Annotated in this window: 69 protein-coding genes, 1 tRNA gene and 1 pseudogene (1 of these 71 running past the window's edge); 31 read left to right on the forward strand and 40 right to left on the reverse strand. The window is 72.4% G+C overall.

Going from position 1 to position 81,070, the window contains the following annotated elements; genetic code table 11:
• The 5 genes from ACIP8Z_RS34755 to ACIP8Z_RS34775 form a co-directional block, all read right to left on the reverse strand.
• Nucleotides 1–1,911 carry the 5' portion of an FG-GAP repeat domain-containing protein gene (locus ACIP8Z_RS34755; RefSeq protein ID WP_402090540.1) on the reverse strand. 372 nt of this gene lie to the left of the window's left edge, so only the first 1,911 of its 2,283 coding nucleotides appear in the window; its start codon is at nt 1,909–1,911; the stop codon falls past the left edge of the window.
• 67 nt (nt 1,912–1,978) lie between these two features.
• Entirely contained in the window at nt 1,979–2,362 is a 384-nt protein-coding gene (locus tag ACIP8Z_RS34760) for a VOC family protein (protein WP_402090542.1), read from the reverse strand.
• Between the two features lie 181 nt (nt 2,363–2,543).
• Entirely contained in the window at nt 2,544–3,422 is an 879-nt protein-coding gene (locus ACIP8Z_RS34765; protein WP_402090544.1) for a cellulose-binding protein, read from the reverse strand.
• A 185-nt stretch (nt 3,423–3,607) separates the two neighbouring features.
• Nucleotides 3,608–6,196, reverse strand: a complete 2,589-nt coding sequence (locus ACIP8Z_RS34770) for an SUKH-4 family immunity protein (RefSeq protein WP_402090546.1) — start codon at nt 6,194–6,196, stop codon at nt 3,608–3,610.
• Nucleotides 6,197–6,203: 7 nt separating this feature from the next.
• A complete protein-coding gene (locus tag ACIP8Z_RS34775) occupies nt 6,204–7,202 on the reverse strand; it encodes an SMI1/KNR4 family protein (RefSeq protein WP_402090548.1) in 999 nt (332 codons plus the stop codon).
• A 267-nt stretch (nt 7,203–7,469) separates the two neighbouring features.
• Here ACIP8Z_RS34775 and ACIP8Z_RS34780 point away from each other — a divergent pair, with 267 nt between their 5' ends.
• Both ACIP8Z_RS34780 and ACIP8Z_RS34785 read left to right on the forward strand, forming a co-directional pair.
• Nucleotides 7,470–7,985 (forward strand): YwqJ-related putative deaminase, encoded by a 516-nt coding sequence (locus ACIP8Z_RS34780; protein ID WP_319319150.1) that lies wholly within the window; start codon nt 7,470–7,472, stop codon nt 7,983–7,985.
• 11 nt (nt 7,986–7,996) lie between these two features.
• Nucleotides 7,997–8,488 (forward strand): SUKH-3 domain-containing protein, encoded by a 492-nt coding sequence (locus ACIP8Z_RS34785; protein WP_266966526.1) that lies wholly within the window; start codon nt 7,997–7,999, stop codon nt 8,486–8,488.
• Here ACIP8Z_RS34785 and ACIP8Z_RS34790 read toward each other — a convergent pair.
• Nucleotides 8,451–9,797 (reverse strand): sensor histidine kinase, encoded by a 1,347-nt coding sequence (locus tag ACIP8Z_RS34790; RefSeq protein WP_402090550.1) that lies wholly within the window; start codon nt 9,795–9,797, stop codon nt 8,451–8,453. The genes ACIP8Z_RS34785 and ACIP8Z_RS34790 overlap by 38 nt on opposite strands.
• Before the next feature lie 115 nt (nt 9,798–9,912).
• On the opposite strand from ACIP8Z_RS34790, the gene ACIP8Z_RS34795 reads away from it, so the two are divergent.
• The 8 genes from ACIP8Z_RS34795 (at nt 9,913) to ACIP8Z_RS34830 (ending at nt 16,440) form a co-directional block, all read left to right on the forward strand.
• The gene (locus ACIP8Z_RS34795; RefSeq protein WP_402090552.1) at nt 9,913–10,785 is read left to right on the forward strand and encodes a hypothetical protein; all 873 of its coding nucleotides are present in this window, start codon (nt 9,913–9,915) and stop codon (nt 10,783–10,785) included.
• 11 nt (nt 10,786–10,796) lie between these two features.
• A tRNA-Gln gene (locus tag ACIP8Z_RS34800) sits at nt 10,797–10,867 on the forward strand.
• Nucleotides 10,868–10,974: 107 nt separating this feature from the next.
• Entirely contained in the window at nt 10,975–12,423 is a 1,449-nt protein-coding gene (gene glmU, locus ACIP8Z_RS34805) for a bifunctional UDP-N-acetylglucosamine diphosphorylase/glucosamine-1-phosphate N-acetyltransferase GlmU (RefSeq protein WP_402090554.1), read from the forward strand.
• Between the two features lie 121 nt (nt 12,424–12,544).
• On the forward strand, nt 12,545–13,519 hold the full coding sequence (locus ACIP8Z_RS34810; RefSeq protein WP_030315367.1) for a ribose-phosphate diphosphokinase: 975 nt from the start codon (nt 12,545–12,547) through the stop codon (nt 13,517–13,519).
• Nucleotides 13,520–13,770: 251 nt separating this feature from the next.
• On the forward strand, nt 13,771–14,358 hold the full coding sequence (locus ACIP8Z_RS34815; protein WP_402090556.1) for a 50S ribosomal protein L25/general stress protein Ctc: 588 nt from the start codon (nt 13,771–13,773) through the stop codon (nt 14,356–14,358).
• Nucleotides 14,359–14,467: 109 nt separating this feature from the next.
• On the forward strand, nt 14,468–15,064 hold the full coding sequence (pth, locus tag ACIP8Z_RS34820; protein WP_402090558.1) for an aminoacyl-tRNA hydrolase: 597 nt from the start codon (nt 14,468–14,470) through the stop codon (nt 15,062–15,064).
• Between the two features lie 42 nt (nt 15,065–15,106).
• Complete coding sequence (locus ACIP8Z_RS34825; RefSeq protein WP_402090560.1) at nt 15,107–15,550, forward strand: hypothetical protein; 444 nt, start codon at nt 15,107–15,109, stop codon at nt 15,548–15,550.
• A gap of 146 nt (nt 15,551–15,696) precedes the next feature.
• A complete protein-coding gene (locus ACIP8Z_RS34830) occupies nt 15,697–16,440 on the forward strand; it encodes an LPXTG cell wall anchor domain-containing protein (protein WP_402090562.1) in 744 nt (247 codons plus the stop codon).
• Nucleotides 16,441–16,527: 87 nt separating this feature from the next.
• Here ACIP8Z_RS34830 and ppc read toward each other — a convergent pair whose 3' ends face one another.
• On the reverse strand, nt 16,528–19,257 hold the full coding sequence (gene ppc / locus ACIP8Z_RS34835) for a phosphoenolpyruvate carboxylase (RefSeq protein WP_402090564.1): 2,730 nt from the start codon (nt 19,255–19,257) through the stop codon (nt 16,528–16,530).
• A 249-nt stretch (nt 19,258–19,506) separates the two neighbouring features.
• On the opposite strand from ppc, the gene ACIP8Z_RS34840 reads away from it, so the two are divergent.
• The 4 genes from ACIP8Z_RS34840 to ACIP8Z_RS34855 all read left to right on the forward strand — a co-directional run bounded on the left by ACIP8Z_RS34840 (nt 19,507) and on the right by ACIP8Z_RS34855 (nt 25,049).
• Nucleotides 19,507–20,478, forward strand: coding sequence for an acyl-CoA desaturase (locus ACIP8Z_RS34840; RefSeq protein ID WP_402090565.1), 972 nt, complete (start codon nt 19,507–19,509; stop codon nt 20,476–20,478).
• Nucleotides 20,478–21,161 (forward strand): TetR/AcrR family transcriptional regulator, encoded by a 684-nt coding sequence (locus ACIP8Z_RS34845; RefSeq protein ID WP_318210955.1) that lies wholly within the window; start codon nt 20,478–20,480, stop codon nt 21,159–21,161. The genes ACIP8Z_RS34840 and ACIP8Z_RS34845 overlap by 1 nt, the downstream gene beginning before the upstream one ends.
• A 198-nt stretch (nt 21,162–21,359) precedes the next feature.
• Nucleotides 21,360–23,102, forward strand: coding sequence for an FG-GAP repeat domain-containing protein (locus ACIP8Z_RS34850; protein WP_402090567.1), 1,743 nt, complete (start codon nt 21,360–21,362; stop codon nt 23,100–23,102).
• A gap of 213 nt (nt 23,103–23,315) precedes the next feature.
• Nucleotides 23,316–25,049, forward strand: a complete 1,734-nt coding sequence (locus ACIP8Z_RS34855) for an FG-GAP-like repeat-containing protein (RefSeq protein WP_402090569.1) — start codon at nt 23,316–23,318, stop codon at nt 25,047–25,049.
• A 79-nt stretch (nt 25,050–25,128) separates the two neighbouring features.
• On the opposite strand, the gene ACIP8Z_RS34860 is transcribed toward ACIP8Z_RS34855, so the two are convergent.
• Nucleotides 25,129–25,971, reverse strand: coding sequence for a trans-aconitate 2-methyltransferase (locus ACIP8Z_RS34860; RefSeq protein WP_402090571.1), 843 nt, complete (start codon nt 25,969–25,971; stop codon nt 25,129–25,131).
• A gap of 163 nt (nt 25,972–26,134) precedes the next feature.
• On the opposite strand from ACIP8Z_RS34860, the gene ACIP8Z_RS34865 reads away from it, so the two are divergent.
• Nucleotides 26,135–26,632 carry a MarR family winged helix-turn-helix transcriptional regulator gene (locus ACIP8Z_RS34865; protein WP_030315385.1) on the forward strand — a complete coding sequence of 166 codons (498 nt, stop codon included), beginning with the start codon at nt 26,135–26,137 and terminating at the stop codon, nt 26,630–26,632.
• Here ACIP8Z_RS34865 and ACIP8Z_RS34870 read toward each other — a convergent pair.
• From ACIP8Z_RS34870 to ACIP8Z_RS34905, 8 genes are all read right to left on the reverse strand, one after another.
• Nucleotides 26,591–27,376, reverse strand: a complete 786-nt coding sequence (locus tag ACIP8Z_RS34870) for a response regulator transcription factor (protein WP_319319196.1) — start codon at nt 27,374–27,376, stop codon at nt 26,591–26,593. The two genes, ACIP8Z_RS34865 and ACIP8Z_RS34870, sit on opposite strands and share 42 nt — an antisense overlap.
• 301 nt (nt 27,377–27,677) lie before the next feature.
• Nucleotides 27,678–28,817 carry a galactokinase gene (galK, locus tag ACIP8Z_RS34875; protein WP_402090573.1) on the reverse strand — a complete coding sequence of 380 codons (1,140 nt, stop codon included), beginning with the start codon at nt 28,815–28,817 and terminating at the stop codon, nt 27,678–27,680.
• A complete protein-coding gene (galE, locus tag ACIP8Z_RS34880) occupies nt 28,814–29,797 on the reverse strand; it encodes a UDP-glucose 4-epimerase GalE (protein WP_402090575.1) in 984 nt (327 codons plus the stop codon). The genes galK and galE overlap by 4 nt, the downstream gene beginning before the upstream one ends.
• Nucleotides 29,794–30,837, reverse strand: a complete 1,044-nt coding sequence (gene galT, locus ACIP8Z_RS34885) for a galactose-1-phosphate uridylyltransferase (RefSeq protein ID WP_402090577.1) — start codon at nt 30,835–30,837, stop codon at nt 29,794–29,796. The genes galE and galT overlap by 4 nt, the downstream gene beginning before the upstream one ends.
• A gap of 186 nt (nt 30,838–31,023) precedes the next feature.
• The gene (locus tag ACIP8Z_RS34890) at nt 31,024–31,710 is read right to left on the reverse strand and encodes a response regulator transcription factor (RefSeq protein ID WP_402090662.1); all 687 of its coding nucleotides are present in this window, start codon (nt 31,708–31,710) and stop codon (nt 31,024–31,026) included.
• 160 nt (nt 31,711–31,870) lie between these two features.
• Nucleotides 31,871–33,742 carry a PQQ-binding-like beta-propeller repeat protein gene (locus tag ACIP8Z_RS34895; protein ID WP_402090579.1) on the reverse strand — a complete coding sequence of 624 codons (1,872 nt, stop codon included), beginning with the start codon at nt 33,740–33,742 and terminating at the stop codon, nt 31,871–31,873.
• Between the two features lie 13 nt (nt 33,743–33,755).
• Complete coding sequence (locus ACIP8Z_RS34900; RefSeq protein WP_402090581.1) at nt 33,756–35,624, reverse strand: PQQ-binding-like beta-propeller repeat protein; 1,869 nt, start codon at nt 35,622–35,624, stop codon at nt 33,756–33,758.
• A gap of 112 nt (nt 35,625–35,736) precedes the next feature.
• The gene (locus ACIP8Z_RS34905) at nt 35,737–37,542 is read right to left on the reverse strand and encodes an ABC-F family ATP-binding cassette domain-containing protein (RefSeq protein ID WP_402090583.1); all 1,806 of its coding nucleotides are present in this window, start codon (nt 37,540–37,542) and stop codon (nt 35,737–35,739) included.
• Between the two features lie 92 nt (nt 37,543–37,634).
• Here ACIP8Z_RS34905 and ACIP8Z_RS34910 point away from each other — a divergent pair, with 92 nt between their 5' ends.
• The 3 genes from ACIP8Z_RS34910 (at nt 37,635) to ACIP8Z_RS34920 (ending at nt 39,590) form a co-directional block, all read left to right on the forward strand.
• Nucleotides 37,635–37,916: a CopG family transcriptional regulator gene (locus ACIP8Z_RS34910; protein WP_402090585.1), complete on the forward strand. Its 282-nt coding sequence runs from the start codon at nt 37,635–37,637 to the stop codon at nt 37,914–37,916.
• On the forward strand, nt 37,913–38,326 hold the full coding sequence (locus ACIP8Z_RS34915; RefSeq protein ID WP_402090587.1) for a DNA-binding protein: 414 nt from the start codon (nt 37,913–37,915) through the stop codon (nt 38,324–38,326). The genes ACIP8Z_RS34910 and ACIP8Z_RS34915 overlap by 4 nt, the downstream gene beginning before the upstream one ends.
• Nucleotides 38,327–38,615: 289 nt before the next feature.
• Nucleotides 38,616–39,590 (forward strand): hypothetical protein, encoded by a 975-nt coding sequence (locus ACIP8Z_RS34920; protein ID WP_402090589.1) that lies wholly within the window; start codon nt 38,616–38,618, stop codon nt 39,588–39,590.
• On the opposite strand, the gene ACIP8Z_RS34925 is transcribed toward ACIP8Z_RS34920, so the two are convergent.
• From ACIP8Z_RS34925 to rsmI, 6 genes are all read right to left on the reverse strand, one after another.
• Nucleotides 39,587–40,492 (reverse strand): 4-(cytidine 5'-diphospho)-2-C-methyl-D-erythritol kinase, encoded by a 906-nt coding sequence (locus ACIP8Z_RS34925; RefSeq protein ID WP_402090591.1) that lies wholly within the window; start codon nt 40,490–40,492, stop codon nt 39,587–39,589. The genes ACIP8Z_RS34920 and ACIP8Z_RS34925 overlap by 4 nt on opposite strands.
• Nucleotides 40,489–41,361, reverse strand: a complete 873-nt coding sequence (rsmA, locus tag ACIP8Z_RS34930) for a 16S rRNA (adenine(1518)-N(6)/adenine(1519)-N(6))-dimethyltransferase RsmA (protein ID WP_209495235.1) — start codon at nt 41,359–41,361, stop codon at nt 40,489–40,491. Before rsmA ends, ACIP8Z_RS34925 begins: the two co-directional genes overlap by 4 nt.
• A gap of 90 nt (nt 41,362–41,451) precedes the next feature.
• A complete protein-coding gene (locus tag ACIP8Z_RS34935; RefSeq protein WP_402090593.1) occupies nt 41,452–42,744 on the reverse strand; it encodes a ubiquitin-like domain-containing protein in 1,293 nt (430 codons plus the stop codon).
• Nucleotides 42,745–42,815: 71 nt separating this feature from the next.
• Nucleotides 42,816–43,685, reverse strand: a complete 870-nt coding sequence (locus ACIP8Z_RS34940) for a TatD family hydrolase (protein ID WP_402090595.1) — start codon at nt 43,683–43,685, stop codon at nt 42,816–42,818.
• A gap of 99 nt (nt 43,686–43,784) precedes the next feature.
• Nucleotides 43,785–44,204 carry a hypothetical protein gene (locus ACIP8Z_RS34945; RefSeq protein ID WP_402090597.1) on the reverse strand — a complete coding sequence of 140 codons (420 nt, stop codon included), beginning with the start codon at nt 44,202–44,204 and terminating at the stop codon, nt 43,785–43,787.
• Between the two features lie 139 nt (nt 44,205–44,343).
• The gene (rsmI, locus tag ACIP8Z_RS34950) at nt 44,344–45,231 is read right to left on the reverse strand and encodes a 16S rRNA (cytidine(1402)-2'-O)-methyltransferase (RefSeq protein ID WP_189833481.1); all 888 of its coding nucleotides are present in this window, start codon (nt 45,229–45,231) and stop codon (nt 44,344–44,346) included.
• Nucleotides 45,232–45,283: 52 nt separating this feature from the next.
• Between rsmI and ACIP8Z_RS34955 the strand changes: the two genes are divergently transcribed.
• The 5 genes from ACIP8Z_RS34955 to ACIP8Z_RS34975 all read left to right on the forward strand — a co-directional run bounded on the left by ACIP8Z_RS34955 (nt 45,284) and on the right by ACIP8Z_RS34975 (nt 51,210).
• A complete protein-coding gene (locus ACIP8Z_RS34955) occupies nt 45,284–47,038 on the forward strand; it encodes a dolichyl-phosphate-mannose--protein mannosyltransferase (protein WP_402090599.1) in 1,755 nt (584 codons plus the stop codon).
• A 107-nt stretch (nt 47,039–47,145) separates the two neighbouring features.
• Entirely contained in the window at nt 47,146–48,069 is a 924-nt protein-coding gene (locus tag ACIP8Z_RS34960; RefSeq protein WP_402090601.1) for a serine hydrolase, read from the forward strand.
• Between the two features lie 98 nt (nt 48,070–48,167).
• Nucleotides 48,168–49,817, forward strand: a complete 1,650-nt coding sequence (locus ACIP8Z_RS34965) for a penicillin-binding transpeptidase domain-containing protein (RefSeq protein WP_402090603.1) — start codon at nt 48,168–48,170, stop codon at nt 49,815–49,817.
• 50 nt (nt 49,818–49,867) lie between these two features.
• On the forward strand, nt 49,868–50,362 hold the full coding sequence (locus ACIP8Z_RS34970) for a YbaK/EbsC family protein (RefSeq protein ID WP_402090605.1): 495 nt from the start codon (nt 49,868–49,870) through the stop codon (nt 50,360–50,362).
• The gene (locus ACIP8Z_RS34975) at nt 50,359–51,210 is read left to right on the forward strand and encodes an EamA family transporter (RefSeq protein ID WP_402090607.1); all 852 of its coding nucleotides are present in this window, start codon (nt 50,359–50,361) and stop codon (nt 51,208–51,210) included. Before ACIP8Z_RS34970 ends, ACIP8Z_RS34975 begins: the two co-directional genes overlap by 4 nt.
• A gap of 88 nt (nt 51,211–51,298) precedes the next feature.
• Here ACIP8Z_RS34975 and ACIP8Z_RS34980 read toward each other — a convergent pair whose 3' ends face one another.
• Nucleotides 51,299–51,580 (reverse strand): hypothetical protein, encoded by a 282-nt coding sequence (locus ACIP8Z_RS34980; protein WP_402090609.1) that lies wholly within the window; start codon nt 51,578–51,580, stop codon nt 51,299–51,301.
• A gap of 338 nt (nt 51,581–51,918) precedes the next feature.
• Between ACIP8Z_RS34980 and ACIP8Z_RS34985 the strand changes: the two genes are divergently transcribed.
• The gene (locus ACIP8Z_RS34985; RefSeq protein WP_402090611.1) at nt 51,919–52,776 is read left to right on the forward strand and encodes a helix-turn-helix domain-containing protein; all 858 of its coding nucleotides are present in this window, start codon (nt 51,919–51,921) and stop codon (nt 52,774–52,776) included.
• A gap of 163 nt (nt 52,777–52,939) precedes the next feature.
• Here ACIP8Z_RS34985 and ACIP8Z_RS34990 read toward each other — a convergent pair whose 3' ends face one another.
• Nucleotides 52,940–53,722 carry an SDR family NAD(P)-dependent oxidoreductase gene (locus ACIP8Z_RS34990; protein ID WP_402090613.1) on the reverse strand — a complete coding sequence of 261 codons (783 nt, stop codon included), beginning with the start codon at nt 53,720–53,722 and terminating at the stop codon, nt 52,940–52,942.
• Nucleotides 53,723–53,917: 195 nt separating this feature from the next.
• Between ACIP8Z_RS34990 and ACIP8Z_RS34995 the strand changes: the two genes are divergently transcribed.
• Nucleotides 53,918–54,655: a 2OG-Fe dioxygenase family protein gene (locus ACIP8Z_RS34995; protein ID WP_402090615.1), complete on the forward strand. Its 738-nt coding sequence runs from the start codon at nt 53,918–53,920 to the stop codon at nt 54,653–54,655.
• Between the two features lie 104 nt (nt 54,656–54,759).
• The gene (locus ACIP8Z_RS35000; RefSeq protein WP_073916102.1) at nt 54,760–55,377 is read left to right on the forward strand and encodes a LysE family translocator; all 618 of its coding nucleotides are present in this window, start codon (nt 54,760–54,762) and stop codon (nt 55,375–55,377) included.
• A gap of 22 nt (nt 55,378–55,399) precedes the next feature.
• On the opposite strand, the gene ACIP8Z_RS35005 is transcribed toward ACIP8Z_RS35000, so the two are convergent.
• The 6 genes from ACIP8Z_RS35005 to ACIP8Z_RS35030 all read right to left on the reverse strand — a co-directional run bounded on the left by ACIP8Z_RS35005 (nt 55,400) and on the right by ACIP8Z_RS35030 (nt 61,051).
• Nucleotides 55,400–55,915 (reverse strand): YbaK/EbsC family protein, encoded by a 516-nt coding sequence (locus ACIP8Z_RS35005; RefSeq protein WP_402090618.1) that lies wholly within the window; start codon nt 55,913–55,915, stop codon nt 55,400–55,402.
• A 26-nt stretch (nt 55,916–55,941) separates the two neighbouring features.
• Nucleotides 55,942–57,018 carry an ArsR family transcriptional regulator gene (locus ACIP8Z_RS35010; RefSeq protein ID WP_402090620.1) on the reverse strand — a complete coding sequence of 359 codons (1,077 nt, stop codon included), beginning with the start codon at nt 57,016–57,018 and terminating at the stop codon, nt 55,942–55,944.
• Nucleotides 57,019–57,191: 173 nt separating this feature from the next.
• A complete protein-coding gene (locus tag ACIP8Z_RS35015; protein ID WP_402090622.1) occupies nt 57,192–58,364 on the reverse strand; it encodes a serine hydrolase domain-containing protein in 1,173 nt (390 codons plus the stop codon).
• 71 nt (nt 58,365–58,435) lie between these two features.
• Nucleotides 58,436–59,218, reverse strand: a complete 783-nt coding sequence (locus ACIP8Z_RS35020) for an energy-coupling factor ABC transporter ATP-binding protein (RefSeq protein ID WP_402090624.1) — start codon at nt 59,216–59,218, stop codon at nt 58,436–58,438.
• Entirely contained in the window at nt 59,206–59,967 is a 762-nt protein-coding gene (gene cbiQ, locus ACIP8Z_RS35025; RefSeq protein ID WP_402090626.1) for a cobalt ECF transporter T component CbiQ, read from the reverse strand. Before cbiQ ends, ACIP8Z_RS35020 begins: the two co-directional genes overlap by 13 nt.
• Before the next feature lies 1 nt (nt 59,968).
• Nucleotides 59,969–61,051 carry an energy-coupling factor ABC transporter permease gene (locus ACIP8Z_RS35030; protein ID WP_402090628.1) on the reverse strand — a complete coding sequence of 361 codons (1,083 nt, stop codon included), beginning with the start codon at nt 61,049–61,051 and terminating at the stop codon, nt 59,969–59,971.
• Between the two features lie 135 nt (nt 61,052–61,186).
• Between ACIP8Z_RS35030 and ACIP8Z_RS35035 the strand changes: the two genes are divergently transcribed.
• Nucleotides 61,187–61,597: an SsgA family sporulation/cell division regulator gene (locus tag ACIP8Z_RS35035; RefSeq protein ID WP_319319269.1), complete on the forward strand. Its 411-nt coding sequence runs from the start codon at nt 61,187–61,189 to the stop codon at nt 61,595–61,597.
• Nucleotides 61,598–61,623: 26 nt separating this feature from the next.
• On the opposite strand, the gene ACIP8Z_RS35040 is transcribed toward ACIP8Z_RS35035, so the two are convergent.
• Together ACIP8Z_RS35040 and ACIP8Z_RS35045 are read right to left on the reverse strand one after the other, a co-directional pair.
• On the reverse strand, nt 61,624–63,879 hold the full coding sequence (locus ACIP8Z_RS35040) for an MMPL family transporter (protein WP_402090630.1): 2,256 nt from the start codon (nt 63,877–63,879) through the stop codon (nt 61,624–61,626).
• Between the two features lie 110 nt (nt 63,880–63,989).
• A complete protein-coding gene (locus ACIP8Z_RS35045) occupies nt 63,990–64,562 on the reverse strand; it encodes a TetR/AcrR family transcriptional regulator (protein WP_384921785.1) in 573 nt (190 codons plus the stop codon).
• 176 nt (nt 64,563–64,738) lie between these two features.
• On the opposite strand from ACIP8Z_RS35045, the gene ACIP8Z_RS35050 reads away from it, so the two are divergent.
• Nucleotides 64,739–68,074 (forward strand): S41 family peptidase, encoded by a 3,336-nt coding sequence (locus tag ACIP8Z_RS35050; protein WP_402090632.1) that lies wholly within the window; start codon nt 64,739–64,741, stop codon nt 68,072–68,074.
• 70 nt (nt 68,075–68,144) lie between these two features.
• Here the strand turns inward: ACIP8Z_RS35050 and ACIP8Z_RS35055 are convergent.
• A pseudogene (locus ACIP8Z_RS35055) lies at nt 68,145–68,586 on the reverse strand (GNAT family N-acetyltransferase).
• A gap of 61 nt (nt 68,587–68,647) precedes the next feature.
• On the opposite strand from ACIP8Z_RS35055, the gene ACIP8Z_RS35060 reads away from it, so the two are divergent.
• Nucleotides 68,648–69,727, forward strand: coding sequence for a hypothetical protein (locus tag ACIP8Z_RS35060; RefSeq protein WP_402090634.1), 1,080 nt, complete (start codon nt 68,648–68,650; stop codon nt 69,725–69,727).
• A 78-nt stretch (nt 69,728–69,805) separates the two neighbouring features.
• On the opposite strand, the gene ACIP8Z_RS35065 is transcribed toward ACIP8Z_RS35060, so the two are convergent.
• The 4 genes from ACIP8Z_RS35065 to ACIP8Z_RS35080 form a co-directional block, all read right to left on the reverse strand.
• On the reverse strand, nt 69,806–69,991 hold the full coding sequence (locus ACIP8Z_RS35065; RefSeq protein ID WP_402090636.1) for a hypothetical protein: 186 nt from the start codon (nt 69,989–69,991) through the stop codon (nt 69,806–69,808).
• 154 nt (nt 69,992–70,145) lie between these two features.
• Nucleotides 70,146–71,036, reverse strand: a complete 891-nt coding sequence (locus ACIP8Z_RS35070) for an SDR family oxidoreductase (RefSeq protein WP_402090638.1) — start codon at nt 71,034–71,036, stop codon at nt 70,146–70,148.
• On the reverse strand, nt 71,033–71,938 hold the full coding sequence (locus ACIP8Z_RS35075; RefSeq protein WP_402090640.1) for an alpha/beta fold hydrolase: 906 nt from the start codon (nt 71,936–71,938) through the stop codon (nt 71,033–71,035). The genes ACIP8Z_RS35070 and ACIP8Z_RS35075 overlap by 4 nt, the downstream gene beginning before the upstream one ends.
• On the reverse strand, nt 71,935–73,479 hold the full coding sequence (locus tag ACIP8Z_RS35080) for a flavin-containing monooxygenase (RefSeq protein WP_402090642.1): 1,545 nt from the start codon (nt 73,477–73,479) through the stop codon (nt 71,935–71,937). Before ACIP8Z_RS35080 ends, ACIP8Z_RS35075 begins: the two co-directional genes overlap by 4 nt.
• 287 nt (nt 73,480–73,766) lie before the next feature.
• Here ACIP8Z_RS35080 and ACIP8Z_RS35085 point away from each other — a divergent pair, with 287 nt between their 5' ends.
• Entirely contained in the window at nt 73,767–74,402 is a 636-nt protein-coding gene (locus ACIP8Z_RS35085; RefSeq protein WP_402090664.1) for a MerR family transcriptional regulator, read from the forward strand.
• A gap of 16 nt (nt 74,403–74,418) precedes the next feature.
• Here the strand turns inward: ACIP8Z_RS35085 and ACIP8Z_RS35090 are convergent, their stop codons facing one another.
• On the reverse strand, nt 74,419–75,222 hold the full coding sequence (locus ACIP8Z_RS35090) for an exodeoxyribonuclease III (RefSeq protein ID WP_402090644.1): 804 nt from the start codon (nt 75,220–75,222) through the stop codon (nt 74,419–74,421).
• Between the two features lie 50 nt (nt 75,223–75,272).
• On the opposite strand from ACIP8Z_RS35090, the gene ACIP8Z_RS35095 reads away from it, so the two are divergent.
• Nucleotides 75,273–75,752, forward strand: a complete 480-nt coding sequence (locus ACIP8Z_RS35095) for a GNAT family N-acetyltransferase (RefSeq protein ID WP_402090646.1) — start codon at nt 75,273–75,275, stop codon at nt 75,750–75,752.
• A gap of 82 nt (nt 75,753–75,834) precedes the next feature.
• On the opposite strand, the gene ACIP8Z_RS35100 is transcribed toward ACIP8Z_RS35095, so the two are convergent.
• Both ACIP8Z_RS35100 and ACIP8Z_RS35105 read right to left on the reverse strand, forming a co-directional pair.
• Nucleotides 75,835–76,443, reverse strand: coding sequence for a hypothetical protein (locus tag ACIP8Z_RS35100; protein ID WP_402090648.1), 609 nt, complete (start codon nt 76,441–76,443; stop codon nt 75,835–75,837).
• Nucleotides 76,440–81,070: RHS repeat domain-containing protein (locus ACIP8Z_RS35105; protein WP_402090650.1), on the reverse strand; the 4,631-nt coding region annotated here is incomplete at its 5' end. The genes ACIP8Z_RS35105 and ACIP8Z_RS35100, both read right to left, overlap by 4 nt.

Raw genomic sequence — 81,070 nt, forward strand, 5'->3', positions numbered from 1 at the left:
GTTCCCGGTGCCCGGGTAGAGCCACAGGACGCCGGACTTGTCCGTGGCCAGAACGTCCGGACGGCCGTCGCCGGTGACGTCGCTGCCGGCCGCGATCCGGTCGTACGTCTGCCAGCCGCCACCGATCCGGGTGCGGCCGGAGAGGGGCGCGGCCCGGTCGCCGGTGCCCTGGTAGAGCCAGAGGACGCCGGTCGTGTCCCGGGCGAGGACGTCGGGGGCGGCGGTGCCCGCGGTGTTCCCGGCGCTTTCGATCCGGTCGTAACTCCCCCAGCCGCCGCCGATCCGCGAGGCGCCCGTGTCCGTCAGGGATCCGCCCGGCGCGGCGGGCCGGGTGCCGAAGCGCCACAGCACACCGTCGGCGGCGTCCCGGACGAGGAGGTCGGCCGTACCGTCGTCGTTGTAGTCGTGCGGGGCGGCGGGGCGGGTCACGGTGAACCGGCCGGTGGAGACCAGCTCGGGGCCGATGCCGTCGTCCGGGCGGGCGGTGAGCTCCCACTCGTACGCGCCGTTGGCGGCGGGGCTCCCCCAGTCCCGGCCCTCCAGGTCCTTTCCGTCCCAGTGCCAGGTGAACCGGCCCGGCATCCCGGGGGCGGCGCCGGACGGGGCGGACAACCGTTGGCGCACCGTCTGCCGGCTGGGCACGTGGGTCAGCGTCAGCCACACCTTGCTGTCCCCCCGGGACAGGTCCCAGGCGAAGTCGACCCCGCGCCCGACCTGGTCGCCGGTGAGCGTGGTCGGGGTGGTGGAGCCGGTGAGGGTGACGACGGTCGACTGCCCGGTGGACGCGACCGGTTCGACGTCCGGCCGGCCGCCGTCGGCGCGCGGCGAGATCCGGTAGAGGCCCTCGCCGTGCTCGGGGGTGCCACCGCGCACCAGGAGGCTGCCGCCGGGGCCGGCGACGGCGGAGGAGAACGCGGTGAGGAGGACGGACTTCTCGCCGGTCTCGATCGACTGGAGGGTGAACGGCCGTACGGTGTCGGCCTCCGCGCCGCCCGACGCGTCGATGTGGGCCTTCCGGCCGGATGCGACCCAGCCGCCGACGAGGTACACGGGGTCTTCCAGGGCATCGTCCGAGGGGAGCCACACCTCTCCGGGCGTGCCGATCCGGTGCGCGACGATCCCGCGGACGGAGCGGCTTCCCGACATCCGCGCTTCACGCCAGGCCACATGCGTGCCGGAGACGGCGCCGTCGCGGGCCCACTCGTCCCTGGTCTGGGAGTACCAGCGCGACGAGTCCGAGGCGAGATCGACGAGGACCTTGACGTCCGACCCGGTCTGTTCGAGGTGGCACTCGTACAGCGCGGAACCGGTGGTGACCCAGCCCTCGCGGCCGTGGTAGCAGTCGAGTCCGGGTGATCCGGCCACCCATCTGGGCTTCGGCGTGCCGCCGTCGAGCGTGGCGGCGTACTGCCTCACGGAGCCGCCGTCCTCGTACTTCCCGAGGAGCAGGGTGTCGCCGGCCAGGCCCTCGAAGAAGTAGCCGTGGCCGAGTGCTTCGAGGTCCACCTCCTGCGGGGCGGGGACAGCCGTGGCGGGCGTCGACAGGTCGTAGACCCGCAGCACCCGGCCGGCGACCGGGGCGGAATTGTCGACGGTGACGACGAGGTCCGAGCCGCCGGCGGCCGCGATGGTGGCTCCGGGCAGGACGACCGACGAACCGTCCGCGTACCGGGTCCAGCGGAACTCGGGCGTACCGCCCCGGGTCTTCGTCAGGAAGCCGCTCGGGCCCGCGCCGACGACGTCCGCGTCACGCGGGAACGGCACGGCGGTCGGACCGGCCTCCTGCGTGGTGCCCGAGACGACGGCTGCCGCCGTGGCCGGGGACGCGGTGAGCGTGCCGCCCGTGGCGGCAAGAGTGACAGTGACGGCGACGGCCGCGAAACGGCGGCCGCGCGTGCGTGTGACGTGCATGAATGGGTTCCTCCCGTGGAAAGGGGAGGCTAACCGACACGCACTTTGCGGCCACTACCGGCCTCCGTCACGCGCCGTCCCGCCGCTTCCTGGGCGAGAGGCAGAAGGGGTGCCCCGCCGGGTCCAGGACCACCCGCCACAGATCGGAGCGCGGCTGCGCCTCCGGCACGGTCGCGCCCCACTCGACGAGCCGGGCCACCGCCTCGTCCAGGTCGTCGACGTCGAAGTCGAGGTGCAGCTGCTGCGGCACGTCCTGACCGGGCCAGGTCGGGGGGCGGTGGTCGTCGACGCGCTGGAAGCCGAGGAGCAGCCCGTGCTCACCGCCGCCGACACCCGCGAACTCGCCGTCCGACCGCTCGTGGAGCGGCAGCCCGGTGGCCCGGTGGTAGAAGTCGGCGAGGGCCAGGGGGTCGGCGCAGTCGAGATTCACGGCGGTCGGTCGCATCAACATACGCGGGAGTCTAGGAAGTTCGGGCGAGAGCGAGGCCGTGCGGGCCCAGGCCGCCCGACGGACGCACGCCCAGGCCACCCGACGGCCGCACGCCCAGGCCACCCGACGGCCGCACGCCCAGGCCACCCGACGGCCGCACGCCCAGGCCGCCCGACGGTGCGGGCCCCGGCCGCCAGGCCCGCTACTCGTCGTCCCCGCCCGTCGTCCCCGCGCGCCCCGTCAACGCCGCCAGCGCGTTGCGGATGTGGTCCATGTGGCCGTGGATCTCGTCCCTGGCTTCCTCGTGCTCCCGCAGCACCCGCTCCGTCTCGCGCTCGACCCGCTCCGCCCTCATCCGGGCCTCCGCGAGCAGCCCGCCCGCTCTCGCCTCCGCGTCCTCCTGGCCGTGCCGGGCCTGCTCCTCGGTCTCCGCCAGGGACCGCTGCGCCTCCGCGAGCCTCGCCTCCGCCGCGGCCGTCAGCTCCTCGTGGTGGGCGTCCAGGGCTGCCGCCCGGCCCTCCGCCGCGCGCTCCGCCTCCTCCCGTACGGCCGTCTGCTCCGCGTCCTGCTCCGCGAGGAGGTCCGCCGCGCGCCGCTCGGTCTCCTCGAAGGCCTCCCGCGCCCCGGCCAGCCGCTCCTCCGCCTCGCGCCGCGCCTCCGTCGTCAGCTCCTCGGCCCGCGCCCGTGCCGTCGCCAGGGTCGCGCCGGCCGCCGCGTCGGCCGCCGCCCGGACGCCCTCCGCGTACGCCCGCGCCGCCTCAGCCGCCTCCCGGCCGGCTTCCTCCGCCGCCTCGGCGAGGGACTGCGCCTCCGCCTCTGCGGCCCGTACGAGCGACTCGTCCTCCCGCTCCGCCAGCTCCAGGATCTTCCCGGCCCGGTCGCCGAGAGCCTCGTACCGGTGCGGCACCAACGCCTCCACGGCGGCGCGCAGCCGGGCCGCCTCGGCCTCCATCTCCTTCGCGAGGACGGTGAGCCGCGCGGCCCGCTCCCAGGCGCCGTCACGGTCCTCGGAGAGCGCGGCGAGGTGGCGGTCGACCTGCTCGGGCCGATACCCGCGCCCCCGTCCGACAGCGAAACTCATCCCTGGCGCCCCTTCCCTGTGCCCGACCCGAACGTCCCCGACCCGAAAGTCCAGGATGCTGCATCAGAACGGACAAAAGGCGCCCAACGTGCATACACGTCGAGCGCCTTTCATCACATTCTGTCCAGCGGAGTCTGTCCAGCGGCGCCGGCGGGAAACCCCGGCCCCACCTTCTGCACAGCCTTCTACAGGAGCCCGTCCCACATCTGTTCGAGCAGCACCGACCACCAGTTCTCCGGCGACGACAGCGCCGCCGGGTCCAGCATCGCCAGCTGCGCCTGGAAGTCGACCGTCCAGCGGCCCGCCTGCTCCGGGTTCAGCCCGAACCTCAGCCGCCACATCCGGCCGAGCAGCGCCATCGCGCGCGTGAACTCCGGCAGCCCGGTGTTCACGAACTGCGGCGGCACCGGCTGCCCGCCGGGACCGGCCTCCACCGGCACCGCCACGATGTGCGCGGTCCCGTACTGGACACAGATCGCCCGGCCGAAGTCCGAACCGAGCACCAGGTACGAACTCGCGTCCGGCGCTGCCTGGACCTGCCGCTGCGCCGCGAGCTCCGCCAGCGTCGGCACCACCGGCACCGCGGGCTGCGCCCAGAAGAACGGCCCGAAGTCCGCCGGCAGACCCGCCCACACCAGGGTGCGCGCCACCAGCTCCGGCACGCCCTGCCGCGACACGGCGCGCTGGTCGAAGCGGAGGATGCCGGGACCGAACGCCCCGGCCAGCTCCTGCGCGATCGCCTCCGGCGGAACCGGCGGCGCCGGCTGCACCTGCGGCAGCGGCGCCCGCACCGGCGCCGGGCGCGCGGGACCGTCCGCGACCTGGTGCAACTCGCCCTGATGGGTGAGGAGTTGCCGCATGCCCTGCTGACGGCCCGCGTGATCACGGCCGTACGGGGCGATGCTGGTGATCCGCGCCTGCGGCCAGGTCTCCCGGATCATCCGCGCGCAGTAACCACCGGGCAGCTCACAGGACTCCAGCTCCGTGTGGAGTTCGAGCACCTGCTGCGGCGGCACGTTCATCGCGCGCAGCTCGTGCAGGATCTGCCACTCCGGATGCGGGGTGCCCGGCGCCGAACGCCGGATGATCTGCGCCTCGGAACCGTCGGGCGCGCGATAGCGCAGCACCGCCTGGTAGCCGGGACCGACGGTCGGCTGACCCGTCGGCTGCGGATAGCCGTACGCGGGGGGTACGGCCCCGGGACCCGGAACCGGACCGGGTACGGGACCCGGAGCGGGCGGCGGTACGTGACCGCCGTGCAGCGGCGGCGGCGGAGCGGGCGGCCCCGGGGGCTGCGGCACCGTCGGACCGGCCGGACCCGGGTGGGCCAGCATCGTCGCGGCGTGCTCGATACCGCCCGCGGACGGACCGGGCACACCCGGCGGCGGCGGGGGCGGCGGAGGCGCGCCCGGACCGCCCTGGTTCGGGTGCGCCAGCATCGTCGCCGCGTGGTGCACGGGCTGCGGCGGCGTCGGCGGACCGGGCGGGGCCGGAGCGGGCGGCGGGCCGGGCGGACCCGGCTGCGCGGGCGGCTTGGGCCCCTCGGGCCCGAGCTGCGACACCAGCTGGGTGGGGATGTACGCGCCGGCGCCCGACGAGCCACCGGGGACACCCGGGGCTCCCGGCGGCGGCGGGGGCGCCGCCGGACCGCGCCCGCTCTTCGGCGACAGCGCGGCCTTGCTGGTCGCCGCGTCCGCGATGTCCCGGGCACCCGGCGCCGAGGGCGCGGGCGCGGGGGGCGGCGGCGCACCGGCGCCGGCGGCCTGCGGAGGCGCGGGAGCATGGGGCGCGGACGGTGCGGCCGGCCCGGACGGTGCGGCCGGGCCCGCCGGAGCGCCGCCCAGCGGCGGCGCGGACGGGTCGAGCCGAGGCGCGACGGCGGTCGGCGGCAGCGCGCTGCCGCCCTTCATCAGGGCGGTCGGCGCGTCGGCACCCACCTGCGGCGGCGGGGTGTCCTCGTCGTCCGTCCCCGAGAGCGCGGGCGCGAACACGGTCGCGGGCAACGGCACCGCCCCGTCCGCACCACCGGAACTCGCGTTCGCATCGGCCCACGGACTCGGCGCGGGCGGCGGAGTCTGCGCGGGCACGGAAACCGGCGGCGTGACGGGTGGCGCGACCGGAGGCACCACGGGCGCGACGGGAGCCGCGGCGGCGGGCGCCGGGGCCGCAGGGGCCGAAGCCGCACCCGCACCCGGCGTCTCCGCCGGAACCCCGTCCATCGCGGTCGGCTCGTAGGCGACGGCACCCGCCACCGCGGACACCCCCGCGCCCTCCGACGAGGAGGACGACGAGGCGACCGAGGCCGAAGGCCCGGTCTCCGCCGCCGCCACCGGCTCCGACGCGTCGTCCATCGACGCCACCGAACTCCCGCTCTCCTGCGAGGCGTTCGGCTGCTTGGGCAGCCCGATCCGGTCCGCCGCGTCCTGCAGCCACTCCGGCGGACTCAGCAGGAACGACGTCTGGTTCAGATCGATCCGCGCCGCCGGCACGGCCGCCTGCGCCGGAACCTCCTCCGAGGTCCCGTACTCCTCCTCGTACCGGCGGATCACCTCACCCACCGGCAGCCCCGGCCACAGCGTCGCCTCACCGCTGTCCCGGGCGATCACCAGGCGCTGCCGCCCGCCGTCCGACGTCGGACCGCCCTCGCGGTCCTCCGCCCACACCACGAACCCCAGCTCGAACTCCCGCACCCGCACCTCACGGTGCTGATACGACGGCAGGTCGCCGTTGATCCATTCCTCGGCGCGCTCCTGCGCCTGCGCGAACGTCACCACAGCCCACTCACTCCCCCACCGGGACGACCGGCACCGCACGCGCGAAGCCACCGTCCACCATCAGGTTCGCCACCGTCTCCAGCTCCGGCGGATTGCCCGCGAGCCGCTGCAGAAACGCGTCGAAGTCCGCACCGCAGGGCAGCAGCAGCCGCTGCACCCGATCGGCCACCGTCCAGCCCGCCGCCACCTCGCCGGAGTCCCGGGCGTCGTCGTACGCGCAGAACCACACCGAACCGACCCCCTCACCCCGCACCTTCAGCGCGATCAGACCGCCCTGGACGAAGGCGACGCCCAGATAGTCCTTGGTCAGATGGTCACGGAGACACTTGTTGACGTAGACGAGGTCGTTGATCCCCGCCTCCTCCCGCACCGTGAAGAACGGCTGGTCGACCAGGAGCCCCAGCTCCGCGTCGAGCGCCGCACCCACCGGGGCGCATCCGCCGGCCGCCCGCAGGAACGAGCGGTACGCACCCGGAAGCCGGTAGCCGAGATCCTCCTCGACGCCCTGGAGCTGCTGCTCCGACACCGACACCAGGCCCTTCGGCAGCCCGAAGTGCGCCGGCCGGGTCTCCTGCAGCGGGCGCGTGCCCCGCTTCGTGTGGTCCACGGCGGCCGTCGCCACCCCGCCGTGATGGCGCAGCAGGGCCTTCACCTCGACCGGGACCAGCTCCATCCGACGACTGCGGGCCACGTGGTGCCAGGTCCAGCCGTGCGGCGTCGCCACCGACGGAATCGTGTCCCACAGCTCATGACCGGTGGCCGCCATCGCCGCGTTCGCGGACACGTAGTCCGTGAGCCGCAGCTCGTCGACGCCGAAACCCTCCGGCGGGTCGGCGATCTCCGCCGCCGCGCGCGCGTACGGCGAGAAGTCCGGATGACCGAACTCGTCCACCCGCACCCCTCGCGGGTGCCGGGAGGCCCGGACCGGGTCCGGGAAGTGCACGACCTGCCCGGCATAGGCCGCGTTCGGTGGCGCGGTGTCCTGCCCGAGCCGACCTGTCGTCATGGCGGTTGCCCCCTGCACTGGCGTCGCTGACTGCTACTACCCGCAGCCGCTGGCTGCTCCTGACTGATGCCGCACAGCCTATGCGCTGGCACAAGAGCCCGAACCGGCCCGATCCGACGGTGACCAACTGTCACGACGCCATGACAGGTGCACCATGATTCCGACACACCGAAGGCGCGTTTCGGCGCCCCAGCTTCCCCATATGGCTCCCTATTTGGCAGGCTGTCCACGCAACTCGGGGGATTGCAGGAGGGGAAGACCAGCACCATGCACGCAGCACCGACGCCCACACAGGGTGACCCACGCCTCAACTGGAGCAGCAGCGCCGACACCACGCGCGCTCCGTTACTGCGTCAGCGCCGCGACGGCATCCTTCCCACCGTCGGGGCCGCCCTCTCCGTCCGCGGCGAGACGACCCTCACCTGCACCGCCGGCCGCGGCGACCGGCCGCCCACCCTGCACGCCCTCGTCCAGGACTTCCTGGACACCCTCACCAGCGGCCAGCGCGAACGCTTCACCGGACGCTGTCCCGAGGCGATCCTGCTCTCCCGGCACCTGACCGCCACCGAGAACGCCCGCTCCAGACGCGCCCAGCGCAAACCGCTCACCCCCGGCGAGGCCCGCCGCTCCCTCAAGCACGCCAAGCTCACCGCACGGCACATCCGCGAGGACGGCGACCCCCTGCACGGCAGCTACGCCGCACCCTGCCGCTCCTGTACGGCGATGCTCGCCCACTTCGGTGTCCGCACCGTCGACCCCACCACGCCTGTCGAGAACGGCTGACCGCACCCCTCATGCCCGACCACCTCAGCACCACCCGGTTCCCGGTCAACGTCGACGCCGCCCTCCGCGAGGCCGGCTGGCAGCCCGGCCGCTGGGACATCAAGCTCGCCGAAGAATGGGCCGACACCCTGCGCGCCCACCTCTCCCCCGCGGGACACCGGCACAGCGTCTTCCCCGCCGTCGTCGAGGCCTGGGCCGAGTTCGGCGGCCTGCGGATCACCGCCCCCGGCCACGGCCGCCAGATAGCGCCCGCCGCCGTCCGCTTCGACCCGCTCGCCGGGCTCCACCTCTCCCGCACCCTCGGGGACCTCGGCCGCGCCCTGGACACGGAGCTCGCGCCGCTCGGCGAGGAGGGCGACCACCAGGCGATCCTCGCCATGGACATGGAGGGGCGGGTCTACAGCCTCGACCACGCGGGCGACTGGTACCTCGGCAAGGACATCGACGCGGCGCTCTCGACCCTCGTCACGGGCGCGCAGCCGACCCGCCTGACGGCGGGGTGAGTGTCGGCAGCACCGCCGACACCCTGAATCCGCCCGCGTCGGTCGCGCCGGAGACGAACACCCCGCCGAGCCGCAGCACGCGCTCCCGCATGCCGACGAGCCCGTTCCCGCCGCTCGGCAGCCGTACGTCGGCGACGCCCGCGTCCGAGGGACACGGGCCGTTCTCCACCTGCATCGCGACCTCGGCCTCCCGGTGGGCGAGCCGCACCACGACCTCGGCGCCCGCCGCGTGCTTGTGGACGTTGGTCAACGCCTCCTGCACCACCCGGTACGCCGTGCGCTCCACCTCCGGCGGGTAGTCCCGCGCGTCGCCGATGACGACGAACTCCACCACCACCCCCGCGAGCCGGGACTGCTCGCACAGTCCCTCCAGCGCGTCCAGACGGGGCCCGTCCTCGGCGGCGGCCTCCGCGGCAGCGGCGGCCGCCCTCCCGACGGCCGCGAGCGGCACAGGAGCGGGGGCCACCGGAGCGGTCCCCTCCCGCAGCACCCCCAGCATCTCCCGCAACTCGGTCAACGCCTGGCGCCCCATGTCCCCCACCAGGGCGGCGTTGCGCACGGCTTTCTGCGGATCCTTCAACGCCACCGCCTGCAGCGCCGCCGCGTGCACCACCATCAGCGAGACCCGGTGCGCCACCACGTCGTGCATCTCACGGGCGATCCGCGTCCGCTCCTCCTGCCGCGCCCACTGCGCCCGCTGCTCCGCCCGGTCCGCGAGGAGCGACAGCTCCTGCTCCAGACTGTCCGCCCGCTCCCGCAGACTCTCCATGAGCCGGCGGCGCGCCCCTATGTAGAGGCCGAAGAGCAACGGCGGCGCGTTGAGCCCGAGCGTCATGAAGAGCGAGACGACCGGCACGTACCAGCCGCTCGGGTCGATGTCGGGCTCCCCGACATCGGCCTGGGCGATGTCCTGCCGCATCCGGACCACGGTCACGACGAACACGGCGACCGTCGACATCCCGGCGAGCACCGCGGTGATCCGCCGGGGCACCTCGGAGGCGGCGAGCGAGTAGAGCCCGACGATCCCCATGAGGAAGCCCATCTCGGCGGGCGCCACGGCGATCGACACGAGCACGACCCCGATGGGCCACCGCCGCCGCACGAGCAGCACGGCCCCGACGACGAACCCGAACAGCACCCCGACGGGCACGGGCAGCGAGGCCTGCTCGGCGAACCGCACCCCTTCGAGCGCGCACTCGACGGCGGACACGAGGGCGAGCCCCGCGTCGAGGACGACACTCCGCCGTCTCCCCCACCACCACCAATTCCCGACGCCCACGGCGTCCCGGTCTGCCCCCGTTGCGGTCATGTCCACCACCCTACGGGCGAGCCCTTGCGTCAACGCGGCACACACCAGTCCCTCGAACTGTTGAATCGACAAGGCTTTCGACCTGGACGTCCACATTCCGGACGATGGTGTTCGCATGACAGCCGAAACGAGCAGGTACGCGGACTTCGAGGGCTTGCGGGAGCAGGCGCTCGCGCTCCGCCGTGAGGGGCTCAGCCGCCGCCGGATCCGGGATCGCCTCCACATCGACAACAACGACCTCCTCAACCGCCTCCTCGAAGGCGAACCGCCGCCGGAGTGGACGAAACGCCCCAACGCCAAGGACGACCTGCGCGACCGGGCGAGGGAGCTTCGCCTCCAGGGCATGACGTACGACCGGATCCAGCTGGAGCTGGGCTGCTCGAAGAGCTCGATCTCGCTGTGGGTACGGGATCTGCCGAAGCCCGAACGGAAGCGGTCCCGCGAGGAGGCCTCCGAGATCGCCCGCAGAGGATGGGAGCCGGTCCTGCGCCGGAGGGAGGAGGAACGGCGGGCCACCAAGGACACGGCGGCCGCTGAGATCGGCGAGATGTCCGAGCGCGAGCTCTTCCTGCTGGGGGTGGGGCTCTACTGGGCGGAGGGCACCAAGGACAAGGAGCACGCCCGCCGGGAGCGCGTGACGTTCGTGAACAGCGACCCCGGGATGATCCGGGTCTTCACCGCCTGGCTGGACCTCCTCCGCATCGACCCCGCGCGCAGGAGGTACTACGTGATGATCCACGAGACCGCCGACGCCGCGGCCGCCGAGCTGTACTGGAGCGATCTCGTCGGCGTCGACGCCTCGACGTTCAACAAGACCACCCTCAAGCGCCACACGCCCCGCACCAACCGCAAGAACGTCGGCGACGGCTATCACGGGTGCCTCGTGATCCAAATCCTCGGGAGCGCCGATCTGTACCGTCGCATCGAGGGCGCCTGGTGCGGCATAGTAGGGGCGGCCAGGACTACCCAGGCGGGTATTCGGGCATAGAGGGCGAACCATCCCGGATCGTCTAAGGGCAGGACAAATGGTTTTGGTCCATTGAATGAGGGTTCGAATCCTTCTCCGGGAGCCTGTGAGCGGGTCCTGACCACCACGGTCAGGACCCGCGCTCATGTCCGCCCCCTTGCCCCCCGGTATCCTTCGTGCGTCCACCACCCAAAGCCGAAGGGCATTCCCGTGAGCGCCAATCGCCCGGCAGCCGTCGTCGTCCTCGCAGCGGGTGAGGGCACCCGCATGAAGTCGAAGACCCCCAAGGTCCTCCACGAGATCGCCGGGCGGTCGCTCGTCGGGCATGTCGTGTCCGCCGCCCGCGAGCTGGAGCCCGAGCACCTCGTCGTGGTCGTCGGGCACGCCCGCGAGCTGGTGAGGGGGCACCTGGAGGAGCACTACGCGGGGACCCGCACCGCCGTCCAGGAAGAGCAGAACGGCACCGGGCACGCGGTGCGGATGGCCCTGGAAGAGCTCGGGCAGGCGCCCGAGGGAACCGTGGTCGTCGTCTGCGGCGACACCCCGCTGCTGTCCGGCGAGACGCTGCGCGCCCTCGCCGACACCCACGCCGCCGACGGCAACGCCGTCACCGTGCTGAGCGCCGAGGTCCCCGACTCCACCGGGTACGGGCGGATCGTGCGGGACCCGGCGACCGGGGCCGTGACCGAGATCGTCGAGCACAAGGACGCCTCCGACGAACAGCGCGCCATCCGGGAGATCAACTCCGGCGTGTTCGCCTTCGACGGGCAGCTGCTCGCCGACGCCCTCGGCAAGGTCCGGACGGACAACAGCCAGGGCGAGGAGTACCTCACCGACGTGCTGAGCATCCTGCGTGAGGCCGGGCACCGCGTCGGCGCCTCCGTCGCCGGCGACCACCGCGAGATCCTCGGGATCAACAACCGCGTGCAGCTCGCCGAGGCCCGCGCCCTGCTGAACCAGCGGCTGATCGAGCGGGCCATGCTCGCCGGTGTGACCGTGGTCGACCCCGCGTCCGTCCTCGTGGACGTCACCGTGACCTTCGAACCCGACGCCGTCGTCCTGCCCGGCACCCAGCTCCTCGGGGCGACCCACATCGGCGAGGACGCCGTGGTCGGCCCGAACACGCGCCTGAAGGACACCCGCGTCGACAAGGGCGCCCGGGTGGACAACGCCGTCGCCGACTCCGCCGTCATCGGCGAGGGCGCCTCCGTCGGGCCGTTCGCGTACCTCCGTCCGGGCACGAACCTCGGCCGGAAGTCCAAGGCCGGCACGTACGTCGAGATGAAGAACGCGACGGTCGGCGAGGGCACCAAGGTCCCCCATCTGTCGTACGTGGGCGACGCCACGATCGGCGAGTACACGAACATCGGCGCGGCGAGCGTCTTCGTGAACTACGACGGCGAGGCGAAGCACCACACCACGGTCGGCTCCCACTGCAAGACCGGTTCGGACAACATGTTTGTGGCTCCCGTCACCATCGGAGACGGCGCCTACACCGCAGCGGGCTCCGTGATCACGAAGGACGTCCCGGCCGGTGCGCTGGCCGTCGCCCGGGGCCAGCAGCGGAATATCGAGGGTTGGGTGGCCCGGAAGCGTCCCGGCAGCGCTGCCGCGCAGGCCGCTCAGGCCACCACGGAGGACTCCGCCGGCGAAAGCTGACCGGAAACGGGTACGTCGAACTCGGCGTACCGTGATACGTGCACACAAATTCGGCTGGCTCGCACACGCGCACGACAGCTCGTGGAACGCGGCCAGACAACACGTCTGAGGAGACAGTGCTGTGACCGGGATCAAGACGACCGGCGAGAAGAAGCTGATGCTCTTCTCCGGCCGCGCCCACCCCGAGCTGGCCGAGGAGGTCGCGCACCAGCTGGGCGTCGGCCTCGTTCCGACCAAGGCGTTCGACTTCGCCAACGGTGAGATCTACGTCCGCTTCCAGGAGTCGGCCCGTGGCGCGGACTGCTTCCTGATCCAGAGCCACACGGCTCCGATCAACAAGTGGATCATGGAGCAGCTGATCATGATCGACGCTCTGAAGCGGGCCTCCGCCCGGAGCATCACCGTGATCATCCCGTCGTACGGCTACGCCCGTCAGGACAAGAAGCACCGCGGCCGCGAGCCGATCTCGGCGCGTCTGGTCGCGGACATGCTGAAGACGGCCGGCGCGGACCGCATCCTGACGGTGGACCTGCACACGGACCAGATCCAGGGCTTCTTCGACGGCCCGGTGGACCACCTGTCGGCGCTGCCGGTGCTCGCGGACTACGTGGGCGCGAAGGTCGACCGCTCCAAGCTGACGATCGTCTCCCCGGACGCGGGCCGCGTGCGGGTCGCCGACCGCTGGTGCGACCGCCTGGACGCGCCGCTGGCGATCGTGCACAAGCGTCGTGACAAGGACGTCGCCAACCAGGTCACCGTGCACGAGGTCGTCGGTGACGTGAAGGGCCGCGTCTGTGTCCTGGTGGACGACATGGTCGACACCGGTGGCACGATCTGCGCCGCGGCGGACGCCCTGTTCGCGCACGGCGCGGAGGACGTCATCGTGACGGCCACGCACGGCATCCTGTCGGGGCCGGCCGCGGACCGTCTGAAGAACTCCAAGGTGAGCGAGTTCGTGTTCACGGACACGCTGCCGGTGCCGGGCGCGCTGGAGCTGGACAAGATCACGGTGCTGTCGATCGCGCCGACGATCGCGCGTGCGGTGCGCGAGGTGTTCGAGGACGGTTCGGTGACGAGCCTCTTCGAGGAGCACTGAGCCGCAGCAGGACGCGCGTGAGGGCCGTTTCCCCGTTCGGGGGAGCGGCCCTCCGCCGTGTTTGAGTGATCGAATTGGGTGGTAGGGCGGCGGGCCGGTAGACTGCCGTAGTTGCTCGGCGAGGGAGGCCGTACCCGTACGGATGTACAGGGTCACGGCGGTCCGTTATCGACGCGCTCTTCGTAGCAGGCCATCGCCAGTCGTGGCCGGGTGACCCAGATTTTTCGTCACCTTTCTACGAGGAGTGCACCATGTCCGAGGTCAAGCTCGCCGCTGCCGTCCGTACCGAGTTCGGCAAGGGCGCCGCCCGCGCGATCCGCCGCAACAACCAGGTTCCCGCCGTCGTCTACGGCCACGGCTCCGAGCCGGCGCACGTCACTCTCCCGGCCCACGACCTCGCCCTCGCGCTGCGTACGCCGAACGTCCTGCTCGCGCTGGACGTCGACGGCAAGAACGAGCTGGCGATCCCGAAGGCCGTCCAGCGCGACGCCATCAAGGGCTTCCTCGTCCACGTCGACCTGCTGCTCGTCAAGCGCGGCGAGAAGGTCACGGTCGAGATCCCGGTCCACGCCGAGGGCGAGCTCGCCGCCGGTGGCAACCTGCTCGAGCACGTGCTGAGCACCCTCTCCATCGAGGCCGAGGCCACCCACCTCCCCGAGGCCGTCACGGTCTCCGTGGAGGGCCTGGAGGCCGGTGCCTCCGTCCTCGCCGGTGACATCACCCTGCCGAAGGGCTCGACCCTGGTGACCGACGCCGAGGCCGTCGTCCTCCAGGTCCTGGCCGCGCAGGCCGAGGAGCCGGCCGCCGAGGCCGAGGCCACCGAGGGCGAAGAGGCCTGAGCCGTAGGCTCTGCCTGACGTGACGGGGTGACGGGCCGCACGGCCCGTCACCCCGTCTTTTCGTATCCGGACGCATCCGGATGTATCTGGACGAGGAGACCTGACGCACATGACCGATGACGCGAACGCGCCCTGGCTGATCGTCGGCCTCGGCAATCCCGGGCCCGAGTACGCGGCCAACCGGCACAACATCGGGTTCATGGTGGTGGACCTGCTCGCCGACCGGATGCGGGGCTCGTTCAAGCGGGCGGGGAAGGCGCAGGCACAGGTCGTCGAGGGCCGGATGGGCCCGCCGGGACCGGCGAGCCGTCGGGTGGTGCTGGCGAAGCCGATGTCGTACATGAACCTGTCGGGTGGCCCGGTGACGGCGCTGCGCGACTTCTACAAGGTGCCGACGGCGCACATCGTGGCGATCCATGACGAGCTGGACATCGACTACGGGGTGCTGCGGCTGAAGATCGGCGGCGGCGACAACGGGCACAACGGCCTGAAGTCGATGACGAAGGCGATGGGCGCGGAGTACCACCGGGTGCGCTGCGGGATCGGACGTCCGCCGGGCCGGATGCAGGTGGCGGACTTCGTCCTCAAGGACTTCTCGTCGACGGAGCGCAAGGACCTGGACTGGTTCGTCGACCGGGCCGCGGACTCGGTGGAGTGCCTGGTGGCGGAGGGTCTGGAGCGGGCGCAGTCCGCCTACAACTCCTGAGGCCGGTGGGGCTCTCGCCGTACGACTGTACGATCGCGGGTCATGACGCACGTCCGTAACGCCGCCATGGCCCTGGTCGCCCTCCTTCTCGTGGTCGCGGGCGTCTGGGCCTCCTGGAACTCGGCCCAGCACGTCCTGCTCGCCAAGGGGCGGGAGCACGGCACGCTGACGGTCACCGGCTGCACCGAGGACACGTGCAGCGGCCGCTACGCCCCGGAGGACGCCTCCTCGACGCGCCGGACGCTGACGATCGCGCGGTCGGTGGCGGCGGAGCGGGGCGTGACGATCCCGGTGGTGGTGAAGCCGGGCACGGACGAGGGCGTACGGACGGGCTGGGGCGGCGGTCTGCACGCCTGGCTGCCGCTGGGTGGGGCGCTGCTGCTCGCGGCGCCGCTGATCGGCGGCGGCCTGCGGCTGCCGAGGACGGCGTGGTCGATGGCGGGGGCGGGCGCGGCGCTGCTCGTGGCGGCGTTCTTCGCGCTCTGAGGGGTTGTTGGGGACCTCTGGCGTAAGGCTGAGGTGTGCCACGGATAGGCTGCCCCCCTGCCACCCCCCACGGCATCCCTCATCCCATAGATGGACGACTGCACATGCGACGTTCTCTCCTCCCTGCCGCCGCGTTTGTCGCGGCCATGGCAGGCTCCCTCGTCCTGGCACCGGTGGCTTCCGCGTCGGAGGCCCCCAAGCCCGCGCCGCTGCCGCTGCACCAGATCGAAGACCTTCCCCTGACCGCCGGGGCGTTCGGCGAGAAGGGCGAGTGCCCGACGGTTCCGGCCGGCAAGGACGGCTGGCACTTCGTGCTGCCGGGCAGCGGCAAGGGTGACTCCGCCGTCTTCACCAAGCTGACGGTGGAGTTCCAGCCGGGTGGCATCCAGACCATCACGACCTTCGGCCCGCCGAGCGACAAGCACGCCTACGCGACCTCCGAGCCGGGCGCCAAGCTGGTCTCCGCCTCGGCCGAGGTCTCCGCCCCGGTCAAGCAGGGCTGGTTCAACCTGTCCCACACCTGCCCGGCCACCCCCGTCTCCGAGACCACCCCGCCCGTCACGGAGACCCCCGGCACCGAGACCCCCGGCACCGAGACGCCCGGCACGGAGACCCCCGGTACCGAGACCCCGGGCACCGAGACCCCCGCTCCGTCGGAGACCACCCCGGGTGCCTCCGAGACCCCCGGCGCCTCGGAGACCCCCGGTGGCACCGAGTCGCCGTCCGCCTCCACCCCCGCGGGTGGGACCGGCGGCACCGGCAGCACGGGCGGCGACCTCGCCGAGACCGGCTCCAGCGCCCCCGTCGGCGTTCTCGCCGCCGTCGCCGTGGCCCTCGCGGGTGTCGGCGCGTTCCTGGTGACCCGCCGTCGCAAGGCCCAGCAGCACTGACGGCCGGCGGGTACCGGCGTACCCCGGCATGAAGGTGCCCCCGTGGAGGGATCTCCACGGGGGCACCTTTCTGCGTGCGGCCGGGTGTCAGCCGGTGTTGCGCAGGCCCGCCGCGACGCCGTTCACGGTGAGGAGCAGGGCCCGCGCGAGCAGCGGGTCCGGGTCCTCGCCGCGCTCGGCGGCGCCGCGCTGGCGGGCGAGGAGGGCGACCTGGAGGTAGGAGATCGGGTCCAGGTAGGCGTCGCGGATGGCGAAGGTCTGCTGGAGCACCGGGTTGGAGTCCAGGAGCTTCTCGCCGCCGGTGACCTTGAGGACCTCGGCGACGGTCAGCGCGTGCTCGGCCTCGATGGTGTCGAAGACGTGCTTGAGGTCGTCGGGAACCAGGGTGTCGACGTAGTGGCGGGCGATCCGCAGGTCGGTCTTCGCGAGCGTCATCTCGACGTTGGAGAGGAAGTTGCGGAAGAAGTGCCAGTGCTCGTACATCTCGCCGAGGACCGGATCGAGGCCCGCCTCGCGCAGCGCCTTGAGGCCGGAGCCGACGCCGAACCAGCCGGGCACGATCTGGCGGGACTGGGTCCAGCCGAACACCCAGGGGATGGCGCGGAGTCCGTCGAGGGAGACGCCTGAGCCGGGGCGGCGGGAGGGCCGTGAGCCCAGGTGCAGGTCGGCGAGCTGGTCGACGGGGGTGGAGGCGAGGAAGTACGCCGGCAGGCCGGGGTCCTCGACGAGCTCGCGGTACGCGGTGTGGGCGGCGTCCGAGACGGTGTCCATGGCCGCGTCCCAGCGGGCCAGGGCCTCGTCGGACTGGCGCGGCGCGGTGTGGAGGGCGGAGGCCTGGAGGGTGGCGGCGACCGTCAGTTCCAGGTTCTCGCGGGCCAGGGACGGGATCAGGTACTTGTCGGAGATGACCTCGCCCTGCTCGGTCACCTTGATCTCGCCCTCCAGCGTGCCCCAGGGCTGGGCGAGGATCGCGTCGTGCGAGGGGCCGCCGCCGCGGCCGACGGTGCCGCCGCGGCCGTGGAACAGCCTCAGGCGGACCCCGTAGCGGTGGGCGACGTCGCGGAGACGGCGCTGGGCCCGGTGGATCTCCCACTGGCTCGTGGTGATGCCGCCGAACTTGGAGGAGTCCGAGTAGCCGAGCATGACCTCCTGGACGTCGCCGCGGAGCGAGACGAGGCGCCGGTAGGAGGGGTCGGCGAGCATGCCGTCGAGGATGACGTCGGCGGCCTTGAGCTCGTCGGTGGTCTCCAGGAGCGGCACGATGCCGATCTTGGCCCAGCCGCCGTGCAGGTCGATCAGACCGGCCTCGCGGGCGAGGACGGCGGCGGCGAAGACGTCGTCGGCGCCCTGGCACATCGAGATGATGTAGGACTCGATGACCTCGGGGCCGAAGCGCTCGAAGGCTTCCTTGATGGTGTGGAAGACACCGAGGGTCTTCTGTCCCGCGGCGTCCAGCGGGGCCGGGGTCGGGGCCAGCGGACGGCGTGAGCGGAGCTCCTTGGCGAGGAGCTTCTGCCGGTAGTCGCGCGGCATGTCGGCGTACCGCCAGGACTCCTCGCCGAGGCGGTCGAAGAGCTGCCCGAGGGCGTGGTGGTGGGCGTCGGCGTGCTCGCGGACGTCCATGGTGGCGAGCTGGAGGCCGAAGGCCGAGAGGGTGCGGATGGTGCGGTCCATCCGGCCGTCGGCGAAGAGCGCGCCGCGGTGCTCGCGCAGCGAGGTCTGGATCAGGGTGAGGTCGTGGACGAGCTCGGCGGTGCCGAGGTAGTCGCGGCCGTCCTGGTGGGGGGTGCCGGAGGCCAGGCGCTCGCGGGTGTTGACGAGCTTCTGCCGGATGCAGGTGGCCTTGAGGCGGTACGGCTCCTCGGCGTTGAGGCGCTTGTAGCGGGGGCTGATCTCCGGGAGGAGTTCCAGGTCGCGCTGGAGGGAGTCCAGGAGTTCCTGGGTGGCTCCGGCGTAGCGGATGGAGTTGGAGAGGAGTCCGCGGAGGTAGTCGACGAGTTCGAGGGCGTCGGTGATGCCGTGCTCGTGCTGGAGGATCAGGACGTCCCTGGTCACCTGGGGGGTGACGTTGGGGTTGCCGTCGCGGTCGCCGCCGATCCAGGTGCCGAAGGTGAGCGGGCGGGTGCCGGCGGGGAGTTCGACGCCGACACGCTCCAGCTCGGCGGCGAGGTCCTCCAGGACGTCGCCGACGGCGCCGGCGTGCAGCTCGTCGAGGTAGTAGATGGCGTTGCGGGCCTCGTCGGCGGGCTCGGGGCGGACGACCCGGAGTTCGTCGGTCTGCCAGATGAGGTCGATGTTCTCGGCGAGCCGCAGGTCGTGGCGGCGCCGGTCGGCCTCGATGACCGGGGTCTCCAGGAGCGCGGCGATGCGGCGCAGCTTGTTGAGGACGGACCGGCGGGCGGCCTCGGTGGGGTGCGCGGTGAACACGGGCCGGACGTTGAGGTTCTTGACCGTCTCGCGGACGTGCTCGGGGTCGCCGTCCTTGAGCATGTCGGCGGTGCGGGCGAGGAGGCCGCCCTCGGCGGCGCGCTTCTCGCGCATCTCTCGGCCGCGGTGGACCTGCTCGGTGACGTTCGCGAGGTGGAAGTAGGTGGAGAAGGCGCGTACCAGCTTGGCGGCGGTCTCGAGTTCGACGCCGCGGAGCAGCTCGGCGGCGGCCTCGCCGTCCTCGCGGGTGAGGCTGCGGACCCGCTCGACGAGGTCGAGGAGCTCGTGGCCCTCCTGGCGGACGAGGGTCTCGCCGAGGAGATCGCCCAGTCGGCGGATGTCGGCGCGCAGCTCGGCGCTGGCGGTGGGGGTCTGGTCGGCACTGCTCACAGGTGCGGCTCCTTGCAGTGTTTGAGCACGTCTGGAGGGGTACTGGAGGCTTGCGGACCGCGCTGTCCGACGCACCCAGGATAGGTGTCCACATTGTGGTCGGCGGCCAGGGTCGCCTTGTGCCCCCTTGCCGCGCGCCCCGGCGCTGCCATACTTACGACGCCGTAGGTTACGGAGGCGTAGCCTCGCGCTCTTCTCATACCGTTCCGCTCCCTTTCATCCTCATCCCTTCATCCCCAGGGGACACCCATGACCACCAGCCCTGAGTTGCTCGAAACCGAACAGGACCCCCTGCCCTCCGGCACGCTCGGCGGGGACAAGAAGCGATCGATCGAGCAGATCACGCTGCTGCTGTTCATCACGGTGCCCTTCATCGCCCTGATCGCGGCGGTGCCGCTGGCCTGGAGCCGGGGCGGCGTGTCGTGGCTCGACCTGGGTCTGCTGGTGGCGATGTACTACATCGGGTGCCACGGCATCACGATCGGCTTCCACCGTTACTTCACCCATGGTTCGTTCAAGGCCAAGCGGCCGCTGCGGATCGCGCTCGCGATCATGGGCTCGCTGGCGGTGGAGGGTCCGCTGGTGCGCTGGGTGGCGGACCACCGCAAGCACCACAAGTTCTCGGACGCGGAGGGCGACCCGCACTCGCCGTGGCGGTTCGGCGAGACGGTGCCGGCCCTGATGAAGGGGCTGTGGTGGGCGCACATCGGCTGGATGTTCGACGAGGAGCGGACGCCGCAGGCGAAGTACGCGCCCGATCTGATCAAGGATCCGGCGATCCGGCGGATCTCCCGTGACTTCATCTTCTGGACGGTGCTGTCGCTCGCGATCCCGCCGGTGGTGGGCGGTCTGGTGACGATGTCCTGGTGGGGCGCGTTCACCGCGTTCTTCTGGGGTTCGCTGGTGCGGGTCGCGCTGCTGCACCACGTGACCTGGTCGATCAACTCGATCTGTCACGCGGTGGGCAAGCGTCCGTTCAAGTCGCGGGACCGTTCGGGCAACGTGTGGTGGCTGGCGGTGCTGTCCTGCGGCGAGTCCTGGCACAACCTGCACCACGCGGACCCGACGTCGGCGCGCCACGGGGTGCTGCGCGGGCAGGTCGACTCCAGCGCGCGGCTGATCCGCTGGTTCGAGCTGGCGGGCTGGGCGTACGACGTGCGCTGGCCGGCGAAGGAGCGCATCGAAGCCCGCCGCCAGAGCGCGCCCGCAGACGCGGCATGATGGAAGACGTGGCGATCGACGGCAGGACCAGTGGCACCGGCAGCGGCGAGCAGAAGCCCCGGCGGGGCCGCCGGGTGCGGATGACGGGCGCGGAGCGCCGGGAGCAGCTGCTGGACATCGGCCGGACGCTCTTCGCCGAGAAGGGTTTCGAGGGCACGTCGGTGGAGGAGATCGCGGCGAAGGCCGGGGTCTCCAAGCCCGTGGTGTACGAGCACTTCGGGGGCAAGGAGGGGCTGTACGCGGTCGTGGTCGACCGGGAGATGCGCCAGCTCCTCGACGGGGTGACGGGCGCGCTGACGGCGGGGCATCCGCGGGAGCTCCTGGAGCAGGCGGCGTTCGCGCTGCTCGACTACATCGAGAACTACACGGACGGTTTCCGGATCCTCGTACGGGATTCCCCGGTGGCGCAGTCGACGGGCACGTTCGCGTCGCTGATCAGTGACATCGCCACGCAGGTGGAGGACATTCTGGGCCTGGAGTTCAAGGCCCGGGGTTTCGACCCGAAGCTGGCGCCGCTGTACGCGCAGGCGCTGGTGGGCAGTGTGGCGCTGACGGGTCAGTGGTGGCTGGACGTCCGCAAGCCGAAGAAGGCGGAGGTCGCGGCGCATCTGGTGAATCTCGCGTGGCACGGTCTGGACGGTCTGGAGCCGAAGCCGCGGTTGATAGGGCACCGGAAGAGCTGACCGCGCGGTCGGTTTCGGAGAGTAAAGCTCTGGCATACGCCCCCCGGGTAGGTAGACTCGCTTTCAACATCCCGGGGGGTGTCCGACCGTCGGACGAGGTCGTCTCCGTATGCCCAGTGGCCTGCGCTGACGCCGTTCGATGCCGTGCGAGCCCCCCTGCTTGGCTCCGTCGAACTTCTGATCCCTGGGGGGGATCTCTTGCTTTTCCTGAATTCCACGCGTTCTCGTCGTGTCGCCGCCTGCACCGCGCTCGCCCTCTCGGCCGGCATGCTGCTCGCGGGCCCGGCGTCCGCCGACACCCCGGTGCCGGTTCCGTCGGCCGCGAAGGCGACGCCTTCCTTCACGCAGCCGAAGCTGACGCTCCCGAAGAAGGACGCCGCCCGCACGGGCGCCGCCCGCACCGGGACGGACGCCGCTCGTGCGGGCGGGGCCGGGGCCGCGGCCACGTCCCTGCCGCTGTCCGACCTGGACGGCGACGGCGCCGACGACTTCATCTACCGCGCGGTGGACGGCGAGCTCTACTCGAACACCAGCATGGGGACCGACAGTCCCTTCGAGCTCTTCCGTTACGAGGACGTCGCGAAGGACATCGTCCCGATCGGCAACCAGAGCGGCAGCACGACCGAACCCGAGGTGCTCGTCCTCTCCGAGAACGGCACGCTCACCCTGTACACCGACGCCGATCCGACCGGCACCCCGTACTCCAAGGTGGTCGGCGGCGGCTGGCAGATCTACAACAAGGTCGCCTCGCCCGGCGACGTGAACGGCGACGGCCGCGCCGACGTGATCGCCCGCACCCAGGACGGCACGCTGTACCTGTACCTGGGCACCGGCAGCGCGACCGCGCCGCTCGGCACCCGGATCCTGGTCGGCAGCGGCTGGGGCGCCTACGACCAGCTCGTGGGCCTCGGCGACGGCACCGGCGACGGCAAGGCCGACCTGTACGCCCGTGACACCGCCGGCACGCTGTGGTTCTACGCCGGTACGGGCGACAAGAACAAGCCGTTCGGCACCCGCACGTCCATCGGCGGCGGCTGGGGCGCCTACAACCAGATCCTGCGCGGCGGCGACGGCGACCTGCTGGGCCGCGACAACGCGGGCACGCTCTACTTCTACCCCGCCAACGGCAACGGCACCCTGGGCGGCCGCCAGCAGGTCGGCAACGCCGGCGACCTGATGGGCATCACGCAGCTCGCCGGCGCGGGCAACATCCCGTACACGGGCAAGGGAAGCATCCTCGCGACCACCCCCGGCGGGTCGCTGTACGCGTACTTCCACTCCGCCACCGGCAAGCTGGAGGGGCGCGTGGAGCTCCTCGGTCCGGGCGAGGTGACCGGTCTGACCGTCACGAACCTGTCCTCGCTGGACGCGGACGGCTCCGCCGACATCGCCATGCAGGGCAACGGCGACCCGGCCGGCGGCCTGTACATCGGCGAGTACGCGATCGGCAGCGGCTGGGGCGTCTACAACAGCCTCGTCGGCCCGGGCGACCTGAGCGGCGACGGCAAGGGCGACCTGCTGGCCCGCGACCGCTCCGGCGTCCTGTACCTGTACAAGGGCAACGGCCAGGGCGACAAGTTCGCGACGCGCGTCAAGGTCGGCAGCGGCTGGGGCGCGTACAACAAGATCCTCGGCGCCGGCGACTACACCGGCGACGGCCGCACCGACATCGTGGCCCGCACCTCGGGCGGCGACCTGTACGTGTACCCGGGCACGGGCAACGCGGCGGCCCCGTTCAAGACGCGGGTGAAGGTCGGCACCGGCTGGAACACGTACACCAAGCTGGTCGCGCCGGGCGACCTGAACGCCGACGGCAAGGCCGACCTGCTGGGCGTGACCTCGGGCGGCGACCTGTACCGCTACCTGACCACGGCGCCGAACAAGTTCTCCGCGCGGACCAAGCTCGGTGGCGGCTTCCAGGTCTACAACTCCATGTCGTGACACCGTCCGTCGGACAGCAGGGGACGCCCCGTACCGGATCTCCGGTGCGGGGCGTCCCCCGTCCCCGACCCCGCTGTCACCCCCGGGCGGTATGCTCCCGATGACCCGGGAGCGTTCGCCCTTCGTACGCGCTTTCTGCCGTACGGAGGTGCCGCGGACGCCCGTTCCCGGTCCGACGACATTCTGATCCCTGGGGGGGATCTCTTGCGTTCTGTGCACTCCACACGTGCCCGCCTCGCGGCCTGCACCGCTCTCGTTCTCTCCGCGGGCATGCTGCTCGCGGCCCCGGCGTCGGCCGACCGGCCCGCGCCGCCCCACCCCGCCGTCGAGAAGCCGACGGCCGGCCTCACCCCGCCGCCGGCGACCCGGCCGATGCCCGGCACGGCCCGTGCGGGTGCCTCCGCCGGTGCCGCCCGTGCCGCCGGTGCCGCCGCCACGGGGTCCAGGGTCCCCGCGCCGCTGTCGGACTTCGACGACGACGGAGTGAGCGACCTGATCTACCGCGGCTGGGACGGCAACGTCTACACCGCACCCACCTCGGTCCAGGGCGGCGCCTTCAACGGCCCCTACTCCGAGCCGCCGAAGGACGTCGTTCCGATCGGCAACCAGGACGCGGTCGGCGGCGGCCCCGAGGTCCTGATGCTCTCGGAGCAGGGCACGCTCACGATGTACGCGGACGCCACGCCCACCTCGGCGACGTACGCGTGGCAGGGCAAGGGCTGGCAGATCTACAACAAGCTCTTCTCGCCCGGCGACGTGAACGACGACAACCTGGCGGACCTGATCGCCCGCGACACCGGCGGCAACCTGTACCTGTACTACGCGACCGGCAAGCGCAGCGCGCCGTTCTCGGCGCGGGTGGCGCTCGGCCCCGGCTGGAACATCTACGACCAGCTCATCGGCTTCGGTGACAACAACCGCGACGGCTGGGCCGACCTGTACGCCCGTGACGCCGCCGGCACGCTGTGGTTCTACGCCGGTACGGGCGACAAGAACAAGCCGTTCGCGACCCGGGTGTCGGCCGGTCCCGGCTGGAACATCTACAACACGATCGTTCCCGTGGGCGACGACAACGGCGACGGCAGCGGCGAGCTGCTCGCCCGGGACGCCAAGGGCACCTTCTGGTACTACACCGGCAAGGGCGACGGCACCCTGGCGCCCCGCACGCAGGCCGGCACCACCGGCTACTGGGAGTTCGTGCCCCAGTTCGGCGGGGCGAGCAACACCCCGGTCACCGGCACCAAGGAAGGCGTCCTGGCGCGGGACGCGGCCGGCACGATGTTCTGGTACGGCAGCCGGACCAACGGCCTGCTCACCAAGCGCGCCCAGTACGGCGACACGGGCGGCTGGCGGGGTGCCGACTACACGCACCTGTCCTCGCTGGACCCGGACAACTCGTCCGACGTCGCGCAGCTCTTCGACAACGGCCTCTACATCGACGGCGTCTTCATCGGTTCGGGCTGGGGCGTCTACAACGCGCTCGCCGGCCCGGGCGACCTGAGCGGCGACGGCAAGGGCGACCTGCTGGCCCGCGACCGCTCCGGCGTCCTGTACCTGTACAAGGGCAACGGCCAGGGCACGGGGTTCTCGTCGCGCGTCAAGGTCGGCAGCGGCTGGGGCGCCTTCAACAAGATCGTCGGCGCGGGCGACTACACCGGCGACGGGCGCGCGGACATCGCGGCCCGCACCTCGGGCGGCGACCTGTACGTGTACCCGGGCACGGGCAACGCGACCGCGCCGTTCGGTGCGCGGGTGAAGGCCGGCACCGGCTGGAACACGTACACCAAGCTGGTCGCGCCGGGCGACCTGAACGGCGACGGCAAGGGCGACCTGCTGGGCGTGACCTCGGGCGGCGACCTCTACAGCTACCTGAACACCGCGCCGGGCAAGTTCGGCACCCGGAGCAAGGTCGGCAACGGCTTCCAGATCTACAACACCATGTCGTAGTCCCCGGACACGGCTGGCGCGCGGACGCCCCGCACCGGAACTCCGGTGCGGGGCGTCCGCGTGTGCCGGGCCGCGCGCGTCAGTGGGGCTTGCGGGCGACGGCGAAGATCCGTCGGAACGGGAACACCGTGCCGTGCGGACCCTGGGGGTAGGCCTCACGGAGCAGGTCCCGGTACTGGCCGAGGAAGGCGTCGATCGCGTCCTGGTCGTCGCCCAGGGTGGTGAGGACGGGCCGCAGGGCCGTGCCCTTGACCCAGTCGAGGACGGGGTCCTCGCCCTGGAGCAGCTGGCAGTACGTGGTCTCCCAGACATCCGTCTCACAGCCGAGGTCGGTGAGGCGGGTGAGGTAGTCGGAGGCATCGAGGATATGGACGAAACGCCGGCCCTGATCGCCCAGGCGGCCACGCCACTCGGGGGTCTCGCAGAGCTCGCCGAGCAGGGCGTGGCTGGGCGAGGTGAAGTTGCCGGGGACCTGGAAGGCGAGGGTGCCGCCGGGCACGAGTCCGTCGATCCAGCCGGCGAAGGACTCGGGGTGGTTGGGCACCCACTGGAGGGCCGCGTTGGAGACGATCAGGTCGTAGGGCTCGGTCGGGGTCCAGTGCGCGGCGTCGGCGGGCCGGAAGTCGATCCAGCCGCCGCCGCGGGTGGTGCCGGACCAGTCCTTCTCGGCCTGATCCAGCATGTCGGGTGAGAGGTCGAAGCCGGTGATGTGGGCGTCTGCCCAGCGGTCGGCGAGGAGGACGGTCACGTTTCCGGGGCCACACCCGATGTCGGCGATTCGGGCGGGCCGGTCCTGGGCGGGCAGGTGCGGTATTCGGGTGAGCAGGTCGAGGAAGGGCCGTGTGCGATGGCCCGAGTGACGGAGGTACTGCTGTGGATCCCATGTCGGCGCGGATGGTGCGGCGGATTCCACGGAATGCATGTTCGAAGCCCCCTTGCTGGAACGAGTTGCCGAAGCGGAACGGAGTTCCGGCCGGGTCCCTTCCCCACAGTCCAGGGAAATATATCTTGATTCCAAGATACTCGATATGGAGAAACTTGACCCCAAGAGACTTTATGTCAACAGACCCTCTACACTGATCGACATGGAGGACGAGGTCGACCGACTGGTCGCAGCATGGCGCCGCGAGCGCCCCGACCTCGACGTGGAACCGCTCGAGGTGCTCAGCCGCGTCTCGCGGCTCGCCCGGCACCTCGACCGTGCCCGTCGGCTCGCCTTCTCCGAGCACCAGCTGGAGCCCTGGGAGTTCGACGTCCTCACCTCCCTGCGTCGCGCCGGAGCCCCGTACCAGCTCTCCCCCGGCCAGCTCCTGACCCAGACCCTGGTCACCTCCGGCACCATGACCAACCGCATCGACCGGCTCACCAAGAAGGGCCTCGTCGAGCGGCTCCCCGACCCCAGCGACCGGCGTGGCGTCCTGGTCCGGCTCACCCCCGAGGGCCGCGACCGCGCCGACGAGGCGCTCGCCGGGCTGCTCGCCCAGGAGCGGGCCATCCTGGCCCAGCTCTCCCGGGGCCAGCGCGGTGAACTGGCCGCGCTGCTACGCCAGCTGACCGCCCCGTTCGACAACGTCCCCGGATAGGCCGGCCAGCGGCGCCTCGCCCAACTGGGCCGGCCCCACCCCCGCCCGCCTGGCCAGGGCGACCGCCGCCAGGGTCGAGTGCACGCCCAGCTTCCCCAGCACGTTCTGCATATGCGTACGGACGGTGTGCGGGGACAGGAAGAGGCGCTCGGCGACGGCCTTGCGCCCCAGGCCCGCCACCATGCAGCGCAGCACCTCCCGCTCGCGCGGGGTCAGCGACTCCACGAGCCGCTCGCTGTCCGTCCGGTGCTTGCGGGCGGCCGTCAGCTCCCGCAGGACACCCGTGAGCAGCGCGGGCGGCAGATGCGTCTCGTCCCGCAGCACCCCGCGGACCACCGCGAGGAGCCGCTGGAGCGAGCAGTCCTTCGCGACCCAGCCGGAGGCCCCGGCCTGGAGCGCGAGGGCGGCCCGGTGCGGGTCGTCCTTCTCCGCGAGGACGACGGTACGGACCGCGGGCTGGACCCTGCGCACCCCCGCGACCAGGGAGATCCCGTCGACGGCGCCCTCGGCGTCGTCCGGCACCGCGCGGGCCACGGACCCCGCGGGACCGGCGCCCAGCTCGGCGTCGACGAGCAGCACGTCGAACCTGCGGCCCTCGGCGGCACCGCGCTCCAGGCAGCGCAGGGCGGCCGGGCCGCTTCCCGCGGCGGCGACGTCGACATCGGGCTCGGCCGCGAGTGCGGCGGCCAGCGATTCGGCGAAGACGCGGTGGTCGTCCACCACGAGGACACGGATACGTGCCACGGACACCCCCAAGTGTCGAGGAACGGGAAAACCGACGCGGGCACGGCGCCGGAGGCGGGTCCGTCATCCGCGCGGCCGCCGCCGTGCGTTGACTGTTACCCCCGCTTCCGGCGCCGTACCCGACCGGGTCTCGCCCCCTGAACAGCACCGGCCCCCACCGGCGCTGCCCCTCAGAGTAGGGGCGGGGCGTCACGGCGGGGGCCGATTCACGGAACTGTCCGAAGTCGTACGGGAGTACGGAGGGTGTCGGCGGCTCCGTACGGGGCGTCCGGGGCGCCGTACGGAGGTGTCCGCGGGACGGTCAGAGGCGCCGCGCGCCCGCCGAGGGGACGGCCGGGAAGATGCCGGGGGCCGCGTGGCCGGCCTCGGCGAAGGCCTTCTCGACGGCGGCGGCGACCGCGTCCGCCCGGTCGGCGTCGACGAGGACGACGGCGGAGCCGCCGAAGCCGCCGCCGGTCATCCGGGCCCCGAGCGCCCCGGCGGCGTTCGCGGCCTCGACGACCAGGTCGAGCTCCGGGCAGGAGACCCGCAGATCGTCCCGGAGGGAGGCGTGCCCCTCGGTGAGGACGGGCCCGACGGCCCGGGTGTCCCCGGCGTCGAGCAGCGCGATCGTCCGCTCCACGCGGGCGTTGTCGGTGACGACGTGCCGCACATAGCGCCGCGTCGTCCCGTCGCCCAGCAGGGCGAGGGCTTCGGGCAGTTGCACGGTGCTCACGTCACGCAGGGCCCGGGCTCCGAGCGCCCGCGCACCGGCTTCGCAACCGGCGCGCCGCTCGGCGTACGCGCCGTCGCCGAGCGCGTGCTTCACCCGGGTGTCGACGACGAGCAGCCGCAGCCCCTCCCGCGCCAGGTCGAAGGGGACCTGCCGGTACGAGAGGTCCCGGGTGTCCAGATACAGGGCGTGGCCGTCCTCGGCGCAGGCGGAGGCCATCTGGTCCATCACCCCGCAGGGGACGCCGACGAAGGCGTTCTCGGCGCGCTGCGCGAGCCGGGCGAGCTCGGGCCGGGAGATCCCGAGCCCGAACAGGTCGTTCAGGGCGAGCGCGGTGACGACCTCGAGGGCGGCCGAGGAGGAGAGTCCGGCGCCGGTCGGCACGGTCGAGGTGAGGTGGACGTCCGCGCCGGTGACCGGGTGCCCGGCCTCACGCAGCGCCCAGACGACGCCGGCCGGGTAGGCGGCCCAGCCGCCGCCCGAGAGCGGTTCGAGGGAGTCGACGGCGAGCTGGACGATGCCGCCGTCGGCGTCGGCGGAGTGCAGGCGCAGCACCCCGTCGTCGCGGCGGGCGACGGCGGCGACGGTGGTGTGGGGCAGCGCGAGCGGCAGCACGAACCCGTCGTTGAAGTCGGTGTACTCGCCGATGAGGTTGACCCGGCCGGGGGCGGCCCAGACACCGTCGGGGGCGGCGCCGTACAGCGCCTCGAAGTCGGCGGCGACGCTCATGCGCGGTCTCCCTGGTGCCGGGCCCGCGCGAAGGCCCAGGCGTCGGCGACGACGTCCGCGAGGTCCGGGCGGGACGGCGTCCAGCCGAGCCGTTCGCGGGCGGTCTCGGCGGAGGCGACGAGGACGGCGGGGTCGCCGGCCCGGCGCGGGGCGGTGATCTCCGGGATCGCGTGCCCGGTGACCTTCCGTACGGTCTCGACGACCTGGCGGACGGAGAAGCCGTTGCCGTTGCCGAGGTTGCAGATCAGGTGCTCGCCCGCGGTCATCGCGTCGAGCGCCAGGAGGTGGGCCTCGGCGAGGTCGGCGACGTGGATGTAGTCGCGGACGCAGGTGCCGTCGGGGGTGGGGTAGTCGTCGCCGTACACGGAGATCGCCTCGCGGTCGCCGAGGGCGACCTGGAGGACGAGCGGGATGAGGTGCGACTCGGGTGCGTGGCGCTCGCCGAGGGAGCCGTACGCCCCCGCGACGTTGAAGTAGCGCAGCGAGACGGCGGCGAGGCCGTGGGCGGCGCACTCCCCGCCGATCATGTGGTCGACGGCGAGCTTGCTCGCCCCGTAGGGGCTGGTGGGGGCGGTCGGGGCGGTCTCGGTGATCGGGACGGTCTCCGGTTCGCCGTAGGTCGCGGCGGTGGAGGAGAAGACCAGCCCGCGGACGCCGGCGGAGCGCATGGCGGCGAGCAGGGCCATGGTGCCGCCGACGTTGTTCTCCCAGTACTTCTCGGGCTTGGCGACGGACTCGCCGACCTGGGAGAAGGCGGCGAAGTGCAGGACGCCGTCGTAGGAGCCGTCCAGCCATCGCGCCGCGTCCTGGACGCGGCCCTCGATGAACTCGGCGCCGGCCGGGACGGCTTCGGCGAAGCCGGTGGAGAGGTCGTCGAGGACGGTGACCCGGTGGCCCCGCTCCAGGAGGTGGGCGGCGACGACGCTGCCCACGTATCCGGCCCCGCCGGTCACCAGGTACTTCCGCACTGCCTCGGTCACTTGTCTGCCACCTCTCGGAGTCGTCGGGCCGCCGTCTCCGGCGGCACGTCGTTGCTGAACGCGCTCATGCCGGACTCGGTGCCCGCGAGGTACTTGAGCCTGCCGGACGTCCGGCGGACGGTGAAGAGCTCCAGGTGCAGGGCGAACTCCTCGCGGTCCGCACCGGTGAACGGCGCCTGGTGCCAGGCGGAGATGTACGGCGTCGGCGGCTCGTCCGGTCCGAAGATCCGGTCGAAGCGCCTCAAGAGTTCCAGATAGATCTGTGGGAACTCTGTGCGGGCCCCCTCGTCGAGCGCGCGCAGGTCGGGCACCCGGCGGGCCGGGTAGAGGTGGACCTCGTACGGCCAGTGGGCGGCGTACGGCACGAAGGCGATCCAGTGCTCGGTCTCCAGGACGATCCGCTCGGCGTCGGCGCGTTCCCGGGCGACGACGTCGTCGAAGAGGTTGCCGCCGGTGCGGGCCCGGTGCTCGGCCGCGTGCCGCCGCATGAGGGCGGTGCGGGGGGTGGCGGTCGGGTAGGCGTAGATCTGTCCGTGGGGGTGGGCGAGCGTGACGCCGATCTCGGCGCCGCGGTTCTCGAAGCAGTACACCTGCTCGACGCCGGGGCGGGCGGCGAGTTCGGTGGTGCGGTCGGTCCAGGCGTCGAGCACGAGGGCGGCCCGCTCGGGGGTGAGGTCGGCGAAGGAGGCCTCGTGGTCGGCGGTGAAGCAGACGACCTCGCAGCGGCCCGACTCCCCGGCGAGGGTGGGGAAGCGGTTCTCGAAGACGACGACCTCGTAGTCGGGGGCGGGGATCTCGCTCTGCCGTCCGTCGCCGGAGGGGCAGAGCGGGCACTCGCCCGCCGGCGGGTGGTACGTCCGGCCCTGCCGGTGCGAGGCGACGGCGACGGAGTCCCCGAGGAGCACGTCGTGGCGGAGCTCGGTGGCGGAGGTGACGGGGTCGAGCGGCCGGGTGTCGACGGCGGTGCGGACGGCGTCGTCACGGGTGTCGTAGTAGATCAGCTCGCGCCCGTCGGCGAGCGTGGTGACGGTCTTCTTCACGGGGTGCCCTCCGGGGATTCAAACATAACCACGCACAAGGAATCACATTCCAACATCACCGTCAACGGCGAAGCCCGGCCCCTCCCACGAACGAAGGAACCGGGCTTCAGAAGGACGGGCCGCCGGAGGGCCGGGACGTCAGAGGACCGAGCCGCCGGAGGACCGGGACGTCAGAGACGCAGACCGTCAGAGGGACGGGCCCCGCTGCACCGGCAGCGCGCGGTCGAGCAGCCCCGTACGGGCCGCGAGGGCCGCCGCCTCCAGGCGCGACCCCACCCCCAGCTTCATCAGGACCCGCTGCACATGCGTCCGGGCCGTGCTCGGCGCGATCCCCATCCCCTCCGCGATCAGCCGGGTGTCCTCCCCCTCCGCGACCCGGACGAGGACCTCCACCTCCCGCTGCGTCAGGAGCCGCAGCAGCCGCTGGCCCTCGTCGTCCGGCTGCGCCGAGGGGTGCAGCAGCTCCGCGAAGGCCGACTGGAGCAGCTGCGGCGCCACCGCCGACTCCCCCGCCCTCGCCTTCACCAGGGCGCGCTCGACGCCCTCGATGCGCTCGTCGTGCCGGACGTAGCCCGAGGCCCCGGCGGCGAACGCCGCCGCGATCCCGCGCGGCGAGGGCACCGGACCGAGCACCACCACGGCCACCTGCGGCCGCTCGCGCTTGATCCGTACGACCACGTCGAAGGCCCCGGGTTCGGCCGGGGCGGCCGTCCCCAGGAGACAGACCTCCGGCGCCCGGCTCACCACGAGCTCCGCCGCCCCCGCCACCGGCGCGGCCGCCGCGAGCACCCGGTGCCCGCGCAGCTTCAACGCCGAGGCGAGCGCCTCCGCGAGCAGGCGGTGGTCGTCCACCACCACGAGCCGTACGCCCATCCCGGTCATCCCCCATCCTCCGGGCCGCCGTCCGCCGGCCACCCGCTCGACCCCGAATTCCTCACCCACCGGCACCCCGCGCAAACGGCCCGGCGCGTCGGGGTGAACCGACGCGCCGGGCCGCGCGAACCTCACGGACATCCGTGCGATGTCAACGAGATCAGTGGGTGCTGAACGACACCGCCAGATACTCCTTGTCGTCCGGCGACGCCGACGCCCGCGGCTTGGAGAGCATCATGTCGGACATGAACACCCGCCCGTCGCGGTACAGGATCTCCGAGTAGTCCGGGGAGAAGGCCTTCTCCACGTCGTGGATGGCCTTGTCCGCCGGGTTCTCCAGGAGGAGCGTCTCCTTCATCGTGCCGCCGTCGACGGAGACGATCCGGCCGCCCTGGTTGTAGGGCCCTTCCTTGTACGCGATGAGGTTGCCGCCGTCCATGCGGAGCGGGACCAGGGTGTACTTGTCACCCGCGTCCGCCTTCTCCGGCACCGTCCTCCCGGTGGCCAGGTCGAAGGCGATGAGCTCGTTCGTCTCGTCGCCGTACTCCCCGGTGGAACCCTCGTGCTCCTCGGTCGGCACGTACAGCCGGCCGTTGCCGACGAGCACCTTCGTGCAGGACTCGACCTTGGTCGAGCGGCAGCGGGCCGCGTACTGGTCGGCGTCCGCCGTGATCTTCGCCTTCAGCTTCCCGGTCTTCTCGTCGAGGGAGAAGAAGTCCGAGATGCCACTGCCGTCGCCGGCGCTGTCGCCGACGTCGGCCGCGACGACCAGCGGCTTGGTGGAGACCACGGACGCGTACTTGACGCCGCTCGGCATCTTGAACTGCGCGACCGGGGCACCCGTCATCGGGTCGAGGTTCTGGATCATCACGTACTGGGCGTCGTACGCGCCGCACTTGCGGACCGCGACGAGACCCTCGCCGCCGCCGTATCCCAGGTCGTAGCAGTTCTGGTCGTTGGCCTGCGGCTTCCAGCGCGGGTTGCCGTTGGCGATGTCGAAGGCGGCGCCGCCGTCGGAGCCGCCGGCCGCGACCGTCTTCCCGCTGAGCGTGACCTCGCCGAACCGGACCTTCTGGTCGCCGACGGTGCCGCCGGTGACCGAGGTGGACCACAGCAGCTTTCCGGCGTTCAGGTCGACCAGGCCGACCTCGGTGCACTGCTGGTAGTAGCGCGGCGCGACCCGCTTGGTGGCCTCGAAGAGGATCGCCAGCTTGTTGTCGGCCGTCAGATGACGCGAGCTGCCGCAGACCTGACCGGTCAGGGGCAGCGTCCACAGGACGGACCCCTTGTCGCGGTCGTAGGCGACGATCGAGTTGACGCCCGTCTTCACGTACGCCTTGTCGGTGAGCCAGGAACCCGTGACGTCGGTGACGTCCGGCACCACCGGCTGGTCCACCTTGAACGTCATCTTCGCCCGGGTGTTCGCCGGCGGCTTCTCCTTGCCGCCGCCACCGATGCCCTTGGTGTCGCCGGACCCGCCGGTGGCGCCCTGCGAGGCGCCGCCGGTGCCCTTCGACTCGTCGGCCTTGCCGCCGCCGTCACCGGAGTTGGCGTACCAGATACCGGCGCCGATGATCAGGACCACGGCGACGACCGCCGCGATGACGATCTGGAGCTGCGCCGACAGCTTCTTGCCGCCCGGCGCCGCGGCCGGGACCGCGGCCGTGGGGGGCTGCTGGTACCCGCCGTAGGGCGGCTGCTGCGGATGGCCGTACGGGGGCTGGGCCGGCTGCTGGTAGCCGGCCCCGTAGGGCTGCGTGGGCGGCTGCGCCGGGTAGCCGTACGGCTGCTGCGGCGGCGCCGGGGGCTGTCCCCCTGGGCCTTGCGGCCCGGGAGGCGCCCCCAGCGGATAGCCGTAGCCCGGGTCCGGCGCCTGCTGCGGGTAGCCGTACCCCGGGTCCGGCTGCGGCGGCGGTGCCTGCTGCGGGTAGCCGTAACCGGGCTCCGGCTGCTGCGGGGGCGGCGTCGGCGCGCCGAAGCCGCCCTGCGGGTCCGGGGGCTGGTTCGGTGGCGGTGGGGGTGGCTGCGTCATCGGTCCGTGTACCTCACTTGCTGAAGGCCATCATCGTCTTGACCAGCTTTTCTTCCTTGTCGTTCGAGGCGGAGACGCGTCCGCTCGCCACGACGAAGGTGCTGGCGCCGTACGCGTAGCCCGGGCTGTAGAAGTTGTTCTCGACCTGGGCCGTCGACGCCGGGTGCTGGAGCACGATCTTCGGCGCACCGCCGGTGGGGGCGATCGTCGCGACGGCGCCGCCCTTGTCGTACGACGGATCCACGTAGACCAGGACCTGGCCGCCCTCCATGCGGAGCGGGATCATCGACTGCTCACCGGGCGCCTTGGAGCGCCACTTGGCCTTGCCGGTCTTCAGGTCGAAGGCGACGACCTCGTTGGGGGTGCCGTACGAGGTCTCGGTGGCCATGTAGAAGGTGCTCGCGTCGGCCGCGACTCCCGTGCAGCCCTGGAGGTTCTTGCCGAAGATGACGAAGCCGCCGCCGCACGAGGGGGCGAACTTGTCCTTGCCGCCCTGGATCTGCGAGCGGAGCGAACCGTTCGGGTTGAGCGTGAAGATGGTCCACTTCTTCTGCTCGCGCTGGGTGGCGGAGACGACCAGCGGGTCGATCGAGTAGACCCGGTCCACCTCCCAGTCGGTCTCCAGCTTGAAGGTCCACTTGGGCTTGCCCGTGTTCGGGTCGACCTCGCTGACGCCCTGGACCTTCTTGGTGGTGCTGCCCGACGGGCAGTCCACGGCGGCGATCAGCTTGCTGCCGCCGGCGTACGCGAAGGGCTTGCAGCCGGTCGTCGCGCCGGTGAAGAGCTGCTTGCCGTCGGTCAGCGAGAAGCCGTAGGAGCTGCTGGTGCCGGAGACGGTCACCGTGTTGCCGCTGATGGACAGGGTGTTGTCCGAGAAGGCGAACAGGCCCTTGGGCTTGGGTACGGCCTTCTTCCAGCCGGCCTTGCCGGTCTTCAGGTCGATCTGCTGGAGCGAGGTGCACTTGGCGCCGTCCTTGGCGCTCTCGGCGTACGCGAAGACCATGACGCCGTTCGCCGAGGGCTCCGCGGGCGCGGCGCACAGCTCGAACGGCACGTCGACGTGCCACTTCGGGGCGCCGTCGCTCAGGTTGTAGCCGGAGACGCCCTTGTACATGGCCTTGACGACGGTGTCGCCGACGATCCACGGACCGAGGACGTCGGAGCCGTTGCGGGGCAGGTCGACGTCGTTCTGGAGCAGCCAGTTGACCTTGGCCTCGCCGGCCTGGCGGCCGGCGTTGAGGTCGTCCCCGCCGCCCTTGGATCCGTCGCCCGAGCCGTCGCCCTTGTCCACCGACTCGGTGGGCTTGGGGGCGTTGGAGGAGGAGCCGGCGGTGGCGGTCGGACCGGCGATCGGGTCCTTCTCGTCTCCTCCGCCGACGACGGCCCAGGTGGTGACGGCGGCCACCAGGACGGCGCCCGCGGCGATGGCGGCGACGAGACCGGTGCGGCCCTTGAGGCCGCCGCCGGAGGGCGGCGGGGTGGGGGCGCCCTGGTACATCGGCTGGGTGGGGTACCCGCCGTAGGGGTTCTGCTGCTGGCCGTACGGTCCCGGCTGCTGCGGGTAGCCGTACGGCTGCTGCGGGGGCTGCTGGCCGTACGGGCCCGGCTGGCCCGGCTGGCCCGGCTGGCCGTACGGCCCCGGCTGGCCGGGCTGGCCCTGCTGCGGGTATCCGTAACCGGGCTGCGGCTGCTGACCGTACGGTCCGGGCGCGGTGGGCGGCGCTGCCGGGGGCGCGCCGGGCGGGCCGGCGGGCGGCGGCGGGGTCTGCGGTGCCTGGGGCGGGACGGGCGGCACGGGCGGCGTGCCCTGGTGCGGGCCCTGGTTCGGATCCTGGGGAGCTCCGAAGCCCCCCGGCGGCTGGTTGCTGGGCGGCTGGGTCATCAGCAGTTCCCCCTTGACGTGAGCGGGTTTTCTTTCTACCACTCACGGGTCGGCGCAAAAGCGACCGGTCCGCCCCTTGTACCCAAGGGAGGACCGGCCTGTGATGCCCTCGTTATGCGTCCTCGGCCAGTTCGAGCCAGCGCATCTCCAATTCCTCGCGTTCACCCGCGAGTTCCCGGAGCTCCGCGTCGAGCTTCGCGACCTTCTCGAAATCGGTCGCGTTGTCGGCGATCTGGGTGTGCAGCCTGGCCTCCTTCTGGGAGACCTTGTCGAGCTGTCGCTCGACCTTCTGCAGCTCCTTCTTGGCGGCGCGGCTGTCGGCGGCGGAGACGCCCGGCTTCGCCTGCGCGGGCGCGGCGGCGGGCGCCGGGACGGCCGCCTCGATCATCTTCCGGCGCCGCTCCAGGTACTCGTCGATGCCCCGGGGCAGCATCCGCAGGGTCTGGTCGCCGAGCAGCGCGAGCGTCTTGTCGGTGGTGCGCTCGATGAAGAACCGGTCGTGGGAGATGACGACCATGGAGCCCGGCCAGCCGTCGAGGAGGTCCTCCAGCTGGGTGAGGGTCTCGATGTCGAGGTCGTTGGTGGGCTCGTCGAGGAAGAGGACGTTCGGCTCGTCCATCAGCAGGCGGAGCAGCTGGAGGCGGCGGCGCTCACCGCCGGAGAGGTCGCCGACGGGCGTCCACTGCTTCTCCTTGGAGAAGCCGAACTGCTCGCAGAGCTGCCCGGCGGTCATCTCGCGGCCCTTGCCGAGGTCGACCCGGTCGCGGATCTGCTGGACGGCCTCCAGGACCCGCAGGGTGCCGGGGAGTTCGGTGACGTCCTGGGAGAGGTAGGCGAGCCGGACGGTCTTGCCGACGGTGACGCTGCCGGCCGCGGGCTGGATCTCGCCCTGGCTGACGGCGGCGTCGGCGAGGGCGCGCAGGAGCGAGGTCTTGCCGGCGCCGTTGACGCCGACGAGGCCGATGCGGTCGCCGGGGCCCAGCTGCCAGGTGAGGTGCTGGAGGAGGGTCTTGGGACCGGCGGTGACGGTCACGTCCTCCAGGTCGAACACGGTCTTGCCGAGCCGGGCGTTGGCGAACTTCATCAGCTCGGACGTGTCGCGCGGCGGCGGCACGTCGGCGATCAGCTCGTTGGCGGCCTCGATGCGGTAGCGGGGCTTGGAGGTACGGGCGGGGGCGCCGCGCCGCAGCCAGGCCAGCTCCTTGCGCATCAGGTTCTGCCGCTTGGACTCCTCCGTGGCGGCGATGCGCTCGCGCTCGGCGCGGGCGAAGACGTAGTCGGAGTAGCCGCCCTCGTACTCGTGCACGGCACCGCGCTGCACGTCCCACATGCGGGTGCAGACCTGGTCGAGGAACCAGCGGTCGTGGGTGACGCAGACGAGCGCGGAGCGGCGCTCCTGGAGGTGCTTGGCCAGCCAGGAGATGCCCTCGACGTCGAGGTGGTTGGTGGGCTCGTCGAGGACGATCAGGTCCTGGTCGTCGATGAGCAGCTTGGCGAGCGCGATGCGGCGGCGCTCGCCGCCGGAGAGCGGGCCGATGACGGTGTCGAGGCCGTTCTCGAAGCCGGGCAGGTCGAGCCCGCCGAAGAGCCCGGTGAGCACGTCGCGGATCTTGGCGCTGCCGGCCCACTCGTGGTCGGCCATGACACCGATGACCTCGTGCCGGATGGTGGCCTTCGGGTCGAGCGAGTCGTGCTGGGTGAGCACGCCGAGGCGCAGCCCGCCGCTGTGGGTGACGCGGCCGGTGTCGGCCTCCTCCAGCTTGGCGAGCATCCGGATGAGGGTGGTCTTGCCGTCGCCGTTGCGGCCGACGACGCCGATCCGGTCCCCCTCGGAGACGCCGAGCGAGACGCCGTCGAGCAGTGCACGGGTGCCGTACACCTTGCTGACAGCCTCGACATTGACCAGATTGACGGCCACTTTGACTCCTGTACGGGGGATCGATCGATCTCCCAGAGTACGTTGCCGCGTACACCACGCCGACGGGTAGCACCAGCGGTAGCATGAGTAGCATGACCGAGCCTACTCAGAAGTACTCGATCAGCATGCCGCGCGACATCGCGGAGGCCGCGCGGGCCCGCAGCGGACCCTCGGGACTCTCCGCCTACGTGGCGGCCGCCGTCGCCCGGCAGATCGAGCGCGACGACCTCAACGAACTCGTCGCGGTGGCCGAGGCCGAGCACGGGCCGGTCACGGACGCGGAGATCCAGGAACGACGCGAGCAGCTGCGCCGGGCCCGCGAGCAGCAGGGCAGCCCGGAAGCGGGTGGGGCGACCGGGGCGAGCACGGCGTGACGCGCCTCGGGGCCGCTCCTGGCGGCACGCTGGTCCTCGACAGCGAGGGGCTGGCCAAGGCCGTGCTGCGTGACCGCGAGGTGGCCACCTGGCTCGCACTGGCCCGCGCGGATGATCTGCGCGTCGTGGCGAGCGCCGCCACTCTGGTGGAGGTGATGCACCCGCGCATCAACCGGGCGGCCCTGGAATGGACCCTGTCCCGCCTCGTCGTCGAACCCGTGACGGACGCCGTCGCACGTACAGCTGCAACCCTGCTCGCCGAAGCCGGGCTGCACGGCCACGAGCACGCCGTCGCCGCGATGGTCGCCGCGACGGCCCTCTCCGCTCCCGGCCCCGTCACGGTGCTCACCTCGGACCCGGAGGACCTGGCCGGCCTGTGCGCCGGGCGCGCGACCGTCGTCAAGATCTGACACGGCCTCCCTCAAGGACACCCGAGCCGACCCTTGTCCGACACCCCCACCCCACACGTCTCACGTTCCGTTTTCGCGATGTCGCCCTTCGCGCTTGCTCTGGGTGCGGCACCTGGGACGGGCAGCCGGTTACGGGCCGCGGCGCCGGCGACCGAGCAACGCCGCCGGGCTCAGTGCCAACCGGCCCCATGCCGTCGGCCACGCGGGCGACCTCCCGGCGCGGGCTGCCCGCCCCCCGAACCGACGGCCCGCCATGTTCTTCTCACACCCCCCACCCGAGGAGAAGCACATGACGAGACACCCACGCCTCGCCGCCGTCGCCACCGCCACCGCCGCCCTCGCCGTGCTCGCCGCCGGGCCCGCGTCGGCCGGTGATCCGACCGTGACCGATCCCCGCGTCGTCGCCCACTTCGACTTCGCCGCCGGGCAGACCGCGGAGAACATCGCCCTCGAACCCGACGGCTCCGCCGACATCACCTTCGCCCTCGCCCATCAGGTCGCCCGCGTCACCAAGGAGGGCGGTACGACGATCCTCGCCACCCTGCCCGAGGTGCCGGGCGCGCAGACGCCCGTCGGCGCGGCCGTCGCCCTGGGCATCGCCCGCGCCCACGACGGCACCCTGTACGTCACCTACGTCACCGGCACGGAGGAGACCGGGATCTGGCGCATCGCGCCCGGCGGCGGCGAGCCGGAGCAGATCGGGTTCTTCCCGGCGAACGCCTTCCCCAACGGGATCGCCCTCGACGAGAAGTGCGGCACCCTCTACACGGCCGACTCCCAGCTCGGCACGGTGTGGAGCCTCCCGGTGACCGGCGGCACGCCCACGGCCTGGGCCACCGGGGCCGCGCTCGAACCCACCGCGCAGATCCCCTTCGGCGCCAACGGCCTCAAGGTCCACGACGATGCCGTCTGGGTGTCCAACACCGGCCGCGCGACCCTGCTGCGCATCCCGATCGGCCCCGGTCCCGAGCACGCGGCCGGCCCGGCCGAGACCCGGGCGACCGGGCTCACGTCCATCGACGACTTCGCCTTCACCGGACACGGCGACACGGTCCTCGCCGCGCTGAACCAGGTCGACGAGCTGGAGCTCGTCCGGCCCGACGGCACCCACAAGACGGTGCTCACCCGCACGGACGGCCTCGACAACCCGACCTCCGTCGCGGTGCGCGCCAAGACCGTCTACGTGAACAGCGCGGCCTTCTTCAACACGGTGGACCCGGACCCGAACCTGCTCCTGGCCCGGATCTCCAAGAACAAGCTCTAGAGCACCGCGGCGCCCGGCGCCGGCGACGTCGCCGGCAGCGCCGTGCGGCAGGCACCCGAGGCGATCAGGGCGGCGGCGACCGTCTCCGCGGACTCCGCGTCCTTCACCAGGAACGCGGTCGTCGGGCCCGAGCCGGAGACCAGGGCCGCCAGCGCGCCCGCCTCCGTGCCCGCCGTCAGCGTCTCGGCGAGCGACGGGCGCAGGGAGAGCGCCGCCGCCTGCAGGTCGTTGGCGAGGGCGGCCGCGAGCGCGGTCGTGTCGCCGGCGCGCAGGGCGTCCAGGAGGACCGGGGAGGCGGCCGGCTCGGGGACCTCGACGCCCTCGGTGAGCCGGTCGAACTCGCCGAACACCACCGGCGTGGACAGACCGCCGTCGGCGACGGCGAACACCCAGTGGAAGCCGCCGCCGACCGGCAGCTCCGTCAGCCTCTCGCCGCGCCCGGTGCCGAGCGCCGCCCCGCCGACCAGGCTGAACGGCACGTCGCTGCCGAGCTCGGCGCAGATCTCCAGGAGTTCCTCGCGGGAGGAGTCCAGGCCCCACAGCGCGTCGCAGGCGAGCAGGGCGCCCGCGCCGTCCGCGCTCCCGCCGGCCATGCCGCCGGCGACCGGGATGTCCTTGACGATGTGCAGGTGCACGTCGGGGGAGATGCCGTGCCGGGCGGCGAGCAGTTCGGCGGCGCGCGCGGCCAGGTTGGTGCGGTCCAGCGGCACCTTGTCGGCGTCCCGGCCCTCGCAGGTGACGGTCAGCCCGTCGGCGGGGGTCGCGGTGACCTCGTCGTGGAGGGAGACCGCGAGGAAGACGTTGGCCAGGTCGTGGAAGCCGTCGGGGCGGGCCGCGCCCACCGCGAGCTGGACGTTGACCTTGGCGGGGACGCGGACGGTGACGCTTCCCGTGGCGGTCATGCCTTGGCCTCCGCGATCCGGGCGAACTCCTCCACCGTCAGTCCCTCGCCGCGCGCCTGCGGCGAGATCCCGGCCTTCACCAGGGCCTCCTCCGCCGCCGCGGGCGAGCCCGCCCACGTCGCGAGGGCCGCGCGCAGGGTCTTGCGGCGCTGGGCGAAGGCCGCGTCGACGACCGCGAAGACCTCCTGCCGGGTGGCGGTGGTCGCCAGCGGCTCGGTGCGGCGGACGAGGGAGACGAGGCCGGAGTCGACGTTGGGCGCGGGCCAGAAGACGTTGCGGCCGATGGATCCGGCGCGCTTGACCTCCGCGTACCAGTTGGCCTTGACCGACGGCACGCCGTACACCTTGTTGCCCGGCTTGGCGGCGAGCCGGTCGGCGACCTCGGCCTGGACCATGACGAGGGTCCGCTCGATGCTCGGGAACCGCTCCAGCATGTGGAGCAGGACGGGCACGGCGACGTTGTACGGCAGGTTCGCGACGAGCGCGGTGGGCGCCGGGCCCGGCAGCTCCTGGACCTGCATCGCGTCGGAGTGCACGAGCGCGAAGCGGTCGGCGCGGGCGGGCATGCGGGCGGCGATCGTCGCGGGCAGCGCGGCGGCGAGAACGTCGTCGATCTCGACGGCCGTCACCCGGTCCGCGGCCTCCAGGAGGGCCAGGGTGAGGGAGCCGAGTCCGGGCCCCACCTCCACGACCACGTCGTCGGGCCGCACCCCGGCCGTGCGGACGATCCGCCGGACGGTGTTGGCGTCGATGACGAAGTTCTGGCCCTTCTGCTTCGTGGGGCGTACGCCGAGGGCGGCCGCCAGTTCACGGATGTCGGCGGGGCCGAGGAGGGCGTCGGGGCTTTCGGGGCCGGTGGTGGTGCTCACCGGTACAGCCTACGGGGCACCCGTGGGGCAGCCCTACGACTCACCCCGAGTCACCCCGGCTCAGCCCGCCTCACCTCGCCTCACCCGGGCTCAGCCGTGCAGCCGCCGTCCGCAGTGGGGCCACGGGCTCGCCCCCCGCTGCACGTACAGCTTCTTCGCGCGGAAGGTCTGCTCCGCGGCGGGCGCGTTCTGGGCGACGCCGCTGCCGCCGAGGGAGCGCCAGGTGCCGGGGTCGAACTGGTAGAGCCCGCCGTACGTCCCCGAGGGGTCGACGGCGTTCGGGCGGCCGCCCGACTCGCAGGCGGCGAGCGCGCCCCAGTCGAGGCCGTCGGCGCCCGCGACGGAGGTCGGCATGGGCCGGGTGCCGACGCGGACGCGCCGGCTGACGGGGTCGCGGACGATCTCCTCACCGATCCGGCGGGGCTTCTGACGGACGCCGTTGACGGTCCGCAGGCTGTACGTGACGCGGCGGACGCCTGCCGCGCCCTGCCGGTCGACGACCTCGGTGCCGACGAAGAGCCCGGGGTCGCGGGTCCGCTCGACGGCGTACGGCACGGCCTCCTCCCGCGTCACCTTCGAGCCGGTGATCCGCAGCACGGTGACGGTCTGGCCGTCGCGCGGGAAGGACTCGGGGACGACGGAGGTGGCGTCCTGCGCGGAGAGGGTGATCCCGGCCTCGGCGAGGGCCTCGCGGACGGTGGCGGCGTTCGTCCGGATGGTCCGCTCGCGCCCGTCGGCGAGGAAGGTGACCGTCCGCTCGGTCCGTACGTCGAGGGCGAGCCCGTCGCGGGAGATGGGGGCGCCGCGGGAGACCGAGAGGTACGCGCCCTCCGCGCGGACCCCGAGCTGGCGCAGCGCGCCCTCGACGGTCCGGGCGGTCGTCCAGACCTGGCGGCGCTGCCCGTCGAGGGTGAGGGCGACGGGGCGGCCGTACCGGACGACGATCTCGTCGCCGCTGGCCAGGGCCTCGGCGGGGGTGGGCGCGACGATGTCGTGGGCGCCGACGGCGACGCCCTCGTCGGCGAGCAGTTCCTCGACGTCGTCGGCGAAGGTGTGGAGGGTGCGCGGGACGCCGTCGACGGAGAGCCGGACGGCCTTGTCGTCGGCGACGAAGGCACTGGTGCCGCCGGCCAGGAAGGCGACGACGAGGGCCTGCGGGACGAGCCGTCGCAGCCCCTCCCCGGCGGGCCCCGAGGCCTTGCGGCGGCGGGCGGCCCGCCGGGACCCGGCGCGGGAGCCCTGCCCGGGGACGAGTCCCGGCACGGCGCCCGGCGCCGCGCCCGGGGCGGGGACGACGAGCGGCGCGGCCTGGGTCGGCTGATCGTGCACGGGCACGGGCGCGCCCCGTCGTCCGGCGCGGTGACTGCCCTGGGAAGTGCTCACGAGGCCGGGACCCTACCCGGGCGCCCCTCGCGCAGTGTGGCGATTCGACTACGACACGTAAGCGTTATGGATCAGTAATCGAAGGCGCGGGCCGTGTTCACCGCGATCGCCTCGGCCATCTCGTTCTCGTCGATGCCACGGACCTCCGCCATGGCCCGGAGGGTGACGGGAATCAGGTACGGGGCGTTCGGGCGGCCGCGGTAGGGCGCCGGGGTGAGGAAGGGGGCGTCGGTCTCGACGAGGACGAGGTCCAGCGGGGCGACGGCGAGGGCGTCGCGCAGGTGCTGGGCGTTCTTGAAGGTGACGTTGCCGGCGAAGGACATGTAGTAGCCCTTGGCGGCGCAGATCTCGGCCATGGCGGCGTCGCCGGAGTAGCAGTGGAAGACGGTCCGCTCGGGGGCGCCCTCCTCGTCCAGGACGCGCAGCACGTCGGCGTGGGCCTCGCGGTCGTGGATGACGAGCGCCTTGCCGTGCCGCTTGGCGATCTCGATGTGGGCGCGGAAGGAACGCTCCTGCGCGGCGATGCCCTCGGGGCCCGTACGGAAGAAGTCGAGGCCGGTCTCGCCGACGCCGCGGACGTACGGGAGGGCGGCGAGCCGGTCGATCTCGGAGAGGGCGTCGTCGAGGGCGGAGTCGCCGCCCCCCTCGCGGGCGCCCTGCCGGGACCATCCGTCGGGGTCGCCGAGGACGATCCTGGGCGCTTCGTTGGGGTGCAGGGCGACGGCCGCGTGCACGTGCTCGTGGGCGGCGGCGGTCTCCGCGGCCCACCGGGAGCCCTTCACGTCGCAGCCGACCTGCACGACCGTGGTCACTCCGACGGCGGCGGCCTTGACCAGCGCCTCCTCGACGGTCCCGGACTGGAGGTCCAGGTGGGTGTGCGAGTCCGCGACCTCCACGAGGAGGGGTTCGGGCAGCGGCGGCGGGGCGTCCTTGGCACTCATGCCCCCGATCGTACGAGGGTCATGAGTGCCGGCGCGCGCGGATATCCCGGGCCCGGGGCGGGCCGGCCCCCGGCCCGGGGCGGATCCGCCGGGCAGGCCCTAGGAGTGGCGCCGGAAGGGGTGCAGCAGGTCGGACAGATGCCAGTGGTGCGGCACCGGCGGCTGCTCGGAGTCGTCCTCGGTCAGCTCCTGGCCGATGGGTCCGGCCGGCGAGACGGGCCTGGTCTCCTTCGATCCCCGCCGGTGCTTCTCCGTCGCGGCGATCAGGTCCAGAACCGACGACACCTGCCCCGCGCGCATGATCCTGACGACGTGGCCGCCGCAGTTCATGCAGGTGGGGCTGGACAGCGGGGACGGGACCCGCTCCCCGTCGGCCTTGTAGACGACGAAATTGTGGCCTGCGGCGTCGATGTGGTGCTCGATCTCGTACGCCTGCTCCCAGCCGTATCCACAGCGCATGCAGGCAAAGGCGTACGCCTCATGGGCGACGGATATGCCGGTGCCGGTGATCTCGGACATTCCAGCTCCTCTCCACTGATCCAGTGGACGCCTTTTCGGGCCGGAGCGCATCAGCACGGGTCGAACCATGGAAGGCATTTGGCACTTCCCTTGCCAAGTGCCCTGTCACGGGTCTCCGCGCCGGGTTCGGCTTTGCCTTTCAGGTTAGTCCTTTACCGTTTCCGGGGCCCGGTCCAGCCGCGTTCTTTGCCGCCACGACGGCATCGAACACCTCCCGCTTGGGAAGCCCCGCGTCGGCGGCGACCGCGGCGATCGCCTCCTTGCGCCGCTCGCCCGCCTCCTCGCGCACCCGCACCCTGCGCACCAGCTCCTCGGCGTCGAGTTCGGCCGGTCCCGTCTCGGGGGCGCCCTCGACGACGACGGTGATCTCGCCCCGTACCCCCTCGGCCGCCCAGGCCGCGAGCTCGGCCAGCGGGCCGCGCTTGACCTCCTCGTACGTCTTGGTCAGCTCGCGGCAGACGGCGGCACGGCGTTCGGCGCCGAAGACCTCGGCCATCGCGGCGAGGGTGTCGTCGAGCCGGTGCGGAGCCTCGAAGTAGACGAGGGTGCGGCGCTCGTCGGCGACCTCACGGAGCCGGCCGAGGCGCTCGCCCGCCTTCCTGGGCAGGAAGCCCTCGAAGCAGAAGCGGTCGACGGGCAGGCCCGAGAGGGCGAGCGCGGTGAGCACGGCGGACGGGCCGGGGACGGCCGTCACCTTGATGTCCTGCTCGACGGCGGCGGCGACGAGCCGGTAGCCGGGATCCGACACGGACGGCATGCCCGCGTCGGTGACGAGCAGCACCCGTGCGCCGCCGACCAGGGCCTCGACCAGCTCCGGCGTACGGGCGGACTCGTTCCCCTCGAAGTAGGAGACGACTCGGCCCGTCGTGTGGATGCCCAGGGCGCGGGTCAGTCCGCGCAGCCTCCGGGTGTCCTCGGCGGCCACGATGTCCGCGTTCTCCAGTTCGGTGGCGAGTCGGGGCGGAGCGTCCGCGATGTCACCGATGGGGGTCCCTGCGAGTACCAGCGTTCCTGTCACACGGCCCATCCTCCCAGCACGGAGAGGCGACGCGCACAGGCGCGTTCCCTACGATGGCGCGGTGACCAGTACCGCACCCGAGGCCCTGGAGGGCCAGTACCCCATGGCAGAGCCCGTGGCAGAGCCCTCTTCGTGGCACCAGCGGCTCCGGCGTTTCGGCTATGTGCCGCCCGCCGGACGCGCCGCCCCCATCGGGCTGCGGGAGCGCCTCGTGCCCCCGTACGTCCGCCCGTCCGAGCGCGTGATGTCGCTGCTGGGCATCGGCCCCGACCGGTCCGAGCGGCTGTGGCGGCTGATGGCCTGGGGCGGTCCGCTCCTGGTCACGGCGGTCGCGGGGCTGCTGAGGTTCTGGAACCTGGGCAGGCCGAACGCGGTGATATTCGACGAGACGTACTACGCCAAGGACTCCTGGGCGCTGATCAACCAGGGGTACGAGGGGGCGTGGCCGAAGGACATCGACAAGACGGTCCTCAGCGACCCCGGCGCGGTCCTCGTGCCGACCGACCCCGGCTATGTCGTCCACCCCCCGATGGGCAAGTGGGTCATCGGCGTCGGCGAGAAGCTGATCGGCTTCGAGCCGTTCGGCTGGCGCTTCATGGTGGCGCTGCTCGGCACGCTGTCGGTGCTGATGCTGTGCCGGATCGGCCGGCGTCTCTTCCGCTCCACGTTCCTGGGCTGTCTGGCGGGTCTGCTGCTCGCCGTCGACGGTCTGCACTTCGTGATGAGCCGGACGGCGCTCCTCGACCAGGTGCTGATGTTCTTCGTCCTGGCGGCCTTCGGCTGTCTGGTCCTGGACCGCGACCGGACCCGGAAGCGGCTCGCGGGCGCGCTCCCGGAGGACGAGGAGGGCGTGCTGCGGCCGGACGCGGAGATCGCGGAGACGCTGCGCCTGGGGTGGCGGCCGTGGCGGATCGCGGCCGGCGTGACGCTGGGCCTCGCGGCGGCGACCAAGTGGAACGGTCTGTACGTCATGGTGGGCTTCGGCCTGATGACGGTGCTGTGGGACGTCGGCGGGCGCCGGACGGCCGGCGCGGTCCGCCCGTACCTCGCGGTGATCAAGAAGGATCTGGTCCCGGCGTTCGTGTCCGTCGTCCCGGTCGCGATCGCCACGTACCTGGTGACGTGGACCGGCTGGATCGTCAGCGACAAGGGCTACTTCCGGAGCTGGGCCGCCGACCAGGACAAGCTGGACGGCGGCGGGACCTGGGGCTGGCTGCCGCAGTGGCTGCGCAGCCTGTGGCACTACGAGTCCGAGGTCTACAGCTTCCACGTGGGCCTCACCTCGCCCCACACGTACGAGTCGAACCCGTGGTCGTGGATCGTCCTCGGCCGCCCGGTCTCCTACTTCTACGAGTCGCCCGCGCCCGGCACCGGCGGCTGCCCGGCCTCCGCGAAGGAGAAGTGCGCGGCGGAGGTCCTGGCCCTCGGCACCCCGCTCCTGTGGTGGGCCGCCTGCTTCGCGATCCTGTACATCCTGTGGCGCTGGGCGTTCCGCCGCGACTGGCGGGCGGGCGCGATCGCCTGTGGCATCGCGGCCGGCTGGGTCCCCTGGTTCCTGTACCAGGAGCGCACCATCTTCCTTTTCTACGCGGTGGTCTTCGTTCCGTTCCTGTGTCTGGCGGTGGCGATGATGCTGGGTGCGATCGTCGGCCCCGCGGGTTCGTCGGAGCGGCGCCGCACGTTCGGCGCGGTGGCGGCGGGCTGCGTCGTTCTTCTCATCGTCTGGAATTTCATCTATTTCTGGCCGATCTACACGGGCACCCCGATTCCGCTGGACCAATGGCGGAACCGGATGTGGCTCGACACCTGGGTGTAGCCCCGGCCGCCGTTCCCCCTGGATTCGTACAACCATCCGCACGCTCAGGAGTCATGTAAGGCGAGCGCGCCGTATGCGTGTTCGTTTCGTCTCCAGGGGGACCCCACATGACTCACCGCATATCCCTGCGTGCCCGCGTGCTTCCGGTCGTGGTCGCCGCCGGGATGCTCGTACCCGTCGTCGCGGGCGCGGCACCCGCTTCCGCCGCCACCGCGCCGCAGGTCAGCTGTACGTCCGGCAAGGCCGGGCTCGCCGCCAAGCTGCAGCGGGACATCACCGCCGCCCTCTCCACGCGCTCCGGTACCGTCGCCGTCGGCCTGCGCGACCGCACCACGAACACCACCTGCACCCTGCGCGCGACGACCGCGTACGACTCGGCCAGCGTCGTGAAGGTGACCGTCCTCGCCACGCTCCTCTGGGACGCCAAGAAGACCAACCGGTACCTGACCGCACGCGAGTCCAGCCTCGCCACCGCCATGATCACCAAGTCCGACAACGCGGCCACCACCGCCCTGTGGAACCAGCTCGGCGTCACCAAGGTGAAGGGCTTCCTGGCGGCCGCAGGCATGACGCGGACGGTGCCGGGGTCCGGCGGCTACTGGGGGCTCACCCGGATCAACGTCACCGACGAGCAGCGGCTGCTCTCGCTGATCACCGCCAGGAACACCGTCCTGAGCGACAACTCCCGCGCCTACATCCTCAAGCTCATGGGGCAGGTCATCACCTCGCAGAGGTGGGGGACCCCCGCCGGCGCCCCCTCCTCCGTGTCCAAGCAGGTCAAGAACGGCTGGCTGCAGCGCGCCACGCGCGGCTGGCGCGTGCACAGCATCGGCACGTTCCAGGGTGGCGGCCACGACTACACCATCACCGTGCTCACCGACGGCAACAGCACGATGAACTACGGCGTGACCACGATCCAGGCCGTGGCCAAGGTGATCCACCGGGACCTGTTCCCGACCGCGCCCGCCGCTTCCCGTTACGCGCCGACCACCACGCCCAAGGAGGCGTACGTCGCGGTTCCGCAGGGCTGACGCCCGGCTCCCCGTGTGACGGAGAGGCCGGAAGGTGCTCGACACACGCATGGGGCGCTGCTTGACTCGTGGGTTCACACGGGGAGGGGAGCGCAGCCATGCGCAGTGGAGCCAAGGTCGCGATCGTCGGGGGCGTGTTCGTCGTCGTGGCGGGCGGGGTCGGATACGGGGGCTACAACCTCTGGAACGGCGTCACGGGGGGTGAGAAGTCACCTCGGTCCAATTCCGCCGAAGCGCCGAGAACGGGGCCCGTCACGGGCGAGGAAGTCACCACCGTCGCGCGGGACTTCCTCGCCGCCTGGGCCGCCGGGGAGCCGGAGAAGGCCGGGCAGCTGACGAACGACCCGGTGACGGCCGGGCCCGCCGTGGCGGCCTACCGGGACGGCGCGAAGATCTCGAAGGCGGTGATCACGCCCGGGACTCCGGTCGGGACGACCGTGCCGTTCACGGTGAACGCCACGATCACGTACGAGGACGTGTCGAAGCCCTGGTCGTACACCTCGCGGCTGACCGTCGTCCGGGGGCAGACCACCGGCCGGGCGCTGGTGAAGTGGGCGCCGTCCGTGCTCCACCCCAAGCTCCTCACGGCGGCCGCGACGCTGCGCACGGGCGTCGCGAAGACGCCCCCCGTGAAGGCGGTCGACCGGAACGGCGCCGAGCTGACGGCTGAGAAGTACCCCTCGCTGGGGCCGGTCCTGGACGAGCTGCGTACGCGGTACGGGGCGAAGACGGGCGGGGAGACCGGTGTCGAGACGTGGATCGACTCGGGCAGCGAGTCCGTGCCCGACTCCACCCTCCTCGTCCTGTCGAAGGGGAAGCCGGGCACGTTGAGGACCACCATCGACGCGGGCGTGCAGGCGGCCGCGGAGAAGGCGGTGAAGGCGTACGGCTCGGCGTCGGTGGTCGCGGTCCAGCCGTCGACGGGTGCCGTACGGGCGGTCGCCAACAGCCCGGCGGGCGGCTTCAACACGGCGTTCTCGGGCGCGAAGGCGCCCGGCTCCACGATGAAGATCGTCACGGCGGCCCTGCTCCTGGAGAAGGGCCTGGTCAAGGCGGACCAGGTCGCCGAGTGCCCGCCGAGCGCCATGTACTACGGCCGGACCATCGAGAACCTGGAGGGCTTCTCGCGGAACGGCGCGACCTTCGGGGAGAGCTTCGCCCGCTCGTGCAACACCGCCTTCATCAAGAAGATCGACGACGTGGAGAAGAGCGAGGGCGACGACTTCGGTCTGGCCCGCGAGGCCAAGGAGGTCTTCGGCATCGGCCTCGAATGGCAGACCGGCATCCGGTCGGTCGACGGCTCCGTCCCCGAGGCGACGGGCGGCGCGGCGGCCGAGCAGTACATCGGCCAGGGCACGGTGCAGATGAACCCGCTGAACGTCGCCTCGATCACCGCGACGGCGAAGGACGGACGGTTCCGGCAGCCGTACCTGGTCGCGGCGGACCTGGACGACCGGCCCTTCGCCAAGGCCGAGCGGGCGCTGCCGCCCTCGGTGGCACGACAGCTGCGCGACATGATGCGCACCACGGCCACGGCGAGCTACGGCACGGCGGTCGGCCCGATGGCCTCGGTGCGCGGCGACAAGGGCGCCAAGACCGGTTCGGCGGAGGTCGACGGCCAGAAGACCTCGGACAGCTGGTTCACGGGGTTCGCGGACGACCTCGCGGCGGCGGCCCTCGTCGAGGGAGCCGGCCACGGGGCGACGGCGGCCGGCCCGATCGTGGCGCAGGTGCTGAACGCGGACTGACCCCGTAACCCGGTCGCATGGCCCGTACAACTACCGCTAGCGTGCGGGCCATGACCGCTGACGACAGCACATCCCTCGCCCACCCCCGGTTCGCCGAAGCGCTCCACGAGCTGGGGCTCGACGTCGAGATCCGCCGCTTCCCGGACGAGACCCGCACGGCCCGGCAGGCCGCCGAGGCCATCGGCTGCGAGGTGTCGGAGATCGTGAAGTCGCTGGTCTTCGCGGCCGACGGGGTCCCGGTCCTCGTGCTGATGGACGGCGCCTCGCGGGTGGACGTCGAGCGGGTACGGGAGGAGCTGGGCGCCGGGAAGGTGACCCGGGCGGACGCGAAGGCGGTCCGGGAGACGACCGGGTACGCGATCGGGGGCGTCCCGCCGTTCGGGCACCGCACCCGGACCCGGGTCCTCGCCGACCGGGGCCTGCTCGACCACGCGCGGGTGTGGGCGGCGGCGGGCAACCCGCACACGGTGTTCGCGCTCGACCCGAAGGCGCTGGTGGCACACGCCGGCGGAACCCTGGTGGACGTCCGCGAGCCCTCGGCGTGACGCCGCTCGTCACGCTGGCCGTCCTGGTCGCCGCCGTCACGCACGCGAGCTGGAACGCGCTGGCGCACCACATCAAGGACCAGCTGCTCTCGTTCACGCTGATATCCGGCGGCGGCGCCCTCATCGGCCTGGTCACGGCCTTCTTCGTGCCGTTGCCTGCGGCGGAGGCGTGGCCGTACCTGGCGGTCTCCGCGCTGCTGCACGTGGGCTACATGGTGCTGCTCATGCGCTCGTTCTCGCTGGGCGACTTCGGCCAGATGTACCCGATCGCGCGCGGTACGGCCCCGCTGGCCGTGACGGCGCTCGCGGCCGTCTTCGTGGACGAGATACCGGACGGCTGGCAGCTGCTGGGCGTCGCGGTGGCGTGCGCGGGCCTGACGGGCCTCGCGGTGTGGGGCATCCGGGGCAAGGGGGCGCGCCCCCACTGGCCGGCGCTGCTCGCGGCGGGCGCGACGGGCCTGTCGATCGCCCTGTACACGGTGGTGGACGGTGTCGGCGTCCGCGCCTCGGGCACGCCGCTGGGCTACATCGCGTGGCTGATGGTCCTGGAGGGCCTGGCGATCCCGGCGTACGCCCTCTGGACCCGCCGGGCGGCTCTGCTCCCCCAGCTCCGCCCGTACGCGGGGCGGGGGCTGCTGGGCGCGGTCCTGTCGGTGGCCGCGTACGGCCTGGTGCTCTGGGCCCAGACGAAGGCGCCGCTGGCCCCGGTCGCGGCGCTGCGCGAGTCCTCGATCATCGTGGGAGCGGCCATCGGAGCCCTGTTCTTCAAGGAACGCTTCGGCGGCCCGAGGGTCGCGGCGGCGGGCCTGATGGTGGCAGGCATCGGACTGATGCTGCACGCCGGCTGAGAGGGGGGCGGGGCGGGCGGTCGGCGGCCGGGCGCGGGGCGGTTCCGGGACGCGCGGGGGCCGGGCAGGGGCGGGCGTCTCGGTGGTGTCAGCCGCCGACGCCGACGCCCACGCCCGCCCCGGGGGCCGGGCCGTCCCAGGACGCGCGGAAGAAGTCCGTACGGACGCGGCGGAAGCCGGTGTGACCGGTGGCCTGGGCGTGGGAGAGGCACCAGACGGCTGGCCCCCGCCCGTCGTCCGCCGCGCCGGAGCCGTCGAGGCAGGTGGTGCACTCGGCCTCGGTGATGGTCCCGCTGCCCGTCCGGTCGGGCCGTAACGCCCAGAGCCGGGGCCGCCGGGCGGTCCTGTGGTGCGCCCCCGCCGCGCTCACCTCGACCCACCCCCCACGGCAGGCGGGGCCGGTAACAGCCGGCGGACCGGGCCGGCGAGGCGGACGCCAGGGTTGCTCACGTCGACGCTCCTTCGAAGCGGTGGTCACGCCCCGGCCGTTCGCGCGGTCGCGGGGGTCTTGCTGTTTCTCGTACGGACCAGCAAGATCAACTCACTGTTACGCCCGGGACACGGCACGTGATCGCCATCACAGGATGCCCGCGCACGCCGGAAGAATGCAAGGCTTGCGAACTCCCCCTCGGCGTTCCACGAGTTGAGGACCGGCGCGGTGACCGCGCACCCGCGCGGACACCCGCCCGGCAGAGAAGGGAACGCACCATGCCGGCCAGGCGACCGCACCCGCCGACCGTCCGACTCCGGCGCCTCGCGGCGGAGTTGAGAAGGCTTCGCGCCGAGGCCGGGCTCACGCGCGAGGACGTCACGCGGCGGACCGGGATCAACGAGGCGACGCTCTACCGCATCGAGAGATCACGGGCACGGCCCCAACGACGCACGCTGGTCAGCCTGCTGGACGCCTACCGGGCCGACGAGGCGCACCGCGCCGCGCTGCTGGCCCTGCGGAGCGGGGCGGACGATCAGGGCTGGCTGCGGCCGTACCACGCGGAACTGCCCGAGGAGTACACCGCGTACATCGGCTTCGAGGCCGAGGCGCGGACGGTCCGCAACTACGAGTCGCTGTTCGTTCCCGGGCTCGCCCAGACGGAGCGGTACGCCACGGAGGTCGTCCGGGGCGTCCTCCCGGTGGCCAGCCGGAAGGAGGTCGCCCAGCGCGTCCAGGCGCGCATGGAGCGCCAGGCCCTCCTCACCAAGGAACACCCCCTGCAGCTCCGGGCGATCGTGGACGAGGCGGCCCTGCGACGCACGGTCGGAGGCCGCGAGGTCATGCGCGGCCAGGCGCGGCACCTGCTCGCCCTGATGACGGAGCCGCACGTCACGTTCCAGGTGATCCCCTTCGAGAGGGGCGCGCACGCCGGCATGACGGGCGGCTTCGTCCACCTGGACTTCCCCCACGCGGACGATCCCGGGCTGGTCTACCTGGATACGCCGGCCGGCGATCTGTTCCTGGAGTCGGAGACGGAGATCCGGCGCTACACGTCGATGTTCGAGCACCTCCAGGCGGTGGCCCTCGGGCCGGACGACAGCGCCGGGCTGCTGGCCAGGGTCGCGGAGGAGTAGGAGCGGGAGAGCGTGTGGGCGGTGCGGCACGATCCGGCCGAGCCGATGTGAGGGGTGGCCGCGGCCGGAACCGGGCGGCCGCGGCCCGGGCGACGGGAGAGGACGCCCGGCTCCGGGCGGAGTCCACATCTGTGGCCGCGCCCGTGGCCGCGCCGTGTCGGTCTCAGTCCCCCAGCACCTCCGCGAAGTGCGTGTTCACCGCCAGCAGGCCGCCGTCCACGCGCAGGACCGTGCCCGTGATCCAGGACGCGTCCGCCGAGGCCAGGAAGGCGACCGCCGCCGCCACGTCCTCCGGGGTGCCCACCCGCGACAGCGGGTAGACCCGGTCGGCCAGGGTCCTCAGTTCGCGGTCCCTGCCCGACCACGCCGTCGTCGCGATCGTCCCCGGGTTGATCTGGTTCACCCGCACCCCGCGCCCCGCCGCGTCGCCCGCGAGCGTGCGGGTCAGCGACGCCAGGCCCGCCTTCGCCGCGCTGTAGGCGTGGTTGCCGAAGTCCGTCTCGGCGTTGACCGAGCCGATGTTCACGATCGCCCCGCGCCCGCCGGCCGCCGCCAGGTGCGGCAGGGCCGCGCGGGAGCAGCGGACCGCGCCCATGAAGGTGACGTCGTGCTGGACGGTGAACACCGCGTCCGGCTCGTCCTCGAAGCGGTCCCGGTCGGGCGCCACCGGGCCGAGCGCGTTGTTGACGAGGACGTCCAGGCGCCCGAAGGTCTCCACCGCGTAGGCCGTCGCCCCGTCCACCGAGGCCTGGTCACCCACGTCGCAGTGCCGGTACTCCGCGCCCGGGATCCCCGCCGCCGTCTTCCGCGCCGCCGCCTCGTCCACGTCCGTGACCAGGACCCTCGCCCCCTCCGCCGCGAGCCGACGCGCCGTCGCCGCGCCGATGCCGCGCGCCGCGCCCGTGATCAGTACCGCGTATCCGCCGAAGCGTTCCCTGAGGTCCATGCGTCCGATCTCAACATCCGGGTCCCGGCCGCGCCAGCCCTCCGTAACATGCCGTTCATCAATTACCCCCTGCTATATGCGGGAAGAAAGCACAGCTACCGCAATTCGGCCAGAGCCGAAAGACTTTGACACACCCCTGGCGCGAATACCACGATCTACTTCGCCGACGACCACGCTTTCACCAGGGGGAAAACCATGTCCACGTATCAGTCCGGTGTCGAGGAAATCGCCGAGGCCCTTTCCTCCCGGAGCTACGACCTGATCTCGGGCGAGAAGGTGAAGCAGCTTCTCCTCCAGCGCTCCGAGACCGCCCTCGACGACCTGGAGCCGTTCCGCGACAGCTGGTCGCGGATGCCGCTCGACAGCTACATGGCGGACGGCGGACGCTACCGCCGTCGTCGGCACGCCACCCTGAGCGCGCCCCGCGCGAGCGCCGACTACGTCGTCGAGGCGCACCAGCCGCACTACCAGGGGCTCGACTACAACACCCTCAACGGCGGCGTGGCCCGGCACTACGAGCCGTTCGAGGAGCAGATCCTGCGCGGCCGCACCATGGACAGCCTGCTCACCCTCGGCTGTGACATCTTCGGCCGCCTCGCCCCGTACTCGGGCTGGCACATCGAGGCCCACCAGTTCCGCATCGAGGTCGACGGCGAGGAGGTCGGCCTGCCCACGCCGGAGGGCGTGCACCGCGACGGTGTCACGTTCGTCCTGATGGCGATGGTCGGCCGCTCGAACGCCACCGGCGGCGAGAGCACCGTCTTCAACCTGGACAAGCAGCCGGTCGAGAAGTTCTCCCTGACCGACCCGCTCGACGTGGCCCTCGTCAACGACGAGCGCGTCTACCACGGCGTCTCGCCGATCGAGCAGATCGACCCCGCCGCCCCGGCCTCGCGCGACGTGCTGGTCATCACCTACCGTCACAAGCCCTGATGTCAGGGGCGGGTGGGAGGCGACGGGGTCCGCGCGGCCCCGGAGCCTCCCACCCGCTCACCTCTTGAGCGAGTACGTGAGCGAGAAGGCGGGAAGTCGGGAACATGGGTCAGCTCATCGCCGTGGCGGTCATCACCATTCTGGCTGTCATCAGCCCCGGCGCGGATTTCGCGATGACCGTCCGCAACAGTTATCTGTACGGAAGGACCGCCGGCGTTCTCGCGGCCGTCGGAATTGCGCTCGGCGTTCTCGTCCACGTGACCTACACCATGCTGGGTGTGGGACTTCTGGTCTCGCGTACGCCGATGCTTTTCACGGCGATGAAACTCATCGGTGCCGCATATCTGGTGTACATCGGCTACAAGACGTTCGTCACCAAGGCCCAGGTGGACATCGACCTTTCGGAGGACGGCGGCCTTTCGAAGGCCGGCGCGCTGCGCACCGGCTTTCTGACGAACGCGCTCAACCCGAAGACGATGCTGTTCGTGCTGAGCACGTACACCCAGGTCGTCAGCGCCGACACCCCCGTCTTCCAGCAGGTCGGCTACGGACTCTTCATGTCCTTCGCCCACCTGGTCTGGTTCGGCCTCGCCGCCGTCCTCTTCTCCAACCAGGCCCTGCGGTCCCGGCTGCTGCAGCGGCAGACCGTGCTCAACAAGGTCATCGGGGCCGTGCTGGTCGGACTGGGCATGCTGCTGGCGCTGACGCCCGCCATGGCCTGAGCGGCCTGATGCCTCCCGTGGGTCAGTCCGTCGAGACCCGCTCCACGCGCGGCTCCGCGATCGCCCTGTAGTCCTCCGACGAGAGGGCGATCGAGCGGTCGAGCCGCGCCGCGTTGAAGTAGAACTCACCGTGCGTCAGCAGATCGGGGTCCACGAGGAGTTCGAGCCGCTCGTCGAAGGCGAACGGCAGGATCGTGCCGCTCGGCGAACCCGCGAGGTCCTCCGCGATCTCCGGGGACGCGAAGGAGACGTACGTGCCGCCGTACAGCGCCTTCACCGCGTTCAGGTCGATCCGCCGGTCACCGGGGACGACGACCAGCGCGAAGCGCTTCTCCTTCTTGCCGATCTTCACCATGGCGATGATGCACTTGGCCGCCTCGGCGAGGGTGTGGCCCCGCAGCGCGCTGACCGCCTCGGTGCCGCCCTCGGGGGCGTGCTCGATCACCCGGTAGGCGGCTCCGCGCTCGTCCAGCAGGGCGAGCAGCTTCTCGTACGTCCCGGTGTCGGGCGTCGCGTCGGTCACGGCGTCGGCGGTCATGGGGTTCCTCCTCGGTACGGCATGGTTCAAGTGGTTTCGTACGACGGCGCGTTGACCTTACGCCGGTTGTCCAGGTGCCTGAGCAGCGCGACACCCGAGGCGTCCAGTTCGTAGAGCACCCGCACGCCCGCCCGGCGCCGGCGCACCACGCCCGCGGCCACCAGGGACGTGAGGTGCTCGGAGACGGTGCTGGGCGCAAGGCCGAGCGTCGCCGCCAGGTCCGAGGTCGTCGTCGGTGCGACGAGGCCGCGGACCACCCCGGCCCGACTGCGGCCGAGCAGGATCTCCAGCCGGTCGCCGCGCGCGGGTTCGTCGGCCCCCTCGTCGGCCCGGCCGCCCGCCCGCCGCCCGGGCCGGATCTCGCAGGCCAGGACGGCGGCGCCCTCGGCCTGGTACGACACGGCCGCCACCCCGTTCGGGGCGAAGCCCAGGAGCGACGCCCCCCGGCCGAACACCAGGGGCACGAGGACGATGCGGGAGACGTCCGTCTTGACCGCGATCCTGCCCGGCGGTCCGGCGTGCAGCCGCAGGACGTCGCCGCGCCGCGAGACGGCCCCGTTCAGGGTGCCGAGGAGGCGGTCCGGGCCCTGGGTGGCGAGCACGCGGGCCCGGAGCAGGATGTCGTCGTCCGTGACGGTCCGCAGGGGCGCCTCGTACGGGGTGAGGGCGGCGCGTGCGTAACGCGGCAGGAAGGCGCACAGGTCGGCGATCCGCGCCGCGGGGTCCGCGTACAGCGGGCGCACCTCGACGGGGACGCCCTGCGGGAACCAGCGCTTCAGCTCCTCGCGCACCCGGGCCGGGGACACCTCGCGGAGCATCGCGATCTCGTCCGCCAGGTCCGGCTGCCGGGCCGAGGACGGGACGGGGAGGAGGAACGACGGCAGGGTGCCGCCGCCGGCCCGGAAGAGGTGGACGAGCCACCCCGGCAGGGTCACGTCGGCCCGCATCAGCGAACGGCGGGCCGCCCGCCCCCAGTTGGTGTACGGCCAGGGCGCGAGCCCCCGGTAGGCGGACAGCAGCCCGATGCTGCCGAACGTCTCCCACAGCCGGCTGTCGGCGATCCGCAGGGCTCCGGCGTGGGTCCCGTGCTCGGACGTCGTCAACGAAATCTCGATCACATGCGCCCCCGTGCGCCTGGTCCACCGAACGGTGGAGCGGGCACACGCTAACGCCCGAGTGATCACCGGTCCGCGCCCCGGAAGCGCAGAATGTCAGGTCGCGCCCGCGGGAATGTCAGGTCGGGGAGATCACCGACGCCGGCCCGGCCGGGAGCGGTTCACACCGCCCCGTGCACCACCGACCCGACCGCCCTCACCAGCGCCTGCGCCCGCGGATCCGCCGTCACCGTCCTGCGCATGCCGTTCGTCACGTACCCGAAGGCGATGCCGGCGTCGGGGTCGGCGAAGCCGAGCGAGCCGCCGCGCCCCGGGTGGCCGTACGACGAGGGGCCGAGGAGCGGGGACGCCGGTCCGTGCAGCATGTGTCCGAGGCCGAAGCGGGTGCCGACCAGCAGCACCTTGTCCGCGCCCGCCGACTCCTCGGTCCGGGCGAGCGTGCGGGTGTCGGGGGTGAAGAGGCTCTCGGCGCCGTCCACGGGGCCGAGGGTGGCCGCGTAGAAGCGGGAGAGGGCACGGGCGGTCGCCACCCCGGCGGAGCCGGGCAGTTCGGCGGCCCGGTAGACCGGGTCGTTCTCGTCGGGCTTGGGGTCGATGACGCCGAAGGCGCGCCGGGTCAGGGAGTGCGGGTCCTGGTACGCCTCGGTGACGGAGCGCTTGGGGCGGAGCTTGAGGGCGCCGCCGGGCGGTTCGGTCTCCTCGACGGGGCCGAGGCGGCCGACCCGGTGGGCCTCGGCGTCGGGGAGCCCGATCCACAGGTCGATGCCGAGGGGGGCGGTGATCTCCTCGGCGACCCAGCGGCCGATGGTTCGGCCGGTGACCCGGTGGACCAGGCCGGAGAGCAGCCAGCTGAAGGTGTGGGCGTGGTAGCCGTGGGCCGTGCCGGGCTCCCAGACGGGGGCCTGGGCGGCTATCGCGCGAGTCGCGGTCTCCAGGTCGACGGCCTCGGCGAGGGTGAGCGGCCGGTCCAGGACGGGGACTCCGGCGCGGTGCGCGAGCAGCTGCCGTACGGTCACGCCGTCCTTGCCCGCCGCCTTGAACTCCGGCCAGTACGCGGCGACCGGGGCGTCCAGGTCGAGCAGCCCGCGCTGGCGCAGGAGCAGGGGTACGGCGGCGGCGACGCCCTTGGTGGCCGAGCGGACGACCTGCGCGGTGTCCGCGGCCCAGGGGGTCTCGCCGTCCACGTCGCGGGCGCCCGCCCACAGGTCGACGACCTCGGCCCCGTCGTGGTGGACCGTGACGGCCGCCCCGCGCTCGCCGCGCTGCTCGAAGTTGCGCAGGAACGCGTCCCTGACGGGCTCCCAGCCCGCCGCCACCGTGCCCTGGACGTCCACGTCCCACTCCTCCATCGCCGATCCGACCCCCCATGGTGCAACGCGGCGGGAGGAGGGCCGATTCCGGGGTCTCAGGCCACGGAGCTCGGCACGAAGCCGAACGGCAGCTCCAGGCGGTGCCTGGCCATCAGTTCCTCGTCGGCGAGGATGTCGCCGGTCCGCCCGTCGGCGGCGATGACGCCCTCGCTGAGGATCACCGCGCGCGGGCAGAGCTCCAGGGCGTACGGCAGGTCGTGGGTGACCATGAGCACGGTGACGTCGAGCGAGCGGAGGATGTCGGCGAGCTCGCGGCGCGAGGCCGGGTCCAGGTTGGACGACGGCTCGTCGAGGACGAGGATCTCCGGCTCCATGGCGAGGACGGTCGCGACGGCGACCCGGCGGCGCTGCCCGAACGACAGGTGGTGCGGCGGCCGGTCCGCGTACTCGGCCATCCCGACCCGGTCGAGGGCCTTCCGTACGACGGCCTCCAGTGCGGCGCCGCGGAGGCCGGCCGCCGCCGGGCCGAAGGCCACGTCCTCCCGCACGGTCGGCATGAACAGCTGGTCGTCGGGGTCCTGGAAGACGATGCCGACCTTGCGCCGGATCTCGGCCAGGTGCTTCTTGCCGACGGGCAGCCCGGCGACGGTGACGCCGCCCGCGCCGCCCGTGAGGATGCCGTTGAGGTGGAGGACGAGGGTGGTCTTGCCGGCGCCGTTGGGGCCGAGGAGGGCGACGCGCTCGCCGCGCCCGACGGTCAGGTCGACGCCGAAGAGGGCCTGGTGGCCGTCGGGGTAGGCGTACGCCAGGCCCCGTACGTCGAGCGAGGGGGCGGTCGTCGGGGGGACGGGCGTCGAGGGGGCGGTCATAGGGTCCATCCCAGGAGGCAGATCAGAAGTGCGGTGAGCGGGAGCGCCGCCGCGTACGTCCACTGGGCGCGGGTCGCGGTGACCTCGTCGATGACCGGCATCGTGCCCGTGTAGCCACGGCTGACCATGGCGAGGTGGACCCGCTCCCCGCGCTCGTACGAGCGGATGAAGAGCGCGCCCGCCGACTTGGCGAGGACGCCCCAGTGACGGACGCCGCGCGCCTCGAAGCCGCGCGAGCGGCGGGCGACGGACATCCGGCGCATCTCGTCGGAGATGACGTCGCCGTACCGGATCATGAACGAGGCGATCTGGACGAGCAGCGGGGGCAGCTTCAGCCGCTGGAGGCCGAGGAGCAGCTCGCGCAGTTCGGTGGTGGAGGCGAGGAGCACGGAGGCGGCGACACCGAGGGTGCCCTTGGCGAGGACGTTCCAGGCGCCCCACAGGCCGGGGACGCTCAGCGAGACCCCGAGGACGGTGGTCTGCTCGCCGGGGACCACGAAGGGCATGAGCAGCGCGAACGCGACGAACGGCACCTCGATGAGCAGCCGCTTCAGCAGGAAGCCGGCCGGGACGCGGGCCTTCGCCGCCACGCCCGCGAGGAGCAGGGCGTAGAGGGCGAAGGCCCAGACGGCCTCGCGGGGCGTCGAGACGACGACCACGACGAAGCCGAGGACGGCGGCCAGCTTGGTGTGCGGGGGCAGCTCGTGGACCGGCGAGTGGGCGTGCCGGTAGAGCTTGTGCGTGTGCCCCGCTGCCATCTCAGGCCGTCGTTTCCGCGTGGGTGCCGGGTTCCGCCGGCGTACGGCGGCGGCGGACGACCCAGAACGCCCCCGTGCCGACGGCGAGGGTCGCGCCCACGCCGATCGCGCCGGCCAGGCCGCCGGACAGGCGGGCCGTCTCGATGCCCTTGACGCCGTAGTCGGCGAGCGGCGAGTCGGCGGCCGCGTGGTCCTCGACCTTGCTGTCGATGCCCTTGTCGGCGGCGACCTTCTCCAGGCCGTCGGGGCTGGCGGAGGCGTAGAAGGAGACGAAGCCGGCGAGGACGAGCGCGGTGACGACCCCGCCGATCCACAGCTTCCTCGGGGACCCGGCGGGGGCGGGGGCGGGCTCGGCGGCCGGGGCCGCGTCGACCAGCTCGCCGCCGACGCGCAGCTTGAGCGGGGCGGTCAGACCACGGGCGCCGTACACCAGGTCGGGGCGGACGGCGATGACCGCGCCGACGGTCAGCATGGTGATGACGGCCTCGCCGACGCCGATCAGGACGTGGACGCCGACCATGGCCGTGAGGACCTTGGAGACCGGGACGTCGGTGGTGCCGCCCACCGCGTAGAGGGCGGTGAAGGCGGCGGCCGCGGCCGGTACGGAGACGAGCGCGGCGACGAAGGAGGCCGCGGTCACCGAGGCGCGGGTGCGGGGCAGCAGCAGGACGAGGCCGCGGAAGAGCCCGTACGCGACGACGACCGTGACGACGCCCATGACCGTGATGTTCACGCCGAGCGCGGTGAGCCCGCCGTCGGCGAAGAGGATGCCCTGCATGAGCAGGACGACGGCTATGCAGAGGACACCGGTCCATGGCCCGACGAGGATCGCCGCGAGCGCGCCGCCGAGGAGATGTCCGCTGGTCCCGGCGGCGACCGGGAAGTTCAGCATCTGGACGGCGAAGATGAAGGCCGCGACGAGCCCGGCGAGCGGAGCGGTCCTCTCTCCCCCGTGGCCTCCGGCACGGGAGGTGCCCCCGAGCTCCCGCCGTGCCCCGCGCAGGCTCACGGCGACGGCGCCGGCGGCGACGACACCGGCGGCGACCGATACGGGGGCGTTGATGAATCCGTCAGGTACATGCACGCCCTGAATGATGAGCGCTCCTGCAAAGTACTTGCAAGAGCGCACAGGTCACAGAACAGCGGCGCATGGGTTGTGCGCGCGCCGGGAAGGAGTGGGACATTAGTCGATAAGAGGACAAACGGTGAGGAGCCCCCGATGGCTGCCGCAGACGATCGCGCACTCGACCACGAAGCCGCCCACTCAGTCGACCGCGACACCGACCTCGCGGTCGAGGACCACGCCAGGGGACGCATCATCAGCGACGCCCCGCTCTCCCGGCCCGTCCCCGTCGACCTCCGCTACGACCCCGGCTTCTCCCCCGCGACCGTCCGCTTCGTCTTCCCCGGCGACGTCGAGTGGTCCTTCCCCCGCGTCCTCCTGGAGACCGGCCTGCGCGCCCCGACCCGCCGCGGCGACATAGGCGTCTGGCCCTGCGGCCGCGTCCAGACGGTCGTCGAGCTCCACAAGGACGACGGGATGGTGACGGTCGTCCAGTTCGACACGACGGCGCTGACCCGGTTCCTGAAACACACGTACGCCGCCGGCCCGTCGATGACGACGAGCTGACGGCGCACGCGATCAGACCCTGAGGATCAGACCTTCACGAGGTCCGGCTTCGAGCCGGGCGCTCCGTCCGCGGGCGTGTCCTTGGCGAGCCCCTCGCCCTCCACGTCCACGTTCGGCAGGATCCGGTCCAGCCACTTCGGCAGCCACCAGGCCTTGTGGCCGAGCAGCGCGAGGACGGCCGGGACGATCGCCATCCGGACCACGAAGGCGTCGAAGAGGACCGCGACGGCCAGGCCGAAGCCGATCATCTTGATCATCTGGTCCGTCATACCGATGAAGCCGGAGAAGACCGCGATCATGATCACCGCGGCGGCGGTGACCACCCGTGCGCTGTGCTTGAAGCCGGTCACGATGGCCTCGCCGGGCCGCTCGCCGTGGACGTACGCCTCCCGCATGCGGGTGACGAGGAAGACCTCGTAGTCCATCGCGAGACCGAAGACGACACCCACCATGAAGATCGGCATCATCGACATGATCGGGCCGGTCTGCTCGACCCCGAAGAGGCTGCCGAGCCAGCCCCACTGGAAGACCGCGACGACGGCGCCGAGGGCCGCGACCACCGAGAGCAGGAAGCCGAGGGCCGCCTTCAGCGGGACGAGGATCGAGCGGAAGACCACGGTCAGGAGCAGGAAGGCCAGGCCGACGACGAGGGCCAGGTACGGCACCAGGGCGTCGTTCATCTTCTGCGAGAAGTCGATGTTCATCGCGGTGGCGCCGGTGACGAGGACGTCGTCGCCGGTGGCGTTCCGGATGTCGTGGACGAGGGTCTCGGTGGCGCCGGAGGACGGGCGGTCCTTCGGGACCACGGTGATCATCGCGGCGTCGCCGGCCTTGTTCGGGGTCGCCGGGGTGACGGCGGCCCAGCCCTCCAGGCCCTTGATGGTGGAGACCGTGCTGTCGGCGGTCGCCTTGTCGCCGTCCACGACGACGAGCAGCGGGCCGTTGAAGCCGGGGCCGAAGCCGTCCGAGAGGGCGTCGTACGCCCGGCGCTCGGTGGTGGAGGTCGGCTTGACGCCGTCGTCCGGGAGGCCCATCTCCAGGGAGGCGGCGGGCAGCGCGATCGCGCCGAGGCCGAGGACGCCGATCAGCAGCACCATGACGGGGCGGCGGATGACGAAGCGGGCCCAGCGGGTGCCGCCGTTCGGCTTCTCGCTCTTCGTGCTCCGGGTGCCGCCGTTCGGCTTCTCGCTCTTCGTGCTCCGGGCGGCGCCGGCCTCGGCACCGGCCTCGGCATCGGCCTCGGCACCGGCCTTCGCGGCCTTGCGCTGCTTGCGGCCGATGACCTTGTCGCCGGCGAAGCCGAGCAGGGCGGGGATCAGGGTGAGCGCGATCAGTACGGCGATCACGACCGTGCCGGCGGCGGCGAAGCCCATCTTCGTCAGCATCGGGATGTTGACGACGGCCAGGCCGACCAGGGCGATGACGACGGTGAGCCCGGCGAAGACGACGGCGGAGCCCGCCGTGCCGACGGCGCGGCCCGCGGCGTCCTCCTTCTCGCGGCCGTCCGCCAGCTCAGCGCGGTAGCGGGAGACGATGAAGAGGGCGTAGTCGATGCCGACCGCGAGGCCGATCATCATCGCGAGGGTGGAGGTGGTGGAGCCGAGGTCGAGGACGTTCGCGAGCGCGGTGATCGAGGAGACGCCGATGCCGACGCCGATGATCGCCGTGAGCAGCGGGAGTCCGGCCGCGACGAGCGAACCGAAGGTCAGGACCAGGACGATGCCGGCGATGACGACGCCGACGATCTCGCCCGAGCCGGTCTCCGGCATGGTCTGGAGGGCGTCACCGCCGACCTCGACGGTCAGCCCCTTGCCCTGCGCGTTGTGTCCGGCCTGGGTCAGCGCCTCGCGCGTCTCGTCGGTCAGCTCCATCGCGTTGACCTTGTAGGCGACGGAGACGTAGGCGGTGGATCCGTTCTGGGAGACGGCCTGCCCGGTGTACGGGTCGGTGACCGAGACGATCTGGTCCGAGCCGGACTTCAGGGCGGCGACGGTCTCCTCGACGACGGCCTTGTGCGCCGGGTCGGTCATCTTCTGGCCCTCGGGGGCCTTGAAGACGACGCGGGCGGTGGCTCCGTCGGCGCCGGCGCCCGGGAAGCGCTCTTCGAGCAGGTCGAAGGCGCGCTGGGCCTCGGTGCCGGGGATCGAGAAGGAGCTGGAGGTCGCGACGGGTGCGGTGGCGGCGCCGATCCCGGCGACCGCCAGGAGGGCCACCCAGAGGAGGGCGACGAGCCGTCGGCGCCGGAAGGCGGAACGGCCCAACTTGTACAGGAACGTGGCCACGGGGGCGTCTCCCAGTGTGGGGTGGGACAGGGCATGGGGAGCCGGCCCGACGGCGGAGCGGTGCGTCGTCAGGGGGGTGCGGTACTGCGGGTGCTGCGTGGGGAGGGGCTCTAGACGCCGAGTGAGGGGAGCACCACGGCGTCGACATAGGTCTTGAGGAAGGCGTGGTCGACCGGCTGGTCGTCGATCAGCGGACGGGCGATGAACGCACCGATCAGCATGTGCGGGACGAGCTTCAGCGCCGGGTTGCCGGCGTCGACCTCGCCCCTGCGGACCGCTCGGCGCAGTACCTCGTCGAGGCCGTTCATCTCGGGTTCGATGAGCAGCTCACGCAGCGCCCGGTGCAGGTCGGGGTTGGTGTGGACGGCATGGGCCAGACCCCGCATCAGCGCGGAGTCCCTCTCCATCTGACAGTCGTCGGACCGGTCGACGAGTTCCTGGAAGTCGCCGCGCAGCGTGCCGGTGTCGATCTGCGAGAGATCGGCCGGCTTGTTGTCGCGCAGCGCCCGGGCGACCAGCTCGGGCTTGCTCCCCCACTGGCGGTAGAGGGTGGCCTTGCTGGAGTGGGTGCGGGCGGCGACGGCGTCCATGGTGAGGGCGTCGTAGCCGACCTCCCGGAGGAGGTCGAGCACGGCTCCGTACAGCTCGGACTCACGCTCTGGGGTGAGCCTGCTGCGGGCCATGACCGGACTCCTGTCGAACGAAACGGTTTCGTACAGTAAGAAGATACCCCCGCCCTCAGCGAAACGAAACCGTTTCGTACGTGTCCTGGACCACACCGCAGCCGCGCCACGCCCCTGAAGACGCCCGCAAGCACGTACGAGTTGCCGCGCCCCCCTCGCTTGGAAAGCATGAGGAGGTGAGTGACGACGTCGCGTATCTCCGTTTTCCGCACCTCCACGACGACCTGCTGTGCTTCGCCGCCGAGGACGACCTCTGGATCGCCCCGCTCGCCCCCGAGGGCCACCGCCCCGGCCGGGCATGGCGGCTCACCGTCGACCGGACGCGGGTGGGCCACCCGCGCTTCTCGCCGGACGGCCGGCAGATCGCGTACACGAACTGGCGCAGCCTCGACCCAGAGATCCATCTCGTCCCCATCGAAGGCGGGCCCGCCCGGCGGCTCACCTACTGGGGCTCGACCGACACCCGCGTCTGCGGCTGGACACCCCCCGACAAGGACGGCCGCTCGGACATCCTCGCCGTCTCCTCGCACGGCCAGCCCTTCTCGTACTACTCGTGGGCCTACAACGTCCCCACCGACGGCTCCCCAGGCGGCCGGCTCCCCTGGGGCCCGGTCTCCGACATCGCCGTCACCGAGCACGACGCCTACAGAAAGGCCGGCAAGGGAGCCGCCGAGGGGCAGGACGCCGAGCGCCGCACCCTCCTCCTCACCGGAAAGCCGCCCCACGAGCCGGCCGCCTGGAAGCGCTACCGCGGCGGCGCCACCGGCCGCCTCTGGCTGCACGGCGAGCGGCTGCTCGCCGACATCGGCGGCCACCTCGACTGCCCGATGGCCGTCGACGGCCGGGTCGCGTTCCTCTCCGACCACGAGGGCGTCGGCAACCTCTACTCCTGCCTGCCCGACGGCACCGACCTGCTCCGGCACACCGACCACGACGAGTTCTACGCCCGGCACGCCTCCACCGACGGACGCCGGGTCGTCTACCAGTGCGGCGGCGACCTGTGGATCGTCGACGCCCTCACCCCCGACTCCCGCCCCCGGAGACTGGAGGTGCGGCTCGGCGGCCAGCGCGTCGGCCGGCGCCCCTACCAGGTGCCCGCCGCCCACCACATCGACGCCGTCTCCGTCGACGAGACCGGCCGGGCCAGCGCCGTCTCCGTGCGCGGCAGCCTCTACTGGCTCACCCACCGCGACGGCCCGGCCCGCACGATCGTCGACACCCCCGGCGTCCGGGTCAGGCTCCCCGAGATGCTCGGCAGCGGCGGCCAGGTCGCGTACGTCACCGACGCCGAGGGCGAGGACGCCGTCGAGGTCGCCTATCTGCCGCGCGCCAGCGGCGACCGGCCGCCCCGCCGCCTCGCCTCCGGCGACCTCGGCCGGGTCGAGGAGCTGATCGCCGACCCGGACGGCGAACGGCTCGCGATCGCCTCCCACGACGGCCGGCTGCTCCTCCTCGACGCGGCGGAGGACTCCGACAACGAGGTCACCGAACTCATCCGGTCCGTCAACGGCCCCGTCCGCGACCTCGCCTTCTCCCCCGACGGCGACTGGCTCACCTGGTCGCACCCGGGCATCGGCCGCTCCCTGCGCTCGATCAAGATGGCCCGGATCTCCGGCCCCGGCGCCCGCACCGTCATCGACGTCACCAACGGGCGCTTCGAGGACGAGAACCCGGTCTTCACCCGGGACGGCCGCTACCTCGCCTTCCTCTCCTGGCGGGGCTTCGACCCGGTGTACGACGTGCATACCGGCGACCTGTCGTTCCCGCTGGGCTGCCGCCCCTACCTGGTCCCGCTCTCCTCCGCGACGCCCTCGCCGTTCGCGCTGCTCCCCGACGGGCGCCCGGCCGCCGGGGGTCTCGACCCGGCCGACGACGACACGGAGACGACCACCGACGGCACGGTCACCGTCGAGATCGAGGGGCTCCCCGACCGGGTCACCCCCTTCCCGGTCGCCGCCTCCAAGTACTCCGCCCTCCACCCGGTCAGCGGCGGCGGCCTGGTCTGGCTGCGCTGGCCCATCTCGGGCGCGCTCGGCGAGACCTTCGCCAACCCGACCGACACCTCGGGCAAGCCCACCCTGGAGCACTTCTCCATCACCAAGGCTCGCAAGAGCGAACTCGCCAAGGACCTCGACTGGTTCGCGGTCAGCGGCGACGGCACCCGGCTCGTGATCGCCGACGAGGGCGACCTGCGGGCCGTGCCCGCCACCGAGTCCGGGGACGGCGACTCCACCGTCTACCTGGACCTGCGGCGCATCCTCCACGAGGTCGAACCGGGCGCCGAGTGGCGGCAGGCCTTCGACGAGGCGGGCCGGATCGTCCGCGCCTACTTCTGGGAGCCCGACATGGGCGGGGTCGATTGGACGGCCGTCCTCGACCAGTACCGGCCGCTCGTCGAACGGGTCGCCTCCCCCGACGAGTTCGCCGACCTGCTCCGCGAGGTCCTCGGCGAACTGGGCACCTCCCACGCGTACGTCACCCCCGCCCGCCGCAACGAAGGACCCCCGCACTACCAGCGGCCGATGGGCCTCCTCGGCGCCAACCTCGTGCCCCGCGAGGCCGGCTGGACGGTGAGGCGCATCCTGCCCGGCGAGTCCTCCGACTCCAAGGCCCGCTCCCCGCTCGCCGGTACGGGCATCCGCGAGGGCGCCGTCCTCACCCATGTCGACGGCCGGCCCGTGGACCCGGTCGCCGGCCCGTTCCCGCTGCTCTCCGGCACCGGCGGCACCACCGTCGAGCTCACCTTCACCCCCGCCGAGGGCGAGGGCCGGGCCCGCCGCGTCGCCGTCGTCCCGCTGATCGACGAGCGTCCGCTGCGCTACCAGGACTGGGTGGCCAAACGCCGGGCGGTGGTACGGGACATCAGCGGCGGCCGCTGCGGCTACCTCCACATCCCCGACATGGGCGGCTCGGGCTGGGCCCAGTTCAACCGCGACCTGCGCATGGAGGTCTCCCGGCCGGCCCTCATCGTCGACGTACGGGGCAACGCCGGCGGCAACATCAGCGAGCTGGTCATAGAGAAACTCACCCGCAGGATCCTCGGCTGGGACCTCACCCGCGACGCCCAGCCCGTCTCGTACGCCTCCAACGCCCCGCGCGGCCCGGTGGTCGCCCTCGCCGACGAGGCCACCTCCTCCGACGGCGACATGATCACCGCCGCGTTCAAGCTCCTCGGACTGGGGCCCGTCGTCGGCCAGCGCACCTGGGGCGGAGTCGTCGGCATGACCGGCCGCCACCGCCTCGGCGACGGCACCCAGATCACGGTCCCGATGAACGCGGCCTGGTTCCCCGAGTACGGCTGGTCCCTGGAGAACCACGGCGTCGAACCGGACCTCGCCGTCCTGCGCACCCCCCTCGACTGGGCGGAGGGCCGGCACGCCCAGCTCGACGACGCCGTGGAGGTGGCCCTCGCCCTCCTCGCGGAGACCCCGGCGGCCAGCCCCCCGGGCTATGTGGACCTCCCGGACCGCTCCCGCCCGAAGCTGCCGCCGCGAGGAACGACCGGGGAGTGACGCGCCCTTCGGACAGGCCCTCGGGGGTGGTGTCCTGTCGACGGGCCCGGCCCGATCGGCAGGAGACCCCCTAGGCGGCGCTCCGCCCCACGCCGTCGGCCAGGTCCAGCTCGTAGGACGTCCCCGCCCGCCCGTCGAGCGTCACGCTCCCCACCGCGCCGAAGCCGACGCGCCCCAGCACGACCCTCGACCCGTCGTTGTCGAGGGTCGTGACGGCGGTCAGCCTGCTGAGCCCGTACTCCTCGCGCGCCAGCCGGCACACCTCCCGCACCCCGGCCGTCGCCACGCCCCGCCCGGTCGCCTTCTCGGCCACCCGGTACCCCAGCTCGGCGGCCCCGTCGGCGACGTCGACGAGGTTGAACCGCCCGAGGATCTCGCCGCCCTCCCCCACGAGCACATGGAAGTGGATCCCCCCGGTCGGGCACGGACGCGGCGAAGTACCCCCGGTTCTCCCGCTCGAAGGCGAGCAGGGCGGGGGCGTGATCGGTTCGCAGTCGCTCAAGTACGGCCATGGGCGCCACCGTACGAACATCCGCCGCCGGACGCGCGTGACTTATGCGCCATGATCGAGCCATGTACACGCTGATCAGCACCGAGGACGGCCACGTCTGGGGCGTCTGCCCCGAGGTGGAGGGCCTCTTCGGGGAGCCCGAGCGCGGGACGTACGAGCTCCTCGGCTGGAAGCCGGAGGGCTCCTGGTTCCGGGACGGCGACTGGCTCGGCGACCGGGTGTGGCTGGTGCCGGAACGCGTGGCGAACGAGGCCGGGGAGCCCGATGACGGCGAGGAGTACGACGCCTGGCTCCTTGAGGACGTCGAGGCGTCGCACACCACGGCCGGTCTCGTCCTCACCGGCGAGGACGACGACCTGGGCCCGCCCGAGGATCACCGGGGCCCTGTCCGGCTGCACGACGGACACCGATGGCTGGGCTCCTGCCGGGAGTTCGCCGCCGTCGTGCCCGAGCAGCGCACCGACCTCCCCCTGGTCCTGCGCGGCCTGACCCCGGGCGAGGAGCTCCGGCGGGCCCTGGGGAAGGGCACCCGGCGGGCCCTGGAACTGGACGAGGCCGAACTGGAACTGCGGGACGGACAGGGCGCACCGCTGACGAGCCGGCTGATGCGGCCCGTGGTGACCGCCTGGGAGCCGTCGGCGCTCGGACCTGACCTGATCGACCTGACGCTGGACGGAGACTTCGACCCCCTGCCCGCCTGGGCCCGCGACGTGTGGGAGCGGTGGCTCGCCGGGCCGCCGGCCGAGTCCGGCGCCTGGGCCGTGCTCGACACCCGGCGGCGGGGTGCCTGGCACGACCTCGTGCGGGAACGCGCCTGCCGCCGCACACTCGGGGACCGGCCGGCGGGGACCGCGTACGAGCTCGACGGACGGCACGTCACCGACGCGCCGGGGCTCTGGCTCGCGCTCGGCGAGGCCGTGAACGGGCCCGGCGGCTACTTCGGCGGAGACTTCCAGGCCCTCCACGAGTGCCTGGGCGGCGGCTTCGGCCTCACCGCCCCTGCCACCCTGACCTGGCGGGACGCCGGCGTCGCCCGCGCGCATCTGTCCAGGGCGCTGTCACCGGACGGCGAGCCGTACGACCTCTTCGCGTTGACGGTCCGAGCCCTTGAGGAGCGCGGGATGCGGGTCGTACTGGCGTGAGCGCGCGCGGACGCACGCGGAGGCGCACCCGGTGAACCGGGTGCGCCTCCCCGACACAGCATGCGAAGGACGAACGCGTCAGGCGTCGTAGTCCTGGTCGAGACGGTCCTGGGCCGCCTGCTGGGCCCTGCGCGTCTCGTCGTCGGGGCGGCCGCGGCCCTGGGAGGCGCGCGAGGACGCCTCGTCCTTCGCCTTGCCCATGGCCTGCTTGGCCTGCTGCTTCAGCTGCTCCGACGTGTCCTTGAACTGTTCTGCCTTGCCCATGAAGGTTCACTCCTAGACGGGTGAGAGGGGACGGAGGCGATGCGCCTCCGGGGCCTCGACCAGCCTTGCACGAGCGAACATTCCACGCATTTCGATCAGTTACGGACGGCTACCACGCGGCGGGGTCCCCTCCCGCCGCGCAGCTGGAGCCTCGTCAGCGCGTCGCCGAACCGCCGGTCCGCGCCTCCTCGTCGGCGGCGCCGCCCGCGCCCACCAGCCCCTTGGAGACCGAGCCGAGGCGCGGCTCGAAGCGCCTCATCTCGCGCTGCCCGACGGTCGCGATCATCCCCGGCAGGTAGCCCCGGACCGACTGCATCCCACGCAGCCACCACTGCGCGTAGACGTGCGCGGAGCGCCGCTCGATGCCCGCGACGATCCGGTCGACGGCCGGGCCGAGGGGGTACGTGCGGTTCGCCGGCCACGGCAGCCGCTGGCGCAGCTCCCGCATCACGGAGTCCTCGTCGGCGCCCCGCACCATGTCCGTGTCGGTCCAGGAGAGGTAGCCGACGCCGACCTTGACCCCCTTGTACGCGACCTCGGCGCGCAGGCTGTGCGCGAAGGCCTCGACGCCCGACTTGGACGCGCAGTACGCCGTCATCATCGGAGCGGGGGTCAGCGCGGCGAGCGAGGCGATCTGGAGGAAGTACCCCCGCGACTCCATCAGGACCGGCAGGAACGCCCGCCCGGTCACCGCGCCGCCGATCAGGTTGACCTCGATGACCCGCCGCCAGGCGCCCGGGTCGGACTCCACGAAGGGGCCGCCCGCCGCGACACCGGCGTTGGCGACGACGATGTCGACCTTCCCGAACCGCTCCTTCACCTCGGCCGCGACCGTGGCCATCGCCTCGTGGTCGGTGACGTCGGCGTGCCACCAGTCGGCCTCGGTGTGCAGCCGCCCGGCGACCTCCTTGAGCTGCTCCGGCTCCAGGCCGACGAGGGCGATCTTCGCGCCGCGCGCGGACAGCTTGCGGGCGAGGAGCTCCCCGACGCCGCGGGCGCCTCCGGTGACGACCGCGACCTGTCCTTCCAGGCTCACCCGGCTCATGCCTTCTCCTTCACTTCCAGGTACGTGTCGGTCAGTTCGCGGATCCGCGCGGTGACGGCCTCGGGGGCCTCCACAGGTGTCATATGCCCCATACCCGCCAGTTCGAGCAGTCCCACGCACTGCGGGAGGGCCTCGGCCATGGCGCGGGAGTGGACGGGCGGGGTGAGCCGGTCGGCGGTGCCGACGACGACCGCGACGGGCAGGTCGAGCGCCCGCAGGCCCGCCTCCAGGTCGAGCTCGGAGAGGACCTTCGACCAGCCGACGCGGGCCCCGCGCGGGCAGGCGTGCACGATCCGGGCGCAGGCGTCGACGCGCTCGGGCGCCGAACCGGGGCCCATCGTCGCGTACTTGAGGACCTTCTTCGAGACGGCGTTGACGGGCCCGAGCGGCGCCTTCGCGCCGAGGACGCCCCGGGTGAGCCGGGTGCGCCGGCCGCTCGGCCGGCCCGGGACGACGGTGGCCTCGGCGGTGAGCCGCGAGGGCCCGGTGGAGCAGAGCAGCGCGGCCGCCGCGTGCTCCCGGAAGCCCGGCCGGTCGGCCGCGGCCATGAGGGTCATGCCGCCCATGGAGTGACCGGCGAGGACGGCCTTCTCGCCGGGGGCGAGGGTGCTCGCGAGGACCGCTTCGAGGTCGTCGGCGAGCGCCCGGGTGGCGTATCCGGAGGGCCCGGCGGGGGCCGGGGACCGGCCGTGGCCGCGCTGGTCGTAGGCGATGACCCGGTGGTCGGCGGCGAGGGCCCGTATCTGCCCGGCCCAGAAGGCGATCGAGCAGGTCCAGCCGTGGGCGAGGACGACGGCGGGCGCGCCCTCGGGGCCGTACACCTCCACGTGGATCCGGGCGCCGTCGGCGGAGACGGCGGTGAGCTCCCGGGCGGAGGTCAGTGAGGTCAGGTGCCGGCTCACTTGGCGGCCTCCTTCCTGCGGGAGGCGGTACGGGACTTCGGCGCGGCGGGCTCGGCGGCCTTCACCGGCTTCGGGGCGCGGATGACCTCGTACTCGGAGAGGTCGACCTGCCGGGTCTCGCGCCGGAACTCGCCGGTCGTGCCCGGCCACAGCGTGGTGTTGCGCCCGTTGGCGTCGAGGTACCAGCTCTCGCAGCCGCCGGCCTTCCAGACCGTCCGCTCCATCCGGGCCTGCACCTTGCGGTTCCAGGCGCCGACGGCGGAGGGCCGGACGGCGAGGGCGGCGCGCCCGCCCAGCACGTTGAGCTGGCGCAGGTAGTCGGCCATGTAGTTCAGCTGGGACTCGATCATCAGGATCATCGAGGAGTTCCCGAGGCCCGTGTTGGGGCCGATGACCGTCATGAAGTTGGGGAATCCGGCGGCGGTGGCGCCGCGCAGCGCCTCCATGCCGCCCTTCCAGGTCTCGGCGAGCGTCTTCCCCTCGGCGCCGACGACCCGCTCGGCGATCGGCATGTCGGTGACGTGGAAGCCGGTGCCGAAGATGATCGCGTCGACCTCGGTCTCGGTGCCGTCGGCGGCGACCACGGTCGAGCCGCGGACCTCGCGCAGGCCGGAGGCGACGACGTCGACGTTGGGCTGCGCGATCGCCGGGTAGTACGTGCTGGAGAGCAGGATGCGCTTGCAGCCGATGCGGTACGAGGGGGTCAGCTTGGCCCGCAGGACCGGGTCCTTGATGGACTTGGCGATGTTGGCCTTGGCGAGCTTCTCGACGAGCCCGAGTTCGTTCGGGTGCTTGGTGAAGGCGCCGACCTGGAGTTCGCGGATGCCCCAGAGGAGGCCGCGGCGCAGGGTGCCGGTGACGGGCAGGGCGCGGTGGAGCCAGCGCTCGGGGCCGCTGATGGCCCGGTCCATGCGGCGCATGACCCACGGGGGCGTGCGCTGGAAGAGGGTCAGCTTCCCGACCTGCGGCTGGATGGCGGGCACGATCTGGATGGCGGAGGCGCCGGTGCCGATCATGGCGACGCGCTTGCCGGTGAGGTCGTAGTCGTGGTCCCAGCGGGCCGAGTGGAAGACCTTGCCGGGGAAGTCGGCGACACCGGGGATGTCCGGGATCTTGGGGTCGGAGAGCGGGCCGGTCGCGGAGACGACGACCTCGGCGCTGAAGGAGCCCTGGCTGGTCTCGATCTCCCAGCGGAGCGCCTCTGCGTCCCATTCCATCCGCTCGACCTCGTGGTTCAGCCGCAGGTGGGGACGGATGCCGAAGGTGTCCGTGACATGCTCCAGGTACGCGCGGATGTGGCGCTGCCCGGAGAAGGTCCGCGGCCAGTCGGGGTTGGGCGCGAAGGAGAAGGAGTAGAGGTGGGAGGGGACGTCGCAGGCACAGCCGGGGTAGCTGTTGTCCCGCCATGTGCCGCCCACGGAGTCGGCCCGCTCCAGGACCACGAAGTCGGTGATCCCCTCGCGGCGCAGCCGGACGGCGGCGCCGAGGCCACCGAATCCCGATCCGATCACCGCCACACGTACCTGCTCGTGCTTCGCCATGCCGCCTCCCGCGTGCCCGGCCAATCACGCCAGCAATCACTGGCACAGTCGGGACTGTAGAGCAGCTCCATACCGAGCGGTAGGGGTCGGGCGAGGGAAAGTTACCGGCGGTACAACATAGGCTGGCGTCCGTGGCTGAAGGATCAGGCAGAGGGACAGGCGAAGGATCGGGACCCGACACGGTGACACACGAGGGCGCACGCGAGGACCGGCGGACCGGCACGGGCGGCAGCCCGCACCAGGCCACGCCCGCCCCGCACCAGCCCGAGGGCGTACGCGAGTACCGCATGGAGGAGCTGGCGGCCGCCGCCGGCATCACCGTGCGCACCCTGCGCTTCTACCGTGAGCGCGGCCTGATCCCCCCGCCCCGCCGCGAGGGCCGGATCGCCTGGTACGACGAGAACCACCTGGCCCGGCTGCGCACGATCGCCGCCCTCCTGGAGCGCGGCCACACCCTCAACGGCATCGCCGACCTCACCACCGCCTTCGAGAGCGGCCGCAACGTCCGCGAGGTGCTCGCCCTCGGCGCCCCCAGCGAGGAGGAGCCGGTCCGTCTCACCCCCGAGGAACTCGCCGACCACTTCGCCGGCGAGGTCACCCCGGAGAACCTCGCCGCCGCCCTGGACCTCGGCTACCTCGTCACCGACGGCGAGGAGATCATCCACATCAGCCGCCGGCTGCTCGACGTCTCCGCCGCGCTCGTCCGCGAGGGCGTCCCGCTCGCCGAGGTCCTCAAGGCCGGCGCCCGCGTCCGCGAGCACGCCGACGCCCTCGCCGAGCTCTTCACCGACCTGCTGCGCACCCACGCGGCCGAGGACGACCTGTGGCGGCTGCGCCCGCTCGCGAAGAGCGTGGTGGAGGCGGAACTGTCGATGGCGCTCGACCGCCGCCTGGGCCCGGGAGCCCCGCAGCCGGGCCCCTGAGTACCCCCGCCGCCGCCTACGACCCGTAGACGGCGGTCACGGGCGCGTGGTCGCTCCACCGCTCGGCGTGGGTGGCGGCCCGCTCGACGTACGCCTTGACGGCCTTCGCGGCGAGCCCGGGGGTGGCGAGCTGGTAGTCGATGCGCCAGCCGCTGTCGTTGTCGAAGGCGCGGCCTCGGTAGGACCACCAGGAGTAGGGCCCCTCCTGCTCGGGGTGCAGGGCGCGCACGACGTCCACGTACCCCCCGTCGCCCTCCTCCAGCACCTTCCCGAACCACTCCCGCTCCTCGGGGAGGAAGCCGGCGTTCTTCTTGTTGGCCTTCCAGTTCTTGAGGTCGGCCTCCTGGTGGGCGATGTTCCAGTCGCCGCAGACGACGACCTCGCGGCCGTCGGCGGCGGACCGCTCCCGGAGCTCCTTCAGGTACGGCAGGAACTCGCCCATGAACCGGTACTTCTCGTCCTGGCGCTCGGTGCCGACCTCGCCGGAGGGCAGGTAGAGGCTGGCGACGGTGACGCCGGGCAGGTCCGCCTCGACGTACCGGCCGCTGGTGTCGAACTCGCTCGACCCGAAGCCGACGCGCACCCGGTCGGGCTCGCGGCGCGTGTAGAGGGACACCCCGGCGCGCCCCTTGGCGGCGGCGGGCGCGTGGACGGTGAACCAGCCCTCGGGCGCCCGCACCTCCGGCGGCAGCTGCGCCTCCTCGGCGCGCACCTCCTGAAGACAGACGGCATCGGCGGAGGTGCCGCCGAGCCACTCGACGAACCCCTTCTTGGCGGCGGCGCGGAGACCATTGACATTCACGGACGTCACAGTGAGCATCCCGGGAGAATACCGACACCCCGTCCTCGCATACATGTACGATACTCCGCATGAACATCCAGCCCACGCCCTACGACCACCCCGACGCCGTCAAGCTCAACGACGCGGTCCAGGCGGAGTACGCCGTCCGCTACGGCGACGAGGGCGACGCCACACCGCTGGACGCCGGGATGTTCGTCCCTCCGCAGGGCCTCTACCTCCTCGCGTACGACCCCGAGGGCAACCCGGTCGCCACCGGCGGCTGGCGCACCCAGGACAAGAACGACGAGGGCTACGAGAACGGCGACGCCGAACTCAAGCGCATGTACGTGATCCCCGAGGCCCGCGGCCTGGGCCTGGCCCGCCGCATCCTCTCCGCCCTGGAGTCCGACGCCCGCGAGGCCGGCCGCACCCGCATGGTCCTGGAGACGGGCACGGCCCAGCCGGAGGCGATAGCCCTCTACACCTCCAGCGGCTACGCACCGTGCGCCAAGTTCGGCATGTACCGCGACCACGACAACAGCCGCTGCTTCGCGAAGCCGCTGACCTGACGACGACGCCGCCGCGGCACACGGGAACGACGAACGGCGGGGGCGCCCGAAGACACCCCCGCCGTCCTGTGCTCAGGCCCCGTCAGAGCCGGAGCCGGTCCTTCCCGGGCCGTCCGTCGGCCCCCTTCAGGGTGACGTCGAGCGACCCGTACGTCCGGTCCGGCAGTGTGACGTAGTAGACGTCACGGCCGGTCGTCGCGGACGACAGCGTCCTGACGCGTGTCCAGGACAGCGCCTTGCCCTCGTGTTCGACCGAGGTCACCTCCGCCCCGTGCTCGACGGCGACCATGACGTACCACTCCGCGAAACCGGTGCCCGGTCCGACGAACCTCGCCAGCTTCGAGCCCTTCCCGGGGACCGCCTCCGCGGGGTTGCCGCAGGCGACCTCACGGGCTACGCCCGAGTCCGTCACCTGGGCGGTGCAGACCTTCCCCTTGGTGGTCTCCCACAGGTAGAAGCGGTAGCCGCCGGCGCGCCGGGCCAGACTCACCCCGGCCTCGGTGACGGTCCCGTGCTCGGGAGCCGTCAGGCCGGCGACCTGCGCCGCCCACTCCACCGGGCCGTCCGTCGCGCCCGCCCCGGAGGTCGCCGGAGCGGGGGCCGCCGGCACCCGTGGAGCGTCCTCCTGACCACCGCAGCCCGTGAGCAGCGCGGCCGAGAGGACGAGGGCCGTCAGTGCGAGGGGTCTCATCCGCATGAGGACTCCGAACGGCAGGCCACCGTCCTGAGGTTCACCATGTTCGGCGGGTCGGACTTGAACGGATGGGGCTCGAAGGAGTGCACCTCGAAGGCGGTCCAGTTCTTGGTCGAGGTACGGCCTCCCTTGTGGAAGTAGACGGTCGTGTACTGCCGGAGGTACCCGGCGGGCACGTACCCCACGCGCTGCCCGGCCTTCCAGTCCATCTGCTTCGCCGAGGCGAAGGTGGTGGTGGTCGCCTTGCTGTCGCTGTCGCCCCACGACAGCCCCTTGCCGATCTTCGCTCCGACGCCGACGCTGGCTTCGGCCTCCGCGATGAAGAGCCCTCCCTTCGCCTTGGTCTCCGCGCTCAAGGAGAGCTCGAAGTTCCAGCTGTCGGAGAATTCCTGGGTGGTCGACACCAGGTCGGCGTACGAGTAGGTGAAGATCTCCCGGTAGTCCATGGACACGGTCCGGACGTTGGCGCCGGTCGAGTAGTCCACGTGGGAGACCTTCGGGCCCTCGATCGTGTAGGAATCCACCACGTCGGCCCCGCCGCTCGGCACCTCGACGCCGAGGGGGATGTCCGCCGGCCTGCCGGGCTTCAGCGGCACGCAGCCGTCGCAGTAGTGCGGGGCCGAGGGCTTGCGGCCCTCGCCGCGGCCGCCGTAGGAGACGCAGCACGCCGGCTTCTTCCCCGACTTCTCGTCCTTCGAGCAGTTCTTCAGGTCGTACAGGCAGGAGTTCGGCATCGAGCCGATCTCCGTGCCCGCCGGGTCCGTCTGGGTCACCGGGTTGTTGTTGCCGTAGCCGTACCCGTTGTGCTGGCGCGGGTCGTCGGTGATGAACAGCGGGTCGACCGAGACGAAGCGGCCGAGGGCCGCGTCGTACTCGCGGGCGCCGAGGTGGATCAGTCCCGTGGCGGTGTCGTCCGTGCCGCCGACGAAGCCCTTCTCCCCCGCCCAGGCGGTCGGCCGGCTGCCCCGGGCGCCGCCGAAGATCGCGGTCTTGCGGCGGGTGACGGTCTGCGCCGCGTCGGCCGTGATCTGGGTGGTGCCCGTGCCGTGGTGGTCGGCGAGCGTGAAGCTCAGCTTGCCGCCGGTGCGCACCGCGATGATCCGGTCACCTGCGCCGTAGTAGCGGGTGCCGGTCAGGACGCCGGTCTTGCTCAGGTGCAGTTCGTTGCCTCCCGGGAGGTAGAGGGTCGTGCCGTCGGCGTCCTTCGCCGCGAGCCGCTGGCCCTCCGTGTCGTACAGGTAGCTCGCCTTCTCCGTCGTGCCCTCGGTGACCGACGCGAGGTGCCCCCGGTCGTCCCACTTGAGGGTCTGCTGGGCCGCGGCGCCGATCTTGCGGGTCTCGGTGTTGCCCGCGGCGTCGTAGGTGAAGGTCTCGTCGTGCGCGTTCGTACCGGTCTGCGTGACCTTCGGCAGCCTGTGGGTGCCCGCGGCCGGAGCCGTGTAGGTCCGGAGCGTGTCGGCGGCCGGGCCCGAGGCGGTCTTGTGCTGCGTCTCGGTCTTGCGCTGGCCGACGGCGTCGTAGGTGTACGACGTCCAGTAGGCGTCCTGGCCGCCGACGACCGCCGTGGAGGGCGCCGCCGCGCACGCCGTGCCGGTGTTGGTCCAGGCCTCGGTGATCCGGGCCAGCGGGTCCAGCGTGAAGCACTGGGTGTCCGTGGTCCGGGCCGCGTCCTGGCCGTAGCCGGTGGCGATGGAGGTGATGTTGCCGGCCGGGTCGTACCCGTACTTCGTGTCCTCGACCCGCTGCGGTGCCAGGTCGCGGTCGGTGAAGGTCTGGGTCAGCGCGCCGGTGTGCTCGTCGTAGATGTTCGAGAGGACGACCTTCTGTCCGAAGGATCCGAGGTCCTGGCGGATCAGCCGGCCGTAGTGGTCGTAGGTGCCCGCCGACATCAGGGCGTCGCTGCCCGCGCCGACGGTGTTGAGCAGCCCGGTGACCGGGCTGTAGCTGTTGGCGACCTTCTCCGCCGGCAGTCCGCCCATGGCGGGCTGCAGGGTCCACATCACCTGGCTGGTGTGGGGGTTGTAGGAGGTCGTCCACTTGTAGACGCCGGCGGCCGCTCCCTCACGCGCCGGGATGGTCAGCTGGGTGCCGACGGGCTTGTAGAGGGGGTTGTACGAGGTCACGGCGGACTCGTACGCCTGGCCGTCGACCCAGGAGCTCGCCTTGCTGAGCTGCCCCTTGGCGACGGTGTCGTACTCCCAGGACGCGAGGGTCGTCGTGCCCTTCTTGACCGCGGTCTTGCGGCCGAGCGCGTCGTAGTCGGTGTGCAGGGTCCTCAGCCGGGCGTCCGTGACGTCGACGGGCCGGTCGGCCGCGTCGTACGTGGTGTTGACCGTCCCCTTGTCGGGGTCCTCGATCCGCACCTGGCGGCCGCGGACGTCGTAACCGTAGTTCCAGGCGGCGCCGGAGGGGTTGGTCAGCCGGTCCACCCGCCCCTTCCGGTCGAAGCGGTAGAGCGTCGACCGGTACTGGGTGCGGGCCGCGTCCACGTACTGGCGCAGTTCGACGGTCCGGCCGAGCGCGTCCATCACCTTGGTGCTCGCGATGCCGCCCTTCGGCGGGACCACGGTGGCGGTGTCACCGGTGTAGCTGGTCGTGGTGCGCTTGGTCTCGTCGCCGAACCTGCGCGAGATCACGGCCGTGATGCGCCCGGCGCCGTCGAACTCGGTGTCCGTGGACGCCGGGTACGTCAGCTCCTGGCCGGTGACCAGGACAGGCTCCGCCGCGCCGGTGGCGTAGTAGACGCCGGAGGAGCGCCAGGCCTGGCCGCGGGTGTCATAGAAGCTCTCGGTGACGAGCCGCCCGGACAGGTCGGGAGAGGTCTCCTGGGTCTGCCGCGGACGCAGCATGCCGTCGTAGAAGGAGTAGGACGTCCGGTAGTCCGCGTCGTGGGTCAGGGACTTGCTGGTGACGACGATCGGGCCGTCGTTGCGGACCTGGTACTCGAAGACGTGGTTCGGGGAGTCGGGGTAGGTGACGGCCGAGCGGGTCGGCAGCCACACCTTCGTCTTCCGTCCCATCCCGTCGTACGCGGTCGTGGTCACCTTGCCGTTGGCGTCGCTGACCTGGGTGGGAAGCCCGCGCCGCGGGTCCATCGTGGTCGTCGCCGCGTGCCCGAGCGGGTTGGTGACGAGCACGGTGGCCGGGGGCTCCCCGGTGGCCGGGGTGTAGCGGGTCGTGGTGACCTTGCCGTGGACGTCCGCCGCCGACAGGGCGCGGCCGTAGACGTCGAAGTCGGTGGCGGGGGTGCTGGACACCACGTCGTAGCCGGTGCCGGCGCCGTTGATCCGCTCGCTCCTGGTGACGTTCCCACGGGTCGGCGCCGCGCCGAACGCGCCGCCGTCGTAGGAGGTGCGGACGTCGTCGATGGCGTCGGACGGCCAGGACGTCGGGCTGCCGCAGGGGACGGCGACGATCAGGTTCCTGCTGACCGTGTCGAGGATTCCGGCGGCCGTGTTGCGGGCGTAGCTGATGGTGGTGCACCGCTCGTCGCCGGTGCGTTGCGTGTCCCCGGTCTCGGAGACGGACGCGATCATGCCGTACGCGTCGAAGGTGCGGGTGAGTTCGGTGGTGCGGGTGCCGCCGGTGACGGTGGCCCGGGTCTCCTCCTTCTGGGTACCGGTGCGGTACGCCGTCAGGGCGGGCAGCCCGGGACGGTCGCGGGAGGCGACGGCCTCGGAGCGCCACGGGGTGTACGAGGTGGCGGTCACCGGCTTCGAGGTGTCGTCGCCGTTGTACGTGACGCTCTCGCGGACCATGCCGGCGAACTGCTCGCGGTCGGTCACCCCTTCACCGGCCGAGTCCTTGACGGCCACGCCGTCGCGTCCGCGGAAGAAGCGCCGTTCGGTGAGGGTCCTCGGGTCGGACGCGGCGCCGACGCGGGTCTGGACCCGCCCGTAGCCGCGGGAGACGGAGTACGTCCGGTCCTCGGCCTTGGTGATCTCGTCGGTGCTCTTGGTCCAGACGGCGCCGTCGAGGTAGCGGTAGGTGGTCACCTTGTCGGGGGACTCGACGAGGTTGTCACCCTCGACCACCTGGGTCGCCACGTAGGTGTTGAACCAGTCGAGCTTGCTCTCGTACCCCTCGTACGCCCACTTCACCGGGTAGCAGCGCCGGTCGTTGCTCGCGTCCGGCGCGGGCAGGTCGGACACCGTGCAGTCGGGCTGCGTGTAGGTGACGCCGATGGTGCCGCCGGTCTCGGTGTTGATCTGGTAGAGCCTGAGCCGGACGAACGGGGCGAGCCCGTCACCGGTCTTGTCGACCCGGTTGGCGCGCTGCTCTCCCGCGAAGGTGACGGGCGGCAGCGTGACCGTCGTCCCGGCCTTGCCCGTGCGCTGGACGGCGCTCAGCCACAGCGGGCGTGAGATGCCGTCACCGGCGGCGGGGAAGCCCTGTGTCAGGGTCCACGCGTCGACGTCCTTGTACGCGCCGCCGGTCAGCACCCGGGTGGTGATCCCGGTGAGGCGCTTGCGCGACCAGAACGTCGGCGAGTAGTTGTCCTCGCACTCGGTGTCGTCCTTGCAGTACGCGTCGTACGGGACGTCGGGCCAGTTGCCGGCGTTGGTCTCGTCGAAGGTGCCGCAGTCGGTCAGGCAGCGTTCGGCGACGCCGAAGTCGACCTGGC

Source organism: Streptomyces sp. NPDC088553 (genome assembly GCF_044752965.1).
Classification (GTDB): Bacteria; Actinomycetota; Actinomycetes; order Streptomycetales; family Streptomycetaceae; genus Streptomyces.

What these genes read in the sequence shown, in the direction of transcription:
- ACIP8Z_RS34760 (WP_402090542.1), bottom strand. Translation starts at nt 2,362, where the DNA reads ATGTTGATGCGACCGACCGCCGTGAATCTCGACTGCGCCGACCCCCTG.
- ACIP8Z_RS34765 (WP_402090544.1), bottom strand. Translation starts at nt 3,422, where the DNA reads ATGAGTTTCGCTGTCGGACGGGGGCGCGGGTATCGGCCCGAGCAGGTC.
- ACIP8Z_RS34775 (WP_402090548.1), bottom strand. Translation starts at nt 7,202, where the DNA reads ATGACGACAGGTCGGCTCGGGCAGGACACCGCGCCACCGAACGCGGCC.
- ACIP8Z_RS34780 (WP_319319150.1), top strand. Translation starts at nt 7,470, where the DNA reads ATGCACGCAGCACCGACGCCCACACAGGGTGACCCACGCCTCAACTGG.
- ACIP8Z_RS34785 (WP_266966526.1), top strand. Translation starts at nt 7,997, where the DNA reads ATGCCCGACCACCTCAGCACCACCCGGTTCCCGGTCAACGTCGACGCC.
- ACIP8Z_RS34790 (WP_402090550.1), bottom strand. Translation starts at nt 9,797, where the DNA reads ATGACCGCAACGGGGGCAGACCGGGACGCCGTGGGCGTCGGGAATTGG.
- ACIP8Z_RS34795 (WP_402090552.1), top strand. Translation starts at nt 9,913, where the DNA reads ATGACAGCCGAAACGAGCAGGTACGCGGACTTCGAGGGCTTGCGGGAG.
- ACIP8Z_RS34815 (WP_402090556.1), top strand. Translation starts at nt 13,771, where the DNA reads ATGTCCGAGGTCAAGCTCGCCGCTGCCGTCCGTACCGAGTTCGGCAAG.
- pth (WP_402090558.1), top strand. Translation starts at nt 14,468, where the DNA reads ATGACCGATGACGCGAACGCGCCCTGGCTGATCGTCGGCCTCGGCAAT.
- ACIP8Z_RS34825 (WP_402090560.1), top strand. Translation starts at nt 15,107, where the DNA reads ATGACGCACGTCCGTAACGCCGCCATGGCCCTGGTCGCCCTCCTTCTC.
- ACIP8Z_RS34830 (WP_402090562.1), top strand. Translation starts at nt 15,697, where the DNA reads ATGGCAGGCTCCCTCGTCCTGGCACCGGTGGCTTCCGCGTCGGAGGCC.
- ACIP8Z_RS34840 (WP_402090565.1), top strand. Translation starts at nt 19,507, where the DNA reads ATGACCACCAGCCCTGAGTTGCTCGAAACCGAACAGGACCCCCTGCCC.
- ACIP8Z_RS34845 (WP_318210955.1), top strand. Translation starts at nt 20,478, where the DNA reads ATGGAAGACGTGGCGATCGACGGCAGGACCAGTGGCACCGGCAGCGGC.
- ACIP8Z_RS34860 (WP_402090571.1), bottom strand. Translation starts at nt 25,971, where the DNA reads ATGCATTCCGTGGAATCCGCCGCACCATCCGCGCCGACATGGGATCCA.
- ACIP8Z_RS34865 (WP_030315385.1), top strand. Translation starts at nt 26,135, where the DNA reads ATGGAGGACGAGGTCGACCGACTGGTCGCAGCATGGCGCCGCGAGCGC.
- galK (WP_402090573.1), bottom strand. Translation starts at nt 28,817, where the DNA reads ATGAGCGTCGCCGCCGACTTCGAGGCGCTGTACGGCGCCGCCCCCGAC.
- ACIP8Z_RS34890 (WP_402090662.1), bottom strand. Translation starts at nt 31,710, where the DNA reads ATGGGCGTACGGCTCGTGGTGGTGGACGACCACCGCCTGCTCGCGGAG.
- ACIP8Z_RS34895 (WP_402090579.1), bottom strand. Translation starts at nt 33,742, where the DNA reads ATGACGCAGCCACCCCCACCGCCACCGAACCAGCCCCCGGACCCGCAG.
- ACIP8Z_RS34900 (WP_402090581.1), bottom strand. Translation starts at nt 35,624, where the DNA reads ATGACCCAGCCGCCCAGCAACCAGCCGCCGGGGGGCTTCGGAGCTCCC.
- ACIP8Z_RS34910 (WP_402090585.1), top strand. Translation starts at nt 37,635, where the DNA reads ATGACCGAGCCTACTCAGAAGTACTCGATCAGCATGCCGCGCGACATC.
- ACIP8Z_RS34920 (WP_402090589.1), top strand. Translation starts at nt 38,616, where the DNA reads ATGACGAGACACCCACGCCTCGCCGCCGTCGCCACCGCCACCGCCGCC.
- ACIP8Z_RS34925 (WP_402090591.1), bottom strand. Translation starts at nt 40,492, where the DNA reads ATGACCGCCACGGGAAGCGTCACCGTCCGCGTCCCCGCCAAGGTCAAC.
- ACIP8Z_RS34940 (WP_402090595.1), bottom strand. Translation starts at nt 43,685, where the DNA reads ATGAGTGCCAAGGACGCCCCGCCGCCGCTGCCCGAACCCCTCCTCGTG.
- ACIP8Z_RS34945 (WP_402090597.1), bottom strand. Translation starts at nt 44,204, where the DNA reads ATGTCCGAGATCACCGGCACCGGCATATCCGTCGCCCATGAGGCGTAC.
- rsmI (WP_189833481.1), bottom strand. Translation starts at nt 45,231, where the DNA reads ATGGGCCGTGTGACAGGAACGCTGGTACTCGCAGGGACCCCCATCGGT.
- ACIP8Z_RS34960 (WP_402090601.1), top strand. Translation starts at nt 47,146, where the DNA reads ATGACTCACCGCATATCCCTGCGTGCCCGCGTGCTTCCGGTCGTGGTC.
- ACIP8Z_RS34965 (WP_402090603.1), top strand. Translation starts at nt 48,168, where the DNA reads ATGCGCAGTGGAGCCAAGGTCGCGATCGTCGGGGGCGTGTTCGTCGTC.
- ACIP8Z_RS34970 (WP_402090605.1), top strand. Translation starts at nt 49,868, where the DNA reads ATGACCGCTGACGACAGCACATCCCTCGCCCACCCCCGGTTCGCCGAA.
- ACIP8Z_RS34985 (WP_402090611.1), top strand. Translation starts at nt 51,919, where the DNA reads ATGCCGGCCAGGCGACCGCACCCGCCGACCGTCCGACTCCGGCGCCTC.
- ACIP8Z_RS34990 (WP_402090613.1), bottom strand. Translation starts at nt 53,722, where the DNA reads ATGGACCTCAGGGAACGCTTCGGCGGATACGCGGTACTGATCACGGGC.
- ACIP8Z_RS34995 (WP_402090615.1), top strand. Translation starts at nt 53,918, where the DNA reads ATGTCCACGTATCAGTCCGGTGTCGAGGAAATCGCCGAGGCCCTTTCC.
- ACIP8Z_RS35000 (WP_073916102.1), top strand. Translation starts at nt 54,760, where the DNA reads ATGGGTCAGCTCATCGCCGTGGCGGTCATCACCATTCTGGCTGTCATC.
- ACIP8Z_RS35005 (WP_402090618.1), bottom strand. Translation starts at nt 55,915, where the DNA reads ATGACCGCCGACGCCGTGACCGACGCGACGCCCGACACCGGGACGTAC.
- ACIP8Z_RS35020 (WP_402090624.1), bottom strand. Translation starts at nt 59,218, where the DNA reads ATGGACCCTATGACCGCCCCCTCGACGCCCGTCCCCCCGACGACCGCC.
- cbiQ (WP_402090626.1), bottom strand. Translation starts at nt 59,967, where the DNA reads ATGGCAGCGGGGCACACGCACAAGCTCTACCGGCACGCCCACTCGCCG.
- ACIP8Z_RS35035 (WP_319319269.1), top strand. Translation starts at nt 61,187, where the DNA reads ATGGCTGCCGCAGACGATCGCGCACTCGACCACGAAGCCGCCCACTCA.
- ACIP8Z_RS35045 (WP_384921785.1), bottom strand. Translation starts at nt 64,562, where the DNA reads ATGGCCCGCAGCAGGCTCACCCCAGAGCGTGAGTCCGAGCTGTACGGA.
- ACIP8Z_RS35060 (WP_402090634.1), top strand. Translation starts at nt 68,648, where the DNA reads ATGTACACGCTGATCAGCACCGAGGACGGCCACGTCTGGGGCGTCTGC.
- ACIP8Z_RS35065 (WP_402090636.1), bottom strand. Translation starts at nt 69,991, where the DNA reads ATGGGCAAGGCAGAACAGTTCAAGGACACGTCGGAGCAGCTGAAGCAG.
- ACIP8Z_RS35070 (WP_402090638.1), bottom strand. Translation starts at nt 71,036, where the DNA reads ATGAGCCGGGTGAGCCTGGAAGGACAGGTCGCGGTCGTCACCGGAGGC.
- ACIP8Z_RS35080 (WP_402090642.1), bottom strand. Translation starts at nt 73,479, where the DNA reads ATGGCGAAGCACGAGCAGGTACGTGTGGCGGTGATCGGATCGGGATTC.
- ACIP8Z_RS35085 (WP_402090664.1), top strand. Translation starts at nt 73,767, where the DNA reads ATGGAGGAGCTGGCGGCCGCCGCCGGCATCACCGTGCGCACCCTGCGC.
- ACIP8Z_RS35090 (WP_402090644.1), bottom strand. Translation starts at nt 75,222, where the DNA reads ATGCTCACTGTGACGTCCGTGAATGTCAATGGTCTCCGCGCCGCCGCC.
- ACIP8Z_RS35095 (WP_402090646.1), top strand. Translation starts at nt 75,273, where the DNA reads ATGAACATCCAGCCCACGCCCTACGACCACCCCGACGCCGTCAAGCTC.
- ACIP8Z_RS35100 (WP_402090648.1), bottom strand. Translation starts at nt 76,443, where the DNA reads ATGAGACCCCTCGCACTGACGGCCCTCGTCCTCTCGGCCGCGCTGCTC.